This is a genomic window from Rhodococcus sp. PAMC28707 (assembly GCF_004795915.1).
Classification (GTDB): Bacteria; Actinomycetota; Actinomycetes; order Mycobacteriales; family Mycobacteriaceae; genus Rhodococcoides.
This window is the reverse complement of the sequence record NZ_CP039253.1, coordinates 4,475,587-4,590,929: the sequence shown is the minus strand read 5'-3', so window position 1 is coordinate 4,590,929 and position 115,343 is coordinate 4,475,587. Positions and strand designations below refer to the sequence as shown.

Annotated in this window: 110 protein-coding genes, 1 tRNA gene, 3 rRNA genes, 3 pseudogenes and 1 riboswitch (2 of these 118 only partly in view); of the genes and pseudogenes, 42 read left to right on the top strand and 75 right to left on the bottom strand. The window is 61.0% G+C overall.

Annotated elements, in window-relative coordinates; translation table 11 throughout:
* Nucleotides 1-2,264 carry the 5' portion of a non-ribosomal peptide synthetase gene (locus tag E5720_RS20960; protein WP_136172225.1) on the bottom strand. Its footprint begins 2,137 nt before the window's first position, so 2,264 of the gene's 4,401 nt are visible here — the first part of the coding sequence; it begins with the start codon at nucleotides 2,262-2,264; its stop codon lies beyond the left edge, outside the window.
* 213 nt (nucleotides 2,265-2,477) lie between these two features.
* Here E5720_RS20960 and E5720_RS20955 point away from each other — a divergent pair, with 213 nt between their 5' ends.
* The 3 genes from E5720_RS20955 to E5720_RS20945 are packed head-to-tail and all read left to right on the top strand — an operon-like array spanning nucleotide 2,478 to nucleotide 5,036.
* Nucleotides 2,478-3,419, top strand: coding sequence for an ABC transporter ATP-binding protein (locus E5720_RS20955; protein ID WP_136172224.1), 942 nt, complete (start codon nucleotides 2,478-2,480; stop codon nucleotides 3,417-3,419).
* The gene (locus E5720_RS20950) at nucleotides 3,409-4,185 is read left to right on the top strand and encodes an ABC transporter permease subunit (RefSeq protein WP_168708396.1); all 777 of its coding nucleotides are present in this window, start codon (nucleotides 3,409-3,411) and stop codon (nucleotides 4,183-4,185) included. The genes E5720_RS20955 and E5720_RS20950 overlap by 11 nt, the downstream gene beginning before the upstream one ends.
* 5 nt (nucleotides 4,186-4,190) lie before the next feature.
* Nucleotides 4,191-5,036, top strand: a complete 846-nt coding sequence (locus E5720_RS20945) for an ABC transporter permease subunit (protein ID WP_168708395.1) — start codon at nucleotides 4,191-4,193, stop codon at nucleotides 5,034-5,036.
* A gap of 20 nt (nucleotides 5,037-5,056) precedes the next feature.
* On the opposite strand, the gene E5720_RS20940 is transcribed toward E5720_RS20945, so the two are convergent.
* Nucleotides 5,057-5,371, bottom strand: coding sequence for a hypothetical protein (locus tag E5720_RS20940; protein ID WP_210729918.1), 315 nt, complete (start codon nucleotides 5,369-5,371; stop codon nucleotides 5,057-5,059).
* A gap of 131 nt (nucleotides 5,372-5,502) precedes the next feature.
* On the opposite strand from E5720_RS20940, the gene E5720_RS20935 reads away from it, so the two are divergent.
* Complete coding sequence (locus tag E5720_RS20935; RefSeq protein ID WP_136172221.1) at nucleotides 5,503-7,098, top strand: serine/threonine-protein kinase; 1,596 nt, start codon at nucleotides 5,503-5,505, stop codon at nucleotides 7,096-7,098.
* Nucleotides 7,099-7,123: 25 nt separating this feature from the next.
* Here the strand turns inward: E5720_RS20935 and E5720_RS20930 are convergent, their stop codons facing one another.
* Nucleotides 7,124-7,441, bottom strand: coding sequence for a helix-turn-helix domain-containing protein (locus E5720_RS20930; RefSeq protein ID WP_136172220.1), 318 nt, complete (start codon nucleotides 7,439-7,441; stop codon nucleotides 7,124-7,126).
* A gap of 151 nt (nucleotides 7,442-7,592) precedes the next feature.
* Here E5720_RS20930 and E5720_RS20925 point away from each other — a divergent pair, with 151 nt between their 5' ends.
* The 4 genes from E5720_RS20925 (at nucleotide 7,593) to E5720_RS20910 (ending at nucleotide 13,394) form a co-directional block, all read left to right on the top strand.
* The gene (locus tag E5720_RS20925; RefSeq protein WP_136172219.1) at nucleotides 7,593-9,194 is read left to right on the top strand and encodes a proton-conducting transporter membrane subunit; all 1,602 of its coding nucleotides are present in this window, start codon (nucleotides 7,593-7,595) and stop codon (nucleotides 9,192-9,194) included.
* Nucleotides 9,191-11,776, top strand: coding sequence for a DUF2309 domain-containing protein (locus E5720_RS20920; protein WP_136172218.1), 2,586 nt, complete (start codon nucleotides 9,191-9,193; stop codon nucleotides 11,774-11,776). Before E5720_RS20925 ends, E5720_RS20920 begins: the two co-directional genes overlap by 4 nt.
* On the top strand, nucleotides 11,773-12,096 hold the full coding sequence (locus tag E5720_RS20915) for a transcriptional regulator (protein ID WP_136172217.1): 324 nt from the start codon (nucleotides 11,773-11,775) through the stop codon (nucleotides 12,094-12,096). Before E5720_RS20920 ends, E5720_RS20915 begins: the two co-directional genes overlap by 4 nt.
* A 338-nt stretch (nucleotides 12,097-12,434) precedes the next feature.
* On the top strand, nucleotides 12,435-13,394 hold the full coding sequence (locus E5720_RS20910) for an alpha/beta hydrolase (RefSeq protein WP_136172216.1): 960 nt from the start codon (nucleotides 12,435-12,437) through the stop codon (nucleotides 13,392-13,394).
* Here E5720_RS20910 and E5720_RS20905 read toward each other — a convergent pair whose 3' ends face one another.
* Nucleotides 13,395-13,982 (bottom strand): TetR/AcrR family transcriptional regulator, encoded by a 588-nt coding sequence (locus tag E5720_RS20905; protein ID WP_136172215.1) that lies wholly within the window; start codon nucleotides 13,980-13,982, stop codon nucleotides 13,395-13,397.
* A gap of 91 nt (nucleotides 13,983-14,073) precedes the next feature.
* Between E5720_RS20905 and E5720_RS20900 the strand changes: the two genes are divergently transcribed.
* Nucleotides 14,074-14,901, top strand: a complete 828-nt coding sequence (locus tag E5720_RS20900; protein ID WP_136172214.1) for a CoA transferase — start codon at nucleotides 14,074-14,076, stop codon at nucleotides 14,899-14,901.
* A 2-nt stretch (nucleotides 14,902-14,903) separates the two neighbouring features.
* Nucleotides 14,904-16,067 carry an acyl-CoA dehydrogenase family protein gene (locus E5720_RS20895; protein ID WP_136172213.1) on the top strand — a complete coding sequence of 388 codons (1,164 nt, stop codon included), beginning with the start codon at nucleotides 14,904-14,906 and terminating at the stop codon, nucleotides 16,065-16,067.
* 379 nt (nucleotides 16,068-16,446) lie between these two features.
* Here the strand turns inward: E5720_RS20895 and E5720_RS20890 are convergent, their stop codons facing one another.
* The 4 genes from E5720_RS20890 to E5720_RS20875 form a co-directional block, all read right to left on the bottom strand.
* Nucleotides 16,447-16,989 carry a universal stress protein gene (locus E5720_RS20890; RefSeq protein ID WP_136172212.1) on the bottom strand — a complete coding sequence of 181 codons (543 nt, stop codon included), beginning with the start codon at nucleotides 16,987-16,989 and terminating at the stop codon, nucleotides 16,447-16,449.
* Nucleotides 16,990-17,017: 28 nt separating this feature from the next.
* Nucleotides 17,018-17,386 (bottom strand): fluoride efflux transporter CrcB, encoded by a 369-nt coding sequence (gene crcB / locus E5720_RS20885; RefSeq protein WP_136172211.1) that lies wholly within the window; start codon nucleotides 17,384-17,386, stop codon nucleotides 17,018-17,020.
* Complete coding sequence (locus E5720_RS20880; RefSeq protein WP_136172210.1) at nucleotides 17,383-17,892, bottom strand: CrcB family protein; 510 nt, start codon at nucleotides 17,890-17,892, stop codon at nucleotides 17,383-17,385. Before E5720_RS20880 ends, crcB begins: the two co-directional genes overlap by 4 nt.
* 116 nt (nucleotides 17,893-18,008) lie before the next feature.
* A riboswitch (Fluoride riboswitch) is annotated at nucleotides 18,009-18,086 on the bottom strand.
* Between the two features lie 191 nt (nucleotides 18,087-18,277).
* The gene (locus tag E5720_RS20875) at nucleotides 18,278-18,889 is read right to left on the bottom strand and encodes a PaaI family thioesterase (RefSeq protein ID WP_136172209.1); all 612 of its coding nucleotides are present in this window, start codon (nucleotides 18,887-18,889) and stop codon (nucleotides 18,278-18,280) included.
* A gap of 369 nt (nucleotides 18,890-19,258) precedes the next feature.
* On the opposite strand from E5720_RS20875, the gene E5720_RS20870 reads away from it, so the two are divergent.
* Both E5720_RS20870 and E5720_RS20865 read left to right on the top strand, forming a co-directional pair.
* On the top strand, nucleotides 19,259-19,954 hold the full coding sequence (locus E5720_RS20870) for a potassium channel family protein (RefSeq protein WP_348769839.1): 696 nt from the start codon (nucleotides 19,259-19,261) through the stop codon (nucleotides 19,952-19,954).
* 360 nt (nucleotides 19,955-20,314) lie between these two features.
* Complete coding sequence (locus E5720_RS20865; RefSeq protein ID WP_136172207.1) at nucleotides 20,315-21,877, top strand: long-chain-fatty-acid--CoA ligase; 1,563 nt, start codon at nucleotides 20,315-20,317, stop codon at nucleotides 21,875-21,877.
* Between the two features lie 22 nt (nucleotides 21,878-21,899).
* Here E5720_RS20865 and E5720_RS20860 read toward each other — a convergent pair whose 3' ends face one another.
* The 8 genes from E5720_RS20860 to E5720_RS20825 form a co-directional block, all read right to left on the bottom strand.
* Nucleotides 21,900-22,631: an SIMPL domain-containing protein gene (locus E5720_RS20860; RefSeq protein ID WP_136172206.1), complete on the bottom strand. Its 732-nt coding sequence runs from the start codon at nucleotides 22,629-22,631 to the stop codon at nucleotides 21,900-21,902.
* A 131-nt stretch (nucleotides 22,632-22,762) separates the two neighbouring features.
* Complete coding sequence (locus E5720_RS20855) at nucleotides 22,763-23,335, bottom strand: YceI family protein (RefSeq protein WP_136172205.1); 573 nt, start codon at nucleotides 23,333-23,335, stop codon at nucleotides 22,763-22,765.
* Nucleotides 23,336-23,381: 46 nt separating this feature from the next.
* On the bottom strand, nucleotides 23,382-24,356 hold the full coding sequence (locus E5720_RS20850) for an oxygenase MpaB family protein (RefSeq protein ID WP_168708394.1): 975 nt from the start codon (nucleotides 24,354-24,356) through the stop codon (nucleotides 23,382-23,384).
* A 44-nt stretch (nucleotides 24,357-24,400) separates the two neighbouring features.
* Entirely contained in the window at nucleotides 24,401-25,045 is a 645-nt protein-coding gene (locus E5720_RS20845; RefSeq protein WP_136172203.1) for a TetR/AcrR family transcriptional regulator, read from the bottom strand.
* Nucleotides 25,046-25,220: 175 nt separating this feature from the next.
* Nucleotides 25,221-25,982: an Ltp family lipoprotein gene (locus tag E5720_RS20840; protein ID WP_136172202.1), complete on the bottom strand. Its 762-nt coding sequence runs from the start codon at nucleotides 25,980-25,982 to the stop codon at nucleotides 25,221-25,223.
* Nucleotides 25,983-26,293: 311 nt separating this feature from the next.
* Complete coding sequence (locus tag E5720_RS20835) at nucleotides 26,294-26,716, bottom strand: hypothetical protein (protein WP_247596074.1); 423 nt, start codon at nucleotides 26,714-26,716, stop codon at nucleotides 26,294-26,296.
* 291 nt (nucleotides 26,717-27,007) lie between these two features.
* Nucleotides 27,008-27,442, bottom strand: a complete 435-nt coding sequence (locus E5720_RS20830) for an SRPBCC family protein (RefSeq protein WP_136172201.1) — start codon at nucleotides 27,440-27,442, stop codon at nucleotides 27,008-27,010.
* Between the two features lie 33 nt (nucleotides 27,443-27,475).
* Nucleotides 27,476-28,090 (bottom strand): TetR family transcriptional regulator, encoded by a 615-nt coding sequence (locus tag E5720_RS20825; RefSeq protein WP_168708393.1) that lies wholly within the window; start codon nucleotides 28,088-28,090, stop codon nucleotides 27,476-27,478.
* 110 nt (nucleotides 28,091-28,200) lie between these two features.
* On the opposite strand from E5720_RS20825, the gene E5720_RS20820 reads away from it, so the two are divergent.
* Nucleotides 28,201-29,046, top strand: coding sequence for an SDR family oxidoreductase (locus tag E5720_RS20820; protein ID WP_136172199.1), 846 nt, complete (start codon nucleotides 28,201-28,203; stop codon nucleotides 29,044-29,046).
* Here E5720_RS20820 and E5720_RS20815 read toward each other — a convergent pair.
* Entirely contained in the window at nucleotides 29,004-30,236 is a 1,233-nt protein-coding gene (locus E5720_RS20815) for an IS110 family transposase (protein ID WP_210729917.1), read from the bottom strand. The genes E5720_RS20820 and E5720_RS20815 overlap by 43 nt on opposite strands.
* 312 nt (nucleotides 30,237-30,548) lie before the next feature.
* On the opposite strand from E5720_RS20815, the gene E5720_RS22235 reads away from it, so the two are divergent.
* A complete protein-coding gene (locus tag E5720_RS22235; RefSeq protein WP_247596073.1) occupies nucleotides 30,549-30,842 on the top strand; it encodes a transposase in 294 nt (97 codons plus the stop codon).
* The gene (locus E5720_RS20810) at nucleotides 30,734-31,618 is read left to right on the top strand and encodes an IS3 family transposase (protein WP_247596367.1); all 885 of its coding nucleotides are present in this window, start codon (nucleotides 30,734-30,736) and stop codon (nucleotides 31,616-31,618) included. The genes E5720_RS22235 and E5720_RS20810 overlap by 109 nt, the downstream gene beginning before the upstream one ends.
* A gap of 19 nt (nucleotides 31,619-31,637) precedes the next feature.
* On the opposite strand, the gene E5720_RS20805 is transcribed toward E5720_RS20810, so the two are convergent.
* Nucleotides 31,638-32,504 carry an IS3 family transposase gene (locus tag E5720_RS20805; RefSeq protein ID WP_136172198.1) on the bottom strand — a complete coding sequence of 289 codons (867 nt, stop codon included), beginning with the start codon at nucleotides 32,502-32,504 and terminating at the stop codon, nucleotides 31,638-31,640.
* A gap of 230 nt (nucleotides 32,505-32,734) precedes the next feature.
* Between E5720_RS20805 and E5720_RS20800 the strand changes: the two genes are divergently transcribed.
* Complete coding sequence (locus E5720_RS20800) at nucleotides 32,735-33,796, top strand: IS110 family transposase (protein ID WP_247596072.1); 1,062 nt, start codon at nucleotides 32,735-32,737, stop codon at nucleotides 33,794-33,796.
* A gap of 16 nt (nucleotides 33,797-33,812) precedes the next feature.
* On the opposite strand, the pseudogene E5720_RS22230 reads toward E5720_RS20800, so the two are convergent.
* Nucleotides 33,813-34,082 (bottom strand): annotated as a pseudogene (locus tag E5720_RS22230) (transposase); the annotation flags it as partial.
* 72 nt (nucleotides 34,083-34,154) lie between these two features.
* Here E5720_RS22230 and E5720_RS22225 point away from each other — a divergent pair.
* Nucleotides 34,155-34,286, top strand: a pseudogene (locus tag E5720_RS22225) (IS3 family transposase); the annotation flags it as partial.
* 128 nt (nucleotides 34,287-34,414) lie between these two features.
* On the opposite strand, the gene E5720_RS20790 reads toward E5720_RS22225, so the two are convergent.
* From E5720_RS20790 to E5720_RS20760, 7 genes are all read right to left on the bottom strand, one after another.
* Nucleotides 34,415-34,894: a GNAT family N-acetyltransferase gene (locus E5720_RS20790; RefSeq protein ID WP_136172197.1), complete on the bottom strand. Its 480-nt coding sequence runs from the start codon at nucleotides 34,892-34,894 to the stop codon at nucleotides 34,415-34,417.
* Nucleotides 34,895-34,978: 84 nt separating this feature from the next.
* Nucleotides 34,979-36,268: an APC family permease gene (locus tag E5720_RS20785; protein ID WP_136172196.1), complete on the bottom strand. Its 1,290-nt coding sequence runs from the start codon at nucleotides 36,266-36,268 to the stop codon at nucleotides 34,979-34,981.
* 54 nt (nucleotides 36,269-36,322) lie between these two features.
* The gene (locus E5720_RS20780; RefSeq protein WP_136172195.1) at nucleotides 36,323-36,889 is read right to left on the bottom strand and encodes a hypothetical protein; all 567 of its coding nucleotides are present in this window, start codon (nucleotides 36,887-36,889) and stop codon (nucleotides 36,323-36,325) included.
* A 191-nt stretch (nucleotides 36,890-37,080) separates the two neighbouring features.
* Nucleotides 37,081-38,298 carry a DUF4041 domain-containing protein gene (locus E5720_RS20775; protein WP_136172194.1) on the bottom strand — a complete coding sequence of 406 codons (1,218 nt, stop codon included), beginning with the start codon at nucleotides 38,296-38,298 and terminating at the stop codon, nucleotides 37,081-37,083.
* Between the two features lie 42 nt (nucleotides 38,299-38,340).
* Complete coding sequence (locus E5720_RS22220; RefSeq protein ID WP_247596071.1) at nucleotides 38,341-39,609, bottom strand: hypothetical protein; 1,269 nt, start codon at nucleotides 39,607-39,609, stop codon at nucleotides 38,341-38,343.
* 231 nt (nucleotides 39,610-39,840) lie between these two features.
* The gene (locus E5720_RS20765; RefSeq protein ID WP_136172193.1) at nucleotides 39,841-40,368 is read right to left on the bottom strand and encodes a hypothetical protein; all 528 of its coding nucleotides are present in this window, start codon (nucleotides 40,366-40,368) and stop codon (nucleotides 39,841-39,843) included.
* 257 nt (nucleotides 40,369-40,625) lie between these two features.
* The gene (locus E5720_RS20760) at nucleotides 40,626-41,075 is read right to left on the bottom strand and encodes a hypothetical protein (protein WP_136172192.1); all 450 of its coding nucleotides are present in this window, start codon (nucleotides 41,073-41,075) and stop codon (nucleotides 40,626-40,628) included.
* A gap of 178 nt (nucleotides 41,076-41,253) precedes the next feature.
* Between E5720_RS20760 and E5720_RS20755 the strand changes: the two genes are divergently transcribed.
* The 3 genes from E5720_RS20755 to E5720_RS20745 all read left to right on the top strand — a co-directional run bounded on the left by E5720_RS20755 (nucleotide 41,254) and on the right by E5720_RS20745 (nucleotide 43,555).
* Nucleotides 41,254-41,910: a hypothetical protein gene (locus E5720_RS20755; RefSeq protein WP_136172191.1), complete on the top strand. Its 657-nt coding sequence runs from the start codon at nucleotides 41,254-41,256 to the stop codon at nucleotides 41,908-41,910.
* 253 nt (nucleotides 41,911-42,163) lie between these two features.
* On the top strand, nucleotides 42,164-42,793 hold the full coding sequence (locus E5720_RS20750; RefSeq protein WP_136172190.1) for a hypothetical protein: 630 nt from the start codon (nucleotides 42,164-42,166) through the stop codon (nucleotides 42,791-42,793).
* Nucleotides 42,794-43,051: 258 nt separating this feature from the next.
* Complete coding sequence (locus E5720_RS20745; protein WP_136172189.1) at nucleotides 43,052-43,555, top strand: nucleoside deaminase; 504 nt, start codon at nucleotides 43,052-43,054, stop codon at nucleotides 43,553-43,555.
* Here the strand turns inward: E5720_RS20745 and E5720_RS20740 are convergent.
* Entirely contained in the window at nucleotides 43,541-43,792 is a 252-nt protein-coding gene (locus E5720_RS20740) for a hypothetical protein (RefSeq protein ID WP_136172188.1), read from the bottom strand. The two genes, E5720_RS20745 and E5720_RS20740, sit on opposite strands and share 15 nt — an antisense overlap.
* 130 nt (nucleotides 43,793-43,922) lie before the next feature.
* On the opposite strand from E5720_RS20740, the gene E5720_RS20735 reads away from it, so the two are divergent.
* The 3 genes from E5720_RS20735 to E5720_RS20725 all read left to right on the top strand — a co-directional run bounded on the left by E5720_RS20735 (nucleotide 43,923) and on the right by E5720_RS20725 (nucleotide 47,362).
* The gene (locus E5720_RS20735; RefSeq protein ID WP_247596070.1) at nucleotides 43,923-45,263 is read left to right on the top strand and encodes a serine hydrolase domain-containing protein; all 1,341 of its coding nucleotides are present in this window, start codon (nucleotides 43,923-43,925) and stop codon (nucleotides 45,261-45,263) included.
* 55 nt (nucleotides 45,264-45,318) lie between these two features.
* A complete protein-coding gene (locus E5720_RS20730; protein ID WP_136172187.1) occupies nucleotides 45,319-45,978 on the top strand; it encodes a PadR family transcriptional regulator in 660 nt (219 codons plus the stop codon).
* Between the two features lie 160 nt (nucleotides 45,979-46,138).
* Complete coding sequence (locus E5720_RS20725; protein ID WP_136172859.1) at nucleotides 46,139-47,362, top strand: lipase family protein; 1,224 nt, start codon at nucleotides 46,139-46,141, stop codon at nucleotides 47,360-47,362.
* Nucleotides 47,363-47,397: 35 nt separating this feature from the next.
* Here E5720_RS20725 and E5720_RS20720 read toward each other — a convergent pair whose 3' ends face one another.
* Complete coding sequence (locus tag E5720_RS20720) at nucleotides 47,398-48,996, bottom strand: amidohydrolase (RefSeq protein WP_136172186.1); 1,599 nt, start codon at nucleotides 48,994-48,996, stop codon at nucleotides 47,398-47,400.
* Complete coding sequence (locus E5720_RS20715; protein ID WP_136172185.1) at nucleotides 48,993-49,961, bottom strand: DMT family transporter; 969 nt, start codon at nucleotides 49,959-49,961, stop codon at nucleotides 48,993-48,995. The genes E5720_RS20720 and E5720_RS20715 overlap by 4 nt, the downstream gene beginning before the upstream one ends.
* A gap of 54 nt (nucleotides 49,962-50,015) precedes the next feature.
* Between E5720_RS20715 and E5720_RS20710 the strand changes: the two genes are divergently transcribed.
* The 8 genes from E5720_RS20710 (at nucleotide 50,016) to E5720_RS20685 (ending at nucleotide 54,729) form a co-directional block, all read left to right on the top strand.
* Nucleotides 50,016-50,630, top strand: a complete 615-nt coding sequence (locus tag E5720_RS20710) for a TetR-like C-terminal domain-containing protein (protein WP_136172184.1) — start codon at nucleotides 50,016-50,018, stop codon at nucleotides 50,628-50,630.
* 326 nt (nucleotides 50,631-50,956) lie between these two features.
* Nucleotides 50,957-51,118 (top strand): hypothetical protein, encoded by a 162-nt coding sequence (locus E5720_RS21785; RefSeq protein WP_168708391.1) that lies wholly within the window; start codon nucleotides 50,957-50,959, stop codon nucleotides 51,116-51,118.
* A 768-nt stretch (nucleotides 51,119-51,886) separates the two neighbouring features.
* Complete coding sequence (locus E5720_RS20705; protein ID WP_136172183.1) at nucleotides 51,887-52,180, top strand: hypothetical protein; 294 nt, start codon at nucleotides 51,887-51,889, stop codon at nucleotides 52,178-52,180.
* Nucleotides 52,181-52,197: 17 nt separating this feature from the next.
* Nucleotides 52,198-52,656, top strand: a complete 459-nt coding sequence (locus E5720_RS20700) for a DUF2871 domain-containing protein (protein ID WP_136172182.1) — start codon at nucleotides 52,198-52,200, stop codon at nucleotides 52,654-52,656.
* Nucleotides 52,653-52,814, top strand: a complete 162-nt coding sequence (locus E5720_RS21780) for a hypothetical protein (RefSeq protein ID WP_168708390.1) — start codon at nucleotides 52,653-52,655, stop codon at nucleotides 52,812-52,814. The genes E5720_RS20700 and E5720_RS21780 overlap by 4 nt, the downstream gene beginning before the upstream one ends.
* A complete protein-coding gene (locus E5720_RS20695) occupies nucleotides 52,811-53,563 on the top strand; it encodes a hypothetical protein (protein WP_210729916.1) in 753 nt (250 codons plus the stop codon). Before E5720_RS21780 ends, E5720_RS20695 begins: the two co-directional genes overlap by 4 nt.
* 223 nt (nucleotides 53,564-53,786) lie before the next feature.
* Complete coding sequence (locus tag E5720_RS20690; RefSeq protein ID WP_136172181.1) at nucleotides 53,787-54,089, top strand: hypothetical protein; 303 nt, start codon at nucleotides 53,787-53,789, stop codon at nucleotides 54,087-54,089.
* A 208-nt stretch (nucleotides 54,090-54,297) separates the two neighbouring features.
* Nucleotides 54,298-54,729 (top strand): glyoxalase, encoded by a 432-nt coding sequence (locus tag E5720_RS20685; RefSeq protein ID WP_136172180.1) that lies wholly within the window; start codon nucleotides 54,298-54,300, stop codon nucleotides 54,727-54,729.
* A gap of 29 nt (nucleotides 54,730-54,758) precedes the next feature.
* On the opposite strand, the gene E5720_RS21870 is transcribed toward E5720_RS20685, so the two are convergent.
* Nucleotides 54,759-55,916 (bottom strand): hypothetical protein, encoded by a 1,158-nt coding sequence (locus E5720_RS21870; protein ID WP_210729915.1) that lies wholly within the window; start codon nucleotides 55,914-55,916, stop codon nucleotides 54,759-54,761.
* Between the two features lie 119 nt (nucleotides 55,917-56,035).
* Here E5720_RS21870 and E5720_RS20675 point away from each other — a divergent pair, with 119 nt between their 5' ends.
* Nucleotides 56,036-56,692 (top strand): class I SAM-dependent methyltransferase, encoded by a 657-nt coding sequence (locus E5720_RS20675; protein ID WP_136172179.1) that lies wholly within the window; start codon nucleotides 56,036-56,038, stop codon nucleotides 56,690-56,692.
* 34 nt (nucleotides 56,693-56,726) lie between these two features.
* Nucleotides 56,727-57,182, top strand: a complete 456-nt coding sequence (locus E5720_RS20670) for a hypothetical protein (RefSeq protein ID WP_136172178.1) — start codon at nucleotides 56,727-56,729, stop codon at nucleotides 57,180-57,182.
* A gap of 623 nt (nucleotides 57,183-57,805) precedes the next feature.
* Here the strand turns inward: E5720_RS20670 and E5720_RS20665 are convergent.
* From E5720_RS20665 to E5720_RS20645, 5 genes are read right to left on the bottom strand one after another with little or no spacing between them, the layout of a single operon-like run.
* Nucleotides 57,806-58,621: a cytochrome c biogenesis CcdA family protein gene (locus tag E5720_RS20665; protein WP_136172177.1), complete on the bottom strand. Its 816-nt coding sequence runs from the start codon at nucleotides 58,619-58,621 to the stop codon at nucleotides 57,806-57,808.
* A complete protein-coding gene (locus E5720_RS20660) occupies nucleotides 58,618-59,250 on the bottom strand; it encodes a TlpA disulfide reductase family protein (protein WP_136172176.1) in 633 nt (210 codons plus the stop codon). The genes E5720_RS20665 and E5720_RS20660 overlap by 4 nt, the downstream gene beginning before the upstream one ends.
* Entirely contained in the window at nucleotides 59,247-59,561 is a 315-nt protein-coding gene (locus tag E5720_RS20655) for a hypothetical protein (RefSeq protein ID WP_136172175.1), read from the bottom strand. The genes E5720_RS20660 and E5720_RS20655 overlap by 4 nt, the downstream gene beginning before the upstream one ends.
* 58 nt (nucleotides 59,562-59,619) lie before the next feature.
* Nucleotides 59,620-60,255, bottom strand: a complete 636-nt coding sequence (locus tag E5720_RS20650) for a vitamin K epoxide reductase family protein (protein WP_136172174.1) — start codon at nucleotides 60,253-60,255, stop codon at nucleotides 59,620-59,622.
* The gene (locus tag E5720_RS20645) at nucleotides 60,230-60,889 is read right to left on the bottom strand and encodes a thioredoxin domain-containing protein (RefSeq protein WP_136172173.1); all 660 of its coding nucleotides are present in this window, start codon (nucleotides 60,887-60,889) and stop codon (nucleotides 60,230-60,232) included. Before E5720_RS20645 ends, E5720_RS20650 begins: the two co-directional genes overlap by 26 nt.
* A gap of 135 nt (nucleotides 60,890-61,024) precedes the next feature.
* On the opposite strand from E5720_RS20645, the gene E5720_RS20640 reads away from it, so the two are divergent.
* Nucleotides 61,025-61,420, top strand: coding sequence for a metalloregulator ArsR/SmtB family transcription factor (locus tag E5720_RS20640; protein ID WP_136172172.1), 396 nt, complete (start codon nucleotides 61,025-61,027; stop codon nucleotides 61,418-61,420).
* Nucleotides 61,413-63,641 (top strand): cation-translocating P-type ATPase, encoded by a 2,229-nt coding sequence (locus E5720_RS20635; protein ID WP_136172171.1) that lies wholly within the window; start codon nucleotides 61,413-61,415, stop codon nucleotides 63,639-63,641. Before E5720_RS20640 ends, E5720_RS20635 begins: the two co-directional genes overlap by 8 nt.
* A gap of 737 nt (nucleotides 63,642-64,378) precedes the next feature.
* Here the strand turns inward: E5720_RS20635 and E5720_RS20630 are convergent.
* Nucleotides 64,379-65,079, bottom strand: a pseudogene (locus E5720_RS20630) (IS6 family transposase).
* Between the two features lie 176 nt (nucleotides 65,080-65,255).
* Here E5720_RS20630 and E5720_RS20625 point away from each other — a divergent pair.
* Nucleotides 65,256-65,780 (top strand): restriction endonuclease, encoded by a 525-nt coding sequence (locus E5720_RS20625; RefSeq protein ID WP_136172170.1) that lies wholly within the window; start codon nucleotides 65,256-65,258, stop codon nucleotides 65,778-65,780.
* On the opposite strand, the gene E5720_RS20620 is transcribed toward E5720_RS20625, so the two are convergent.
* A protein-coding gene (locus E5720_RS20620; protein WP_247596069.1) for an IS3 family transposase occupies nucleotides 65,741-66,996 on the bottom strand; the annotation gives its coding sequence in 2 pieces (ribosomal slippage) (nucleotides 65,741-66,723 and nucleotides 66,723-66,996; 1,257 coding nt in all). The two genes, E5720_RS20625 and E5720_RS20620, sit on opposite strands and share 40 nt — an antisense overlap.
* Before the next feature lie 252 nt (nucleotides 66,997-67,248).
* Entirely contained in the window at nucleotides 67,249-67,563 is a 315-nt protein-coding gene (locus E5720_RS20615) for a hypothetical protein (RefSeq protein ID WP_136172169.1), read from the bottom strand.
* A gap of 495 nt (nucleotides 67,564-68,058) precedes the next feature.
* Here E5720_RS20615 and E5720_RS20610 point away from each other — a divergent pair, with 495 nt between their 5' ends.
* Both E5720_RS20610 and E5720_RS20605 read left to right on the top strand, forming a co-directional pair.
* The gene (locus E5720_RS20610; RefSeq protein WP_168708389.1) at nucleotides 68,059-68,709 is read left to right on the top strand and encodes a DUF2510 domain-containing protein; all 651 of its coding nucleotides are present in this window, start codon (nucleotides 68,059-68,061) and stop codon (nucleotides 68,707-68,709) included.
* 302 nt (nucleotides 68,710-69,011) lie between these two features.
* On the top strand, nucleotides 69,012-69,548 hold the full coding sequence (locus E5720_RS20605) for a hypothetical protein (protein ID WP_136172167.1): 537 nt from the start codon (nucleotides 69,012-69,014) through the stop codon (nucleotides 69,546-69,548).
* 297 nt (nucleotides 69,549-69,845) lie between these two features.
* On the opposite strand, the gene E5720_RS20600 is transcribed toward E5720_RS20605, so the two are convergent.
* A protein-coding gene (locus E5720_RS20600; RefSeq protein WP_136172166.1) for an IS3 family transposase occupies nucleotides 69,846-71,101 on the bottom strand; the annotation gives its coding sequence in 2 pieces (ribosomal slippage) (nucleotides 69,846-70,828 and nucleotides 70,828-71,101; 1,257 coding nt in all).
* A gap of 302 nt (nucleotides 71,102-71,403) precedes the next feature.
* Between E5720_RS20600 and E5720_RS22370 the strand changes: the two genes are divergently transcribed.
* Nucleotides 71,404-71,523, top strand: a complete 120-nt coding sequence (locus tag E5720_RS22370; RefSeq protein WP_348769860.1) for a hypothetical protein — start codon at nucleotides 71,404-71,406, stop codon at nucleotides 71,521-71,523.
* Between the two features lie 379 nt (nucleotides 71,524-71,902).
* Here the strand turns inward: E5720_RS22370 and E5720_RS20595 are convergent.
* The 23 genes from E5720_RS20595 to E5720_RS20485 all read right to left on the bottom strand — a co-directional run bounded on the left by E5720_RS20595 (nucleotide 71,903) and on the right by E5720_RS20485 (nucleotide 97,614).
* Nucleotides 71,903-71,976 (bottom strand) — tRNA-Pro (locus tag E5720_RS20595).
* Between the two features lie 85 nt (nucleotides 71,977-72,061).
* Complete coding sequence (gene der / locus E5720_RS20590; RefSeq protein ID WP_136172165.1) at nucleotides 72,062-73,504, bottom strand: ribosome biogenesis GTPase Der; 1,443 nt, start codon at nucleotides 73,502-73,504, stop codon at nucleotides 72,062-72,064.
* Complete coding sequence (gene cmk, locus E5720_RS20585) at nucleotides 73,501-74,184, bottom strand: (d)CMP kinase (RefSeq protein WP_136172858.1); 684 nt, start codon at nucleotides 74,182-74,184, stop codon at nucleotides 73,501-73,503. The genes der and cmk overlap by 4 nt, the downstream gene beginning before the upstream one ends.
* Complete coding sequence (locus tag E5720_RS20580) at nucleotides 74,184-75,446, bottom strand: pseudouridine synthase (protein WP_136172164.1); 1,263 nt, start codon at nucleotides 75,444-75,446, stop codon at nucleotides 74,184-74,186. The genes cmk and E5720_RS20580 overlap by 1 nt, the downstream gene beginning before the upstream one ends.
* 13 nt (nucleotides 75,447-75,459) lie before the next feature.
* A complete protein-coding gene (gene scpB, locus E5720_RS20575; RefSeq protein ID WP_136172163.1) occupies nucleotides 75,460-76,152 on the bottom strand; it encodes an SMC-Scp complex subunit ScpB in 693 nt (230 codons plus the stop codon).
* A complete protein-coding gene (locus E5720_RS20570; protein WP_247596366.1) occupies nucleotides 76,145-76,954 on the bottom strand; it encodes a segregation/condensation protein A in 810 nt (269 codons plus the stop codon). Before E5720_RS20570 ends, scpB begins: the two co-directional genes overlap by 8 nt.
* Nucleotides 76,955-76,986: 32 nt before the next feature.
* Entirely contained in the window at nucleotides 76,987-78,075 is a 1,089-nt protein-coding gene (locus E5720_RS20565) for a ParA family protein (protein ID WP_247596068.1), read from the bottom strand.
* A gap of 100 nt (nucleotides 78,076-78,175) precedes the next feature.
* Nucleotides 78,176-79,090: a site-specific tyrosine recombinase XerD gene (gene xerD, locus E5720_RS20560; RefSeq protein WP_136172162.1), complete on the bottom strand. Its 915-nt coding sequence runs from the start codon at nucleotides 79,088-79,090 to the stop codon at nucleotides 78,176-78,178.
* 5 nt (nucleotides 79,091-79,095) lie between these two features.
* Nucleotides 79,096-79,734, bottom strand: coding sequence for an NUDIX hydrolase (locus E5720_RS20555; protein ID WP_136172161.1), 639 nt, complete (start codon nucleotides 79,732-79,734; stop codon nucleotides 79,096-79,098).
* Nucleotides 79,731-81,470: a CTP synthase gene (locus E5720_RS20550; protein ID WP_136172160.1), complete on the bottom strand. Its 1,740-nt coding sequence runs from the start codon at nucleotides 81,468-81,470 to the stop codon at nucleotides 79,731-79,733. Before E5720_RS20550 ends, E5720_RS20555 begins: the two co-directional genes overlap by 4 nt.
* A gap of 155 nt (nucleotides 81,471-81,625) precedes the next feature.
* Complete coding sequence (locus tag E5720_RS20545) at nucleotides 81,626-82,573, bottom strand: copper transporter (RefSeq protein ID WP_136172159.1); 948 nt, start codon at nucleotides 82,571-82,573, stop codon at nucleotides 81,626-81,628.
* The gene (gene steA / locus E5720_RS20540; protein ID WP_136172158.1) at nucleotides 82,570-83,754 is read right to left on the bottom strand and encodes a putative cytokinetic ring protein SteA; all 1,185 of its coding nucleotides are present in this window, start codon (nucleotides 83,752-83,754) and stop codon (nucleotides 82,570-82,572) included. Before steA ends, E5720_RS20545 begins: the two co-directional genes overlap by 4 nt.
* Before the next feature lie 208 nt (nucleotides 83,755-83,962).
* Nucleotides 83,963-85,729 (bottom strand): DNA repair protein RecN, encoded by a 1,767-nt coding sequence (gene recN / locus E5720_RS20535; RefSeq protein ID WP_136172157.1) that lies wholly within the window; start codon nucleotides 85,727-85,729, stop codon nucleotides 83,963-83,965.
* 3 nt (nucleotides 85,730-85,732) lie between these two features.
* Nucleotides 85,733-86,677, bottom strand: coding sequence for an NAD kinase (locus E5720_RS20530; protein ID WP_136172855.1), 945 nt, complete (start codon nucleotides 86,675-86,677; stop codon nucleotides 85,733-85,735).
* Between the two features lie 79 nt (nucleotides 86,678-86,756).
* Nucleotides 86,757-87,587 carry a TlyA family RNA methyltransferase gene (locus tag E5720_RS20525; RefSeq protein WP_136172156.1) on the bottom strand — a complete coding sequence of 277 codons (831 nt, stop codon included), beginning with the start codon at nucleotides 87,585-87,587 and terminating at the stop codon, nucleotides 86,757-86,759.
* 1 nt (nucleotide 87,588) lies between these two features.
* A complete protein-coding gene (locus tag E5720_RS20520) occupies nucleotides 87,589-87,810 on the bottom strand; it encodes a hypothetical protein (RefSeq protein WP_136172155.1) in 222 nt (73 codons plus the stop codon).
* A 66-nt stretch (nucleotides 87,811-87,876) separates the two neighbouring features.
* On the bottom strand, nucleotides 87,877-88,881 hold the full coding sequence (locus E5720_RS20515) for an HAD-IIA family hydrolase (RefSeq protein WP_136172154.1): 1,005 nt from the start codon (nucleotides 88,879-88,881) through the stop codon (nucleotides 87,877-87,879).
* Nucleotides 88,878-89,765 carry a hypothetical protein gene (locus E5720_RS20510; RefSeq protein WP_136172153.1) on the bottom strand — a complete coding sequence of 296 codons (888 nt, stop codon included), beginning with the start codon at nucleotides 89,763-89,765 and terminating at the stop codon, nucleotides 88,878-88,880. The genes E5720_RS20515 and E5720_RS20510 overlap by 4 nt, the downstream gene beginning before the upstream one ends.
* Nucleotides 89,766-89,869: 104 nt before the next feature.
* Nucleotides 89,870-89,986 (bottom strand): 5S ribosomal RNA (gene rrf / locus E5720_RS20505).
* 131 nt (nucleotides 89,987-90,117) lie between these two features.
* Nucleotides 90,118-93,276: ribosomal RNA gene (locus tag E5720_RS20500) — 23S ribosomal RNA — on the bottom strand.
* 341 nt (nucleotides 93,277-93,617) lie between these two features.
* A 16S ribosomal RNA gene (locus tag E5720_RS20495) occupies nucleotides 93,618-95,135 on the bottom strand.
* The 16S, 23S and 5S rRNA genes sit together here, the layout of an rRNA operon.
* A gap of 569 nt (nucleotides 95,136-95,704) precedes the next feature.
* A complete protein-coding gene (gene tyrS / locus E5720_RS20490) occupies nucleotides 95,705-96,985 on the bottom strand; it encodes a tyrosine--tRNA ligase (protein WP_136172152.1) in 1,281 nt (426 codons plus the stop codon).
* 38 nt (nucleotides 96,986-97,023) lie between these two features.
* Nucleotides 97,024-97,614, bottom strand: coding sequence for a DNA-3-methyladenine glycosylase (locus E5720_RS20485; RefSeq protein ID WP_136172854.1), 591 nt, complete (start codon nucleotides 97,612-97,614; stop codon nucleotides 97,024-97,026).
* Nucleotides 97,615-97,752: 138 nt separating this feature from the next.
* On the opposite strand from E5720_RS20485, the gene E5720_RS20480 reads away from it, so the two are divergent.
* The 3 genes from E5720_RS20480 to E5720_RS20470 are packed head-to-tail and all read left to right on the top strand — an operon-like array spanning nucleotide 97,753 to nucleotide 99,862.
* Nucleotides 97,753-98,493, top strand: coding sequence for an ABC transporter ATP-binding protein (locus E5720_RS20480; RefSeq protein WP_136172151.1), 741 nt, complete (start codon nucleotides 97,753-97,755; stop codon nucleotides 98,491-98,493).
* Complete coding sequence (locus E5720_RS20475) at nucleotides 98,490-99,245, top strand: ABC transporter permease (RefSeq protein WP_136172150.1); 756 nt, start codon at nucleotides 98,490-98,492, stop codon at nucleotides 99,243-99,245. Before E5720_RS20480 ends, E5720_RS20475 begins: the two co-directional genes overlap by 4 nt.
* A complete protein-coding gene (locus tag E5720_RS20470; protein WP_136172149.1) occupies nucleotides 99,242-99,862 on the top strand; it encodes a TetR family transcriptional regulator in 621 nt (206 codons plus the stop codon). The genes E5720_RS20475 and E5720_RS20470 overlap by 4 nt, the downstream gene beginning before the upstream one ends.
* Here E5720_RS20470 and E5720_RS20465 read toward each other — a convergent pair.
* The 13 genes from E5720_RS20465 to pheS form a co-directional block, all read right to left on the bottom strand.
* The gene (locus tag E5720_RS20465) at nucleotides 99,859-100,065 is read right to left on the bottom strand and encodes a Trm112 family protein (RefSeq protein ID WP_136172148.1); all 207 of its coding nucleotides are present in this window, start codon (nucleotides 100,063-100,065) and stop codon (nucleotides 99,859-99,861) included. The two genes, E5720_RS20470 and E5720_RS20465, sit on opposite strands and share 4 nt — an antisense overlap.
* 106 nt (nucleotides 100,066-100,171) lie before the next feature.
* The gene (locus E5720_RS20460; RefSeq protein WP_136172147.1) at nucleotides 100,172-103,198 is read right to left on the bottom strand and encodes an AMP-binding protein; all 3,027 of its coding nucleotides are present in this window, start codon (nucleotides 103,196-103,198) and stop codon (nucleotides 100,172-100,174) included.
* A gap of 93 nt (nucleotides 103,199-103,291) precedes the next feature.
* Entirely contained in the window at nucleotides 103,292-104,737 is a 1,446-nt protein-coding gene (gene argH / locus E5720_RS20455) for an argininosuccinate lyase (protein WP_136172146.1), read from the bottom strand.
* Nucleotides 104,734-105,933 carry an argininosuccinate synthase gene (locus E5720_RS20450; RefSeq protein WP_088945530.1) on the bottom strand — a complete coding sequence of 400 codons (1,200 nt, stop codon included), beginning with the start codon at nucleotides 105,931-105,933 and terminating at the stop codon, nucleotides 104,734-104,736. Before E5720_RS20450 ends, argH begins: the two co-directional genes overlap by 4 nt.
* A 58-nt stretch (nucleotides 105,934-105,991) precedes the next feature.
* Nucleotides 105,992-106,480: an arginine repressor gene (locus E5720_RS20445; RefSeq protein ID WP_136172853.1), complete on the bottom strand. Its 489-nt coding sequence runs from the start codon at nucleotides 106,478-106,480 to the stop codon at nucleotides 105,992-105,994.
* Nucleotides 106,481-106,557: 77 nt separating this feature from the next.
* On the bottom strand, nucleotides 106,558-107,493 hold the full coding sequence (gene argF / locus E5720_RS20440) for an ornithine carbamoyltransferase (RefSeq protein ID WP_136172145.1): 936 nt from the start codon (nucleotides 107,491-107,493) through the stop codon (nucleotides 106,558-106,560).
* Between the two features lie 2 nt (nucleotides 107,494-107,495).
* The gene (locus E5720_RS20435; RefSeq protein WP_136172144.1) at nucleotides 107,496-108,695 is read right to left on the bottom strand and encodes an acetylornithine transaminase; all 1,200 of its coding nucleotides are present in this window, start codon (nucleotides 108,693-108,695) and stop codon (nucleotides 107,496-107,498) included.
* The gene (gene argB, locus E5720_RS20430; RefSeq protein ID WP_136172143.1) at nucleotides 108,692-109,600 is read right to left on the bottom strand and encodes an acetylglutamate kinase; all 909 of its coding nucleotides are present in this window, start codon (nucleotides 109,598-109,600) and stop codon (nucleotides 108,692-108,694) included. Before argB ends, E5720_RS20435 begins: the two co-directional genes overlap by 4 nt.
* The gene (argJ, locus tag E5720_RS20425; protein WP_136172142.1) at nucleotides 109,597-110,823 is read right to left on the bottom strand and encodes a bifunctional glutamate N-acetyltransferase/amino-acid acetyltransferase ArgJ; all 1,227 of its coding nucleotides are present in this window, start codon (nucleotides 110,821-110,823) and stop codon (nucleotides 109,597-109,599) included. Before argJ ends, argB begins: the two co-directional genes overlap by 4 nt.
* Nucleotides 110,820-111,890 (bottom strand): N-acetyl-gamma-glutamyl-phosphate reductase, encoded by a 1,071-nt coding sequence (gene argC / locus E5720_RS20420; protein ID WP_136172141.1) that lies wholly within the window; start codon nucleotides 111,888-111,890, stop codon nucleotides 110,820-110,822. The genes argJ and argC overlap by 4 nt, the downstream gene beginning before the upstream one ends.
* Nucleotides 111,891-111,945: 55 nt before the next feature.
* On the bottom strand, nucleotides 111,946-112,479 hold the full coding sequence (locus E5720_RS20415; RefSeq protein ID WP_136172140.1) for a hypothetical protein: 534 nt from the start codon (nucleotides 112,477-112,479) through the stop codon (nucleotides 111,946-111,948).
* A gap of 61 nt (nucleotides 112,480-112,540) precedes the next feature.
* Complete coding sequence (gene pheT / locus E5720_RS20410) at nucleotides 112,541-115,027, bottom strand: phenylalanine--tRNA ligase subunit beta (RefSeq protein WP_136172139.1); 2,487 nt, start codon at nucleotides 115,025-115,027, stop codon at nucleotides 112,541-112,543.
* A gap of 73 nt (nucleotides 115,028-115,100) precedes the next feature.
* Nucleotides 115,101-115,343: the 3' portion of a phenylalanine--tRNA ligase subunit alpha gene (gene pheS, locus E5720_RS20405; RefSeq protein WP_136172138.1), read on the bottom strand. The gene runs 828 nt beyond the window's last position; the window shows 243 of its 1,071 coding nt (coding positions 829-1,071); its start codon lies beyond the right edge, outside the window; it ends in the stop codon at nucleotides 115,101-115,103.

Below are 115,343 nucleotides of genomic sequence, written 5' to 3'. Positions count from 1 at the left end.
GTGCCGATCCCGATCGGCTCATCTGCATGCATCGGGTCGGTCATGGTGACACTGCATGTCGTTTCGGTCGGCCCGTAGGCATTGAGCAAGCGGCGGTTCTGGGACCAGTGATCGACGATGTCTCGCTGGGCAGCCTCACCACCGATGATGATGGTCTCGATGCCGTTCGGCTCTGATGAATCGAGTGTGGCCAGAGCCGAAGGGGTGATCAACAGATGGGTGATCGATTCGCGTGAAAGTAGTTCAGCGAGTTCGAGTCCGCCATACACGCCGGGAGGCGCGATCACGACTGTCGCACCGGAGATCGCGCCCGCCAGCATTTCGACGACTGCAGTGTCGAACCCCGGTGAGGCGAGATGACAGATGTGCGACGAGAAGTCGAGGTGGTAACTGGCTCGAATGTGCTGTGTGAGTGCACCGATCCCGTCGTGAGTGACGATCACACCCTTCGGCTTGCCGGTCGAGCCAGAGGTGTAGATGAGGTATGCCGCGCTATGTGCCCTGTACTCGGCCGATACGACAGCAGCGGCGGAGCGCGGCGGTTCGGCGGGATTGCCGATGTCTATCCATTGCACCTCCCCCAGTTCGGATTCGAGGTGCTCGAATGTGCACAGGCCGACCCTTGCAGAGCAGTCGCGGAGGATGAACTCAGCTCGTTGCCGCGGATAGTTCGGGTCGATGGGGACGTACACTGCGCCCACTCGCGCTACTGCCCAGAACGCCGCGACTTCGGCGATCGATCGAGACGCGCGGACCGCAACCATGTCCTCGGGCCCGACTCCGCGATCGATCAATGCACGGGCGAGACGGTCGACCTGCGTGGACAATTCGGTATACGTGACGACTTCGGTATCGCGGACAGCAATCCGATCGCCGTAGAGACGGACCGCCTCGTCGAACACTTCGATCAGCGAAGTCGAGTTCTCGGCATCTGCGCCGACGGACACGGGCGAGCTTCGCGTTTCTTCGGGAAAGAAGAGCTCGAGATCCGCCACAGCGGTGTCTCCGCAACCAGGTTCGGTGAAGCCATCGAGAAAATGTAAGAAGCGGACGTGATACCGGGATAGATCACCGGTTGTGTATACGGCCGGGTTCGCCTCGAAATCGATACGGGGTTGCGTGGCAGTTCTACTCGGATAGATATTGACCGCAAGATCGGCGACCGGACCCGTCGTCACGATGTGGATCTGACCGTCCAAATCACCGACGGTGATGTTGTTGGCGAACATCATCACGTTGATGGTGGGCCCGAATTGGCCGACGCGAAGCGGAGATCCACTCACCGCTGCAGTGGGTCTGCTGCGCTGGTGCCGCAATACTCCACTCAATGCCACTTCTGTCGATTTGACGACGCTGTCGACCGTGGCCGATCCGACTCCGGACAATCGCAGAGGGACCACATTCGACACCGAGGATCCGGCACGGCGTAGCAATGCCGTGGTCCTCGCCGACACCGGCAACGACAAGTGGACTTCGTCGGAACCTGTCATGCGCGCAAGGAAAGCGGCGAACGCAGCGATCACCACACTCGATGTTGCGCGATCGCCGACCGACCATGAAACGGCCGAAGACGTCCGGTGCGCGTCGGTGTCCGCGCCGATCGTCATGGACAACGGTTCGGGCTGCACCGCCCGGCCCAGAGTAACCGGAATGGATTCTGCTGCATCAGGATTCGTAGTTTTCCAAAACCGTCCATCACGCTCGAATCGCGAGGACGTTCGATATCTTTCGTCCTCGTCGACAAGGGCGGCCGGGGATGAAAGGTGGAGAGGTTCCGGTTCGGTCCCGGCTCGGGAGGCCGAGTAGATCGCGGCGGCCCGCTCGAGCACTTTCATCGATGCAAAGCCGTCGAGCGCGATGTGGTGGGCTCGGGTGTACCAGAGCACATGGTCATCGGCGAGACGAAAGAGCCGCAACCGGACAAGTGGCCCATCCATCGGCAGCGGGGATCGACAGTCGTCGTCTATCCATTGGAGCGCAGAACTCAATGCGCTCGGGTGTGCTCTGAGATCGACAATCTGCGCGACGTCATGGATCTGTGTCGTGAATACCTGAGCGGGCCGTCCCTCGATGTCGACGACGCGCATGCTCGACGAAGAGAATTCGAGGTGTGCCTGCAATCCACTGTCGAGTAAGTCGTCCACATCGACCTCACCTGTGATGTCCACGTAATAGGCGATGGTGAAGGGGATGTCCGGCATGAGCTGTTGGGCATACCAGATGTCAGCTTGAGTCGAACTCAAGGGCAATGCATCTTCAAGCACGATATCCTCCCGCATCAACACCGAACTACTACATGGTGAGTAGTTTCAGGCTACATGCGCCGCGGATCGCGGCAGAAACACCCGCGTCGCGTCGAGCATGAGTGTGATCGGAATCGAAGAAACCGGTACCGGATTCTTCGTACACTGATTATCCGACGGAACGGCCGCAACAACCGATCACCCACCGCTACCGGGAGGGACACGATGCCAAGGATGCCGGAGCAGCCTGCGATCAGAACCGATCGACTTACGAAGCAGTTCGGCGCATTCACTGCGGTGCGCGATCTCGACCTCGAAGTCGAACGCGGTGAGGTATTCGGATTCCTCGGCCCCAACGGTGCAGGCAAGTCGACCACGATCCGGACACTTCTGGACCAGATCCGACCCACCTCGGGACGCGCACACATCCTCGGGATGGACTCGCACCAGGATTCGTTGAAAATCCGGTCCGCGATCGGGTATGTGCCTGGGGACCTGGCCCTGTACCCCAAACTGACCGGAGCGGAAACGCTGCGGTACTTCGCGCGCCTTCGCGGCGGGGTCGACCAGAAGTACGTCGATCAGCTCGCGGAGCGGCTGCAAACAGACCTGTCGAAGAAGGTCGGTGACTACTCCACCGGCAATCGGCAAAAAATCGGGTTGATTCAGGCGTTCATGCACAAACCGGATCTACTGATTCTCGACGAGCCGACCGCAGGACTGGACCCCCTGGTGCAGCGCGAGTTCAACACGATGCTGCACGAGGTACGCGAAGAAGGGCGCACAGTGTTCCTGTCCTCGCACACCCTGTCCGAGGTCGAACGCGTCGCCGGACGTGTCGGCATCATCAGAGAAGGCCGACTTGTAGCAGTAGAGCGCATCGCGGACCTGCAGGCCAAAGCGATCCGGCGACTCGATATCGAGTTCGCAGAGCCGGTGTCACCGGAGCTGTTCGCGCAAGTGGACACCGTCCGTGAAGTCATCGTGGACGGCACCCACGCAACCGTGGCATTCGACGGCCCGATCAACGGCATCTTGGAGGCGGCGATGGCGCACGAACTGGTCGATCTACACACCCGCGATGCCGACCTCGAGGAGATTTTCCTGGCCTACTACCGCGGCAGTTCCGAAGACTCAGAAGACGGTGCAAAGAAGGATCCATCGGATGCCCACTGACATCTTCACTCGCGAACTGACCGACCGCCGGATGGCCGTCGCCGCACTGGGCGTCGTGCTGGCACTGTTCGCATTCTTCGTGACCGGCATCAGCTCCGGGCTCGAGGACGTGATGACCGATCTGACGGACGCGATGCCCGACGCAGTCACTGCGTTCATCCCGGCCGGACCGGGTGGTTATGCGATCGGTGAGCTGTTCAACCTGATCGCGCCGCTGGCCCTGATCGCGTACGCGGTGATCACCTCGGCGGCGGCAACCGCCGGGGAGGAAAGGATCGGGACGATGGCGTTGCTGTCCGCCCAGCCGGTCACCAGACGGTCGATCCTGGCGCAGAAAGCGCTGGGAGTGGGCGCGGCTCTTGCTGCGGTAACGATCGTGTTCGGCGCCGCTACGGTTCTGTCGGCAATGTTGTTCGGTGTCGACGAGCTCACGCCCCGTCACATCGCAGCGGCGTGTCTGCACCTGTATCTGCTCGCATTGCTGTTCGGGGCGATCACGCTGGCCGCGGGCGCAGTAGCAGGCGATCCCGGTATAGCCGCCGGCGTCGGAGGCGGTCTCGCCGTGGCGGCGTGGGTGTCGAACTCGATGCTTCCGATCGCACATCTCGACGACTGGGCGCGAATCAGCCCGTGGTATTACTACGTCTCCAGCGAGCCGCTGAGTCATGGCGTCGATCTACCGCACGTCCTGATCCTCGCCGTACTTACCCTCGCTGCGGCGATGATTGCGGCCGTCGCGTTCGACCGCCGTGACCTGAAGGGATGAGCACGATGACAACGACCTCAGACCACGGTGCCGCGGGCTCGGCACGACCGCGCGGTCGCCGGCAGATCCGAGCGGTGACGGCCCTCGCCCTGCGAGACCGGTTGACACTGGTGGGTGTCGTCGCTGCGGCGATGGTCGCGATGGGTGCCCTGACGGGGGCGCTGTGGCCGCCGTTGCAGGACACATTGGTCGCCCTGCCTGCCAATTTCACGGACTCGATCGGCAAGCTACTCGCTGGTGCGGACATGACCACTCCAGCGGGGTGGTTGAATGCCGAGATGGTCTCGCTGGTCGTGCCCGGAGGATTGATCGCGGTTGCGATTCTCTCCGCATCCAAAGCGATTTGCGGGGAGGAGCAGACAAAGACCGTGGGCGTACTTCTATCGCTTCCATTGAGCCGCAGTGCTTTTCTTACCGCCAAGACCGCCGCCATGATTGTGCACGTCCTGCTTGCGACACTCGGTGTCGCAGCCGGATTGATAGTCGGGGATGTGACCGGCGGCCTCGGTATCGACGCATCCGGTGTGTTCGGCACCTGCGCGCACAGCGCACTGTTGGCGATTGTATTCGGCGCGGTCGCGGTTCTGATCGCTGCGTTTACCGGAGACGGCCGGCTCGCCGCGACCATCCCTGCGGCGCTTGCCGTACTTGCCTTCGCGCTCAACGCTTTCCTCCCGTTGTCGGACTCACTTGCCGGCTTCACCAAGGTCAGCCCCTGGTACTACTTCGCAGGTAGCAACCCCCTCGTCAACGGGGCAAACTACGCTGATCTATCAATTCTTCTTGTCGTCGCGATCATCTTTTGCGCATGCGCGTTCCCCGTCTATCTCCGACGTGACCTGGTCGGCTGAAGGTGGGGTACCGGCTGCAGTCAGCTTGCGAATCGCACCCGATGGCACAGTGCGACAAGCGAAGTGCAAATTCCCTCACGAACCACACCATCGGTGATGAAGCCGTTCTCGTCGATCATTGCCGGAGTCACGGGGAGATGAGCGCATGCCGCGTCGACGATCGCCGCATCGGTGTAGTCGAGCACGAGGCGCAGCGACGCATGGGCGTTGGCCGCGTTCGTCACGTAGGGCACGCCGCGGAAACCGTCAGGAGTCAGGGTGGCGGCAGTGCGGAGCAACGCCGAATTACTCGACTTTGCGCGCAAGCTTCCCGATATCAACAAGATGTCCGACAAGGTGTTCGCTCCTTCGGACCCGCTGGAGTCCGGCACGATCGAGGCAGTACGACGTAACGAATTTACAGTATTCAGCGAAACCTGACTGGATCATCGTTTGTATTCTTCTCGGCACACACGAAGCAGGTTCGATGAATCAGATCACGACAGACTCCCGCGAGGAAAGCCGGTTCGGCCCCTACGAGCTCAGATCTTTGCTCGGTAAGGGCGGCATGGGTGAGGTGTACGAGGCGTATGACACGGTCAAGGACCGCACTGTCGCCCTCAAACTGCTCTCGCCCGACCTTGCGCACGATCCGACTTATCAGGAACGGTTCCGCCGCGAATCGCGAGCGGCAGCGCGTCTTCGAGAACCACACATCATCCCCATTCACGACTGGGGCGAGATCGACGGCGTACTCTTCATCGACATGCGGCTGGTCGCCGGTCACGATCTTCGTACGACGCTCCGGGCGCAGGGTCCGATGTCACCGAGCCGCGCCGTCGCGATCGTCGCACAGGTCGCCTCAGCGTTGGACGCCGCGCACGCCGACAATTTGATTCACCGCGACATCAAGCCGGAAAATATCCTCCTTACTAGAGACGACTTCGCCTATCTGGTGGACTTCGGTATTGCCCGGTCAGGTTCGGACGTACAGCTCACCACCCAGGGCACCGCGATCGGCTCGTACGCCTACATGGCACCCGAAAGATTCGACGCCGATGTGGTCACCGATCGCGCCGATACGTACTCCCTGGCCTGCGTGCTGTACGAATGCCTGACCGCAACAGCGCCCTATCCGGCGACCAGCGTCAGTCAACTGATCAAAGCGCATCTCATGACCGCGCCGCCTCGGGCCAGCCTCACTCGGCCGGGCCTCCCCCGTGCACTCGATGCGGTAGTCGTCCGCGGTCTGGCGAAGGACCCTGATGAACGGTTCGCCAGTACAGGCGACTTCGCGCGCGCCGCGCATCTTGCCCTGACTCCGCCGGACCGCGCCGAGGCCACCGCGATCGTCGGTCGCACGCTCGACGGCACGGCAGTTGGCAGCGTCGGTGAATATCGACAGACCAAAGTTGGCGATGCCGTCCATCCCCGACCGCAGGCCTGGGGCACAGCGGCACCTCCTCCCCCACCTCGACCGAATGCAGCCCCGGACCCGTTCGCCCAACCGGGGCCGCACCGCTCCACGTTTCTTCCAGTTGCGATCACCCTCCTCGTCGTCCTGGTACTTGGACTCGGCGCGGCTGTTGCATGGCTGACACTCGCGCCGGACATCGAATCCAACACGGCTGCAGTACCATCGGCTGCTGCTCCGATTTCCCAGAGCGCACCGAACGTGGAGGCAAAGCCGCCGACAGCGGTCGTCCCGACGGTCGCTCCGGTCGCTCCGGTCGCACCCACCCGCGCTCGGGCGATCCCCGTCTCCGGCGCGGACAGTCAAGGCTTCCTCGGCAATTCCGGCCCGCGATGCAACGCCGACAACCTCGCCGTCGCCATCGGACGCACCACCGATTCCAAAATCGTGGTCTGCGAAACCGGTGTCGGCCGCTACTACTACAAGGGCGTCCGCATCACCGATGCTGCTGGGATCGAACTTGACGACCCGAGGCCCTCTGCCGGCGGATTTGTCGCCACCAACCCCGCCGACGGAACCCAGTATCGACTCGATGGGTCCTCGCTGACCATCGTCTCCGACGGCGAAGTGGTGGCCGCCGAGTCGATGAGGGAGTACTACGCGCGCTGACCTCGCAGTGGCACCCCGCTGCGTGTCATGAAGACGGGGACTCGGCTGTGGCAGGCACATCGGTTCCCGACGGGCTGAGGAGCACGTTCAATATCTCTCCGATGTTGTGTCCGCGTTCGACGGGATGTCGCATCGGCCGATCATCACGGACACGGTAGGAGTTGCGCCTACCGTCCCGGATCCGGTCGAGGTAGCCGGAATCCACCAAGTCACTCACTATGCCCTGGGCTGCTCGCTCGGTGATGCCGACGTTCTGGGCCACATCGCGTACCCGAATGTCCGGGTCGCGAGCGATACAGAACAGCGCGTGGGCGTGGTTGGTAAAAAACGTCCATTCCGCCATATCCGGAGCCTAGCCGGGTCTGCGGCTGACAGGAACTCTGTCACCGGAAACAAACCTCAGCTTCCGTCTCTGAACGCGACTTTCTCCAATCACCCCAACCACATTACAGGTGATTTGACACCTGAATTGCAATGCATGTATCAATTTACATATGAGTACTGAGAATGTGTTTGCAGCTGCGCTCATCGGGGTGTTGGTGTTACCCCTCCTCGCTGCTGCGGCAGCGCTGGGCCTGGATGCTCGTCGACCTCGCGTGGCCCGGCAACTGGGCGGTTGGGTCGCATCCGGGTGTTTCCTCGTCACGGGGGGATTGGGCATTGCCGTTCTTTCGCAGCGCGATGTGTCGATGTCGATCAGAGGTGACGACGGAATCGTCCTCGCCGGGGTGGCGGCGAATCGGCTGGGCGTGCTCTTGATGCTGTTGGTGTTCGGGGTGAGCGCCGTCGCGCAGAGTTTCGCTGTCCGTTATCTGGCGGGCGATTCTCGGGCACGATGGTTCTCGGCATCGGCAGGTCTGCTCACCTCCGCTTCGATCGGTTTGATGATCTCGGTAACTCTGATAGGTCTCGCAGTGTTCTGGACGATGGCGGGGGTGGCCTTATGTCTCCTGCTCGCTACCTACTCCCACCTGAGCGCAGCGCGAGATGGAGTAAGACGAACGACACTTTCCTTTTTGGTCGGGGATATCGCACTCTGGCTGGCTGTCGTGCTGGTGACCGTCCACTCGGGAAACCTCGAACTGGCGACGGCAAACGGGATGGACCTCGGCGACTCGACCCTGAGCGCAGGAGCAATCGCCTGCCTCTTCGCCCTGGCAGCGCTGTCGCGGTCCGCACAGATTCCGTTTCACCGCTGGCTACCCTCCACATTGGCTGCGCCAACACCTGTGTCGGCGTTGCTGCACGCAGGGGTGGTCAATGCCGGCGGCGTACTACTGATCCGATTGGGATCTCTGGTCAACGGCTCGGCTGTGGCGATGGGGCTGGTGGTGTTCGCCGGTGCAGTCACCATGATCTACGGGACGCTATTGATGCTGACCAAACCCGACATCAAAGGTGCCCTTACCCATTCGACCATGGCGCAAATGGGTTTCATGACCTTGACCTGCGGGCTGGGTCTTTATGCTGCTGCGGCATTCCACCTGGTGGCACACGGCCTGTACAAAGCGACTCTGTTCCTCTCTTCCGGGTCGGCTGTCAACCGTCACCGCCGAATTGCCTTCGCACCGCCCGAAATGCGGAACACCCGGACTCGGTACGCGGTAGTTGCTCTCGGTTCGGTTGCAGTACCGGCCCTGACACTGGGTGTCGCAGTGCTGGTGTTCCCTCTCCCTTCAGGCGAACACCAGTCCGGGTACGCGCTGTTGATCTTCGCGTGGGCAACCGCAGCAGCGGCGACCATGGGGTGGCTCGAACGACGATTCGACATCGGCCGTGCTCTGTCAGCAGTGGCGATGCTTGCGGTGGCATCGGCGGGTTATGTGTGGCTCGTCGGTGCCGTCGCCGGATGGATGACCTCGGACTTGCCCGACTACACACCCCCCGCTGCGGCCAGTTGGCTCATCATCGCGGTCGCCGGCGTCCTCGTTGGCGTCACGGTGGTGCGGTACGCGAATGATGCAGGCCCCTGGGGGTTTCTGCATCGAACGCTCTACGTGCGAGCACTCAGTGCCGGGCATGTCAGCATGCCCGAACAGCGGTCGACTCGCGCTGTACCAGCCTCTACTTCACTCATGACAGGAGCACACCGATGACCACAACCGTCGATCACTCGTCGAGCCGAACCCGTCGAGCCAAGTTGCGCGCAGAGGTGGCCTTGGCCGCGCGGGTGCTGCCGACGCACTACCCTGTCGAGACCTTCATCGCGGTCAATCCCTTGGCCGGCCTCGAGAAAATGCCGTTCGAGCAAGCCACTCACCGGGCCGCTGGTCTCTACGGGGCGCAGGCCACGCTGTCCGAGCAGACATTTCGTCTGCTGTATCGGGACGGCCGAATCACCGATGCCGACATCGACAGCGTTTTGCAACGACGCTTTCCCGGTGTGATGAACGGTCCCCGGGTGGAACTCGGCAGTGAGTTCTCGACACCGGGGCAGCTCCTGAGAGGTGACCTTTTGTACGGCACCCCACCCCCTGATTTGCTGCGCAGTAACCGTACTCGTAGTGAGGTGTCCATACCCGTCGTCGCTGACACCGTGGATGCTCAAACAGCCAAATGGTGCTCTGCCTTTCTGGGTTCCACCGCAACCGGTTGGCCGATGCCTGGACGTGAGAATGGATTCTTCTCAGCCTGGCATGGGCTCGCACATCGCGACCACACTCTGCCCCGCCAGGTCAGGGCAGAGTTGCGCAAGCTACCTGTCCGAGCCGACGAAGCTGTGCTGTCGGCACTGGACATGCTTGATATCGATGATGATTCGCGAGCCGCCTACGTGCAAGCACACTTGACTCGTCTGCCTGGATGGGCCGCCCACGTGCGGTGGTGCTCCGAACGAGGAGTTGGAATCGACTTAGTGGACTATTTGGCGATCCGCATGTCGTACGAGGCAATAATGCTTGCCGGTAGCGGACAGGGAGACACACACAACTCGGAAATCACAATGGCATCGGAGGTCCCATCAGCCCGGCAACGGTCGGAAGCTCTCGTGAAGGCTTGGGGTATCGCCAAGGTTACGGAACCTGAGTCAACTGCCGCAGCTCGGGTTCTTGCTGTCCTGCCGGACATCGCGCGCACCGCCATATGGCAGGAAGCCTATGAAGCGCACTACCGCGACGCGCTACTCAGCGACTTGCAGCGCACTCCTCCAACCCTTGCGTCCGAACCAGTCAATGTACAGATGGTGTGCTGCATCGACACCCGATCCGAAGGCCTCCGTCGCCACCTCGAAGCACTCGACGGGTATCGAACTCTCGGATTCGCGGGATTCTTCGCCGCCGCAATCCGATTCACCGATCTCGCTGGTGGCGCCAGCAGCGACCTCTGCCCGGTGCTGATTCCTCCCAACCACGATGTCGGCGAACACCCCGCGACGCACGCGCTACCCGCTGCCGCCCGCCGTATAGCAGGGCTCTCGAGGCTGGCAGCCGCCGACGCGTCCTTCCATAGTGCGAAAGACTCTGCTGTTGCACCGTTCACCCTCGCAGAGGTAGCCGGATGGGTGGCGGGTCCCTGGGCCGCGGCCAAGACGCTGGCACCCGCCGCCAGCGCCGCGGTCAGGCGCCGAGTGCGCCACCTCATTGCACCACCGGCACCCACTGTGATCAGCGTCGACGACACGATCGCACTGGACCAGCAAGTAGGTATCGCGCAAGCAGCGTTGGCCACGATGGGCTTCACCGACGGGTTTGCGCGCTTGGTCGTGATGTGCGCACACGCCAGCCAGACCGAAAACAACCCCTATCAAGCATCGCTCGACTGCGGTGCCTGTGGCGGACAACCCGGCGCCCCGACAGCCCGCACTGCTGCCGCCATACTCAACTCGCAAGCCGTCCGCAGGGAACTTCGCAGCTACGGAATCGACATTGGAGATGGCACTTATTTCATTGCGGCACAACACAACACCACCACCGACCGCGTCGTGCTTCTCGATACCCATGTGGCGCCCAACAGTCACAGGGACGACCTTGCACGGCTGACCGCAGACCTCGACATCGTCAGCAGTGCGCTGGCCGTCGAGCGGTGCACGGTCCTTCCAGGCGCACCGAAGACTCCGTCACCAACCCGAGCGGCCCACCATGTTCGAGCCCGAGCCGCCGACTGGGCACAGGTCTACCCCGAATGGGGTCTCGCATCCAATGCCGCCTTCATCATCGGGCCACGCACGACCACCAGGGGTATCGACCTGAACCGTCGCGCATTCCTCCACTCTTATGAAGCTGCAACCGATCCCGACGGCACCGCCCTCGAGACGATCCTCACCGCTCCTCTGGTGGTAGCGCAGTGGATCAACTGCCAATATTATTTTTCGACTGTCGCACCCCACGCATTCGGAGCCGGTACAAAGACCATCCACAATGTCATTGCCGGTATTGGAGTACTCGCCGGACATGGCGGAGATCTACAACTCGGGCTGCCACAACAATCCGTTACTCACGATGGTCTGCTCGTTCATGAACCCATGCGACTGCTGGCCATAGTCGAGGCACCCCTGGCAAACATCACCACGATCATCGCCCGAAACCCCATGCTCCAGGATCTCGTCGACAACGAGTGGATAGCACTGGCGGCACGCGAACACCCCCAACAACCTTGGCAACGACACACCCGCATGGGGTGGCAGCGCTGGGACGAACATTCGACAACACCTATCCCCCACGAGCAGGAGACAACCCGATGACATACACAGGCCTGACAAAGATGACCAAGATCGAAATCGTCGTCACCGGAGACGACGCACCAGCAGTACGCGAACTCTTTCGCAACGCCGACGCCACCGGCTTCACCAGCGTGTCCGGGGTTTCGGGCCTCGGCCATCATGGCTATCGCCAGGGCCGATTGTTGTTCAATCAGCAAGCAGCACTGGAGTTACTGATCACCGTGGTTCCAGAGACCAAGGTCGAGGTGCTCCTCGCCGGCCTGAGGCCATTTCTCGACGCCTCACCGGGAGTGCTTTTCGTGTCCGAAACCTATGTCAGCCGCGCCGACTACTTCATGTGAACCAGTGCAGTCATTCATTCAACCGGCAACGAGAGCCAGCTTCCAGACCAGCGTCCGAATAGCTCTCCTGTTTCGGTACACAGAAGTGAGTCGGTCGTTCCGGAGGCAACTCGATTCACGCCAGTGATGGCGGAGCGTGAGACAAGGACCGCGAATCCGGTGTCCGACAGGAGATACCGGATTCGTTTACACCCGTCGAGTCAAGTGTGGTTTCTTTTCGCCCTCGATTACCTCGTACGGTTCGCGCTTCGGTAAGCGGCAGGGGTGTGCTCGTAGTCACAACCTTACGAAGGTATGGTCTGCTGGTCAACCGTATAGGAATCAGAGTGGGAGTGCCGATGGACATCGAAGCCGAGTTCAAAGCAGGTGCCGCGGCCAAGGGAGGGCTGCTCAACCCGCGGGCCACTTGGGTCGAAACCACGGTCGTCACTGCCGACGGTGCGAAAATCCACGTGCGGTCATTCGGGCCAGCGGACGCTCAGCCCATCGTATTGATTCACGGGTTTGCCTGCCGGCTCGAATACTGGAATCCACAGATCAATCGATTCCGGGACCAGTACCGCGTCATCGCCTACGACCAGCGAGGGCTCGGCAGAAGTACACTCGGCCGTGCGGGTGTAAACCCCAAGGTGCTCGGCGACGATCTTGCAGCGGTGCTCGAAGCGACGGTCTCACCAAAACAGCCGGCCGTGCTTGTCGGGCACAGCTTCGGCGGCATCACGATCATGGCGTGGGCCGAAGGGCATCCCGAGCAGGTGCGCACTCTTGCGTCTGCGGCGCTGCTCGCGAACACGGTGGCCGCGCGTTTCCGGGCCACTACCGGGGTGATGCCGTTCGCGGGCCGGTACGGCGCGATCCGCGCTCCTCTGCTGAGCCTGGTCATGCGCGCCCGATTGAGTGTGCCAGCGGGCGCACCCATTTCCAGAGCAGTCCGCGCTATCGCAATGTCGCCGCAGGCAACCCTGGCCCAGGCGGACTTCCTGCGGGCGATGGTGACGAGCGTTCCCACCGGAATTCGCAATGAGTGGGGTGAGGGACTCTTCAAGCTCGACGTTCTCGAAGGCTTGGAAAAACTGCACATTCCGTGCACCGTGCTGGTCGGTGCATTGGATCGCTTGACGCCGCCCGAGGCCGGGCGAGTCATCGAAGCCGTCTTGCGGCGACGCGGTGTTCTGCACCGGTATGTCGAGTTGGAGAAAGTGGGACATTGCTCGAATCTTCAGGCTGCCGAGGCATTCGACGACGAAATCGTTCAATTGCTCGAATTGAGTCGACAAGGCTCGAACGCGGAGGACTGATCAGTCCTCGACGCGGATGGTAAGAGTGGGTTTCTTACCGTCCGACGGCTCTGCTGCGCGGTCCCACACTGCGTCCACCAACGGGCTGAGCAGTAGTTCACCCATTTGACGTGCCAACACAGACACGATTTGAGCTGACAGACGTCGCTGTGGTGACGCCACTCCGGTCTTACGCTGGGCGCTGACTTCGCGCCGGGTGAGCTCGACGAGCGCGTCGATCAGGTGGATGGGTTCGCCGGAAGGTTCGAGAAGGGCGCGCCGAACGTAGTTGACAACAGTCGGGTTCTCCTCGAGCATGTGGCGGACTGCTTCGTCGCGTGCCGCCACCGAAGCAGGATGAGTTTCTATCTCGGGGATCTCGCGGAGCGCATTTTCGAAATAATCTACGACCAGCTGATCTACCGCCTCGCGAAGGCCTGCTTTGGTCTTGAAGTGGTGCTGCACCAACCCCAGCGTCACGCCGGCCTCGGCAGCTACTGCACGCAGCGAGACGCGGTCCTCACCGGAGCGGGCATACAGGTCGAGCGCAGCGTTCCGGATACGTGCTTTGGCCGTGAGATCGTCGTTCGCCGTCCGTGGGTTGACCATGTGCCCTCCTTGGTTGCGCTCATCTTACGGCCTCGGGTAACAACCTTTACGATTGACTGCTATCCAATACATACGTATTGTAGTTGTGGATATGGAGGTCGCTACTGTGCAACTACTCGACGATGTACGCGTCGTCTCTTTGGCCATCAATTTGCCCGGGCCGCTAGCAGCCGCCCGGCTTGCCGAATTCGGTGCGTCCGTCACAAAGGTCGAACCGCCTTCGGGCGATCCGTTGGCCGCCGGGGCACCGGACTGGTATCAGCACCTGATACGTCAGCAAAGCGTCATCAACCTTGATATCAAGGCGGAGCGCGCGAAGCTGGACGCACTACTCGCCGACGCCGACCTGCTGATCACCTCGATGCGTCCGTCTGCGCTGAAGCGGCTGGGACTTTCCCGCCCGCAGGAGACGGTTCCGCGGTTGTGCCTGATCGAGATCGTCGGCCACGACGGCAACCGGGCCGACGTGCCCGGCCATGACCTCAACTATCAGGCAGTGCACGGCACGCTATCGCCGCCGGCAATGCCGAAAGTGCCCATTGCCGACATGCTCGGCGCCGAACGCGCTGTCTGCACTGCGTTGGCGGCGTTGCATGCCCGCAATAAGACCGGGGCCGGGGCGTCGTATCGGGTAGTTCTCGAAGAGGCTGCCCAGCGCGCCGGTGACGCCGTTCGTCACGGGATCATGGGCGACGGCGCCATGCTCGGTGGCGCATTCCCCGGTTACGGCATCTACGAATCTGCCGACGGCTATGTCGCCCTCGGAGCAGTCGAACCGCATTTCTTCGCGCGCACCCTGGAGACCTTCGGGGTCGACGGTACCCACGAAGAAATGCAGAAGGCGTTCGCCGAGAAGACGACCGCGGAGCTCGAAGACATTGCCGCACAGGCAGACATCCCCCTGAATGGAGTGAAATAGCCATGTCGAAACTGTTCCCCAATTACCGCGCTTCCTGGGAGACCGACGAGCACCTCGAGCTGCGTAAGCACGCCGCAGCCTTCCTTCAGAAGGAAGCCACTCCCAACCAGGACCGCTGGGCGAAAAACCATCAGGTCGACCGTGAGTTCTGGAACAAGCTCGGCGATGCGGGCCTGCTCGGACTCGACCTGCCCGAGGAATACGGCGGCGCCGGGGGCGATTTCGGGATGTCGGCCATTGTCGCCGAAGAGTTTGCTCTCGCTCACGACACTGCCAGCGGATGGAGCGTGCACTCGCCCATCGTGGCGCACTACATCAACACCTACGGCAACGATGAGCAGAAGAAGCGCTGGATGCCAGGCATCATCAGCGGCGAGTTGGTCCTCGCAATCGCGATGACCGAGCCCGGTACCGGCTCGGATCTGCAGGCCATCAAGACCAACGCGCGCCGCGACGGCGACGACTACGTCATCAACGGCTCGAAGACCTTCATCTCCAACGGCAGTCACTGCGACCTGTTGGTTATCGTCGCCAAGACCGATACTTCCCAAGGCGCGGCGGGGGTTTCGCTGATCGTCGCGGAAACCAATGACAAGCTCGCCGGGTTCGAGCGCGGCCGTGTGCTGGAGAAGGTTGGCCAGCACGGCCAGGATACCCGCGAGCTGTTCTTCTCCGACATGCGCGTGCCTACCGCCAACCTGCTCGGTGAGCAGGAAGGGATCGGCTTCTACCAGCTGATGGAGCAGCTCGCTCGCGAGCGTCTGGCTATCGCCTCGGTGTGCTCCGGTATGGCCGAAGCCGCTGTACTCGAAGCCATCAAATACAGCAAGGAACGCGAAGCCTTCGGTAAGCCGCTGATCAAGTTCCAGCACAACAAGTTTGCGCTTTCAGCACTCAAGGCCGAAGCATTGTCAGTCAAGGCAACCGTCGACTACTGCGTCCAGGAATACATCGACGGCAAGAACGACCCCGCAACTGCCTCGATGGCCAAGCTCATCGCAGCCGACAAGGCCATCGACATCGTGGACCGGTGTGTGCAGTTCTTCGGCGGCTACGGTTACATGATGGAGTACCCGATTGCGCAGATGTACGCCGCAGCTCGCGTCAACAAGATTTATGGCGGCACCAGCGAGATCATGAAGGAAATCATCAGTCGCTCGCTGTAAGCAGTCGGAACCGAAAGGATTTCCCATGACTACCGAAGCTGCAATCTACGAGGCGATTCGTAGACCACGCGGCAAGGGTAAGAGCAGCGTCTCGGGCGGCATGGGCGCCGCGACCATCATCGAAAAGGTCTGACAATTGTGTTGACAGACAACACAATTGCGTGAGACAAGAACGCCGACGGCATTGTCGCGCTCACATTGGATGAGCCCGGTGCCAATGCGAACACCATCACCGCGGGGTTCCGGAGCTCCTTCAACGCCACACTCGCGGTCGAAGGGAGCTGACTACCTCGCCGCGCAATGCGGCAGTCGATTCGAGGTGCCGTCCAGCCTGCGCGGGTGACCGAACCTACTGTGGTCACCTTCGCGAATTCGACCGTCACGTCGACGTGTGCGGGTTCCTGATCGAAGTTCCGGATTGGGGCACAAGGAGCAGGGGGTGCCGGTGTCTACTGATGAGCCGATGCGACACCGACATCCCACCGATGGAGTCGAGGAACGACATGAATCCCCCACGTGGGCTGCCAATGATCACCATCAATGCTTGGTACTCATCAGCAACAGTGTCCAGCAGATCGGCGGGCGAGCCGTGCCAGGCGTGGTAGGTCCAACTCGCGTCGAGACCGTCGAGTAGCTCTCGTGCATGGCGGGCCTGCTCGTCGAGCGTGGCGCGCAATTCGGTCTCGTAGTCCGACGAGTCAGGATCGATGGGGAGGTCGTCGATATCGACGATGTGCACGACGTGGAGATGTGCGGTGATCCGCTCTGCAAGATCGACCGCGTACTCGACGGCAGATGTGCTCGGCGGGCGGCCGTCCCATCCGACGACGAGTTCGGCCGTCGCCGCTGTACGGGCGGGATGGCCGTCGATGCGGTGGCGCCGGTTTCCGGCTGTGGGCTGATTGTCGGTGGAGTCGCTCATAGGTATGCCTCTCATCGTTGGATGAAATTCACAATGCGTAGACGATGGCCAGGCCGGCCGAGCAGGCGGCAATGGAAGCCACCATCGTGGTGAGTGCATTCGTCAGCGCCAACAGTCGGCGTCGTTGCTCCACCAATCGCACGGTCTCGAAACTCGCGGTGCTGAACGTGGTGTAACCACCGCAGAATCCTGTTCCCATAATGGTCTGGAGATCACCAGGGCCGCTGTGGAACAACACGATTCCCGCGACAAGCCCGATCAACAGAGAACCCGAGACGTTGATCGCGAACGTCGCCCATGGAAATGTAGTCTTCCATCGACTCTTGATGATCGAGTCGAGGACGAAACGCACTACGGCACCAGTGGCGCCGGCAACAGCGAGCAGTACGACAGTCATGACTGCCGCTCCGTCCGACGCCACCGATGCAGGTTCGACGCAATCGTGATGCCTGCCCACGCGGCGACCACACCGGCGAGCACGCTGGTAATCGCGTAGATCACACCGATCGCACTGTGTCCGTCGCGACCGAGGGTATCGGCCTCGAGCGCCAGCGTGCTGTAGGTGGTGAACGCACCGCACAGGCCGGTTCCGGCGAGTAACCGCGCTCGTCGACGCCACCCGGTATCGGCGCCCAATCGCGCAAGCCCCTCGAGGACGGACCCGAGAACGAGCGCACCGACCAGGTTGATCGCGAACGTGGCCCACGGCCAGCCTGGACTGGTATGCGGCAGGGTCTCCTCCACGCTGTAGCGCGCAAGCGTCCCCAGCGCTCCACCAACGAACACCAATGCGATCGCCTGCGGTTGGAAATGCAGGGGAAGACTTCGAGGGCCTGCGAGGTCATCGGGGTCGTCGGGTAGCTCCGGGCGTCGATCGCTGACCGCCTTGTCGCGATTGTCCATCAGTGAGCGTCGAGAGCTGCCGCGGCCAATCCATACGGGATGGTGGCGGATGAAATTGCTGTCACGATCAGCTGTTGTGACGCTGGAAAAGCCATGAGGAACCTACCCATCTGTCGATGTCGGCAGGAACTATCAGCCACAGTGGCGGTTCGAGCTTGCGATCAGCTCGGGCGAGATCCATCACCCATATATCTGTTCGTCACAGTATCGGCTTCACGCTCCCTGTGCATCATCAGACCCCACCATCGAAGATCCATGGACCAGCCATCAGGTTCGCCTACTTCTTTGTGCTCGTCGTGCACAACAGCGAAACTCGAGTGGCCACAATCGTCAAGAAGCCTCCACTTGGTAGTGCAACGACGGTCGCTTCGGTCTTATTCAGTTATCAGCTCGTCACAGGGCGGATAAAGATGCCCTCTGCTTCTATCGTGACGCCGTCGGCGTCGGACAGTGTTCCGGTGACAATCACTTTGCGGCCTTCTGTGCGATCTACACGGGCTTCGGCACGCAGCGTGCCCAACGGGGTACCGCGACGATAACGCAGAGTGAGGGTGCCGGTGAAGCTCGGCGCGACGGACTTCGCGGTAGCCCCGAGCACGTGATCGAGGATCAGCGCTCCGATCCCTCCGTGCACCAGGCCGGTCGGACCTTCATAGGCGGCACCGAGAGTGAGCTCGGCCCAGTGCAGCCCATCAGGGGAAGACTCGACCATGATGGGGGGTGCGATCGCATTGCGCAGGCCCACCGCGACGTTGCCCCAAGACACTGAATCGCCAACGGGGGTTTTCCGCAGACCATATGACCCGGCGATCTGCTTTGCACGAAGTTTTGCCGTCGCAGCGGCGATCTCGTCACGTACCTGAGTGATGACGGTATCGTCGACCTCAGTGCGGATGGTTGCGTCGATGAGGTCGCGGACGGCCTCCGTGAGCGGAACGTAGATCGCTCGGCGGCGGGCGAGTTCAGCTGCGTCGATATCTTCGATTACGTACTGCACACCTTAATTGTGCAGTACATCACCGGAGAACAGCTATCCGCACCCACATGGTCGGTTAGCTCCCGTGTCAACCGATCGATTGGCCGATATCGAACCTGCTCCGGGGTTGTCGAGCATCTCGCGTATCGAGCGGGGATACGAGGCCTCGAATCCACCAGTAAGGCAGACGCATCGAGGTCTCGACCCAGGAGACGATCACAGAGCATCGAGCCCGTGCTCTTTGCGATGCGGCTTCGCTTGTTGGACTTCATGAATTGGGAAATGGGAGCGAAGCGCATCGTCGTTAGCCCCAGTCGATCGGTACAGTGCCTCCACATGAATTACGAGCGATGGGAACGGTCAACGGAATGGCCTCTGGCAGGTGCCGCAATGACATTCCTTGCGATTTACGCCTGGACGGTGCTGACCCAGCCGGCTGGTTTCGGCCAACAAGTCGCGGAAAACGCCGTCATGGTGATCTGGGTTTTGTTCGGCGTCGACTATCTCGTACGGCTCACGCTGGCCGATCAGCGAACTCGATGGTTCGGACTGCACCTGCATGAACTAGCAATCGTCGCCCTGCCGGTCCTGCGCCCACTCCGACTGCTTCGCCTGCTCACCTTGGTAAGTTTTCTGCAACGTTCGATCGGCGGTGCGTTGCGAGGACGCGTGGTTGCCTACGCAGTCAGCGGAACGGTCCTGCTCGTCTTCGTGGCATCACTGGCCATGCTCGACGTCGAACGAGCCGCACCGACCGGCAATATAAAAACATTTCCCGACGCACTCTGGTGGTCCATTGCGACTGTGACAACTGTCGGATACGGGGACTACAGCCCCAGCACAGCAACCGGTCGGTGCATCGCAGTCGCGCTCATGATCGCCGGCATTGCCCTGCTGGGAGTTGTAACAGCGACTTTGGCGTCTTGGCTCGTGCAGAAAGTTGCAGAACAAGACGACGTCAACCAAGCTGCAACCCAGAAGCAGATCGCCGAACTCACCATCCAGATCACGGCACTACGTGATGAACTCGCGTCTAACACCTCGGTCGACCGCGAATCGCCGCCCACTCGGTCATCGGCTCGATAGCCACCGAAGATTCCGCCCCATCCGTAGCGTCTCCAACGTGCGAACAGCGCGTCGGTCGGACGGATTCTTCCCTGCGCGTGGGTGTGGCGGCTCGATGAGCAGGGGTGGCGGTGTCTACTGATGAGCCGATGCGACACCTACATGTGGCCGATGGAGTCGATGACCGACATAGCTCCCCGCGCAGAACCTCGGTCCCCTTTGCTGACGGCAGGCATTGCACTCTCGCCGTCGCGAACTCGGTGACTTCGATTTGAACGGAAGTCGTCCGCCGGACCGAGGCCCAAGTTAATATTCGGTTCACGATTGCGAGGCAACCGGACTTGCGTAATCCGCACGTCAATACGATATGAGGATGGTTCGATGTCCGATTCCACCGCAGCAATCATCTCCGATCGCCTCGAGCATTGGGCGACGGTCAAACCGGACGAGCTTGCGATGGCATTTCAAGGGTCGGAATACACGTGGTCACAGTGGTATGACCGCATCCTCCGCGTCGCGGCCGCCCTCGCCGATGCGGGTATCGCAGCCGGTGATACGGTCGCTTTTGTCGACAAAAACCATCTGTCATGTATCGAAGTCACCTATGCTGCTTCACTTCTCGGTGCGGCGAACGTCGTTCCCAACTGGCGGCTTGCAGGTGAAGAACTCGATTACGTGCTCGCCGACTCAGGTGCCCGGATCCTGTTCGTCGGCAGCGAACTCCATCCCCAGATTCTTGCGATCCGCGACCGTCTGACCGCCGTCGAAAGGATCTTCTCGATAGGCGGTGAACACGATGAGTTCGAGCCTTGGATCGACGGAGTCTCGCCTTTACACCCCCGTCCACATGTAAGCCCGGATGCAACTGCACTGATTCTCTACAGCTCAGGGACTACCGGTCGTCCCAAAGGTATTCGGCTGACACATCGAAACCTTTTCGCACACAGCGACAGCATGCTCGAAATCATGCCGGTGGAGGAAGACCACCGATTCTTGATCGCCATGCCTATGTTCCACGTCGGTGGAACCTGCTACGCCATTATGGGAATTCATGCTGGTAAGTACTGCTACTTCACCCGGGAAGCTGACGGCCCGTCTATCTTTGCCGGACTCGCGGCCGGCGCCAACATCGCCTTCCTCGTTCCCCCGGTGATCGCAGGGGTGTTGGCTGCGGGAGAACAAGCAATCAACGCGTTCAAGGCATTCAAACGCATCATCTACGGCGCTGCACCGATGCCGCTGCCACTGCTGCGCGCTGCGCTTGCTGCCTGGCCGGACACCGAGTTCGTACAGGTCTACGGCATGACCGAGTTGGCTGGGGTGGTCACCGCGTTGATGCCCGACGTTCATCGCGATGAGGCCCAGACCGAACGCATGGCCTCGGCTGGGACGCCGATCCCCGGTATGGAAGTCCGGATCGTCGATCCCGTGACACTCGAGGATGCACCAACCGGCATCACTGGTGAACTGTGGTGGCGGTCGGAACAATGCACCCCGGGCTATCTGGGTAAACCCGAGGCTACAGCCGAAACCATCACCGCCGAAGGGTGGTTGCGCAGCGGGGACATGGGAAGAGCCGATGGTGGCGGCTTCATATTCATCGAAGACCGCCTCAAGGACATGATCATTACCGGTGGTGAGAACGTCTACTCACCTGAGATCGAACGGATCCTCGTGGAGCATCCCGCAATCGCCGAGGTCGCGGTCATCGGCGTCCCCGACGACCGTTGGGGTGAAACGATCAAAGCCGTTGTCGTTCTCGTGCCCGACGCGATCGTCGATGAATCCGAATTGATCACCTATACCCGCGGCCGTCTCGCAAAGTTCAAATGCCCCACGAGTATCGACGTCGTCGAAGTCCTCCCCCGCAACCCCACCGGAAAGATCCTCAAACGCGACCTCCGGAAACCGTACTGGGACAACCGAGACAACAAGTTGGTCTAGACACCGAGGAAATTGGTGCGGCTCAGTCCAAGGCCCACTTGACGGCCACGGACACGCTGACAGTCTGCTGCCCGGGTTCGATGGGGACCGATGAGTCGGCCATACTCGCGCCCTCTGGGAATCTCGACAGTTGGTCCTGCCCGGTGATGTTCTCGGTAATGGACAGAACTTGCCCGAGATCGCTACCCGAGAGCGTCGCGTACTGCTCAGCGCGATCGCGGGCGTCGGCGAATGCCCGGGCCCGTGCGTCGGATATCAGTTCCGAATCGTCGTCGATGCGGAATGACACTCCGGAGATCCGGGTTGCGTTGCCACCGGCGGACGTGGCGTCGCCGAGGACCGTCGAAGCCTTCGACAGGTCCCGAACCGTGACTCGCAACGTGTTGGTTGCCTGGTAGCCGGAAATCTCTGAGGTTCCGCCGAGCATCCCACCCGAGTACTGGGGGTTGATGGACACCTGTTGGGTCTGAATGTCTTCGCGATCGACGCCTGCGGCCGATATCGCATCGGTCACTGTGCCGACCGCGGTGTTCGCCTGATCGATGGCGGTGGTGACGTCGCCGGCCATCGTCTCGACACCGATCTGCGCCGTCAGGGTATCGGGTGTGCCTTCGACTTCACCGACGCCGTTGACGTTGACGCCGGGCGGTCCATCGGCGGACGCTGAATTGTTCCCGCACCCCGCGGTCAGACCGATTGCCACGAGTAGTGCTGCTGAACCGATCGCCTTCTGTACCCATCGTTTTCGAGTCATCGACGTAGTGTGCACGGTTTCGGTCGAACTCGAAAGACCGCAAGTGCCAAGTCGTGGTTGTCCACGCAGCGAACGCGAAGTACCCGTCACGCATCACAATAGTTGTCGTCGCACCTGAGATCTTTCGTCGATTACCGACTCGGTGGATTCAGGCACGGCTTCGTGCGCTCGGCCTCGAAGGACACTGTCACCTCGTCGACCACCTTCATAGCACCCAGCATCTGTGAGTACGGCTTGATTTCGTAATCCGACTGGCGCACTGTGCTTTCCGATGCACAGTGCCATTTCATACCATCTTCAACGACGGTTACGTTCACAGTCATGCCCCGGGTGATGCCGTGGATCTCCATCGTACCGCGGAGGCTGAATCCGGTATTTATCGCGGCGATTTCGTCTGAGCGGAAGCGAATCTGGGGGTACCGTTTCGCGTCGAAGGTCTTCAGCGCGTTGAATTTTGCGAGGATCTTTTCCGGCCCGATCAGCGGCGTGACACCACCTTCACCGCCGACCACGTCGAGTGAATCGACTTCGACGGTGAAGGTGACCGAGGTGGGAGTGTTCCCAGACCAGTCGACGGCGGCCGTCCACGACTTCATTGCAATGGTGAGACGGTGGCCCAATTTGGACGCCTTGCCGGTGACGTCCGTCTTGATCGTCAGTTGCCCTCCATCTGATGCATCGAATGTCCAGCTCACAGGAGTCATAACTCGACTGTAATAGTCGATCGACCCCGAAATTCGAGTTCGGTGATCAGAGGGCTGAGTTGACCGAGTCGCCCACGAGGGCCAGGTACTGCTCACGCGGCAAGGGTCTTCCTGCGCGCCGGAAGGCTTCCTGCACCGTAACGGTCTCGGGTGTCGTCGGCGGTATGTCGAGAATTGCGGGTGCGAGCACGGCATAGGCCCGGGGTGAGGCACTTTCGAGCTTCTTGGCCAACCCCTTCGGCTGACGCGCGGCCAGTCGCATTGCCGGGCGCAAGACCGCGGTAACTACTGCGTCGACGATCGGTCCTTGGCGAGACCCGATTGCTGTGCGCATCCAGCGAGGCAGGGTGGCTATTGTGGCTCGGCGTAGCAACCACTGGGCCAGCGGGCTCATGATGCTCAATGGACCGGGGAGCTCGGTGAGCGCAGGATTGGCACCGTCCAAAATGATCTGTGCATGTTCGATTGCAGTCTCGCTGATCAACATTCCGGGACGGACTCGCTGGTAGTAGGCCCGCATCTCGGCACGGCTCCGCGGGACATCAGCGGGGTCGATCGTCTGGAACTGTGCGGCAATCGCGCATTCTTTCCAGTATTGGCGTTCGTCTTCCTCGCTCAAGCGTCCGGGCCCGAATCGCTCGTAAACGTGGAGAACCGACTGCCACTGGGTGAGGTGAATCCACAGCTGACCTACCGGATCGTTGGGGTCGTAAGTCTGCCCGGTTTCCGGATCGAGACCGCTGATCTTCGAATGTATGCGCATCAGAGTGTCCGCGGCCTGTGCGGCCGTGGCACTATCCGCCAGCACCAGTGCGCCCGCGTATTCCAAAGTGCGGTCGTACCGGTCGGCGGCGCGCTGTCTCAGCGAGTCGGTGCCGGCAACCGAAGCCACGACCAGTGGGTCGAACATCTCGGTGAGCGCGGTGCGTGTGAAGCCCACCGTCATCGAGGTCGGATAGCGGTAGACCTTCCAGGTCACCGATTCGGGGCCGAAGATGCCAAAATCAAGCGGTGAATTCATGATGCGTGCCATGCAACACATACTGTCGCATGTGTTGCACACCGTCAAGCGTTTCCGGCCGATCCGAGCAGCAACGGAACCAGAGTTCGTCTCGCATAGCTTCTCGCCCCCGCCTCGGAACGAACATCTATCGAGTACTGCGCGGGGATCAGCACGAACGAGGCGAACAGCCGTGCCATGGTCTCTCCGATCGCATCGGCATCGAGATGAGTCGCCCGGCCGTCCAACTGCAACTTTCGTACACCAGCGGCAGCGAAGGAGCTGCCCAACCGAAGCAACGCGGCTTCGTCGGCCAACCCCGCCGCGATGAGGTCCTGCGGCTCGAACTCGGCGGTGCGTCGGATCACCGGATGCGCTTCGGTGAGGCGCACCGCAGCCGCGAAGCCTTCGACGAGCTGTTCGGCCGGATCCTCGACCCCCTCGAGAGACTTCATGATCCCCTGCGCCATGCGCTCACCCTCGCGCAGAGTCATCGCTTGCAGCACTCCATCGCGGTCACCGAAGCGGCGGTAGATGGTGGTCCTGTTGACGCCGGCGCGACGTGCAACACCGTCGATCGTCAGTGCACCGATGCCGCTAGCGGCACATGCCCCTACCGCTGCATCCAGGATTTTGGTCGCCGTCGGGTCATCCGGCACGTCGCTGGCTTCTCCCGCAAACACCCGTTCGAGTACCACTCCCAGATTCACGGAGTCAGACTATCCGACCGAGTCGCGCGAGCTGCCTGGCTGCAGGTGCTGATACGGGCTGGCCAACTGAGGCCTGGTTGCTCGGCAATCAACCCGGTGAGTGTTGTCGGCGCAGCGCCCGCGGCGGAGTGACCGTTGGATCCCGACATCCTTGGCGCAGGTAGCCTCCGGGAGGCTAGAGCCCTGTCCGATCCACTCCGTACTGAGCCTGTTCAGGGGTGAACCCTTCGTATATCAACTGATCGACGAGGCCTTGACGCGAGAAGGCTGTGTAGTCGAGGTAGTCCTGAGCGGAGAGCGCGGCCTGTTCGTTCCAATCAGCCGCGACATTGTCCACAGCGAAGGTCGCATCCTCGGTCGAGTAGTCCTCGTACGTCAGTTGATCGATCAGACCCTGTCGGGAAAACGACGAATAGTCCAGATAGCTGTTGGCCGCACGCACAGCATTGCGCTGTCCGCCGGTCATCCCCGTCTGCCCGCTGGCCGTCTCGGTCGTCTTCGGTGCGGCAGGAGCGATAGGTGCCGGCGCCTCAGGTTCGGTAGTTTCCACCGGCAGGACTGGTGCCGGGGGCGGGGGCGGGGGCGGGGGCGGGGGGACAGTCGTGGTCGTGGCTTTCGGAATGACCGGAGCCTTTTCGACCGCACTCGATTGTGTCGTTGTGGCCGCCTGCCCGTTCGCTACGTCGTCCGATGACTTGCCCGCTGAATACAGCGCACCGGTAACGACGAGCAGCACCAAGCCGGCGGCCACGACCCATGGCCACTTCCTGCGGTTGGATCCACCGGACGCTGGATCGGCGGGAGCACCTGACAAGTGTTCGGACGCAGTCGGTTTCATCGGATCTGGCTGAAGAGCGGACGTCCACTGTTGGCCGTCCCACCACCGTAGCTGTGCAGAGCCTTCCGGGTCCGCGTGCCATCCAGGAGGTGTCGTCATGGTCGTTCCTTACTCGTCGGGTGGTCGCCCGTTACTGCTTGTCATTCAGATCCGCTGAGTGTGCGTCCGAGCATGTATTCCCCACGGTTGCACTGTCACATCAGAATTCTTCGAGACCATCAGCACAGATATTCTTCTGCTTCGTCCCATTGGGTCGCAGAATGGTTATGTACTTCAAATTGATACCACCTGCTCCAGGCTCCAGCGGAATCTAATACTCGATCGACTGACCATGAACAGCTGAAATGCAGAAGTCGGTTCAAAAATTCAACCGTCCGAATGACCCCACACTGATTCTCGTCCCACGGCTTCTATGGAACAAAAAGGCTTACGAATCCCGGAGTGATCGCCTCAAGGTTGGAGACGATGGTCCCAACAATGCGCCCAGACCCACTCACTAACGTCGCCTCGGACGGAAATCCATATAATCCGTCCCACATTCGCGCGGAGCCAGACGCTCCGGTCGACAGATTCAACCAATGCACGTCGGACGAGAGTAAGCACCCCCACCGGCCTTCCTTGCCACCGGTGATGGTCACCGTGCCGGGCTGTTCGCCGACCACCGCCACACATCGCCCCGCGGGAACGTCGAAGCTGCCGTTCGGATTTCCGAACGGTGCCGGGTCGACTTGAAACGGAACGGTCACAGCTGCGGACGCTGTGCCAACCGTCGCAAGCGTCGAACCGATCACAACGGATGCGCAGACGAGCAGGGTATGAACAACTTTCTTCACTGCAACCTCCGCTACAGATCCGAACAGCCGTTGAGCCCATCCTTCACCCGGGGCTCGATCACGGCAAGACACCACCTCGCCGTCGCCACGTCACGATCGACGTGTTCGACAGAGATGATCAAGAGGTGGTGACAGCTTCACTCGATACCCCGCAAAAATTCGACAGTGCGTGACTCCACCGGCCGTTCCATCGAGGCTTGAAGGTTCAGATGTCGATGGCGAGTCAGCACAGCATTCGTGGACCGGTCATGAGGGCGGATACTCGTCAGCATGCACCCGATCGTCGAACCGCTACGCACCAAAATGTTCTCCAACAGCTTTGAGTCCAGTGCTGTAGACGTTGTCGCCATATGCCTGCTCGATCATGGCAACAGCATCGTCGCCGGATCGATAGGTAGCGCTCCATTGGATTTCTGAGCCCTGATCGTGGGGGACGACCGCGATCGTCGCGATGTAGTCACGGACGGGCAGCATCGGGTCGAGTACTTCGTAACTGTAGCTGCGCCCCTCAGCATCGCGAGCACGTAATTGCTCACGGGCCACTACTCGTCCGTCTACGGAAAAGGTTCGGACAGAACCTATCTCTGTCGGGTCCGCATTGTTTTCCATTTCTACGGGAGGAACACCGGGATGCCACGACGCGAGAGCATCGAAGTCCCCCACGTACTCCCATGCGAGATCCGGTAGCACGGGAACAATTACGTTGCGTGTGATAGATCGAATCATTCTTTTTCCTTATCTTTCGAATCTGGAGTCAGTTCAGTGTTCTTGTTCGACGGTAATGACCCGGAGCACTGACAACGCTGATGCTGCGAGTCGGCCGATCTCGTTGGGATCGCCAGGTTCTTGGGTTGCCCAGTACTCCAAAGTGACTGTGAGCGCGCCGATCAGCGTATGCGACAACATGCGAGCCTCGAGACCATCAGGTTCCAATCCGGCACGCCGGGCAAGGAGCGGTCGCATTTCCTCGGCTAGTCCATGTGCCGCAACCATCCATCGCGCGTGGATGCCGGGCACTGAAGTGAGGATGACGAAAAGTTCACTCGACGAGATACCTTCTGTATTTTTGTAACGTTCGAATACTTGCAGAAATGCTTGCTGTACGGACGCTGACACCAATTCTTGCTCGGGTAAGTTTCGCAGGCATTCTACGAAGTGGCGAATCCCCGAAACGACCACTGGGGTCAAGGTGTCTTCTTTCGCATCACAGTGCCGGTAGAAGGTTCGAACCGACATTCCGGCTCCGCGCGCAATATCCTCCACCGAGGTCGCGTCGAATCCGCGCTCAGCAAAAAGTCGCGCTGCACTTGCAGCGATGTCCATCCGCACTGCCGCCCGCCGACGATCCATCAAAGACTGCTGCGGTTGAGTCACAATTCCTCCTCGAGGCCTTTGACACACATTAGCATGATGGCATAGATTGGCACCTTGTCTCATATGGGCACATTGCGATCACGCTTCCTAGAACCATGACAAGGCGGGACATGACCAGAACGTACTTAGTGACCGGTAGTGCTTCCGGTATCGGTGCTGCCGCTGCCGCGCATCTGCGCAACCAGGGTGCTCACGTCGTCGGCGCAGATCTGCGAGACAGCGATATCACCGTTGACCTCGCGACGGCAGACGGACGACGCGAGCTCGTCGAACAGGCTCACCAGTTGACAGGCGGAAGGTTGGACGGGGTTGTAGCCTGCGCGGGCGTCGCACTGTTCGACCCGATCACCATTGGTGTCAACTACTTCGGTGCTGTGGCTACCCTCGAGGGCTTGCGGCCTCTACTCGTCGAAGGGACCGATCCGAGGGCCGTGGTGATCTCGTCTGTAGCGTCACTACACCCCACTGATTCTTCCATCGTCGAAGCCGCACTTGCCGGCGACGAAGCGGCGGCAACAGCAGCAGCCCGGTCCGCCGTGGAAAGCGGCCACGGTGCACAGATATATTCGTCGTCGAAGGCTGCGATCGCACGCTGGGTGCGTCGCAACGCCGTCACGGCTGAGTGGGCAGGCATGGGCATTCCGCTCAACGCCATCGCCCCCGGCACCATCGTCACACCGATGATCCAGGCCATGCTCGACACCGATGCAGGTCTAAAGGCTATCGATGGCAGCGTGCCGATGCCGTTGAACGGTCATGCCCAGCCACAACAGGTGGCGCAATTGATTTCCTGGCTGGTGTCCAAAGAAAACTCTCATATCACCGGCCAAGTCGTATTCCTGGACGGCGGCGCCGACGCTGTCCTTCGCGGCGACGGTAGGGACTGCCCCAGGTTTGGATGCTCCTATTGGTGTCAAGCGGAATCGGCAAGTTGTCCCGTCAACCATTCGCGGTAGCGAGAGGCGAATTGGTGGTTCGGTTTGATAGCCCGTTCTGTGCGCGAGATCGTCGTGAGGGAGACCGCGAAGTGGTCGGCGCAGGACTGCATCGACAGACCGACTCGGTGGCGTAGTGGCCGAAGGTCATCGGTGCCGGGGACGGACTGCGGGTGGACGAGAAGGGTGTAGACCTCACGGGCGATGTGCCGTTTGAGGCAACGCCTGATTTCCCGCGGCGATTTCCCCTCGGCGGTCCTCCGCGCCACGTAAGTGCGGGTGCGTTCATCGCTGGAGGATCGGATCAGCGCGATACGCCACAGGGCGTTGTTCGCTTGGCGATCTCCGCCGCGATTGAGCCTGTGCCGGGTGTGCTTGCCCGACGACGCTTCGATCGGCGACACGCCGCACAGAGCAGCGAAAGATGCCTCGCTGTGGAGTCGTTCGGGATTATCTCCTGCGGTGACGAGCAGGGTCGAAGCGCTGTCAACCCCAATGCCCGGCGCAGCGAGCAACGAGGGGTTGACTCGGCGCACCAGCTCGGTCAACTCGCTTCGGAGCCGATCCATCTCGTGTTGCTGGAAGAGGATCTGCCGTGAGAGTGAACGAAGCGTCGACCTGACGGCTACCCGAGCGTCGGTAGGCGCGCCGGCCGGGACACGGAAGCTGGAGCAATGATGCAACAAGGTGCCGATGGTCATCGGTTCGAGTTGATCGCGTAATTCCGGTGGAGCACCGACGATGATGTTGCGCAGCGAATTCGTCAGCGCTGTAGAGCATTTGCGCAGACCAGTCAGTGTCACACGGAGAAGTCGGATCGACTCGATAGCTCCGTCGTGCGACTTCGGGACGGCCGCTGCGGCGCCGGCGAGAGCGGCCCGCGCCGCAGCTTCGGCATCGACCGCATCGGTTTTGCCGCGCAGTCTCCGCATCTGCCGGTTTGGCCGGTTCACTTCGACGACCTCGAGTTCTCGGTCGCGAAGCAGTCGGGTGATGGCGACTCCGTAGGAGCCCGTGCCTTCGACTCCGATCCGGTCCACGTCGCCGAATGACGTAATCCACTGCAGCAGAGTTCGATACCCGGCGACCGTCGTCGCGGCTGTGAATGTGTCTAGCAGTCGACCCAGATGGTCGACGACCGCGGCGACGTGAAAATCCTTGTGCGTGTCGATTCCCGCGTAGACCGCGTGGGCGACTGAATTTCCGGACAATTTCTACCCCATCCCGTACTCGGTGGACGACTAGTCGTCCTGTCGTGTCGCCGCCGGGCGCGGTTAGCGGACAAAACACTAACGATGAGGTCAAGGCTCCTATGAGGTCACACAACCGAGACTCGGCGACGCCCCACTTCGGCAGCGGTGTCGAGGCGGGAGCGTCGAGCAACGGCCGCCGACAAATCCAAACGAGGACATGATTCAGTCAGTTGACATTCGAGTCAGACGACGCTGCTCGACGCTTCAACCATTATTAGTGTTGACATCTGATCTGTGAGGATCGCTCCTCACGGTGGAAGGATGTTCCCCATGCCGAAAGCATTTCCCGAGGAGTTTCGCCGCGACGTCATCGCCGTCGCGCGCAAAGGCGAGGCCCCGCTGCGCCAGATCGCGAAGGACTTCGGAGTCTCCGAAGCCTGCCTGCACCGCTGGCTCAAGATCGCCAACCGCAACGACGGCATCGATACCAGCCCCAAAGCGAGCAACTCGGACGAATCCGTCGAACTACGAGAAGCCCGAAAACGCATCAAACTGCTCGAACAAGAAGCCGAGGTCATGCGCCGCGCCGTCGCCTACCTCTCCCGGGACGTCAACCCAAAATGATCTACCCGCTGGTCCTCGACCTCGCTGCCGACGGAGTGCCCGTCACAGTGACCTGCCGGGTTCTCGGATTCTCCACCCAAGCGTTCTACAAATGGAAGAAACAACCAGTCACGCAACGAGATTGGGATGACGCGCACCTGATCAACATCGCCCGCGACATCCACGCCGACGACCCGGCGTTCGGTTACCGCTTCATCGCCGACGAGTTACCGGACCGCGGCATCAAGGCATGCGAGAACAGAGTCGCACGACTGTGCTCCCAGGAACGGCTCTGGTCCGTGTTCTCCAAGAAGCGCGGCCTGAACAGAAAAGCCGGACCGCCTGTCCACGACGACCTCGTCAACCGCCAGTTCACGGCACAGGAACGCAACCAAGTCTGGCTAACCGACATCACCGAACACCGCACCGTAGAGGGCAAGCTCTACCTCTGCGCCATCAAGGATTTGTACTCCAACCGGATTGTCGGCTACTCGATCGATTCCCGCATGAAAGCGTCCCTCGTCGTGGCCGCGCTACGAAACGCAGTCGAACAACGCGACCCGGTGGGGACCATTGTTCACTCGGATCGCGGCAGCCAATTCCGGTCACGCAAGTTCGTACATGCATTGTCCCACAATGGATTACAAGGCTCAATGGGACGGGTCGGGGCGTGCGGAGACAATGCTGCCATGGAGTCGTTCTTCGCCCTACTGCAGAAGAACGTTCTCGACCGTCAGCGTTGGTCCACCCGGGAGCAGTTATGGCAGGTCCCCGATAGTCGGACCACCGTGTTCTAAAGCCACGGTGTGATTGATGTCAGTCGATCTCGCAGCCCACGGGTTGGTGCGTGTGGGTGCATTGGGCAGCATACTCAGCCGGGGTGAGGTAGCCCAGCGCTGAGTGGCGATGTCGATTATTGTGGTCGTCCTTGAAGTCGCCGATCACGACCCTCGCTTCGAGCAGGCTGGTCCAGTGATTGCGGTTGAGGCATTCCTTCCGTAGTCGATTGTTGAAGGATTCGATGTGTCCGTTGTTCCACGGCGTGCCCGGCGGGATGTACGAGATACCGATTCGATTCCGGCAGAACTGTTGCAGCACAGAGGAAATGAACTCCGGCCCGTTGTCCATTCGCAACACTTGAGGCGGCCCTCCCCACAGCGCGAACGCCTTACCCAACTCCTCGGTCAGCCGCTGCGCGGTGATCGAGCGCTCCACGATGTTGAGCACCGACAGTCTGGTGTGTTCGTCGATCATCGACGCAATCTTGATGGCCTTCCCATCGACGGTCGAGTCGAACTGGAAATCCATAGCCCACACCACTTTCGGGGCGTCGGCTTCGATCTGCGGGCACGAACTGATGCCGGCGCGTTTGCGGGGATGGTAGATCCGAACCTGCAGACCCTCTTCCCTCCAGATTCGGTGGACCTTCTTCTTGTTCACCGTCATGCCCTTGTCGTGCCTCAGATGCGCCCAGGCGCGTCGAAACCCGTGCAATGGGTGTGTGCCTGCGTATTTGCGGAGTTCGGCTCTGAGTGCGGCGTCGGGGTCGGCGGGTGTCTGCGCGACCGATGTTCGTGCATAGGTGGAGCGGGCAAGCCCAACTGCTCTGCACGCCAATCGTTTCGACATGTTCATCGTCGAAACGAGCATGTCGACAGCGCGGCGCTTGGCAGCTGGGCTCAAAATTTTCCAGTAATAATATCAACAACCCGATGGCGAGGCGGTCTGACCCTGAATTTTCCTGGCCCACACGGTGCCTTTCGCGGGACCCGTCGACCGCCGCACCACCGGGCCGCACAACACAACAGAGAAGCACGCGATGTCCGTGACCTCATAGGAGCCTGCCGCCCCGATCCGGCCCGTCACTGGCCCGTCCGAACCTCGCGCCACCGCCCCTGAGGAAAGGCCACCACGTGACACGTAAACGACATCCACACCGCATCTACTGTGGGATCGACACCCACGCAGACACCCACCACGCTGCCGTCATCACCGACACCGGAATCCTGCTCGAAAGTCGTCAATTCGATACCACCACAAACGGTTACCAGGAACTCACCGACTGGATCCGACAACACGGCCACCCGATCGCAGTCGGCATCGAAGGCACCTCCTCCTACGGTGCCGGCCTCACCCGGCATCTCCGCTCCCACGACATCGCGGTCGTGGAAGTACCCCGACCGAACCGCAAGCTCCGCCGAAACGTCGGAAAAAGCGACCCCATCGATGCCGAAGCAGCAGCCCGCGCAGTCCTGGCCCGCAACCAACTCTCCGAACCCAAACACGGGGACGGACCCATCGAAGCGATCCGAGCACTGCGCGTCGCTAGATCGAGCGCGGTCAAAGCGGCCACCGCATCAATGAACGCCGTCCGCTCGATGATCGTCACCGCCCCAGAATCGCTGCGCACCCACCTGCGCGGACGCACCACCACGGCACTCCTCGACGCGTGCATCGCCCTCGAACCCGACCTCACCGCACTGGCCGATCCGAACAATGCCACGATGGTCGCACTCCGCTCACTGGCGAAGAGGTGCCGCGAGTTGCGCAGGGAAGCAGATCAACTCAAGAAACACCTGACCGCGTTGGTCGCAGACACAGCACCGCTGACCTCCGGCATCCTCGGCCTCGGACCCGATACGGCCGCCGCACTGCTCATCACAGTCGGCGACAATCCTGACCGGCTACGATCGGAATCCTCGTTCGCCCATCTATGCGGCGTAGCCCCGATTCCCGCATCGTCAGGCAACACACATCGTCACCGACTTCATCGAGGCGGCGACCGGCGAGCCAACCAGGCCCTGCACACCGCAGTCGTCGTCCGCCTCAAATACAGTGACGTAGCCCGCGCCTACGCCAAACGCCGCACAGCAGAGGGGAAGTCGATGCCCGAGATCCTCCGATGCCAAAAACGCTACCTGGCGCGAGAAGTGTTCAGCGCACTACGAGAGGACTATCGCGCATTGACCACTTGACATCTATAGGAGCGTCCCGCGCCACCTCCCGAAGAGCGTCCTTCTCCAGCTCAGCGTCGGCAAGCAGTCGCTTGAGCTTGCCGTTCTGCTCCCGCAGCTCCTTGAGCTCTTTCGCGGCGTCGGTGTCCATGCCGCCGTACTGGCGACGCCAGTTGTACAAGGTCGCCGCCGACACCTCAAGCTCCGCCGCGATCTCCTCCTGCGTCTTCCCTGCAGCGGTGAGCTCATCTGCTCGTCGCAGCTTGCGCACGATGTCTTCCGCGGAGTTCCGCTTCCGTCCAGCCATGTTCTCCATAGTCCTATCCGCCCAGCTCATGGGCAACAAGACTCTAAAACATGATGGCCCCGTTCGCCGGGGACACGCCAGTTACGTCTGGCGATCGTGACCTGGATCGACCGGACCTACCACCGCAAGCGTCGCCAACGACGCCTCGGCAAACTCACGCCAGTCGAGTTTGAGACAATCAATCAGACCGCACACGCGGCCTGAATCACTCAACCCCACGAGTCAACTGAACTCGGGGCAGTCCCAACCGTGCGACAGTAAATAGAGCACACGACAGTTCTTGGCGGTGAAGATGCCGAGCCGGAAACGTACCGACCATATGAGGACAATTTCTATCGCAGTCGCTTGTTCAGATAGACAAGTGCATAGCCGCTCGAAGTCGGTACACGGTGCGTTTCCTGGTACCCGAATCTGGAGTAGAGCCGCAGGTTACCGACACTGCGTTCGCCAGTGAACAGCTTCAGCTCGGTGATGTCATCAGAAACTCGCTCCTCCACGAGTTCGAGCAACCGACTTCCCAATCCACGACCCTGCACATCAGGGGCTACAACCAGCCTTCCCACCTCGGCACACCGCGCATTTGCAGGAAGGACACGCACACGTACCGCTCCGACGAGGCGTTGTGCGCCATCGCGCAACCCGAACGAATCCACTTCAGGCTTGTCGAGTTCATTCGTCACCTCGGTCAGTGATTCGACCAACGGAGGAAGATTCAGATCCTCGTGGGCCTGGGCCTCGGTCACGTAAGCGGCACGCTGGAGCGTGAACAGCTCACCCGCGTCCTTCGGCGACAAGGTCACAACAGATTCCATACGTAAAACTATTCCAGAAGAGCTCGGCCCAACCCGCGTCCGAGAGCTATCTGGCGGGGACTTGGCCTGATCGGCCAGTAGTTCCTACAGCTGGGGGACCGGGCCACGAAAGTGCCGAAAGGCTGCTTCGATACCGAAGGACAGCGCCACCATGACCGCCAGGACGGTAGCGGGGCCGACGGTGCTCTCGGCGAGTAGAGCTGCAAGCGCGCCGGCACATGCCGTAGCTGCCAGGATGGAGATCCACGGCGTCGATCCACGCTGGCGCGCGGTGCGAGCTTCAGCGGCGTTCACTACGGCAAAGATGATGAGAAAGCCTGCGCTACCCATGGTGGAGATGCTGTTCAGGTCCAGTGCATTCGCCAGCACGATGGTCGATCCGGAGGTGATCAGCAGCCCTTCGATCGGGTGGTTCCAGATGGGCCGTTGGAGCTGGGCAGGTAGTTCTCTCGACTTCGCGATGACGTAGATCATCCGAGTCGATCCATACAGAGTGGCGTTGATCGCTGAAGCGGTCGACAGCATCGCCGCGATGCCGATCATCGTGAACCCGACTGCTCCGAGGGCGGGGCGGGCGGCCTCGGCCAGCGCATAGTCACGCGCGTCGATCAGGCTTGCCAACGGCACGGCTCCCACAGAGACAACAGCGACGAGCACGTACAACACGATCACGAAGAGCACCGAAATGTAGTAGGCCCTCTTGAGGGTGCGCCCGGGATCGTCGACATCCTCGGCGGTGTTGGCGATGAGTTCGAATCCTTCGTAGGCCAAGAAAATGATCATGCCGCCTGCGACGATGGAGATGGGGGAGCTCCATTGTGACGGTTCGAGCCGTTCTGCGGACACCCCCGCCAGCCCGACCACCACGAACAACACCAAGATCGCGATCTTGATCGCCACGACATAGCGCTCGGTGCGAGCGATCGTAGATGCACCGGCGATGTTGAGAACGGTGATGACGACGATCGCCGCTGTGAGAAGGAGATGCTTGCCAAGGCTGCGAAACTCCGGTGGTAGGAAACTGGACGCGTAACTCCCGAACGCCTGCGAATACAGCGCCAACATGACGATGTAGCTCATCCACAGCAGGACATTGATTCCACCGGAGAACAATCCCGTGCCGAACGCACGATTGACGAACGTCACCGTGCCGCCGCGGCTCGGATACGACTTCGAGAGCAGCGCATACGATCTCGCGGTCAACAACGCCACCAGTCCTGCCAGGAGAAACGCGACCGGGGCGGCGCCCTTGGTGATTTGCACCGATAGTCCGAGGACGGCGAAGATCCCGCCACCGACCATGCCTCCGACGCCGATGGCCACAACGCCCCACAATCCGATCGGATGTGAGACCGCATCAGCGGAGTGGGGCATCACCGAAGTCTATTCGTCGCAGTGCACACAAGGAGCGCGAAGAATCGCAGCAGATCAGGAAATGCTGATCGAACCGGTCGTTCCCGTGACCGTCCAGTGTCCGTCGACATTGTCGAGGACATAGGTGAGTCCGATTCCGCAGTCAATGCCGCACCAGAGGTACGCACCGACGTGAGCCGTCCCATTCTCTTGTCGCTGGGTGGGGACGAAGCTGATGATCACGCCGTCGTTTTCGACTCCGGTGAGACCGCTTCGTTCCGGGTCGGCTCGCTGGTCCGGGCTCGCAATGAACTCGATGGGAGGGAGATCGCCGGACTGGGCTGTGATCTCGTTCTTCAGTTCGGATTCGATCTGCATTCCTTCGGTGCCGAAGGACGGCACCGGGCTAGGCGGTTTACTGCCGTCGACAATGTAGACGTACCGGACTGGCGACGGTGCCCGCGCAAAAGGATTGTCGACGAGTACGAGCTGGTGCAGTGCCGCTACGTAAAGCTCTGATTGTTCGCTCGGCGGCTGCGGTCGCGCAATCGTCGGGTTGAGCTGATCTGCAGCGATGTCTGTGTTGGCACACCCAACCAGCGCGGCAGCAAGGACAACAACCGTCGTCGCCTGGAGCCTCATACTTCGGACAATACCGGTCGCTCACTATCAGGCATGCTCGCGCAGTCGGCCCGATGTCGCTGACAGCGATGCGATGGCCGCAGGCAGTCCTCGCACGCGAGGCCTAAGCACACTCAAGAGCCGACGCAACGCCCAACACACCAGCCACACGGCTCCTTCGCATCGCCGAAGTTCGTTCTCTCGTTGCTTCGCTAGGAAGGGAGCGAGATTTCCTCGGCAGCAGGCCAACTCCCCCGACTCTGGAAATACTGCGTAGCTTCCGGTTCCTCGTTGTACTCCATAAGGTTCCCAACCTGCTGTGCAAGCACAATTCGTACTTGCGACGGCTTTGCGAAGAAGAACTCTCGTCGCAAGTTGGCATGATTCAACCGGCGAGTAGTGAACGCGGTGTGGAGCGCCGCTTCGAGTGTGACCGCATCGTCGGAGAAGTACAGTGCATGAACATCGAACGGAAATGGCACAGACGCACTTCCGAGTTCCTTGACTCGATCCATCGGATCGAGTCGCCGCGTCATACCAATCTTGACTACATTCGGTCCGAAAGCACCCTGGTTGCTAATCACGTAGACGTAGCCAGCACGAATGTTCGCGCGCCGATAGTCATTCTGCTCGATCGCCGATTCCAACTCGATCAGTTTTGCACGAATTTCTCTGGCCTCGAGGTCATCACGGTCACCGAGCGAGTCATAGACGTTCCGATAATGTGAGCGTTCCTTCTCGAGCTTTTCCCGTTCTCGAGCGAGTTCCTGTTCGACTTTGCGCTGTTCGCGTAGCTGTTCACGTTCTTCACGTTGAGCGAGCTTTTCTTCCTGCACCTTCATCAGATAATCTGCGGTCAGCTCGAGTTCACTGACGCGCAGGCGGTGATAGTCCTCGGCCACCTTCATTTCCATGATCGTGCCAAGTTTTGCGATAGATAAGGCCGCCTTTTCCAGCCGATTGATCGCCGTAACAAGGTTGCCTGCCTTCAGTGTTCGGACGCAATTCTCGGCTTCCGCGTTGTAGGCCCGCAACATCAGCTTCGAAAGATCTCCGGTCATTTTCCGGCCCCTTGCCAGAGAGTTGTTGAAACTGAATAAGTCCGATGCCTCAATGGCCGACCCTGAAGTCACCGATTTCTTGATTCGATCGCGGACATCTGCAAGTCGTTCCCGATACTGTTCGGCGTTCTGCAACGGATGCTGGTAGGTGTAGATACCAACTTCTTGCAGTACGAGCCGGTCATCAGTTTCGACGACACCAGATAGCGGCTGTGCAGCAGGCGCGTTCTGTCCCGCTGCAGCGGACTTCATCGCAATATCGCGTTCCTTGGTTACCCGGGCAAGCTGATCGTAGAGGCCGTTCAGCTCGCGTTCCTTCGCAACGAGAGTGGTACGGAGCGCACGGATCGCGTCATTCGGTTCACTCATCGATTGCCTCTGACGTCGCGGTTGCAGTCCACCTTCACTCCATCAGCCTCTCACCCCACGTGCGTTTGAAAGCGGTACGAGGTCGTATGGATTTTTCGATATGCCCGCACGCAAATGACTCAGAGTCGCCCCAACCTCGATTCTGGTCAGATCCAGCGCCTCGAAGCTTGCCCTGTCCGTGGCCAGCTGCAACAACGGGACGAACGTGTCCTGCCCGGTGGCGGGGTCGACAGTACTCACCCCAACAGTCATAGACAGTGTCGTCACCACACCGTCACGGTCGGCTTCGAATATTTCGTGCGCTGTACGAATCGCAACCTGTGACACCGCAGCCGTATATCGGTCCTTGCGTGCTTTCAAGGGCGACGGCGTACTCGAAATCGAGTCCGAGGATTTCGTGTATTTGAACATCTTCGCGACAGGCATAGCCTCCGGATTGGGGACGTGCACGGTCAGAGTCAGCTCACGCTCCGCACCGTCGAATTCGAAGTCGTACTCAACCTCGAAACACTCCGGATACACCGAATTGCCCAGAACGATCGACACGTACTCTTCCAACGCTGCAGGTTCGCGATTCTGCAGACCCATCATCAGCTTCTCCAAACGCACGTTTGCACCGAGAACATCAGTGCGACGCTGCATGCATTCAGACTCGTATGCCGCCTGTGCAGCAGCGAGATTCTGTACCCGCCGTGCTTCCGTCTCCCTGTACGTGTGATCGTTTCGCTGCTGAGCCGTATGGTACTCGGCAACTAGGCCGTCCCAGAGATGTCGTTTTCTCCAAAACTCAGCTTGTGCATCGGCTATCGCGGCCGCATGCTTCTTTTTCCCGCCCAATCGCGCACCGATCCCCTCGGCTGCGGCGGGCTCGAAATACATTGGCTCGGGCGGAAACGGCAGCGGGCTGGGAGGGGGTGTAACCCGCGTCAGATCAGGCCGATCGAAAGCCGGGTGATTCATCGTCTGACGCAACGCCGCGAGATCCACATAGTCATCGATCTCGAGCGTCGCAGCCAAGATCCCGTCGATCGCATCGAGCTTGGCTGCCAACTCCGCATTCAGCAACTCGACCTCAGCAATGCGCGACTCTGTATGCAAGCGCGCTTGTTCTTTGGCTTCGTAAGCAGATACTGCAGCGGCGTGCCGAGTATCAGCCGCCCTCGCGCGTTCGAACTCGCGGCGAGACCGCTCCGCCTCGCGAACGGCACGGGTATGAGCCTGGACTGAAGCGCGCTGCTGCTGCCGCTGACGTTGTTCCTGTATTCGAGCTTGATGCTGCATCTCTGCGAAGAACCCTCGCCGCTTAGCCATTGGCTACTCCCCTGGATTGCTAATTCTCATCTAGTCCACGCACAGTAACCCGGACCTCCGACTAAACAGACCGCTTCGTCTGTTCGAAGGCTCTAGGACGCGGTGCTCAATTCTTTGGATATCGCTACTGGGCTACGGACTGCCGATGTCGTCGACCAATTCGACAGACCCTGCAACGAGTACCGGCTGGCCCTACGCGACTGAACTGCTCTCTCAAAGCTTGTCCAAATTTCAATGCCATCGGTGCCTCAGCGCCATGCCCCGGATCAGCATCAGCACGTTCAGGCTCAATCCCCAGCCGATCATGCACAACAGCACGCCCACGCCGGACTGACCGGTGATGTCCGTACTCGCCTCGACGCAGAACGCCGTCGAGAACCCGGCCGTAGTACCCAGAGCTGCGACGTACCCTCCGGTCACTTTCCAGCGCGACAAATGTGCGGCGAGGAAGCACAACAGCACTACCGTCGCACCACAGGCGACGACTTGCCACGTCGGGAACTGATTCGGCGCGGGAAGTCCGGGCCCTCGGAACTCACCTCTCTGCTCGGCAGACCAGCTCAGCCAACCTGCGCACGAGGCGAATCCGAAGACGAACGCGAGGAGTCCGGTGGCCCACAACCCCAGACGGCCGTTGCCCATAATTTCGTTCCGCTTCGAGGACTTACTCCATAGGAGAAGTGCACTGAACATCGAAGGCACGCCAACGAAGATGAAGGTGATCCATAGAAACTGGGACCACGAAAAATCGTTTGTCATGTTCGTTCCCAACCCTCGTCAGTGTGACGCCACAGCGTCGGTTCGTCATCGATCTCGATGACATTGGGATCCAACCAGAAGGTGGCGTCAGGATCCCACCCCACCGAGCAACGTCGATCGTTTGTTGTCGGACAACGAGATTGCGATACCGGGTGTAGTCGAACAAGCAGGATTAGCCATCAGCAAGGGCGTCGACTGAGCCGTCTACTCAGGCTGTGGAGTGTAGGACATCGGAATCCTCTGCAGTGCTGGACAAACTACCCATGCCAGGCACTGCCGCCGACATTCTCAATAGTCCGTTGCAGCACTTCGATGGTTGTTACGAAGTCTGCTTCGCTGATGCCCTGCATCCGTTCTTCTTGGAGCCTGCGCTGGATATCCGATCCAACCCGAAACTGTTCGGCACCGTGCTCGGTCTGCTCGATAACCGAACCAGCCAGATGAACGAAGCCTTTCGCGACCGACGATTCGATCGCCTCGATGATGGCTTCCGGTGTGTCGTTGTGGCCGAGCTTCTCGATCGTCTCTTCCCGGTCGACACCGTCGGGAGACAACGAAAGCTGGTGAAGAAGCCACCATTCGGACTGCGAGAGCCCTACCTCATGTAGTGCGCTGCGGGTACGAGCGCGAATTGCCTCGCCAGCTCGCACGGTCCAGAATCCGAGGGGCTGGCGGTTCGGTGGTTGCATGGCTATCGGTGGTGTCATGAATCCGACGATAGAACCCAACCCACGGTTGGGGTCAACTCGGCACGATAACTCGTACCGGGCGCGAAATCACCCAAGGGCGCATTATCCTTTACAGAAACCGAGACGAATTATTCCCATTCCGCATGAGACATCTCGGGAACGGCCGTGGCAGCCGAGCGGCCTCTAGAGTCGTGAGATGACTACATCGCCGGGATCTGTGACCGCAGACGACGTGCTCGAAACAGCCACGGCCGCTGCCTCAGCACTGCGCAGTGCCGCTCCGTACGACTGGTCTGTCGCCGCAGGCGACCTGACGTGGACCTGCTGGGAGACGGTCGAACACACTGCAGACGACTTGTTTTTCTACGCAGCACAACTCGGTGCGGGCGGTACACCCGGCAACCTGCCGATCGACGCGCGTTCCAGACGGCCGAGCGGTCCAGAGAACTCGATCAGTGTCGATCCGGACAACGGTGTCGAAGGGCTGCTCGACGTGTTCACCGCCATGGCGGCCCTACTCGCAGCGATAGTACGAGTCTCACCGCGGACAGCCCGAGCACATCATGTGTACGGCCTCGCGGATCCTGAAGCGTCAGCCGCTATGGGTGTACTCGAGACGGTCGTCCATACCTTCGACGTAGCGGCTGGTCTCGGCGTTCGGTGGCGAGCAGACGACGCGGTGTGTACCCGGGTCATCGCCCGACTTCTACCCGAAATCGAGCCGACCGACGACGGTTGGTCCACCCTGCTCTGGTCCTGTGGGCGTATCGACCTACCCGGGCGGCCTCGCCGTGAAAAGTGGACTTGGGACAACACCATTCGCGTTCCGAGCCACGCCGCTAGTTCACGGTAACCCTTGCAATCCTCACCAAAGCCCCCCGCAAGCAGTGAGACCTGCTCGGGCACCATCGATCCCGCGACCTGAGTAGGGCAATCCAATGTGCCTACTCACGGCCCTTTTCACCGACGATGGTCAGGCCCCGCTTTTTCGACGCGTCGATCCTTACCGCTCTTAGCTGCCCAGATCCCGCTCGATAACCACTTGGCACCACCACAGGCGTCGGAACTCCAGACTCGTATCAGTAGAGGTATGCAAGAGTGTTCACGTGATCGAACCGCAGCCCGCCGACGTCATCGCTGCGGTGATGGCACTGACCCCGCTGAGCGCCGTCTCCGACACAGATCAACGCTGGCAAAAGGTTGCTGCGCCTACCGACTGGACAGCCGCGCATACAGTCGCTCATATCTCCGACGCACTGGTCTTCTACTGCGGGCAGGTCGCGCGGCGCGCGTGCCACGCATTACCCGTGGTCCGCAATGGGCGGGTTGGACATCCGTCAGAGCAGTTGGACAACGCCGTGACGAGCGCTCACATGCTTGCAGGGCTCCTCAGAGATCTCGGCTCCGAACGCGCGTGGCATCCCAGCGGGAACGCAGATCGAGCAGGGTGGGTTGCCATGGCGGTCACCGAGATTCTCGTGCACGGATACGACGCTGCGCAGGCACTCGAAATCGACCTCCAATTGCCCGATGCGATTTGCGACCGGACCGTATCGCGGGCATTCCCTTGGGTTGGCCCCGACTACGCGTCCTCGGACAGACTGCTACTCGCGGTGACCGGCAGGATCGAGATCCAAGGCGTGAAGCAAGATCCGCAGTGGTGGTGGCAATCAGCACCGCTCCAGGAGTGGGACGGAAAACCGAGGCAACGAACCATCCAACCCAGATGGTCGTAAGCTCGGGCAACGGCCTCACGCTGGTCGCTCTGGCGTTTGTCGGCCTTGTGATCCACCGAATCGATAACGGCAAACGAATCGATAACGAACAGTCCGATGGTGGCGTCGAACCAGCAGTCGTTCACCCGGTAGAATGGCTCTATCGCTCGCCCGTCCGCGTCGACGAGCACGACCACAAAACAAAAACAACCCGGTACGTCGTCAAGCTGGGACGCTCTCGCTGCTGATCCTCGGATCCTGACAGGGCACACTCGGGATATGACGTTTCCTGATTCCGGCGATTTGGCCCATATCCATCGATGCGTCGAGCTCGCTCGCGAGGCGCTGGACGCAGGTGATAAACCGTTCGGCTCCGTGCTCGTCGACGCCGAGGGCCGCGTGCTGTTCGAGGATCGCAATCGTGTGAGCGGCGGTGACTCCACTCGCCATCCCGAATTCACCATCGTGGAATGGGCCGTAAAGAACTTGAGTAGTGAAGATCGTGCACGGACAACGGTCTACACATCGGGCGAACACTGCCCGATGTGCTCTGCCGCTCACGCCTGGGTAGGTCTCGGCGACATCGTCATTGCGGTGACGAGTGCCCAACTCGCTGCATGGCAGCAGGAGTGGAACGTCGATCCTGGACCGGTTACACCGTTGCCCATCAGCCAAGTGGCACCATCGGTCACGGTCCGAGGACCCGTCGAGGACGTCCGCGACGAGATGCGGTCACTTCATCGTCGCAATGTAGGCCTGTCGGACGAATCAGTTTCCAGCTGAACGGGCCAGGACCAACCTCCCGCTCACCGGTTCGACGTCCGCCGATGTGCCGGTCTTTCCGACCACCGCACCCTTCGCGGCACCGTCGACACCCACACCCACCAGCGAGCCGCACTCGCCGAGTATCGGTTGGCCGGCCCAGAAGGTGTCCGCCCACGACTGATCGCTGACCAATTTCAACCAGGTGACGATCGCCTGCGGAGTCGCGGTAACCGCGAGGAGCTGTCCGGCAGTCATCGTGCACCTGGCTTTCGCTCGAACTCTTGGTTTCAAAACGTAGCCTGATAATGCTGCAATGTGCATCATGCAAGTTGCATAATCGAGGGAGGAACCATTATCACCCCCTTCGCCCACCCAGGAGCTCACGATGCCTCCACTGACGACCCGCTCTCCCAGACGTCGGCAAGCTGCAGTTGCCGCGATGCTCACGGTGATCACATTCACCGCCTCGTGCTCGTCGGACACGAGCCCTCCGACTTCCGACTCGACAGCTACCGCGTCGTCGGCTACGAGCACGCAGTCCGGTGATAGCGCGTTGGTGCCGTTCGACACCGCCGCGATGGATGCAGTCGTCGACGAAACTGCACAGGAATTACGCGAAATCGGTATGGTCGTCCTCATCGAGACCCCCGATGGAAAGTATACAAATAGCTGGGGTGCAACAGAACTGGGCGGAACCGAGACACCGACGCTCGATACGAGCATCCGTATCGGATCCAACACGAAGACGTGGACGGGTACCGCCATTCTGCAGATGGTCCAAGAAGGAAAGCTGTCGGTCGACGACCCGGTGAGCAAGTACCGACCCGACGTGCCGAATGGCGAAAACATCACCATCGGACAAATGCTCGATATGCGTAGCGGACTCTACAACTACACCGAAACCGTGGAGCTCAATCAGGCCTTGGACGACAATCCCGCACGGGTATGGACACCGGAAGAACTTGTTGCACTAGGACTTTCCAATCCGGCCTACTTTCCTCCTGGTGAGGGGTGGCACTACTCCAACACCAACACGGTGCTCCTAGGCTTGATCGCCGAAAAACTCGACGGAAAGCCGATCGATCAGATTTTCCAGGATCGGTTCTTTTCGAAACTGAACATGAACGGGACCTCGTTTCCCGCGAACACCGATACCGCAATCCCCGTTCCGTTCGCGCGGGGATACTCCTACAACGGCAACATCGAGACTCTCGGTGAGGGTAAGGATTCGCTGTCGCCGGAGAGACTGGCCGAGATCGAGTCCGGGTCCGTATCACCGCGCGATACGACTGGCGACAATCCTTCATGGACTTGGTCTGCGGGACAGGGGATCTCGACGGTCAACGATCTCGCGACGTGGGTACAGGCGATGGTGAAGGGTGATCTTCTCGACGAAAAGACACAGAAGCTGCGGATGGACAGCGTCGCTTCCACAGACCCTGAATCACCTAAGGCCGCCAACTACGGGTACGGCATCGCACAGATGGGCCCTCTCTTCGGCCACACAGGTGAGCTGCCAGGCTACAACTCGTTCATGGGGTACGACCCCGTCAACGACGTGACGATGGTCATTTGGGGGAATCTTGCTCCGACAGCAGAAGGCAAAGCCCCTGCCGCACGGCTAGCGGAGAAACTGATCGGCTATGTCTACGCGACGACCGGTGGGAACGACAACGAAAATACCGCCGACGACATCGGCGAGGTAGGTGAGACGGAAGGCAACTGAGTCATTCATTAGGCTCGGTGCTTTGCATCGGTAAGGACCCGGAGGGAATATCAGAGTGGCTCGTGAGGATTTGAATACGACGTCGTATGTGATCCTCGGATTGCTGGTGTCGCGAGATTGGTCGGCTTATGAGATCGCAGAACACTTCGGCAAGGGCATCGGCGAACTGTGGCCACGCGCGGACAGGCAGCGCTACAACGCCCCCAAGAAGTTGCTGAACCTCGGACTGGTTACTGCTACGAACCAGGCGGTCGGTGCTCGAAACAGGACTGTCTACTCGATTACAACGGCAGGACGCGATGCATTGGCGTCGTGGCTTCCGACAGAATCGCGTCCTTCCGCTTTCGAGTTCGAGGGCATGATCCGCGTGCTGGTGGCGGAACAAGGAAACATCGACGATCTGAGGAACAACCTCGTGACCATGCGCGATCAAGCGGCCCAAAGCCGCAGCCTGTTCGGAATGAACGCCGTCCTGATCAGAGAGACAGACGGTGGATCCTTCCCGGAGCGCGAACACCTCATGGCGCTGGCCAACAACTTCATGATGGGGCACTTCAGCCACATCGTCGAATGGGCCGAGTGGGCCCTCGGTGAAATCGCGGACTGGCCCGACACCATCTCCCCCGCTACCAGCCACCATCAGCGCAGCCGCGCAATTCTCGCGGAGTCGGCCGTTTTCGCTCCCACCACCGGTAAATTTCCTACTCCGAAGTAATGAGCGTTCGCATCCGAAAGGAGGGCCTGCGGAAGAACCGACGAGCCGGCACCGTCGGGAGGCAGATCCGACCTACAGAGGGGTAACAATTCCCATGATTCGCCGCAGAATCGAAGCGACCAGCCGTCTTGCCGTCCTGACAACCGTGGCGCTCGCGGTGATGAGTTCTGCGACCGGATTGGCTGCCGCCGAACCGGCTTCACCGGCAGCGGTTCAGCCATTGCCCTCGGCCGATCCGTTCTACGACTGGACCGACTCCCTCGACACTTCGGCACCTGGTGCTGTCCTACGGACTCGGCCCGCGGCGTTCGGCGCGCCTGGAATTCCTACACCGATCACGTCCACGCAGGTGCTCTACCGGACGACCGATCAACAGGGCAGACCAGTGACGACAGTCGCGACGGTTCTGCGACCACTCGCCCCAGGACCGACCAAACTGATCTCGTTCCATACCGCTTACGACGGACTCGGCACCGAATGCGACCCGTCGTACACCCTGAGCGGACACGGCGACAACCGTACCGCGACGATCGAGCAGACCGTCATCGCCGGGTACATGGCCGCCGGGTACACCGTCGTCGTCCCTGACTACGAGGGCGAGGATCTCGAGTGGACCATCGGACGCCAGTCGGGCTATGCGGCACTCGACGGGATCCGCGCCACGGAATCGGTTCTCGCACTGCCTGCGTCGACGCCGGTCGGGCTCATCGGTTACTCGGGTGGATCGGTGCCCACGCAGTGGGGCGCCGAAGTTGCCCCACAATACTCACCCGAGCTGAACATCGTCGGTGCCGCAGCAGGCGGCCCGCCGGTCGATTTCGCCCGAAACCTGCCCTACGTCAGTGGGTCCAAGGATTGGGCCGGTGTGATCCCCGCCCTGATCGTCGCCTACCAACGGGCCTACGGCATCGACACCGACGCATTTCTCTCGGACAAGGGCAAGAACATCGTCGACGCCGTGCAATCGAACTGCATCGGCGGTTTCGCCTCCAGCTACCCCGGGCTGACCGACGCCGAAATGCTCGCCGCGCCGTACACGTCCCTACTTCAGGTGCCCGCGGCAGTCGAGGTCGTCAACGACAACATCATGGGAAGCACTGGAACACCAACCGTCCCAATCTTTCTCGGGGTCGGTAATTCCGACGGTATCGGCGATACGGTAATGGTCACCGGCGATGTGGAAGGGCTCGCGCACGAGTACTGCAACCGTGGCGTCGCAGTCACCTACGCCCAGTACACCGGCCTGGACCACACCGAAGCGTTCGCACCGTTCCAGGCCCAAGCAGCCCAGTTTCTCACTGAACGTTTCGCCGGCGCCGCACCGACGAAAAATTGCGCAGTGATCGGACCAGGAAACGATCTGACTCCAACACCCATCCCCTGAGTATTCGATCGACACAGGATCACTGTGCAATGGGCCTACGCATCCTCGAAGACCGTCTCACCGCCGACAACGGTGCGAAGAACCTTCAGTGCCGACAGATCGACCGGGCCTTGCTCAAGTGGATCGCCGTCGAGCACCACAAAATCTGCCAACAGACCAACGGCTATCCGACCCTTGTCAGCGGCTTCTCCGGTAATTTGCGCAGCAGCACTTGTGTAGCCGGACAACGCAACGTCGGCGCTCACCCGTTGCTCGGCGCCCAGTACGTGACCCTCACGGGTCACACGATGCACGGCGGTATTCATGGTGAAGAGCGGATCGACAGGGGTCACCGGACAATCACAATGCAAAGCGAAAGGAAGGCCGGCCGCCACTACCGACGCAACCGGGCTGATCCGCTCACCGCGCCGCTGTCCCAGGAACCGATCGCGGTGTCGATCACCCCAGTAGTAAACGTGATTGACGAAAATAGAAGCCACAACGCCTATCTCGACCATTCGTTCGATCTGATCGTCGCGCAAAGTCTGCACGTGTTCGAGGCGATGCCTGATATCGGTTTCAGGGTGCTCAGCCTGAGCCGCCGCAATAGCGTCGAGCGCAAAATCGATGGCCTGATCGCCGTTGGTGTGAATTGCAAGCTGACGCCCTGCGGCATGATGTTCGTTCACCAGTGCGCCTAGCGAGCCGGCCGGTATTGCCATTCCGCCGCAATGGCATCCACCCAAATCGTGGTAGGGCTCGGTCAATGCTGCGGTATGCAGCTGGATCGAACCATCCGAAATCAGCTTGACCCCTCCCACATTCACCAAGTCGGTCGGTTCGGGAATTTCGCCCAGCTGATCGTGGACGCCGTGCCCGAGGTACAGACGCGCTCGCAGTTGCAGTTCGCCGGTCTCTTCGAGTTCACGGTAAGTGCTGTACATGTCTTTCGTCACGAACATGTCATGGAAGCTAGTAATACCCACCGAGGCCATCACTTCCTGAGCGCGCAAGAGAGCGAGACTCGAGGCTTTGGGGTCGACGGCCGGGGTCAATTTGTACACCAGGGACATTGCCGGCACTTCACACAGTTCGCCGGTCGGAACACCGTCAGCCCCACGAACGATGACTCCGCCCTCCGGATCGACCGCCGTAGCGTCGATACCGCACATCTCCAGGGCCACAGAGTTGACGTAGACGCCGTGGCCAGACAAGTGACGCACCATGATCGGATGCTGTACCGATGCCCGATCGAGATCAGCCGTCGTCAATCCCCGATCTTCGGCCACCAGGCTGTCGTCGAATCCCCACGCCTGGACAAGCTCACCGGCCGGTGTCGTCGCCGCACGCTCACCCAGCGCAGCGATGACCTCCTCGATCGTGGGGCATGCACCGGTCGTCGCATTGACGTTACTGAGCCACATCCCCCACATCATCGGGTGCAGATGCGTCTCGATGAATCCCGGAACGACCACTGCCCCAGCCAAATCCACCACCGGGATGTCGGGACCGGCCAACGCGGTGATCTCGGCGTCGGATCCGATCGCGACAAACCTGCCGCCCTTCGTGAACAATGCCGTCGGCGCGGCGACAGAAGCATCGTCCATTGTCTTGATGTCACCATTGATGTAGATACGGTCGGCCCCGACGGTCATGCTTCGATCTCCATTCGTCTGCCGACAACACGCGTCGGTATTTTCACTACAGGCTGGCGCGTCGCGACAACCACTCCGGCAAGAATCAGCACCGCGCCCACAATCTGTACGATGCTGGGGATTTGAGAAAGCAGGACAGCACCGAACAGCAGCGCCGACGCTGATTGCAGCACCAGGCTGGCTGCGATATTTCCCGCCGGCAACCGTTGGCTGGCACTCGCTACCAAAAGCCAGCCCACTACCTGAGATACCAAGGCCAACAAAATGAGCCAACCTTGCGCCGCCAAAGGTGGTGCAAGATCAAGAGTTCCGGTGACCACGCCGAACAATCCGGCCGTCACACCGGTGGCCGCAGTGGAGACCAGCATCGGCAGGCCAGTCCTACCGGCAGCACGCGTCGCCAAGCCCATCATGAAGATGTACACGGCATAGGCTACTGCTGCAATGATCGCGAAGGAAGCACCTACCGTCGGATTGGCTCCAGTCAGCGAGGTACTCATTCCCGCAACAAGCGCGACGCCGACAAAGAGCAGCGGCATACTCGTCAGTAGTGCCCGAGTGATGCGCTGACGCATGACCACGTACCCGAGGATAGCCACGAACACGACCTGCAGGTTCAGTAGAACCGTCGACAGCCCAGCGCCGATCGAGTGGATCGCCTCGTGCCAGAGCACCAGGTCGATACCCAGGAACACTCCAGCGACGACGGCTTTGGTCACCCACCGACCGGGAGTCGGGTGTGCTTGCGGGCGCCGTCGTTGCACGAGGACAACGATCACGAGTGGGATCAAAGCGTAGAGACACCGAAAGAATGCGCCGGTCGCGGGCGAGACACCGGACAGGTCGTACAAGATCGAGGTCATTCCCAGGATGCAGGCGCCCGTGACAACTACCTGCAGATCTCGACGACGTCGAACATCGCGAGTTGCATCGGCAATAACACCTGGAGATGCCTCATCACTCATGGTGATAAGTTATCACTTTCTTATCGCCGCGTCTCCACAAGGGAAGATGTTCACATGAGAATCCCGGTCACCCGCGAACGCATCATCACCGCCGCCGCCGAACTCGTGGACAGTCACGGGCCCGACGCCCTGGTCCTCAGTCGACTCGCCGACACCCTCGACGTCCGACAGTCAGCTCTGTACAAGCATGTGACCGGTGTCGACGACGTCCAGCATCAACTCAGCCTGCTCGCGCGACAGTTACTGGCAGAGGACCTCCGCGCAGCTGCAGTCGGGCTCGCCAAGGACGATGCAGTCATCGCGCTCGCCGACGCGTGGCGTAATTTCGTTCGCTCGCACCCGGGGCTGTACGCCATTACCGACCGCTACCCCACCGCCCCGCACGCCGACCTCGTGGCCGCCGTCGGTGAGGTTGTCGACGTCATCAATCGCGTCATTGCCGGCTATGGATTGAGCGCGGATGATTCCGAACAGGCAGCATGGTCCCTGCGCAGCGCTCTGCACGGGTTCTGTGTCCTCGAAGCGCAGGAAGGCTATCCGGCCGGTGCAGACCCCGACCGCGTGTACCGACGCCTGGTAGAACTGTTGTGCGCTGGCGTCATCGGCGTACTTACCGCACCTGCCACCGGTGAAGATAACGGTCCGGTCGACGAACACAGTTTTTCCTGAAAGCACCTGCCAACGAACGCATTCAGCACGCGGGGACGACCGGCCGTGCCGCATACAACTAAGCACAGAACGATAGTCCTGTCGGACCCATCTCGGCGATCGACATCAGTTCGTCGGAGTTCGCACCGTCTCGCGCATGGGACGACATTCCACTGTGGACAGCCATTACAAAGCTCGCGAGCTGTTCCCGGTCGGAGATGAGTGCACATCGCTCTCTGCGATGCCGCGGGTAGCACGATCCACGAGGCGCTGACGTAGGATTTCACGCCGGCCGGCCAGTCGCGGCTCCGTCGCTATGAAGCAGCCGGGGGCGTTCCCTCGTCCGTATGAGCAAAGGCGCTCAGGTGGAGAATTTCGGCCTGTCGAAAGCCGCTGCTCGGAGCTCGACCGACGCAACTCGGATCGAACCAGCAGCCCAAGGAACACAGGTCAAAGCAGGCCTGCACCTCGATCCGACCGAACGCTACGGGACCATGGTCCGCGCGTAACCGAACGAGAGGGCAACGCCCGCTTCCATGTGAGCTTGGTAGCGCGGGTCTTTCTCGAGGCGTTGGTCATTGGGCAGACACCAAGAGCGTCGGCGGAGTCCCGAACTCGACAAACGAGCCACACAGGTGAACCTTTAGGAATCGTTTCCAGGCTCCGAGCCTGAGGAGATTCGGTACGGACCTTCACACTCAGTCATGGCAGTCGATTTTCCAAGTAATGAGCGGGTTACGGGGTTCGGCAAATTCGCCGTTGAGGTACCGGCGGAAGATCCGGAACGGCCTTTCCCCGGCGCTGGCATCCGACTGCTCCTTTTGGGGCCACTGTGCACGGAGCACAAACATCGACGGCGATGACAGCGCTATCGGATATTCTGAACGATCGTAGAAGGATCGGGCGAAGTCGAACAATCCATAAAGTCTTCGGGCCGGAGCGCCTCGTCGCTGCGGCGGAAGAAAGTCGATGGGAAGGCCCATACAGTCGCTGCAATGGTTGCCGTCCACAAGGCGCTGCGGCGCAGGGAGATTTTCGTTGTCGGCGACGCCCGCAGCAGCGGTCCCACCGCCGTTCCGACGGCCGCGACTCATCCTTTCGATTGACCCGAACATCAACCTTACGCACGACGACCTACGCCGATCACCCTGGTGGACTATGAATTATGGCTGTCCTTCCGATTCACGCACGGTTCCAAACAGATTCACCCACTCTTCCGACGCACTGGCGTCGCGTCGCGGGCACGGGTCTCACTCGGTGAGACATCAACGATTCTGTTGAAGGTAAGGGCCTTCGGCGAGCCTGTACTGGCACCGGGCCTGGCCCGCGCGCGATCCCTAGCATCGTATTCCGCTGCCGCAGAAGACGATCCGGAGATCAAGGTTCTCTGGCAAGTGTCCGTCGGATTCACCGACAAGGAGATCGCGAGCACGCCTGCGTCACCGAGGCGACCGTGGAGTCATCTCGTGCACATCTTCATCAAGCTCGACGTCGACAGCCATTCTCTGGCCGTGCACCTGGTACTGGAGACACGCATCCGCTGGCACCGCATCATCTGGAACAACCCTTGAAAACGAAAGGCCCCACTGTGAGGAAGCTCTACTACGCGTCCTTCGCCTACATGGTCGTCGGCGTCCTCGCCGGACTGTTCTACCGGGAGTTCACGAAGGCCGAAGATTTTCCTGAAGGCGAGTTCACCCAGCTGGGCGTCACCCACACCCATCTGCTGACCCTTGGCTTCATCGTCCTGCTCATCGTGCTCGCTCTGGAGAAGCTGTTCACCATCTCGCGCAACAAGCGTCTGTTCGGCTGGTTCTTCTGGCTGTATAACGCTGGGGTCGTGCTCACCACCGCGATGATGGTCTGGCACGGAAGCCTAACTGTCCTCGGCGAGGAATCGACCAGCATGATCTCCGGTATCGCAGGGCTGGGCCACATCCTTATCACCGCCGGAATGATCGTCTTTTTCATCGCTCTCGGACGGGCAATTACCCAGGACGGCCCGGCTGAGAGGCCCGTTCACGAACCCGAAGGTGCCCGCGCATGACACCAACCATGCTCGCCTCCGCCCAGCACATGGGCATCGTGTCCGCGGTGTTCCTCATCTGGGGCTTCGTCGGGACGGGTAATCTGCGCCGCGCTGCATGCGCCGCCGATACCCCACAACCGCGTAGTGACGCCAATTTCGTCGGAAAGGACGCATGATGCGTGCAATATTCGAGTCCATTTTCGACATCGGCTACCTAGTCACAATCTTCACCCTCGGAATACTGATCTTGCGCAGCGCTCCCGCGGTCCGCGGAAACACCACCGCCCAGATGGCGGGGTGGATCGCAATCACCCTCGGCTTCGGAGACTCGTTCCATCTCGTTGCGCGGATGTGGGCGCTGAACACCACCGGCATCGACGAACATTTTGTGTCGCTCGGCTACGGCAAACTGGTCACGGCTCTGACGATGACCGGTTTTTACGTGCTCGTCTACCTTCTCATCCTTCGGCGCTGGCCGAGTAACCACGAGGTTCGGACACGACCCACCCATCAACCGATCGGGCCAAACCCCGCACTCAGCGCGATCGTCTACGTCGCGGCGATCGTGCACATCTTGCTGGTACTGCTGCCGCAGAACGAGACCTTCACCCCTGATCCCCCGGTGATGTGGGGAATAATCCGCAACATCCCGTTTCTCGTCCTCGGCATCGTCATCATCGCGATGTTATGGAGCCGTGCACGACGCGACCCGTACTACCGGTTTGCGTGGCTGGCCGTCGCGCTCTCGTACGGCTTCTACATTCCAGTGGTGCTGTGGGCGCAGGCCAACGAGGCGGTAGGCCTGCTGATGATCCCCAAGACGCTCGCCTACGTCTGGCTCGTCGTCATGGGGTACCGGGCGTTCGCCAGGCAGCACACGGCGGTGTCCGGGAACGAAAAGGATGACCTGTCACGAATTTCATGACGTGACGGGGTCGTCACGTCATCGCGGTCCGGCCGTCGCGTCAGACCGAAATGCCGACCGCACATACGATAAGATCCCGCGTTTCAAGTCATCGAAACGGCAGACCACACGTGCATCGGGTCCGTAGTTGGAGAAACTTTTATGCCATTCGGTCATCGAGGGGCTCAGCGAGACCCTGGTACTTACGTTTGCGGAACGTCGGCACGTCTAAACGCTGGCAGGTGTGGCGTGGCGATTCGACGGTGCTGAACTTCGCCGGGAGATCGATCCCGCGTTACGGCGTTCGATGGAGTCGTGGGACCGCTCAGTCGCGTTCGTTCTCGCTCCGGTTCTGGATATCTCGGCGATGTACTCCCCGGGCGGTGGCATTGTTCGAACGTTCTCCGACACGAGAAATCTCGTCGAGACAGTCTTCTGTGATCCCCCTGCTCGTACCATTTTCGCCGACTGGGGGGTCGTCTACTTCCCCAGTCGACACGCAAACCGAACCGAAATCACCATTCTCCCTACCGCCCAAGCCATCTGACCCACAACACCACCGTTCCCGCCTTGGCACTTCGAGAACGGGAACTCCCGACCAATCACAGTGGGAGGAACACAACGTGGGTCTGCCCCATCGCGCAATCTCATTTCCGAGTGGCATTCCTTATGGCCGATGAGTTTCGATTCGACCACTCGTCTACACGCTGTACTGCCGATGAACCGGATGCCGCAACCAAGGAAGTGTGACCGTTATGCCCGCAAAGATCTCCGTGAGTTTCCCGACTGCAGACCTCGAACGAAGCAAGACTTTCTACACCGCTATCGGCGCGACCATCGATCCGCTCCTCACCGACAGTAGAGTCGCCTGCCTGGTCTGGGACCACGATCTACAGTTCATGCTCCTGACCCGTGAGTTTTTCGCCGAGTTCACCGACAAGCCTGTCGCCGACCCAGCCAAAAGCGCGCAGGTCCAGATTGCGCTGGCCCTCGACTCGAGGGGCGCCGTTGACACTGTCGTCCAGGCGGGTCTGCGCGCCGGGGGTTCCGAACCTCGGCCTGCCCAGGATCACGGTTTCATGTACGACCGCGACCTGGAAGATCCCGACGGCAACAACCTGGCCTTCGTGTGCGTGGCACCAGCGGCGGTCGAGCAGGACCTGAGCGAGACAGTCACCGCAACATAGCCGGTATCCCGACGCGAACCGGGACCGACTTATCCCACCAGTTCAGGGAATGCCTCGCGGAGTGCCGCGTAGAGAGCCGGGGTCCGTAAACCGTACGCATGCGAAGCGTGGACAATTGTCTCGATCGCAGCCCTGTGCGGATCCGGGTCCTGCGCGCTGAACAAGGTAGGAATGGTCATGAACCGGGGTTCGCCTCTACCGTCGAACGGAGTCCTCGGTCGATCACTGACGACTGTCGCGCTCGAAGACGTCGTGGCACCTCCACCCGCGAGATCCGCGAAAAGCGGCGCAAACGCATCGTTGATCTGCGCGATGTCTGCGAATGGTGCCGGAGGAGTTCGGTTCTCGGCCAGTGCATCGAGCGCCGGCCGCACCCACGGCAGGTCTGCTAGTCCAGCGTGGACGCATGCCGCTTTCGCGCAGTACACCGCGATGCGGCGCGCGGTCGCGGCGTCGGTAGCGAGGAGTCCGACTACGAGGTCGCGGTCGAACTCGGCGAGCGTCTGGCCGCCGTTGAAACCCGCGACCTGCTCGATCGGCTCCGGCCGAGCCAGACGTCGCTGTTCGAGGTCCACTCGCTCCACCATCTCCGTGCTCCCGTCCTCATGAAAGACGGTGATCCAACTCGGCTCCTCAATGCCGTACGGAACGGGCTCGGACATCAGCTCGGCATTCTCCGGCACGCCGTACCCGGGCATGTTCCACTGGATCGCTGGTCGCGTAGCCGTGCCGTCGTCAGGCCAGAGCCGAATTCGCCAAGTATCGCCCGGCGTGGTCTCACCTGGCCATCCGTAATTGACGAATCCGCGGCCCACCACCTGCACCAGGTACTTACCAGGCGGCACCGCGCAATCGACCGGACTCATGGTGGTCGAGTCGATCTGCACCACACCCTCGGGTCCCACCTCGAGGCGATCCTCACATATCTGCTGCCACTCATCGTCGTCACTGGGAGGACGTGCATCGAACAATTCGACAGCAATAGGCATTTCGAAGTTGTTCTGATGCGGGTTCAGCACCACCATCGTGAGGCCGTCACCCGAGTTCGGTTGCGCTGCAAGAGCGTATTCGAGAAGCGGGAACTCGTTCTCCTCGTCGCCCAAGCCTCCACGCAGGTAGAACTGGCCGTGGTCCATCATCAACGTCACATGCTGCGATGTCATCGGCTGCGAAAGTGGTTCGGTCATGACTGCACAGTGCCACGGCGTGGCACGCCCCCGCATCCTGAAAGCCGGGCGCACCTGAGGTGGGACTCATTCCCGGCATAATGATCGAACGCGTCCCGACGAGAGGTGCCAGACCCTTCATGAACAATGCAGACGACCAGCGACTTGCCACAGAGTCGATCGAACAAGGAGACCCGACAGGCTGGTTCGACAAGCTCTACCGCGAAGCGGCCGACGGTAACGCCGTCGTTCCATGGCATCGCGAGGAACCCAATCCGCTGATCGTGCAATGGGCACAGAGCCGTGTCGGAGGCGGAGGCACTGCCCTCGTGGTCGGATGTGGGTACGGGACGGATGCCGAATTCATCGCGTCCCTCGGTTACGAGACAACAGCATTCGATGTTTCCCCCACCGCCATCGACGCTGCGCGAACGCGTTTCCCCCAGTCGGCGGTGAACTACGAGGTTGCCGATGTTCTTGCGATGCCGACGCAGTGGCGGGGCGCATTCGACGTGGTGATCGAATCGATCACGGTTCAGTCGATGCCGCTGTGGGTGCGGTCCGACGCCATCACCGCGATTGCCTCGACCGTGTCGGCCGGCGGGACATTGCTGGTCGTGTCCGGAATCCGCGAGGAAGGCGTCGATGTCGACGGACCTCCATGGCCGTTGACCAGGACCGAGATCGAATCCTTCTCCTCACACGGTCTGACCACTTCCGAGATCGAACAGGTGACAGCCGAGAACCGTTGGCGAGCAACCTTCGTCAACAATCAGGGCGATACGACGGGCAACTAAGTCATGCGCTCACCGATGATTATCGGAACCCTCGTTGTGGCAGCATCGGCGAGCGGAATGCGGCAACGCCATAGACACGGACATCGTCGGTAGGACCGCACTGGCACGCGACGCCGACGGCTCCGTGCTGGTTCTGGTCGACGCATGCCGCGGCAGTGTCGATTCAGTCGGAATCTACGCCGGCCGCGACGGACTGGCCGATAGCGAGGTGAATCCGACCCTCGGCGAACTTCGAGCATCAAGCCCCCAATCGGGGCGAATCGAAGTGCCACTGACTGCACCCGCCGACCCGTGGGCTGCGGATAGTGCAGTCCAACTGTCGGAAGATCCCGATTCACTGTTCATCGTTATCGCATCTCTGCAAGACGAGAACGCCCAAGCGGCCCAGGTCTCGGCAACACAGAGCGAGGTGGACTCTCTGCCGCCAGGGCATGTCCTCACCGCGTCGTCACAGGTGGTCTCCGAAGCCGAATTTCACGACGCGTGCTGAACCAAGTCAGTGATCTATAACCTGTGTGAATCACCCAGTCATGTCCGGAGGTTTCGTTCTTTGGAGAAGGACGGAGCCATGTCCCCAGGCTCGCAGAGGTGGTGCCCACCTTAGTTGCGTGAATGTGCGGTGCGGATAGTCGCGCAAGTCCAGCTCGGACACGCCTCGGAACGGGCGGCGATCGAGTCGGTCGCAGGAAACCGACGCCTAATCTATGCAACGGCACCAAATTTGTGTCCATTGCGGGGCTGCCGCTGTCCTTTGCCGGTGTGGCCGACGAGAACCGAACACGGTTCGGGCAGTAAGAACAGTACTTACTCTGGTCACCAAACATCGCACTCCAGCTCTACGCACGCCCTCGCCGGATCGCGCTGAAGCACATATTCGGCGCCGAGATTTCTTGCCCGCAGCCCTGGTTCACTATGCGCGGGGCCGCGGAGCGCCGCAACAACGGCAGGAAGGCGCCGGTACCCGCCGCCGCAAACGGAAGCGGCAGATGATGGGAACCGGGTGACTCCCGCTCGGTATGCACGCTACGCAGCCTACGTCCGGCCTTGATCATGAAAAATGGTTCGGAGGGCCGAACTCTACAACGCAGGGTACGGATCCGCGCAGCGCTCGCCTCAGATTGGCAACACGACTGCACTGACGAATTCATTGCGTATCCAGGCGATGAACAGCCCCCACGCTCCTGTCAGCAACGCGACTCCGACGGCGATCATGATGATGCCGCCCGCTACCTTCAGCTTCTGCGAATTCCTTCGTAGCCAGCCGACGCCGCGCATCGCCGAACTCGAGCCGAACGCCAGGACCACGAACGGTAGACCAAGCCCAAGGCAGTAGGCGATGATGAGAGTGACGCCGCGCGCTGCCGTCGCGCCTTCGGTGCCGGCAGCAACGGACAGCACTCCGGCGAGGGTGGGGCCGAGGCACGGCGTCCATCCGAGCGCGAACACGCCACCGAGCAGCGGCGCTCCAGCAATAGACGAGATGTGTTGCGGCGCGAATCGAGTGTCGCGTTGGAATGCGGGAATGAACCCGATGAACGTCAAGCCCATGATGATCGTAATGACACCGCCGACGCGTTGAAGCACCTGTTCGTTGATGCGCAGGGTGCCGATGACCCCGAAGATCGAGGCGGTGGCGAGGACGAAAACGACTGTGAAGCCAGCTACGAACAATGACGCGGCGCCGGCCACACGCCAGCGGCTTGCCAGCTTCGGGGGCGCTCCACTGGTCGAGGCGCCGAGCGGCTGAGCGTCGGCGCCGACGATGCCCGCCAGGTACGACAGGTAACCCGGAACCAGGGGCACCACGCACGGTGATGCGAACGAGACCAAACCTGCGAGCATGCAGGCGGCGATCGCTAGAAACAGCGGTCCGCTCGATGCCGCATTCTGGAACGTCGAGCCGACGCCTTGGGCAAGAAGACTAGTCATTCGGCTGCTATCCGTTCGACGACAGGGAGTAGATCCTCGGTGAGAAGGGCACGCATGAAGACCGCCGCTACCCGGTGCTCTCGATCGAGTACCAGCGTCGAGGGAATCACGCTGGTCGGGTAGTTCCCACCGAGGGCGATCAGCGTCCGCATCGAGGGGTCATAGATCGAGGGGTAGGAGACGTTGTTGTCGACAACGAAGTCTTGGGCTTTGTCTTTCTGTGGATCTCGAACGTTGATGCCGAGGAACTGCACTCCGCTGTCTTTGGTGCTTTCGAAGACTTCTTCGAGATCGTCGGCTTCGCCGCGGCAGGGGCCGCACCATTGGCCCCAGAGATTGATCACGACGACGTCACCGCCGTAATCCGAAAGAGCGGTGTTCTTGCCTTCCTCCATCAGGTCAGGTCCCGCGAGTTCGCCTATGATTCCGCGTGTTTCGGGGGGATCATAGAAGATGTCGGTTCGACCGCCGGGTGCTACGAAGTCGAAGCTACCTCCAGATGACGTGGCGTCTGCGCCGGCGGAGCATCCGGAGACCAGAAGGACAACAGCAAGGACCGATGCCGCTACCGCGGCAGGCCGCCTGCCCTGTTCCGCTGTACGTGCCCACACAGGGCGGCAAACTCTCATGAGGTGAAATCCTTTACTGCAGTGCAGATCTGCTTTGTCGGATCGAAAACCGCAGCGTCGGTGACACGTGCGATGCCCCCGTCTTGGTTGAGGATGAAGCTCAAGGGCAGGACCGACGGAGCCGAGAGAGTGTCCTGGACGGCGCCGTCGTCGATGTAGTTCGGGTACCGAATGCCCAGTTGAGTCAGCAGCGCGGCCTCGTCGTCGGGTCGCGCCTCGACGGCGATTCCGATGCCCCGGATCGCCTCGGGTTCTTCAGCGATCGATAAAGCCACAAGCGCGAGCATCAGGATCGGCCAGCCGCGCCTCACGATCGAGACCTTATGTACCGAGAGTGCCGCGGCCGAGGTGCAAGCGTCCACGTTCGACTCATAGCAGCGTGGACCAGTAAGGCCAAAAGCGCTGCGCGATCAAGGCGATCACTGCGAGAAACCACACGGTCAGCGGAACGGAGTGATTACGTATCGACAACTCGATCCATCGCCGGAGAACGGGTTTCGACCTGACACAGTCGAGATTTCGCAAGGTGACGTACCAAAAGATCGGTACAGTGACCGCCCACACAGCCATGCAGTACAGACACAATGCACCGATCTCGTACAGCGACTGCACGATGAGCCAGTGCACGAATACCACGGCAACGGTGACGCCGACTTGCGTTGCAACCCAGAACCATCGATCGAACGCCGCACCAGCGAGAAGCGCAGCACCGACTGCGGCTACGACGGCGAAGCCCCCGATTCCGAGGAGAGAATTAGGAAATCCGAACGTTGACGCCTGCGGGGTGGCCATCACCGATCCGCAGTTGAGTACCGGGTTCATGCTGCAGGTCGGGGCATAGTCGGGGTCGAGCGCGAGAGCGAACTTCTCCACCGTGAGCACGACCGCTGTAATCAGTCCGGTCAGGCCGCCCGCCAGTAGTAGCCAGGGCAGGCTCCGGTCGAACGGTCTGCCCTTTGAATGCCTGGTGGCCGCGAGGTCAGCCAAGCGCAACGTCGAGGGCATCAGCGAGGTCTCCGTACGTGGTCGGTTCGATCTTGGTGCCATTGAGAAAGAACGTCGGTGTGCCCTGCACGCCGAGCGCCATCCCGTCCGCGACGTCGGTCTGAATGCGCTCGAGCGTCGCCGGATCGGTGTAGGCGGCGTCGAACGCGCTCATGTCGAGTCCCTGGTCGACTGCGAAACTTCGGAACAGATCGTCCTGCGGAGTCTGCTGTTCTCCCCACTGCGCCTGCGTCTCGTACATGCGCTGATACATCGCCTCGAACCGGCCCTGCTGGGCTGCAGCTTCGACAGCTCGTGCGGCACGTTCGGCATTGAAGTGGGAGGCGATAGGAAAGTAGCGGACCACGAACGTCACCCGGTCGCCATAGTCTTCACGCAATTGTTCGATCGCCGGGTAAACCGACCTGCAGGCCTCGCACTCGAAGTCGAGGAACTCCACGAACGTGACCCGGCCGTCGGGTACAGAGTTCAACCGGTGACTGTTCTCGCGCACCGCAATCGAGGCAGGGTCGGCCGTGGCCTGCTCAGTGGCCACCTCATCCGGGGACCGTGGCCTGTCCAGCACCAGCAGAAAAGTCAACGCGGCGGCGAACACGACCACCAGCGACAACGAAATCTTCAACGTTCGGCTCATTCAAATACCTTCTCGATTCGTTCCGACTGACTGGTGGACTCGATGTTGGCCGATTCAAACCAGCAACACACTAACAATCGTACGAATGTTAGCTGACGTCTTCCGCATCGATCGTATAGTTGTTAGATTGAGTCCATGTCCTTGGAACCTCTCGATTCGTGCGATCTGCTCTGCATGGACCTCCCCCACGCCGAAAGCGTCCGCGCCTTGCTTCCAGGTATAGGCGACGTCGAACGACTCGCCGACGCTGCGCGCGCGCTCGGCGACCCCACACGATTGACCATCGCGCTCGCGCTCAGCAGCGGCGGCCAAATGTGCGGATGCGACATCGCCTGGATCGTCGGAAAGAGCCAGAAACTCGTCTCGCACCATCTTCGGAAGCTCAAAGCTGCCGACACCGTGGAATCGACCCGAGCCGGGAAGTTGGTCATGTACTCGCTCACCGATCGCGGCTCGCGACTGCTCTCGGCCCTGACCGAACCACTGTCCCTCGCCTACTCCATCGAGCCGAACGGGGTCGAGCATGGCTGATGCATGCTGCGGACCCACCTCCACACCACCGTCCGCAAACGCCGTCGACCACGGCCGTGCCGTCAACGACACGGCCCCGAGGTTGTGGCAAGTCCGCGAATTGCAACTCGCCGCTGCGGCCGCGATCATCCTCGCCGTGTCGTGGTCGATCGGCCGAACGAGCGACGAGACAGTTGCCACCGTCGGCGGACTAATCGCCGCCGCCATCGCCGCTGCGACCTTCGCCCCCTCGGCGCTGAAGAACCTTCGACACGGCCGCATCGGCGTCGGAACGCTGATGACGATCGCGCTTGTCGGAGCCATCGCCTTGGGACAGATCCCGGAAGCTGCGATGCTCGGTATCCTCTTCTCCATCGCCGAAGGACTCGAGGAATACGCGGTAAACAAGACACGCCGCGGACTACGTGCCCTGCTGTCCTTGGTACCGCCGACAGCGTCGGTCATCCGAGGCGGTACCGAATCGGCCATCTCCCCCGACGACATCGCTATCGGGGACACCATGGTGCTGCGGCCCGGTGAACGCGCAGCGACCGATGGAACCATTTCCCTCGGGTCGACGAACCTGGACCTGTCCGCGATCACCGGCGAATCAGTCCCCATCGAAGCCGGTATCGGTGACGAGGTGCATGCCGGTGCCATCAACGGTGGCGGCGCCATCGAGATGATCGTCACCGCGCTCGCGTCGGACAGCTCCCTGGCCCGAGTCGTCCACATCGTCGAGCAAGCTCAGGACCGCAAAGGATCCCGGCAGCGGCTCGCGGACCGCATCGCCCGTCCACTCGTACCGTCGATCATGATTCTCGCTGCTCTCGTCGCCGGCGTGGGCGCGATGTTCGGTGACCCCATGCTGTGGCTCGAACGAGCACTGGTGGTGCTGGTCGCGGCATCACCGTGCGCGCTGGCCATCTCCGTACCGTTGTCGGTCGTCGCCGCCATCGGCGCAGCCAGCCGCAACGGGGCGTTGGTCAAAGGCGGTGCCGCAGTGGAAGAACTGGGCCGCATCCGCGTCGTCGCGTTGGACAAGACCGGCACCCTCACCGCAGGCACACCCGAGGTCGTCGACGTCGTCACCGCCGCGGGCATCAGCCGAGCAGACGCGCTAGCCGCCGCCGCTGCTCTCGAAGCGCGCAGTGAGCATCCACTCGCCCGCGCCATCCTCGCCTCCGTATCGACCGTCACGGCAGCCGACGATGTCACCGCAATCCCCGGATATGGCCTGACCGGCACCCTCGACAGTGCCAAGATCAGGCTCGGAAAACCGAGCTGGTTCGACACCGACATATTCAGCGCAGATATCGCCCGCCTGCAGAGCGCCGGTGCCACAGTCGTACTCGTCGAACGCGCAGGAGTTCTGATCGCCGCGATCGCTGTCCGCGACGAACTCCGGCCCGAGGCAGCGGACGCCATCCGCCAACTCACCGCCCTCGGGATCGACACCGCAATGCTCACCGGCGACAACGCCCTCACCGCGCGGGCTCTGGCCGCGCAAGCTGGCATCAACACCGTCCACGCGGACCTGTTGCCCGAGGAAAAGGCTGCGCTGCTGACCGACATCGCAGCCGGACGCAAAATTGCCATGGTCGGTGACGGGGTCAACGACGCTCCCGCCTTGGCGACCGCCGATATCGGCATCGCTATGGGCGCGATGGGAACCGATGTCGCCATCGAGACCGCCGACGTCGCCCTCATGGGTGAGGACTTACGGCACCTTCCCCAGGTACTGGCCCACGCTCGGCGTGCACGGCGCATCATGGTTCAGAACATCGCCCTGTCGATCGCAATCATCGGGATACTCGTCCCACTGGCCGCTACAGGTGTCCTCGGCTTGGCCACCGTGGTCCTCGTCCACGAGCTTGCCGAAGTTCTTGTGATCGCCAATGCAATTCGCGCCGCCCGCACCACGCCGTTGCACGGGTTCATCCCGCCGCCCGCCGGGTCGGGCACCCTCAACATCACTGTCGCACCTGCACCGGAGTTCGAGGATGCCTGCTGCGCCCCGTCGCCGAAGCCTGGGCGCGTCGCAGCAGGCACGCCGGGAAATCTTCCGGTCCCCGGCGTGCCTGCAATGGCGTCGGCAGTCGGACCCGACGGCGGTGGGTCAGGGCGCCCGCATGGATGTACCTGCGCACCTCCGAGCCCGCATGTAGCGATCGCGGGCATGGAAGAAGGTAGTGCTGTGGGTGGTAACCGGACTGCCAGCAAGCGGCCACAGCCGTCCTGAAACTTCAATGTCACCCTCCGTAAACCCGCGAATACCAGGAAACGAGGGCGGCTGACACTCGAGTCCATATGGATTCAAAGCAGAGGTTTCGATCGAGTTGTGAACCCAGTCACCTATTCGACCACAACGGCGGCCCCGGATTTCTCCGGAACCGCCGTCGTGGTCGATATGCTGTCGGGCTGACAGGAATTGAACCTGCGACCCCTTGACCCCCCAGCTAGATGCGACGGCTTTTGGTGGGTCCACCTGAGACCACTACCGCAGCCCCACCAGTACGAACGGTGTGCGGGCACAGGGCAGGCTGATCATGTGAAACGCTCATCCACCGCCGTCCCCACGCATACACAATCAGCACCCAACCGTCCTAGACAGCCTTTAGCGCCGTCGAACGTGACCGGACGGCCGCAAGGTGTGACAACGTCGCGACACCGATGACAAGGTTGAGAAAGCGATCGTCTGGAACTAACGCGTTGCGCCAAGGCACCAACCGTTGGATGCTGGATAGTTCCTGCCCTGGGCAGCCACCGAGACCGCCGCAGGATCGGCCGACATGACATCGTCGACTACGAAGAGAAAGACGAGGACAACCCGCAATCCCGAACACGGACACCATCATGGGCCCCATCCACCCGGGGCGAAATCCTCCTCGAGGAGGCACTGTCACGTTAATTGAAACCTAGCAGCGAAGCCTGTTTGGGACAGGCAGCTACGGGGCTACGCCGGGTCGCCGTTCACTTTCAGACGACGGCGTCGGTCGCGGTGATCTCCTGCCAGACCGTGAAACGATCGGCCATCTCAGCACGCCATTCGGGCGCCGTCAGTCGGTGGCGGCAGGGCCGGAAATGCGGTGAGATACCAGAGAACGCGGACAGAGGAATCGTTGCGCGTGCCCGACCGAGGTGAACCGTTTCATCGCATGTTCTCGCTGCCTGGTGGGTTGATGCGAGTTCTCGGCCCGGTTGTTCAAGTATTTCGATCGGCGATGCTCGACCGAGGCCAGCAGTTCGCGGTGCGCGACCTGGTAGCTGCCGAGCTTGTCGGTGACGATCACCCGCGGCACATACCGTAAGCCCTTGAGCAGCTTACGGAAGAATCGCTTGGCGGCGTTGCCATTTCGTCGGGACTGGACCAGCACATCGAGCACGTTGCCGTCCTGGTCGACTGCGCGCCACAGATAATATTGGCGGCCATTGATTCGGATGTACACGTCGTCGAGGTGCCACTTGTCGCCGGGCCGGGACCGCCGTCGACGCAACTGGTTGGCGTAGGCCTGCCCGAACTTGGCGCACCACCGCCGGATCGTCTCGTAACTGACCACGACACCGCGTTACAGCATCATCTCCTCGACTTCGCGGAAGCTGAGCGGGAACCGGAAGTACAACCACACACAGTGGCTGGTGATCTCGACCGGGTAGCGGTGGCCCTTGCACGACAGCATCGAGGTGCTCACCTCGCCGATTCTCCCAGATTGCCGCGTTCAACAACGTGACAGTGCCTGACTGGCCGAATCTGCCAGAGACCCTACTAGCCTGAAACGAGCAATCCCAACAACCAGCCACACGCTGACGGTCGGCGCCGTTTGGGCCGTCTACCGATTACGAAGGAGAAACGTCGGTGCCGTTCATCACAACGCCTCGTGAAGCCGAAATCAACGCTGCACTTCACATGCAAAGACTCGGTTTTGCCGATGCGTACGTTACATCGATCGGACCCGATGGTGGGGTCGACGTGCGATCCATCAGCGCGATCGCGCAGGTCAAGTGGCAAGGTTCTCAGGTTGGACGGCCAGCCCTCCAGCGGTTGATCGGTGCCCGGGGGCACCAGGTAGATCTGATTGCGATCTTTTACACCGGTTCATCGTATTCCAGGCACGCGTTGGAGTACGCAGATCTGATGGGGATGGCCGTGTTCACCTACCAACAAGATGGGTCTGTCTACCCATCGAACGGCGCTGCTGGCTATCTGGCGTCGACATCTGTAGAACGTCAGACTGACATTGAAAAGGATCAAAGTGCATCTGCGGCCGCAAGAAATCAAGAGCGCGCGATGCAGGAAGATCAACAGCGGCTTCGTGAACCGTCCCGGGTTTCTTGCCGCTCCTACGCTTGCAACATCTCCGGGCGGAGTGCCGATTCTTGACTGTAGTAGACCTCCTCGAACTCTTCTGGTGTGAGGTAGTCGAGGGTGCTGTGGAGTCGGCGTTGGTTGAACCAGTCGACCCACCCCATCGTGGCAAACTCGACATCGTCGATGGTCTTCATCGGCCCGTTCAGGAACGGGCTCCGCTTCGATACCGCCTCCGTCTTGAATAGCCCAATTGTGCTCTCCGCCAACGCATTATCGTAAGCATCCCCGACACTTCCGATCGACGCTGCAATACCCTCGAGCACAAGCGTTTCCGCGAACGCGATCGAGGTGTATTGGCTGCCGGCGTCGCTGTGATGAATGAGGCCGGGTCCGACGCGGTGTCCACCGTGATCTCGTCGCCACAGTGCCATCTTCAACGCAGTGGTGACCATAGTGGTGTCTTTGACCGTCGAGGCGTGCCAACCGACGATAGCTCGGGAGAAGCAGTCGATGACGAACGCGACGTAGACGAACCCCGCCCACGTTCTGGTGTACGTGAAGTCGGTGACCCACTTCCGATTCGGGGCCTCGGATGTGAAATCACGGTCGAGCAGGTCCGGGGCCCGTGTGGAGTTCTTACCGCCCTGAATCGTGGTGCGGTGCCGCCTGCCTCGGACAACGCCGGACATACACTCGTCGCCCATCAGTCGGTCGACTGTGCAGGCAGCCGCGCTATGGCCCTTCCTGCGCAGGTGGCGATACATCTTGCGGCGGCCGTAGAGCTCTTCAGGTTCGCCGACCGTGTCGCGGAGCGCGGCGGTGAGGTACGCGTCGGAGATCGCGCGGGCGGACGGTGGTGCGCTCTTCCAGTTGCGGTACGTGCGTGGGGCGACCTGCACGCCGTGCTCGGTGAGCACGCGGCAGATCGACTCGACCCGGTAGTTCTGTGCACGCATCTGATCGATGAACTGGACTATCTGCGGCGGCGAGGGTCGAGCTCCCTCGCGAAGAAAATCGATGCCGACTTCAGAATTTCGTTGGCTTCCTTCAGATCTCGGTTCTCACGCTCGAGTTCCTTGATGCGCTGTTGCTCCTCGGTCGTTGCACCGGGAGCTTGGTTGGCATCGATCTGAGCTTGGCGTGTCCAGAGCCGGAGTGACTCCGCGCCGACACCCAATTTCGGTCCGATCGCCTTGCACGCGCCGTACACGGAGTTGTACTCGTGGAGATGGTCGAGGACCATCCTCACCGCACGCTCACGTTGCTCGGCCGGGTAACGCTTCGACATGTGCTTCATCCTTCACAAAGAACGAAGCGGCATCAAACCCGGGACGGTTCATCGGAGGCGTGGGGTTTTTGTGGTGAATCCGGGAGCCAAGATGAGGCCTGATGCTACTTTCACATTTGCGGCCGATGATGCAAGCTTCACACAGAAGAAGAAGCACCAATTCGTGAACTGGCTGAGGAAGACCGGGGCGATCTAGTTACCCGCTTTTGCCGGCGGCGCTCAAAACAATCCGCGAGTGCGGACCTCACGCACCTATTCCTTGCATTTTCGTGGAACCGACTGGGCACCTGCACTTTCGAGAATCTCGATTCGGCTATTGAGCCGTTCGATCCTCATGCGCACGCACCAGATGAGTTCGACGAGGCTTTCCTGCATGACCGGGATATCCATGATGTCGGACAAGTCCCGCCATAATTCCATAGTCGATTCGCGATAAGAATCGTAGTTGGCTTGTAATGCCACTAGCTGCACCTCTGCCGGTACCCGATCCTTCACGCCCGGTCCGTACGGCGGTGACTCCTGGCCGCGCCACGGAGACCACCGCGATTGGACCTCGGCCTCAGTCATCGCGGACAGTCTGTTTAGCAACTCACCACATGCGTCGGGTGATGCGAAGACCGTTTCAAGACATCGGTGATAGTCCGGTGGCTGCATCTGCTTTTGTTCCGGCATGGCCATCGCTCCCGCGTACTCCGTCCGAGGACGAAGATTTCGAGTTTACTCCCGGCGGCTCGTTGCGGCGAGGGGAGGGTTGTCCGGCTGAGTCTGATGGGTCTAGATTTTCGGCGAGAGCGAGTGTGGGCGTGCTGTCAGTTCGCGGGCAACGGTACCCAAGCCCGTATTCGATGAGTTCGCCTCCGATACCGCCTAGTGAGGAATTTCATCCGTTTTGTCGATGGTCAAAACGCACACCCAAACCCGCAGGAAGCCGCTGAGGCAGGATGCCGCACGGAAGGGAAGGAGCGGTTGCCACAGTCGGGTCCATCAACCTGAGTAACGTATTTATCTAGCTTGAGCGACTAAGGGTTGACAAAGCAGAACAGCAACTTCGATGGGAACTCGTTGAACGACTCAGATAGCAGCGACTCGACCGCTGACGCTGGCGTACCAGAAGGCTGGCACGCAGACCCCTCCGACAGCAGTATCGAACGCTGGTGGGACGGTAAGGGTTGGACCGGTGCCACCCGACCAGCGCCCGTGCAGCAGTCGCCGTCCACCTATGCGCACAAGACAGCAAGAACGCGAATCGCTGTAGCCGTCGGGATTGCGATCGTCGCCACCATTGCCGGTCTCGTCGTATGGACGGTCACCGGCAACGACGAACAAGAGGGCTCAACGGCTGCGGACGCCTCGACGAGCGCGCCCGCCGTCCAATCGTCGAGCGATGACTGGTTTGCTGCCATCTGCGCTCCCGGCACTTTCGACGATGGCGGTGCCTACCAGAGCCTTCCGAACTCAGCGGACGGAACGGCTCAGTGCCGATCGAAGGTCATTGCAATCGCCGGCCGAGCGAGTGGTCCGATGGTGTACATCGGCTCGTACGACTCTCAATTCAAGCTCGAACAAGATTTGCTCCGGAAGGGAAGCTACGCAACGTTGACGACGTCGGATGGCAACACAGTGCTGTTCGCTCTGCCCCGGGAAATCCCCGGGAGCAGGTCCGTTCTTTACCCTTTGGAAAAGTTTGGTTTCGAGATACAGGTCCGCGACTAGCGCGCGCAACCACGCCACCACGCCCACCACGAAGCTGCGTCTCGGCGCAACTCGGGCAAACCCTTCGCAGCTCGCCGCGCTGGCCAACGACGCCCATGGCCGCGGACCACTGTTCGGGATCCGAGGAACCGCGAATACCAAAAGGACGTGTGGAATGCGCGAACACTCGGCGTCGTCGTTCGCGCAGAGTCGAACAACGTCCTCGCGCCGCCCCACCACCTCGTTGAAGGTGTAACGCTTGTCGTACATGCTCGATGAGTGAGGTAGTCGTCGGGGATCGACACAAACGAACGGGCATACCCATGTACAAGTTTCTGACCATCGCAGCAGCGGCCGTACTGTCTTTCGGCCTTGTATCTTGCGCCCAGAATGATGGTAAGCCTACGTCGGATCCGGGCACAGGGGTGAACGCTCCAAGTCAAGACGGTACCTCCGCGCCGGCAACAACAGCAGAATCAACAAACTCCGTTTTTGGGCAAGCGTTCACGTTCAAGAACGGTCTGTCGGTCGGAGTCAGCGGGCCACAACCGTTTTCGCCAAGTGCTTCGGCATCGACCAGAAATGCGCAAGGAGAATTCGTATCGTTCGATGTGACGATCGTCAACGGCTCTGCGGACAACTACGAGCCGGCGATGTTCTCTACTTCACTGCAGAGCGGCAATACCGAGGCCGATCAGGTATTCGACACAGCAAGCGGGATTGGCGGTGCGCCGTCAACAGTTCTACTTCCATCCCGCGAAAGCCAGTTCACCATTGCCTTTGAGGTCTCCGATCCAGCTGACCTTGTTCTTCAAGTCAGCCCTGGTTTCGAGTACCGGAAGGCGATCTTCACCAACTGATCGACCGATGAGGCAATGCCTTTCTTGAGACCAGCACTCTCCGCAAAAACCTCGGTGATCGGCATGTGTGGGCGACCGCTCCAAAGTGGACGGTGGGCGCGTACTGATCAAGGTCGCGTTTGGAGCCGACTGCGTAGCGCGGTGGGGGTAAGGGCTTTAATTGTGTTCACGGTGCCGTATATAGTCCGGCCGGATACCAGTTGGCCCGACAAGTTTCGACGCTTCTCCCTGCGGGGTGCGCGCGACCGTACTGCGAGAGAAGTGTCAGTGTGAACCGTCCCGGGTTTCTTGCCGCTCCTACGCTTGCAACATCTCCGGGCGGAGTGCCGATTCTTGACTGTAGTAGACCTCCTCGAACTCTTCTGGTGTGAGGTAGTCGAGGGTGCTGTGGAGTCGGCGTTGGTTGAACCAGTCGACCCACCCCATCGTGGCAAACTCGACATCGTCGATGGTCTTCATCGGCGCGTTCAGGAACGGGCTCCGCTTCGATACCGCCTCCGTCTTGAATAGCCCAATTGTGCTCTCCGCCAACGCATTATCGTAAGCATCCCCGACACTTCCGATCGACGCTGCAATACCCTCGAGCACAAGCGTTTCCGCGAACGCGATCGAGGTGTATTGGCTGCCGGCGTCGCTGTGATGAATGAGGCCGGGTCCGACGCGGTGTCCACCGTGATCTCGTCGCCACAGTGCCATCTTCAACGCAGTGGTGACCATAGTGGTGTCTTTGACCGTCGAGGCGTGCCAACCGACGATAGCTCGGGAGAAGCAGTCGATGACGAACGCGACGTAGACGAACCCCGCCCACGTTCTGGTGTACGTGAAGTCGGTGACCCACTTCCGATTCGGGGCCTCGGATGTGAAATCACGGTCGAGCAGGTCCGGGGCCCGTGTGGAGTTCTTACCGCCCTGAATCGTGGTGCGGTGCCGCCTGCCTCGGACAACGCCGGACATACACTCGTCGCCCATCAGTCGGTCGACTGTGCAGGCAGCCGCGCTATGGCCCTTCCTGCGCAGGTGGCGATACATCTTGCGGCGGCCGTAGAGCTCTTCAGGTTCGCCGACCGTGTCGCGGAGCGCGGCGGTGAGGTACGCGTCGGAGATCGCGCGGGCGGACGGTGGTGCGCTCTTCCAGTTGCGGTACGTGCGTGGGGCGACCTGCACGCCGTGCTCGGTGAGCACGCGGCAGATCGACTCGACCCGGTAGTTCTGTGCACGCATCTGATCGATGAACTGGACTATCTGCGGCGGCGAGGGTCGAGCTCCCTCGCGAAGAAAATCGATGCCGACTTCAGAATTTCGTTGGCTTCCTTCAGATCTCGGTTCTCACGCTCGAGTTCCTTGATGCGCTGTTGCTCCTCGGTCGTTGCACCGGGAGCTTGGTTGGCATCGATCTGAGCTTGGCGTGTCCAGAGCCGGAGTGACTCCGCGCCGACACCCAATTTCGGTCCGATCGCCTTGCACGCGCCGTACACGGAGTTGTACTCGTGGAGATGGTCGAGGACCATCCTCACCGCACGCTCACGTTGCTCGGCCGGGTAACGCTTCGACATGTGCTTCATCCTTCACAAAGAACGAAGCGGCATCAAACCCGGGACGGTTCAGTGCGCGCGGCCATTCCGACGGACTCAAGTGCCGGGCGCGGCAAGTTGAGCACGATCTAGGCCAAAGACGCGCATGAAGGGGACATGGTGGCGCACGCACCTCAGGACGCTCGACAAGAAACCGGGCAGAACCAGGATGCTGACTCAACTGACTCGGCCTCGGGCGTCGGCGTGCAGCCTGCGAAGAAGTCTTCTGAAAGGCCGCTGCAGTCGCTGACCCCTAGTACGAAGAAAAGCACCACGGCACCTATCTGAATCGCCTAGAACAGGCGGTAAAGGACCCGAACAACCTGAACATTGCGCTGACGGGCCACTACGGCGCGGGTAAGTCGAGCGTGCTCAACGAGTTTGAGGCAACCCAGACGTCCTAGACTCCGACAATCCTTGACCCCAAAGGCGGACGGGCTGAGATCCACTGCTGACAGGTGGAATGCGAGGTCTGTCAAGCCCCACGACCGAATGATGAAACTCGGTCTAGCTCGTCTGGGCAGTTAATTTCCAGCAAATCGCCACTCTCTTGAAATCTGCGCACGTACTAGGCGGTACATCCACGTCCAATACAAGCGCATCGGCCGCGAAAACATCACCAGAGAGGTGGTCTCGGAGCTCGAAGTGACCGGATGACCACATGGATCCAGGAACGTAGTTACGAAGGAGTTGTGACAACTCGTGACACCGAGCCCATTTTCGGCCAAAAAAAGGCGGCTTCGGATTTCTCCGAAACCGCCTCTGACCTGTACCTCATCACTGTCGGGCTGACAGGAATTGAACCTGCGACCCCTTGACCCCCAGTCAAGTGCGCTACCAAGCTGCGCCACAGCCCGCCGCGCCCCGTAAGGCGCTTGATGAGAGTACCTCAGCCCCGCCTCTGAGCGGAAATCGCCTGCTCAGGGGAGGGGCTGAGTGGGATCAGCGCTTGTGACCCTTGCCTGGCCGTTCGCGCTTTTCGCGGATGCGGACCGAGACGCGGACTGGGCTGCCGTCGAAGTTGAACTCTTCACGGAGGCGACGTTCGATGAAGCGTCGGTATCCGGCCTCGAGGAAGCCGGTGGTGAAGAGCACGAACGTCGGTGGACGCGTCGTCGCCTGGGTTGCGAACATGATGCGCGGCATACGGCCCCCACGCATCGGCGGCGGGGTGGCCGCCACAACTTCCTTGAGCCAGTTGTTGAGTCGTCCGGTCGGCACGCGCTTGTCCCAGGACTCCAGGGCAGTCTCGAGCGCCGGAACGAGCTTCTGGACTGCGCGGCCCGTCTGAGCCGAGATGTTGACGCGCTGCGCCCAAGGCACGCGAGCAAGATCGCGATCGATCTCCTTCTCGAGCATCTGGCGACGGTCGTCGTCGACGAGGTCCCACTTGTTGAACGCCAACACGAGCGCTCGACCAGCGTCGGCGACCATGCTGAGCACTCGGAGGTCTTGCTCGGAGATCACTTCGGAGGCGTCGATGAGCAAAATTGCGACCTCGGCGGCCTCGATGGCCGACTTGGTACGCAGCGATGCGTAGAACTCGGCACCACTGGCGTGACTGACGCGCTTACGCAGACCTGCAGTGTCGACGAATCGCCAAGTCTTGCCACCCAACTCGACCAACGAGTCGACCGGGTCGACGGTAGTCCCAGCCACCTCGTGGACTACGGAACGCTCGTCACCGGACAGCTTGTTGATGAGTGAGGACTTGCCTACGTTCGGCTTACCGACGAGCGCGACGCGACGCGGTCCCCCACCGGGGATTCCCTCGCGGGGCGTCTCAGGCAACGCGTCGAGAACACGATCGAGGAGATCGCCGGTACCGCGGCCGTGAGTAGCCGAAACCGCCAGCGGCTCACCGAGGCCCAGTGACCACAGGGCGGCAACTTCGGACTCGGTGCGACCATCGTCGACCTTGTTGGCTACCAACAGAACCGGCGTCTTCGAGCGTCGAAGCACCCGGGCGACAGCCTCGTCGGTGGTGGTGGATCCGACACGCGCATCGACGACCAGGAGGATCGCGTCAGCGGTCTTCATCGCCAGTTCTGCTTGGCGGGCAACGGATTGCTGCAGGCCCTTGGCGTCGGGTTCCCAACCGCCGGTGTCCTGCACCAGGAAACGCCGTCCAGCCCAGTTCGCCTCGTAGGAGACGCGGTCCCGCGTCACCCCTGGCACGTCCTCGACCACTGCTTCACGACGGCCGATGATGCGGTTGACGAGAGTGGACTTGCCCACGTTGGGACGTCCGACCACCGCGAGGGTAGGAACGGCGACTTGTACTTCGCCGTCCTCGCCTTCGCTGAGGTCGACCATTTCCCATTCGCCCTCGTCGCTCCAGACGCCGTCGCCGGCTGTTTCGGAGCCGTAGAATTCTTCGGTCACTGCATTGCTCCAGTTCTCTCGCTGACGACCTGGAGCAATGCGGCGACAACGCCGTCCATGTCCAGTTCGCTCGTATCCACGATCACGGAGTCTTCGGCGGGCCGCAAAGGAGATACGGCGCGGGTGGAATCAGCATGATCACGGCGTTGGACGTCGGCGAGGACTGCTTGATAGTCGTCGCCCCGTCCTTCGGTGGTGTTCTGTTTGTTTCGACGATCGGCGCGAGCCTCGGGAGAGGCTGTCAGAAAAACCTTGACGTGCGCGTCGGTCAGCACGACTGTCCCGATGTCCCTGCCCTCCACGACGATTCGCGGTTGGGCCGAAGAGATTTCACGTTGCATACGTACGAGAATCTCCCGTACACGTGGAACTGCGGACACAGCCGAGACCGCTTGGGTCACAGCAGCTCCGCGAATCTCGGAGGTGACATCTTCGCCGGCCAACGTCACTGCTTCGACGGCCGGATCGGTTCCGATGTCCAACGGCAGGGTCTCGACGACGTCGGCGACCTTGTCTGCATCGGACGGATCGATGCCAGCGCGCAACACCCACACCGTCGCCACGCGGTACATCGCACCGGTGTCGAGGTAGCGAGCGTCGAGCGCAGTCGCCAACCGTCGTGAGACCGTCGACTTCCCGGTTCCCGACGGCCCGTCCATCGCAATGACGAGACTGTCCATCACAGCCCGACCGACTCGTAGAGCTTGCCGATCTCTCCACGACCGAGGACCCGCAGCGTTCCCGGTCGCTGGTCACCGAGGGAGATGTTGCCGACGTCGGTGCGTACAAGACGTCCCACGGGGTAGCCGACCTTCTCGAACATGCGCCGCACGATGTGCTTGCGGCCCTCGTGCAAGGTGACACGTACGAGCGACTTGCCTTCGTTGACGTCGAGAAGCGAGTAGCCGTCGACCTTGACAGGGCCGTCGTCGAGAACGACACCCGAACGCAACTGCTTGCCGACGTCGCGCGGGATAGTTCCATACAGCGTGGCGAGGTAAGTCTTCGACACCTCGTACGACGGGTGCATCAGGCGGTGAGCAAGATCACCGTCGTTGGTGAAGAGAAGAAGGCCCTCGGTGTCGGCGTCGAGGCGTCCTACATGGAAAAGTCGCTGTCCCGCCTGAACACGTTCGGAAACGATATCGCCGACGCACGGACGTCCCAGATCGTCGGACATCGTGCACTGCCATCCACGCGGCTTGTTCATCGCGAGGTGGACGAGCTCCTCCTTGACGACGACTCGAGTGCCGTCGACGCGGACGACAGCGACATCTGGATCGATACGGATTCCTTGCTCGGTGACGATGCGTCCGTCGACCTCGACACGGCCGTCGGCGATCAGTTCTTCGGCAGCGCGGCGCGAAGCAACCCCGGCCTGAGCCAGAACCTTCTGCAGACGCACGCCTTCACCGCGGGGCACGTGGCGCCGCTTGGTGTCGGGTTCGATGTACTGATGCTTCGCGGGCTTCGCGTTGCTGATCGTCGTCGTCGGAGTCTGCTTCTTCTGCGGCTTCGGCGGCTTGGGGCGCGAAGGCTTCTTACGTGGAACCGCATCGTTACTGCGATCGTTGATGCCCGTATCGACAGGCTGGTCCTCGAACGCGGGATCCACGAAAGGCTTGTTCACATACGGTTTGCGCTGCTCAGCAGGCTTACGTGGCCCGGTGGGTCGCCCTGAACCGCGAGGAGAATCCTCTCGACGCCCACTCGAGGCACCGCGTGGACCATCGTCACGACGTCCTGAAGCCCCGCGTGGAGCTTCGTCCCGACGTCCTGAAGCCCCGCGTGGAGCTTCGTCCCGACGTCCTGAGCCGCGGGGCGCATCGCCGGTGCGACGACCATCCCGAGGGCTTTCCGACCTACCTGCGGCCGGCTTCCGACGGGGATCTTGTCTTTTACTTCTGTCCGGTGTGCCATCACGGCGAGCGGGCTTGTTCACTTCTTGTTACCTATCAGTCGTCCGAGTCGAGCTCGGATACCGGATCGGGTTTCGATCCGCGGTTCTTGGTGGAGCGTAAAACTCTCGGTTCGGTGTCCATGCTGTCGCTGATCTCGTCGATCAGATCCACACCTGGCAGCAACGGTGCCAGCGGCGGGAGGTCCGTCAGCGACGCCAACCCAAGCCGTTCGAGGAACAACTCGGTTGTCGAATACATGGTGCCGTTCGTTTCCGGATCCACTCCAGCTTCCGAAATCAAACCGCGAGCGAGCAACGTGCGCATCACTCCGTCTACGTTGACTCCTCGCACGGCACTAACTCGCGAGCGCGTCAACGGTTGACGATATGCGATAACGGCCAGAGTCTCCAATGCCGCGCGTGTGAGTTTCGACCGAGCGCCGTCGAGGAGTAGCCGTTCGACGTACGGCGCGTAGGCCGTGCGGGTGTAGAAACGCCATCCGTCGCCCGCATATCGGAGATCGATTCCACTGCCTCGTTCGGTCAGTTTCTCGGCCATCCGCTTCACCGTCCGCTTCACCCGACGTGCGTCGCATCCGACCGCCGACGCCAACTGCTCGTTCGAGGCGGGCGAGTCGACTACCAACAGGACGGCTTCGAGCGCAGCCTCGAGCGTCGCGTCGTCCAGCTCTTCGCCGGACTCGAGGCCGGTCGACTCTTCACTCTCCGAAAGCTCTTTCTCATCCATAGTCCACCGCTGACACCAGCACTCCGTCCACCTTCTCCGTACCGGTCCAGCTCACCGACAACTCCCCCAACGGCTCGGGCTGCTCGAACACGATGACCTGCTCACGGAACAACTCGAGCAACGCAAGGAAACGCGCAATGATCTCGACAGGGTATTCGCAGCCCTCGATGATCTCACTGAAAGTCGCCCACTGCCCCGAGCCCTTCCCCTGAAGCAGATTCATCACCCACGCGGCCTGCTCGGGCACCGACACCGCGTGCTGATGAATGTGATCGAGACCTACCTGCGGAATCGGCTTCGGCCGGAACGCGGTCGCCGCGATATCGGCGAAACGAGCCGGGTCGACGCCGAGTAGTACTTCCGGAATCAGGTCCGCGAAACGGTCCTCGACGGACACCGACCGTGGATATCGACGCAGTGCGGCGGCTTCGAGCTCACCGAACAGCATCGCCACCTGCTTGTACGCGCGATATTGCAGCAGCCGGGCGAACAGCAGATCACGTACTTCGAGCAAAGCGAGGTCCTCGGCATCCTCGACATCACCGGATGGCAGCAGCCGTGCCGCCTTGAGATCGAGCAATGTGGCTGCGACGACGAGAAATTCCGTCGTCTGATCAAGGTCCATAGCTTTGCCGAGCGACTTGGTGAACGCGATGAAATCGTCTGTGACGGTGTGTAACGCGACTTCGGTGACATCGAGGCGATGCTGACTGATCAGCGTCAACAACAGATCGAACGGTCCTTCGAAGTTGAGCAACCGAACACGAAATCGTGACGGATCCTCCCCACCTGGAACCTCGATTCGAGCGTCGTCGGGGGTGGCGGCAGACACGATCAGGGACCGGACCGGTATATCACCTCTCGGGCCAGAGCCCGATAGGCTTGGGCCCCTGCCGATTTCGGTGCCCACGTGGTGATCGGCTCGCCTGCGACGGACGTCTCGGGGAAACGCACGGTCCTGGTGATCACTGTGTCGTACACGACGTCGCCGAACACCTCGACCACCCGCGTCATCACCTCACGCGAGTGCAGTGTGCGGGCGTCGAACATGGTGACCACAATGCCGGCAAGCTTGAGCCGTGGATTGAGCCGATCACGAACCTTTTCGACGGTGTCGTTGAGCAGCGCCAATCCGCGCAGGCTGAAGTACTCGCATTCCATCGGAATCAGAACTTCGTCGGCACACGTCAGTGCGTTGACGGTGAGCAATCCGAGGGAGGGCTGGCAGTCGATCAACACGTAGTCGTATCGATCGAGAATCGGGTGGAGCACCCGACCGAGAGTCTGTTCGCGACCGACCTCGGTGACCAACTGAATCTCGGCCGCCGACAGATCGATGTTGCTCGGCAGCAAATCGAGATTCTCGACGCGCGTCCGCATCAGGACGTCGTCGGCGGACACTTTCGGTTCGACGAGGAGGTTGTAGACCGTGAGGTCGAGCTCGTGGTGTGCGACACCCAACCCTGCAGACAGCGCACCCTGCGGATCCAGATCGACCAGAAGCACTCGACGACCGTAAGCAGCCAGCGAGGCACCCAGATTGATGGTCGACGTCGTTTTTCCGACGCCACCCTTCTGGTTGCACATCGCGATGATCTTCGCCGGTCCGTGACTGCTCAGTGGCTGCGGTTCGGGAACCGGTCTGGTCTTGCGACCGGTCGGGCCGAGAGTGTCGACAGGAGGGATGACGTCCTTACTCTCACGAGCGGACTCGGGCTGCCGGGTATGAAAGAGAGCTCCTTCGCTTGATGAATGGAGCGGGGTGAGCCCGTCGGGCGTTGCCTCGTAGGACTTGTTCGAAGAAGCTGTCGACGGCGAAGCGACCGGAGCCTGCTCGCCCCAGGTCCGTCCAAAACCTGACTCCGCCGCTGGCGGCTGCGGTGTCGACACGTTCCAGCGCTCCCCTGTCCGTTCGTTGATCATGCATTCGCCTCGTGCCTGCGGGCACAAAAGATGAAATACGCTCCCAAGAACGTACCGCGTGACACTGCGGCAGTATCGCCGGACACGCACAAACGTGTCCTCACCTCGCACGAGGATGAGCTCCCGCCCATACCTCCCGCAGCGTATTCACCGTCACGAGCGTGTAGATCTGGGTTGTGGTGACCGAGGCATGCCCGAGAAGCTCCTGCACCACACGGACATCTGCCCCGCCGTCGAGTAGATGCGTCGCAAACGAGTGTCTCAGGGTGTGAGGGGAGACCGGCGTGGTGATGCCTGCACGCTCGGCTGCCGTATGCAGTACCTGCCAGGCACTCTGCCGCGACAACCGACCACCGCGAGCATTGAGGAACAACGCGGGAGTCGACTTCGTCGCCAGAGCGGGCCGCCCTCGAACAAGATACGCGTCCACAGCCTCGATAGCGGGTCGGCCTACCGGTACCAGACGCTGCTTGTCACCTTTGCCGTGAAGCAGCACTGATCGCGTGTCGGTGTCCACATCGTCGACGTCGAGACCCACGGCTTCGGAAATGCGGGCACCGGTCGAATACAACAATTCGAGGATCGCCTTGTCACGCAAACCACGAGGGGCATCCGCACCCTCGGCGATGGCCGATTCGAGAATCGCGATCACCTGGTCGAGTGGAAGCGACTTCGGCAGCCGACGACTCGGGGTCGGCGGCTTGACGGCACTGGCCACGTCCGAAATGGTGAATCCCTCCGCGGCCGCGAATTTGTGAAACCCACGAACCGCAATGAGAGTCCGTGCTGCGGAACTTGCAGCCAAAGGTAGGAACTCGTCACCACCTCGCCGCAGATACAAGACGAATTCGGTCACATCCGATTCGGATACCTTGGCCAAATCGTCGATGCCGTGGGCAGTGAGAAACACCTCGTATCGCCGAAGGTCTCGGCGATACGAGGACAGAGTGTTCTTCGCCGACCCACGCTCGACCTCGAGGTGATCGAGATAGGTCGAAATCTGTTCACTCAGCACGGCGACTACTCGTGCGAATTCTTCCGACGCTCGAAAGTAGTCGGCAGATCCGGCCACGGAGCATCGGCGGGGCGCAGGCTTGTCGACGCTACCCTCGAGGCGGCCAGCGCCAGAATGCCCGCCACCGCACTTGCATTCACGAACTCACCGGACAGAGCCCGGCGAACCGCGTCGTCGACCGGCACGTAGGACAACACGATGTCGGCCTCTTCGTCGTGTGCATCGGGCCGCTCGACTTCGGTCAGATCCTCGGCCAGAAACACTCGAACGCACTCATCGGTGAAGCCCGGTGACGCCAAAACATCGACGAGTACCGACCAGCGGGCAGCGGAAAGTCCTGTCTCCTCGGCGAGTTCGCGCTTCGCCGCATCGACGGGCGGCTCATCGGTCTCGTCGAGAAGACCGGCAGGCAACTCCCACAGACGTCGCCCGATCGGATGTCGGTACTGCTCGATCATCGCGATCCGACCCTGGTCGTCGACCGCCACGACGGCTACTGCGCCGTGGTGCTCGACTACTTCACGCTCGGCCTCTCGGCCGTCCGGCATCGTGACCTGATCCAATCGCAAAGCGAGAATCGCGCCCTCGTAGACGGTTGTCGAACCGAGAGTCCGAAACTCGAACCGGCTGTCCTGCTCGCTCATCCGTTGCTTTCAGCGGTCACTTCCGGCACCGACACCTCGAACTCGGCGTCATCACCGTGAATATCGACCGGAAGCCGCTCGGCTGCCTTGTACTTCAACGCCGCGTTGACCAGTGCTGCAAAAAGTGGGTGCGGCCGCGTCGGCCGGCTCTTGTATTCCGGGTGAGCCTGCGTGCCGACGAAGAACGGATGCATCGACGTCGGAAGTTCCACGAACTCGACGAGGTGCCCGTCAGGGGAAGTTCCGCTGAACACCAGACCACTCTTCGAAATTCGGTCACGGTAGGTGTTGTTGACCTCGTAGCGGTGACGGTGACGCTCGGAAACTTCGGTCGACCCGTAGGCGCCTGCCACGACCGAACCCTTCAACAAGGTCGCCGGGTACGCGCCCAGTCGCATAGTTCCACCGAGGTCTGCCTCGCCTGCGACAGCATCTTCTTGATCGGCCATCGTCGAGATGACAGGGAACTCGATGTCCGGCTCGAACTCCGCCGAGTTGGCGTCGGTCAGTCCGACCGAGCGTGCTGCTTCGATGACCATGCACTGCAAACCGAGGCACAGTCCGAGCAGAGGCACCTTGCGGGTACGGGCAAAGCGGACAGCGCCCAGTTTGCCTTCGATGCCCCGAATACCGAATCCACCCGGAATCAGCACTGCGTCGACATCACCGAGCGCAGCTTGCGCGCCTGCGGGGCTCTCGCACTCGTCGGACGGAACCCACTTGATCTCGACCTTCGCACGATGTGCGAAACCGCCCGCACGCAACGCCTCGGTGACCGAGAGGTACGCGTCGGGGAGATCCACGTACTTGCCGACAAGGGCAACACGCACGGTCTCGCGTGGCTCGTGGACACGTTCGAGAAGTCCGCCCCACACCGTCCAGTCGACGTCGCGGAACGGCAACCCGAGCTTGCGCACGACATACGCGTCCAGGCCCTCCTTGTGCAGAACCTTTGGTATGTCGTAGATCGACGGTGCGTCGGGAGTGGAAATACAGGCTTCGACATCTACGTCACACATCAGTGCGATCTTGTTCTTCAGGCCAGGCGGAACGTCGCGATCGCACCGCAGAATGAGTGCATCGGGTTGGATTCCGATGCTCCGCAGGGCTGCGACCGAATGCTGAGTCGGCTTGGTCTTGAGCTCACCTGAAGGCGCGAGGAACGGCACCAGGGAGACATGCAAGAAGAAGACGTTCTCACGACCGACGTCATGACGGACCTGACGTGCCGCTTCGAGGAACGGCTGCGACTCGATATCGCCGACGGTGCCGCCGATCTCGGTGATCACCACGTCCGGTTGATGGCCCTGGAGATCTGGACCGTTCATGGCAAGGATTCGACGCTTGATTTCGTCGGTGATATGCGGAATGACCTGGACGGTGTCGCCCAAGTATTCGCCGCGACGCTCCTTGGCGATAACCGTCGAGTAGACCTGACCGGTCGTGACGTTTGCGAACCCGGACAGGTCGCGGTCGAGGAACCGCTCGTAGTGTCCGACATCCAGATCAGTTTCGGAGCCGTCCTCGGTGACGAAGACCTCGCCGTGCTGGAACGGATTCATGGTGCCCGGATCCACGTTCAGATAAGGATCGAGCTTCTGCATCGTGACGCGGAGGCCACGAGCTGTCAGTAGCTGGCCCAGGCTCGAAGCCGTGAGGCCCTTGCCAAGAGACGATGCGACGCCTCCGCTGACGAAGATGTGCTTGGTGTCAGAACGCGACTGAAGGCGTGACAATGATGCTCCCGTGACGTATCTGCAGGGCGTGCTCCCACCAGTGAGCTGGCAAGAGAGGTAGTGCGTAGAACATGGGCCTGCTACCCACGGGACTTCACGGTAACACCAATGCTGCCCAGAGAGCGAACGACGCGCATATTCTCAGTACCTAAATTTCATCGAGCCGGTGCACCGACGGTGACGGCTGTCGAGTTCGGGCCGGTCCCGTATCGGCCCGCGGCTCCATCCAACTGTTCCTGCAATGCCAGCGCCGTGGTGATTCGGCCGGCTTCCCTGTCCACGTTGTCCACCGTGCTCACAGCTGCGGACAACGCCGAATCCGCGCGCACCACAGCAACCGGCCCATTGCCCTCTGCTGCTCCGGAACGGCCGGCCAGTACTACACCTGCGCCCCTGGCGTCGAGGCCGCCGGTAAAGCGCGCGACGATCGCACCACGGTTCCCGTCCTCGGCACCCACATCGCCTGCTCCGGTCACGACGACCGCCAGCTGGGCGGGAGCCACTGCACCGTTGTCGTACGCAATGAAACCTCCACTGCGCAGCGTTTCGAGTGCGAGTGCGAGTTCCTCCGGGGTGGACTGAGGCGCGGCCGTCTTCGCATCGAGCAACAGAACCGAGCCCATCAGGTCGCCCGCCATACTCCCCTGGTCGACAGATCCGGTGCGCAATTGAGTACCGGCAGGCACGACATTGGTCAGTCGAGTACGAAGATCGTCACCGCTCGCCGCGGTGACGAACGAATCCGTCAACGACACCCGGCCCGTCACAGCCGCGCCCGACGCCTCTATCGAACGAGTAACACCGTCGACGTCGCCCGGATTCGCGTCCGGCGTGGTAATCACCACCACGCTGCGACTCGCCAACGCGTCGCGTACGACTCGGCCCGACACCGCCGCATCGAATCCATCAGCCGAATTGAGCTGCTCGCCGAGCTGATTGTTCGTACTTTGAAGCGAATTCACCTCGGTCTCGAGGTCGGACTTGTCGTCACGGAGTCCCGACACTAGACCACTGGACAACAAACCTGACCCGAGCACCACTCCGATAGCCAACGCGATGAAAATCGCTGCGATCGAAATGGCATGTTGGCGCATAGAAATCACGCCAGCAACCCCTGAACCCACGTTGCGAAGCGGTTCCACACGTCGATAGTCCAGTCCAGGACTTCACTGCCCATATTCGATACGACCAAAGCAACGATGACAGCAACCAGTGCGGCAAGAATCAGTAACGCAACAGCCCCGCCTGATACGCGACTGCGGTACAGCGTCGCAACAGCCTTCGAGTCGACCAGTTTGGCACCGACCTTCAACCGCGTCATGAACGCCGCCGGGTTGGTGTTTCGCCGGCCACGATCGAAGAATTCGTCGAGGCTGGCAGGGCTTCCGACGGTCACGATCAGCGACGCGCCGTGATGGTCGGCCAGCAACAACGCCAAGTCGGCAGGCGCGCCAGTGGCCGGGAACGTCATAGCTCCGATGCCGAGATCCTGAATGCGTTCGAGTCCGTTCGCATGCCCGTCCGAGTCAGCCGGAAGCACCACTTCTGCACCGCATTTGAGCGTCTGCGCACTGATGTCATCAGGGTCGCCGACGATGAGGTCCGGCTTGTGCCCAGCCTTCATCGCCGTGTCGGCGCCCGCGCCGACACCGATGATGATCGGCGAATACTCTTTGATGAACGGCTTGAGCGCCTTGAGGTCTTCGGCATGGCCGGGTCCGTCGACTACCACCACGACGTGCCGGTCCTGCAAGTCGAGCTCGATGTCCGGGACACCGACGCCGTCGATGAGCAACGGGCTTTCGGTTCGGATGAACTCGATGGTGTTGCCAGAGAACGCTTCGAGATGGTCGACCAAGCCGGTCTTTGCCTCGATCATCCGATCGGAGATCTCTGCTTCACTCTGCTCGTCGCCTTTGGCGAGACGACGATCACCGGTGTACACGCCGCCCTCGTTCAGGCGAATCTTGCTGCCGTCCTTGATCTTTTTGAACACCTCGGTGCCGGTGGAGTCGATCAACGTAATTCCGTTGGCGACGATCACCTCCGGGCCCAGGTTCGGATAGCGACCCGAAATGGACGGCGACGCGTTGACTACCGCCAAGACGCCCGCAGCAACCAAGGCATCAGCAGTAAGTCGATCCAGGTCGAGTTCGTCGAGGACGACGATGTCCCCTGGTCCCACTCGCTTGAGCAATTTCGACGTGTTGCGATCGACCCGGGCGATACCACTTATTCCGGGCAGCGAGTCCTGAGTTCGTGATAACAGAGCCGGCATCTTCATGAGTCCCATGATGGGTGCTTCGATGGGCCCCATGAAGGAGGCGCGCCGAAACAGCTACCACACCGTCCACACGATTCACACACGCACCAGCCGATCTTACGTCCAGAAACTGCGATCAGGTCGGTTTTGAGCCGGTATTTCACCCCTGCGCCCTAAAAAGCACATTGAATCGGGCAAGCTGAGACCACATCGATCTCGTTGCATCCGGCTAGTCAGCACGCTCGGCGCGGGCAGTTGCCAACAATTCCTCGGCATGAGCTCGACCGGTCTCGGTGTCGTCCAACCCAGCCAGCATTCGGGCTAGTTCGACAACGCGCTCCGAAGCGGACAGTGATTTGACTCCACTGTTGGCCGCGCCTTTACGCGAGTCGGCCTTGTCCACCACAAGATGAGTGTCGGCGAAAGCTGCAACCTGCGGCAAGTGCGTCACCACGATCACCTGGTGTGTGCGAGCCAACCTGGCGAGCCGTCGGCCTACCTCGACGGCTGCGCGCCCACCGACTCCTGCGTCGACCTCGTCGAAGACCATCGTTGCGCCCTTGTCCGATCCTGCGAGGACGACTTCCAACGCCAGCATGACGCGCGAAAGCTCACCTCCCGATGCGCTCTTGCTGATGGGTAGAGCTTGCGCGCCGTCGTGTGCGGACAATTTGAACTCGACTTCGTCCACACCATTCTGACCGGCGTGCAGCTCCGCACCTGCGATGTTCAGCGGCGCATTGTCTTGCGGCCCTGCGACTGCAACGCGCAGATCGAGTTGCAGCTTCGCCTTACCCATCGCCAGACCTGCAAGCTCGACGCTGACTGCCTTGGCAAGTTTTGCGGCGGCCTTGCTCCGTGCCGAGGTGAGTTTGGTTGCGGCTGTGGCCACCTCGGCAGCTGTCTCGTCCACTCGTCCGGACAGATCTGCCAACGTAGTGGCAGAGACGTCGATGTGCAGCAATCGCTCACGAGCGTCATTGGCCCATGCGATGACGCCATCGACGTCGGCAGCGTACTTCCGCGTCAACCCTTTGAGCTCGGATTGGCGATTGAGCAACGTTTCCAGGGCACTCGGATCGGACGGCAAGTCCGACAGATATGCAGTGAGATCCGCACCGATGTCGGTTACTACAGCCATGGCCTCGTTCAACCGGGGAAGCAGATCGGTCAACGCAGCGTCGTCGGAACCCTCGAGCTGCGTGCGTGCCTCACCGAGTAGATGGAGAGCCGACATCGCCCCGCCCGTTTCCTCGACAGCACCGACCAGTGCAACACCTGCGCCTTCGGCAGATTCGCGCAGCGAGTCCAGATCGCCGAGTCGGCGGACATCGGCAGCGATGGTCGAATCTTCCTGTGGCTGCGGCGCCACGCCGTCGATCTCCTGGATGCCGAACTGCAATCGATCCGCCTCCTGAGCGAGCTCTCGGCTCCGCTCGGTCCGGTCGATCAATTCGGTCCGTGCTGCCAACCATGCGGTGCGGGCAGACCGGTACTTCTCGAGCAGACCGGAGACGGACTCGCCCGCAAAACGATCGAGAGCCTCGAGTTGGCGATCGGCACGCAACAGCCGTAGCTGATCATTCTGGCCGTGCACGGTCAGCAACGGATCGGTGAAACCGGACAACACTGCGGCGGGAACGCTCCGTCCGCCCAGGTGCGCACGCGATCTGCCGTCTGCGTTCACAGTGCGCAACGCGATGATCGATTGGTCCTCGTCGCGCTGAGCACCAGCCGACTCGAGTACTTTTTCGACCTCGTCGACAACCTGCGCCGAGGCGGTTTCAGTACTGAAGCGACCTTCTACGACGGCCCGATCGGCGCCGACCCGCACCCGCCCGGCGTCAGCACGCGCTCCGGACAACAGATGCAAACTGGTGACAACCATCGTCTTACCGGCACCCGTTTCGCCGGTGAGCACGGTCAGTCCTTCATGGAATTGTGCACTTGCGGCTGCAATGACACCGAGGCTGTCGATTCGAATTTCTTCGAGCATTCTCTACCTCGCCCTCCCCCGCCATCCCTTGATGGGCAATGCAAACTTGGTCACCATTCGATCGGCGAAAGGCGCCGAATCCAGTCGGACCCATTTGATCGGCTCGGCGCCCCGGATCACCTCTACGCGTCCGCCCGCCGGCAGCGTCAGAGTTCTCCTGCCGTCACAGAACACCAGAGCCTCATGACCGCCGGCATCGGTCTCGACGGCAATGAAAGAATTGGGACTGGTCACCAACGGCCGCGCAAACAACGCATGTGCATTGCTGGGAACCACAAGAATCGCTTCCAGTTCCGGCCACACAACTGGCCCGCCCGCCGAGAATGCGTACGCAGTGGAACCTGTCGGAGTGGCGATGAGTACGCCGTCACAGCCGAATGCCGACACCGGACGGTCGTCGACCTCGAGTACCACCTCGAGGACACCGAGCCGAGAACCGTTCTCGATGCTCGCTTCGTTCAAGGCCCATCCTCGTCCGACGACCTGATCGCCGACGCGAATGTTGATATCGAGAGTCATCCGATTCTCGATTCGATAGTCACCGCTCACGACGCGAGCCAACGCGTCCTCGAGATGGTCCGCCTCGGCCTCGGCGAGAAATCCGATACGCCCGAGGTTGATCCCAAGAACGGCGATGGACGCCGCACGAGCGAGCTCGGCTGCACGGAGAAACGTCCCGTCGCCTCCGAGCACCAGCACCAATTCACAACCCAATGCGGCATCGGGGCCGAATTCGACTACCTTGAGCTCGAGCTCCTCCACCAGTGCAACCTCGGCTTCACGTACCCCGGAAGCCTCGATGCGGCTCGAATGCACCTCATCGACGAGTACCCGCAATCTGATACCAGCTTCGCCGAACACCTTTGCGACTCGAAGCGCCGTCTCGGCGATATCGGGCCTGCCCGGGTGGGCAACCAGCAATACCTCGCGAACCGGCACAGGCTGCACTGTCGGATCTGGCGTCGTCACCGTGGTCCCTCTGTTGTCGTGGGCCCGTGCCAGTGTCCCCTGGCGGCGCTACGCACTGTCACTGTGGCCCTTCTTCTACCGCGCGCTGCACCAGCGCTGCAGTGTCGTCGCGCACAGACTCGCTCGGGTGCACGACAGACTGCGATCGTAACCACAAAAAATACTCGACGTTGCCCGACGGCCCCGGGAGCGGACTTGCCGTCACTCCTTTGAGGCGGAGACCCAGCGCAGCCGCCGCTTCCGCGACATCGACGACAGTCTCGGCTCGCAGAGCAGGATCGCGGACGACCCCTCCCGATCCAACACGGTCCTTGCCGACTTCGAACTGAGGCTTCACCATCAACGCGAGGTCGGTTTCCGGGCCTGTGCAGGCTACGAATGCCGGTAGAACCAGCTTGAGCGAAATGAACGACAGGTCGGCCACGATGACCTCCACCGCACCACCGATCGCCTCTGCGTCGATGGAACGTACGTTGGTTCGATCGACTACATGCACACGTTCGTCGGACTGCAACCGCCACACGAGCTGGCCGTATCCGACGTCCACCGCGACGACCTCACGTGCGCCCCGACTCAACAGGACATCGGTGAACCCACCCGTCGATGCGCCGGCGTCGAGACAGCGTTTTCCTGCTACCGAGAATCCTGACTGTTCGAACACATCGAGCGCACCCAACAACTTGTGGGCACCACGCGAGGCCCAATTCGTTTCATTGTCCTCGACGGTGACGAGCAATGGCGTGCCCGGCTCGATTGCCGTTGCCGGTTTGGTGGCTACGGTGCCGGCGATCTTGACCCGGCCGGCCTCGATGAGGTCGACTGCATGTTCACGTGAGCGAGCCAACCCTCGACGTACGAGTTCGGCGTCGACGCGTGCGCGCCGCGCCACGTCAGCTCTTGTCCACTGCAGACAATGCCTGAACCAGAACTTCGTGTGCGTGGTCCAGAATCTGCGCATGCGTATTCAAGTCGCCGAATGACGCGTCCGCCGAAGGAAGTCGAGCCAACAACTCGTCGACCTCCGCTTCGACGACGCTCGGATCGACTGCGGGCATATCGGCTCGACCGTCGTGCTGACGGTGTTGCCCTGGGAGTGGAATCGACGCGCTCATCGTCGTCAACGCTATCGGATCGCCCCGACACCCGCCCGTCCGCCTGCACGCATCGAGAACGAAGGATCAGGCAGCCAGTCGCTCTCGAAGGCTGTCCACCCCGTCACCGACGATCGAGATCGTGTCCCAGTTCGTCGTTGCCTCACTCGGCGATCCCCACACAGCATGCGCAGCCGCCAGAAGACCGTTCAGCGCATCCGCTTCGGAAGTCCCGTCGTGGGTCACCATCAAAACCCCATGTTCGACGTGTACAGACCAGCCTGGCTTGGGGCCGACCGCGGATTCGACCGGTGGCCGGTTGAGAACTTCCAGGTCGAATCCGATGTGTGTCGGACGCTCCCACGGGACCGCACGAATAGCGTCCAGGGCAGTGCTGACCCCGGTCAGGACGAGCAACGACGGTATATCCGCCGCAATGGCACCGGCTATATCGGTATCGAGACGATCCCCCACCACCAGAGGACGTTGCGCAGAGCTCAAGCGAATCGCATCGTGCATTATCGGGGCAGCAGGTTTGCCTGCGACCAGAGGCTCGACACCTGTCGCCCATCGAACTGCGGCAACCATCGATCCGTTCCCCGGCGCCAAGCCCCGCTCGGTAGGAAGAGTGGCATCTACGTTGGTCGCCACCCACAGTGCGCCCGCGCGTATAGCGAAGGTCGCTTCGGCCAGTCTGGACCAATCGGTTGCCACGCTGTGCCCTTGGACTACAGCACGTACCGAAGCATCAGCATTTCGGACAGGTACCAGACCGACCTGTGTGATCTCTGCTTCCAGGGCGGCCGTTCCGACGACGACGACCGAGGAACCGGACTCGACTCGGTCGGCCAACATTCTGGCCGCCACCTGCGCACTGGTCACCACGAAGTCCTCAGAGGTCTCGAAGCCCAATTCACGAAGATGAACAGCGACGTCGGACGGTGAACGGCTCGCATTGTTGGTGACGAAGAACTGCTTCTCCGTCCCTCTACCGAGGGCCTCGACGGCTCCCACGATGGGATGCTTACCTTGGTAAACGGTGCCATCGAGATCGAGCAGAAGAACGTCGTGATTTTGCCGAAGCGTCGTCACTGCCCATCGCCGGACAACTCGGCCACCCGCTCTTCTGCATCGGTATCGCCCTCTACGTCGGCGGCCGCCGAGTTCAGGAACCAGGTGACACCTTCGGCGACACGACCTGCAGCGACAAGCGCGTCGGCGTAGACGTAGAACAGGCGAGCTGCTGCAGTTCCCGACCGTGAAGCATCGAGGTCCGGAGTCTGCAGCGTAACGACAGCCTGGTCGAACTGACTCAAATCCATCCGCGCGCCAGCCACGACGATCCGCAGCTCGGAGGCTTCGTCACCCGTCAACTGACGTGCCTCATCACTGCGGCCGAGTTCGATAGCGCGTTCGGGCCTTCCAAGCCCGCGTTCACAATCTGCCATGACAGCCACATGACCTGGTCCGCCAGCCATCCTTCTAGCAGCGCGCAGCTCCGAAAGGGCCTCGGCCCATTCACCGGCGTGATATGCGGTCAGACCTGCTGTTTCGCGCACCACTGCTACACGGCCGGCACGCTGTCGAGCCGCGCGAGCATGTAAAAGCGCAAGTTGAGGATCGTCGTCTACGAGGCGACTCGCCATCACGAGGTGCCGAGCGACAGCGGTTGCGTTGCTCTTGTCCAAGCTGAGGAGATCTCGACGAACTGTCGGCTCCAGCTGTCCGGCCTCAACCTCGTCAGGTAGGTCCGGCTCTTCGGGTCGAGGCGGACGACGGTCGGTGGAGCCGCCACCGGAACGGCGATCAGAAGTGAATCCGCCCTCGCCTCCCCGACGACGTGGGGGGCCGTCATTACGACGATTATCGCTGCGGCCGCTCGCCGGCCGTCCGCTGTTATCGGATCGTCCGGCGCCTTGGGATCCGCCATTGCGGGGCTGTCCTTGCGAGCGGCGGTCGTTGCTGTCTTCCGGCACAGCGGCTCCTCTCGGTCGTACGCGTTGCATCATGAAATCAGATGTAGTTGTGAAAACAGAAAAAGGGGACCCACCGTGGGTGGGTCCCCTTGATCATAAACTGTGTTCGGCGGTGACCTACTCTCCCACACCCTGTCGAGTGCAGTACCATCGGCGCTGGAGGGCTTAGCTTCCGGGTTCGGAATGGGACCGGGCGTTTCCCCTCCGCTATGGCCGCCGTAACTCTATGAAACAGTTACACACGGAACACAACGGGCTATTCACACAGTGGTGGATAGTGTTGGTTCATTCAATTTTGTAACACTGAAACGTGTGCTGTTTCAGATATTGCACAGTGGACGCGTAGCTTCTTTGTGGTAAGTCCTCGGCCTATTAGTACCAGTCACCTACATCGGTTACCCGACTTCCAGTTCTGGCCTATCAACCCGGTGGTCTGCCGGGGGCCTTACCCCCTCGAGGGGGTGAGAAACCTCATCTTGGAACAGGCTTCCCGCTTAGATGCTTTCAGCGGTTATCCCTTCCGAACGTAGCTAACCAGCGGTGCTCCTGGTGGAACAACTGGCACACCAGAGGTTCGTCCGTCCCGGTCCTCTCGTACTAGGGACAGCCTTCCTCAAGTTTCTTACGCGCGCGGCGGATAGAGACCGAACTGTCTCACGACGTTCTAAACCCAGCTCGCGTGCCGCTTTAATGGGCGAACAGCCCAACCCTTGGGACCTACTCCAGCCCCAGGATGCGACGAGCCGACATCGAGGTGCCAAACCATCCCGTCGATATGGACTCTTGGGGAAGATCAGCCTGTTATCCCCGGGGTACCTTTTATCCGTTGAGCGACACCGCTTCCACATGCCGGTGCCGGATCACTAGTCCCGACTTTCGTCCCTGCTCGACGTGTCAGTCTCACAGTCAAGCTCCCTTGTGCACTTGCACTCGACACCTGATTGCCAACCAGGCTGAGGGAACCTTTGGGCGCCTCCGTTACATTTTAGGAGGCAACCGCCCCAGTTAAACTACCCACCAGGCACTGTCCCTGAACCAGATCATGGTCCGAGGTTAAGGTATCCAATACGATCAGAGTGGTATTTCAACAACGACTCCACAGTAACTGGCGTCACCGCTTCACAGTCTCCCACCTATCCTACACAAACCGAACCGAACACCAATACCAAGCTATAGTGAAGGTCCCGGGGTCTTTTCGTCCTGCCGCGCGTAACGAGCATCTTTACTCGTAATGCAATTTCGCCGAGTCTATGGTTGAGACAGCTGAGAAGTCGTTACGCCATTCGTGCAGGTCGGAACTTACCCGACAAGGAATTTCGCTACCTTAGGATGGTTATAGTTACCACCGCCGTTTACTGGGGCTTAAATTCTCAGCTTCGCCACCGAAGTGACTAACCGGTCCTCTTAACCTTCCAGCACCGGGCAGGCGTCAGTCCGTATACATCGTCTTACGACTTCGCACGGACCTGTGTTTTTAGTAAACAGTCGCTTCTCACTGGTCTCTGCGACCCCACCCAGCTCAGAACGAAAAGTTCATCACCAGACAGGGTCCCCCTTCTCCCGAAGTTACGGGGGCATTTTGCCGAGTTCCTTAACCATAGTTATCTCGATCGCCTTAGTATTCTCTACCTGACCACCTGTGTCGGTTTGGGGTACGGGCCGTGTGAAAGCTCGCTAGAGGCTTTTCTCGGCAGCATAGGATCACTGAATTCGCCTCAATCGGCTACGCATCACCTCTCAGGCATCATGAACGGCGGATTTGCCTACCGTTCGCCCTACAGGCTTACACCAGTATTACCACTGACTGGCCCAGCTACCTTCCTGCGTCACCCCATCGCTTGGCTACTACCAGATCAGGTCCTGCGCATCCACCACACCCCTCACTCTCGAAAGAGATCAGTAACGTGGATTCAGGGCAGTTAGTATCACTGATTCACCATGGGCGCGTTCACACGGGTACGGGAATATCAACCCGTTGTCCATCGGCTACGCCTGTCGGCCTCGTCTTAGGTCCCGACTCACCCTGGGCGGATTAACCTGGCCCAGGAACCCTTGGTCATTCGGCGGACGAGTTTCTCACTCGTCTTTCGCTACTCATGCCTGCATTCTCACTCGCACAGCCTCCACACCTGGATCACTCCGATGCTTCCATGGCTGCACGACGCTCCCCTACCCACCCACACACCTGGCACACTCCTCGTAAGGAACATGCGGGCTATTGTATGAGTGCCGCAGCTTCGGTGGTGTACTTGAGCCCCGCTACATTGTCGGCGCAGGATCACTTGACCAGTGAGCTATTACGCACTCTTTCAAGGGTGGCTGCTTCTAAGCCAACCTCCTGGTTGTCTTCGCGACCCCACATCCTTTTCCACTTAGTACACGCTTAGGGACCTTAGCTGGCGATCTGGGCTGTTTCCCTCTCGACTACGAACCTTATCGCCCGCAGTCTCACTGCCACGCTCTCACTCATCGGCATTCGGAGTTTGGCTGATTTCGGTAAGCCGGTAAGCCCCCTAGACCATCCAGTAGCTCTACCTCCGATGAGAAACACGTGACGCTGCACCTAAATGCATTTCGGGGAGAACCAGCTATCACGGAGTTTGATTGGCCTTTCACCCCTACCCACAACTCATCCCCTCAGTTTTCAACCTAAGTGGGTTCGGTCCTCCACGACGTCTTACCGTCGCTTCAACCTGGCCATGGGTAGATCACTCCGCTTCGGGTCTAGAGCATGCCACTACACACCACGAAGGTGATACGCCCTATTCGGACTCGCTTTCGCTACGGCTACCCCACACGGGTTAACCTCGCGACATGCCACTAACTCGCAGGCTCATTCTTCAAAAGGCACGCCATCACCAGCAACAGAACAAACTGTTCACCAGCTCTGACGGATTGTAAGCGCACGGTTTCAGGTACTATTTCACTCCCCTCCCGGGGTACTTTTCACCTTTCCCTCACGGTACTAGTCCGCTATCGGTCACCAGGGAGTATTCAGGCTTATCGGGTGGTCCCGACAGATTCACAGCAGATTTCACGGGCCCGCTGCTACTTGGGTATTCACTACGACAGTCACAGTATTTTCGTCTACGGGATTCTCACCCTCTACGACAGGCCGTTCCAGACCACTTCGACTAACACCATGATTTCTTACTGTCGGCCGATCCGGCAGAATCGACAAAGTAAACCCCACAACCCTCCATACGCAACCCCTGCCGGGTATCACACGCACAAAGTTTGGCCTCATCCGCTTTCGCTCGCCACTACTCACGGAATCACAATTGTTTTCTCTTCCTGTGGGTACTGAGATGTTTCACTTCCCCACGTTCCCTCCACACACCCTATATATTCAGGTGCAGGTAACACGACATCACTCGTGCTGGGTTTCCCCATTCGGACACCCTCGGATCACAGCTCGGTTGACAGCTCCCCGAGGCTTATCGCAGCCTCCTACGTCCTTCATCGGCTCCTGGTGCCAAGGCATCCACCGTACGCTCTTCATTACTTACAACAAAGATGCTCGCGTCCACTGTGCAATTCTCAAACAACACACACAACCTGAACTCACTGCAGCACCAGCCACCCCCGAAGAGGCACGGTATGACCACAATCCAGATCCTGTATCCGTCTTGCCTAGAAAGAAACACACTCACGCGTGTTCTCTCAGGACCCAACAGTATGCCGATATAGACCGTGCCGGCCGACCACCAAGGATCAACCGATACGCACGATCTCATTGTCAGTGTTCCACCCGTGAGCTCCCGCAGATTCACATATGGAACCTAAACGGGCTCTGCCAGACCATCATCTACTGACTGTTCAGCAGTACATGTCCTGGAGAATGCTCCTTAGAAAGGAGGTGATCCAGCCGCACCTTCCGGTACGGCTACCTTGTTACGACTTCGTCCCAATCGCCGATCCCACCTTCGACGGCTCCCTCCCACAAGGGGTTAGGCCACCGGCTTCGGGTGTTACCGACTTTCATGACGTGACGGGCGGTGTGTACAAGGCCCGGGAACGTATTCACCGCAGCGTTGCTGATCTGCGATTACTAGCGACTCCGACTTCACGGGGTCGAGTTGCAGACCCCGATCCGAACTGAGACCAGCTTTAAGGGATTCGCTCCACCTCACGGTCTCGCAGCCCTCTGTACTGGCCATTGTAGCATGTGTGAAGCCCTGGACATAAGGGGCATGATGACTTGACGTCGTCCCCACCTTCCTCCGAGTTGACCCCGGCAGTCTCTTACGAGTCCCCGCCATAACGCGCTGGCAACATAAGATAGGGGTTGCGCTCGTTGCGGGACTTAACCCAACATCTCACGACACGAGCTGACGACAGCCATGCACCACCTGTACACCGACCACAAGGGGGGCCGTATCTCTACGGCTTTCCGGTGTATGTCAAACCCAGGTAAGGTTCTTCGCGTTGCATCGAATTAATCCACATGCTCCGCCGCTTGTGCGGGCCCCCGTCAATTCCTTTGAGTTTTAGCCTTGCGGCCGTACTCCCCAGGCGGGGCGCTTAATGCGTTAGCTACGGCACAGATTCCGTGGAAGGAACCCACACCTAGCGCCCACCGTTTACGGCGTGGACTACCAGGGTATCTAATCCTGTTTGCTACCCACGCTTTCGTTCCTCAGCGTCAGTTGTTTCCCAGAGACCCGCCTTCGCCACCGGTGTTCCTCCTGATATCTGCGCATTTCACCGCTACACCAGGAATTCCAGTCTCCCCTGAAACACTCAAGTCTGCCCGTATCGCCTGCAAGCCCGAAGTTGAGCCCCGGGTTTTCACAAACGACGCGACAAACCGCCTACGAACTCTTTACGCCCAGTAATTCCGGACAACGCTCGCACCCTACGTATTACCGCGGCTGCTGGCACGTAGTTAGCCGGTGCTTCTTCTGCAGGTACCGTCACTTGCGCTTCGTCCCTGCTGAAAGAGGTTTACAACCCGAAGGCCTTCATCCCTCACGCGGCGTCGCTGCATCAGGCTTTCGCCCATTGTGCAATATTCCCCACTGCTGCCTCCCGTAGGAGTCTGGGCCGTGTCTCAGTCCCAGTGTGGCCGGTCACCCTCTCAGGTCGGCTACCCGTCGTCGCCTTGGTAGGCCATTACCCCACCAACAAGCTGATAGGCCGCGGGCCCATCCTGCACCGATAAATCTTTCCACCCACCCCCATGCGAGAGCAGGTCATATCCGGTATTAGACCCAGTTTCCCAGGCTTATCCCAGAGTGCAGGGCAGATCACCCACGTGTTACTCACCCGTTCGCCGCTCGTGTACCCCGAAGGGCCTTACCGCTCGACTTGCATGTGTTAAGCACGCCGCCAGCGTTCGTCCTGAGCCAGGATCAAACTCTCCGTAAAAGACTCTAGATATCACAGCCGAAGCTGCTAATCAGTCAAAGACATAAGAGCCAAATCACTAGCAAAAAAACTCAACTAGCTATAAAACAACACCCAACCATAACCACCACAAGCGGATGATCATCGACATCGGATGCTTTCACCAAATATAAAATTCGGCACTGACATTCATCGACACACTGTTGAGTTCTCAAAGAACACGCACACACCACACACCCACGAATACAATGTCCTCGCAGCGCCTGGGGCAACCGTTCCAGCCTAGCTAATCCAAGCGACTGAGTCAATAACTCCGCCACATCGGATCACCCGGACACAACAACACCATCTTGCCGAACCAGGATTTTCAATGCTACCCCGTACAACCTCGTGTCCCTGTCCGTGAAGACCAGGTCGGTGTCCGGCTCGCTCTGACTTGGATAAAGTTACGCCCAGGAGAACAACGCGTCAAATCCCCAGGTCACTGCAAGTCTGCCGGCCAAACTCCGTGGTGGCGGGAGGTCCGGGCTCCAATTACCAGCTCTTCCACCCGAATCACACGCATGTGACTCCGGCCACCACTGGGCCGATTACAAAGTTCCGGAGATCTGCACCCCGGCAAAGTTCCGCTTTCCACGGCGAACCACCAGCCACTGCCCATGAAGAAGGTCGCTGCCACTCGGTGTCCAGTCCTCGTTGGCGATCTTCTGATTGTTCACCGAAGCGCCACCTTCCTTTATGGCCCGTCGCGCCGCGCCCTTACTGTCCGACAGCCCAGTGGCTACGAGGAGATCGACAATCGTCTTGGGATCGCCCCCGTGCACCTGTGCAATCGACGCCTCGCGCAGTGCCGCGGCAAGAGTTGTCTCGTCGAGCTCTTCCAGTTCCGCGCGGCCGAACAACGCCTGGCTGGCAAGCTCCACCGCACGGGTGTTCGCTTCACCGTGAACCAGCGTCGTCATCTCGGCTGCGAGGCGACGCTGCGCCTCGCGGGCATGAGGTCGCTCTTTGGTTGCGAGGTCCAGCTCATCCAGCTCAGCTCGGTCCAGGAAGGTGAACCAGCGGAGGTACTTCACCACGTCGGCGTCGCCGGTGTTCACGAAGTACTGGTACCAGGCATACGGGCTGGTCATCTCGGGGTCGAGCCACAAGCTGCCCCCGCCGGTTGACTTGCCGAATTTTTTTCCATCCGCAGACGTGACCAACGGGACCGTCATCCCATGCACGGACTCGGTGTCCTGGCGCCTGTTCAGTTCCACTCCTGCAACGATGTTCCCCCACTGATCGGACCCACCGATCTGGAGCGAGCACCCGTAAGTGCGCCTCAACTGCACGTAGTCGTTCGCTTGCAGAAGCATGTAACTGAACTCGGTGTACGACATACCGTCGCCGTCGAGCCGCTTCTTCACCGTGTCCCGTGCCAGCATCACGTTGACGGAGAAATGCTTGCCGATGTCCCGCAAGAAATCGATCGCCGACAGCTCGCCGGTCCAGTTAAGGTTGTTCTCCACAATTGCGCCGGTCGCGGTTTCGTCGAATTCGACGAAACGCTCGAGCTGACCACGGATGCGGTCGGACCAGTCGCGGACGGTATCGGAGGAGTTCATGGTCCGCTCCCCGACATCCCTGGGGTCGCCGATGAGGCCGGTCGCGCCGCCCGCCATGACGATGGGGCGGTGGCCGGCTCGCTGAAACCGTTTCAGCGCGAGCAACGGGACCAGGTGACCCGCATGCAGGCTGGGACCGGTCGGATCGAAGCCCGCATACAGTGTGATCGGACCCGCCTCGGTCGCCTTCTTCAGCTCGTCCACATCGGTGGACTGCGCGATGAGCCCTCGCCAGGTCAATTCGTCGATTATGTTCTCACTCACGGGTTCGATTCTCCCGCATGTGTGTTACGACGCCGTCGTCAGGCCTCCGGCTTACCCACGAGTCGAGCCTTCGGACTGCGCCGGTAGCTCGATACCGCTGAAGACCCTCGAATCCAGAATCGCCATTCTCTTTCTGCCGCAACACTGACTCCTACGCGCGGGCCCGATGCGATCTCAACGGGGCTCGCAGCAACCAAGGGCATTGCCAGAGTTATCTGCGAATCTGCGTCGAACAGCGCTGTTCCGTTGTCCTCGAGACCGATTCCGAGCGCGCTGCCGAGATTTCCCGGCCCTCTCGCCAAGGCGGCAGCCGATCGCGCCGCTGGGCGACGCGCAGCCACGATGTCGTGGCCGGCAACAACCTCACCTGCCCGAAGAAGCACGGCGGCGGGCGTCCCGTCGGGACCACAGCTGACGTTCATGCAGAGGTGCATTCCGTAGCTGAGGTAGACGTACAGGCGACCCGCGGATCCGAACATCACCGCGTTGCGGTTCGTCTGCCCGCGATACGAGTGCGCGGCCGGGTCCGGCCACGGACCGTCGATCGGTCCGCCGTAGGCCTCTACTTCGACGATTCGAACCACGACGCCGCCAGCGGTCAAAGTGCCACCGAGTATCCGTCGTGCCATCTCCGGGGGATTACCGCATTCGAGTTCTGCCAGGTCCACGCGTCCTATGATGCCGCCTCTTGACCGCTGACCATCGCCGGGGTTATAAATTCATCATGCGATGAAATCATCAAATGATGAGATCCAGGAGGCGCTGCTATGTCTGTCGATTCGGTGAATGCCGTCGAGATAACGAACCTCACCGTTCGACGCCGAAAAAGAGTGGCTCTCGATGATGTGAACTTATCCATCCCACGCGGCACCATCACGGGGCTTCTCGGACCCTCCGGATGCGGAAAGTCAACGTTGATGCGGGCCATCGTCGGTACTCAAATAGTCCAGAGCGGAACGGTCACCGTGCTCGGCTTCCCTGCCGGGTCCAAACGCCTACGCGCCACAGTCGGCTACGTAGCGCAGGCCCCCAGCGTCTATGGGGATCTGACTGTCCGCGAGAACGTCGCATACTTTGCCGCGCTGTTCGGGCGCACCGCCGCTACTGCGGACTCCGCCATCGAGTCCGTCGGGCTGACCGACCACGCATCATCGCCGGCGGGTGAATTGTCCGGAGGTCAACTGGGTCGGGTATCGCTGGCAAGTGCACTGGTCGCCGAACCCGAATTCATCGTCCTCGACGAACCGACCGTCGGACTGGATCCCGTACTCCGCGCCGAGTTGTGGAAACGATTTGCCGACCTCGCCGCATCCGGCACCACGATTCTGGTATCCAGTCACGCCATGGAAGAAGCCGATCACTGCAGTCGACTGATCTTGATGCGCGAAGGCAAAATTCTGGCTGAGCTCAGTCCAGCCGAACTCCGCTCCCGGACGGGGGAAACCAGCCTCGAACAAGCATTCCTCTCGTTGATCCTTTCCACCGCACCGATCGAGGCGGCGTCGTGAGCGCGCGCATCTACGCCGCAGGTACCGGGCGGATCCTGCGGCAACTGCGGGCCGATCGTCGAACCGTCGCAATGATCCTGCTGGTCCCGTCCCTACTGATGGTGCTGCTCTACTTCCTGTACGCCAACGTCCCGACACCGGCCGGCCAGCAGTCGTTGTTCGACCGCATCGCAATAACTATGCTCGGCGTCCTCCCCTTCGTGGTGATGTTCCTGATCACCTCCATCGCGATGCAACGCGAACGAACTTCGGGAACGCTCGAACGACTACTGACGACTCCTATGTCGAAGTTGGAGTTGCTGGGGAGTTACGGCTCGGCATTCTCCGTAGCTGCACTCGGTCAGGCCCTGCTCGCCTGCGCGGTAACTTTCGGGGCACTCGGATTGACGACGGCCGGACCAGCGGTGTGGGTTGTCGTCATTTCTGTACTCGTCGCGATGTTGGGAGTGTCGATCGGCCTACTGTGCAGCGCCTTCGCGAAAACCGAGTTCCAGGCAGTTCAGTTCATGCCCTTGGTAGTGCTTCCGCAGTTCTTCCTATGTGGCTTGCTCGTTCCGCGGGATCAGATGCCGGACTGGCTGCACATCATCAGTAACTTTCTGCCACTCACCTACGCCGTCGATGCACTGCAGGAAGTCTCGCTGCACACCGGCGTCACTGGGCGAATGGGGGCCGACATCGCGGTAGTCGCCGGCTTCACCGTGCTCGCCCTTTGTGCTGGAGCGGCAACGCTGCGACGGAGAACCCCGTGACCGAATCGAGCGGTGCCGGAAGCAAATCAGGGCGAAGACCCGGGCAATCGAAAACCAGGGAGGCGATCCTTGCGTCTGCTCGCACCCGCTTCGCGCGGTCCGGTTTCGATACGACCTCCATCCGCAGCGTCGCTACCGATGCAGGTGTCGACTCTGCACTCGTCCACCACTACTTCGGCACCAAACGAGGCCTGTTCGTTGCAGCCATCGCACTCCCCGCAGACCCAGCTGAAGTTCTGGAACCTGTCGCAACTGCCGATAACGACAACCTTGGTCGCGCCCTGGCAACGGCGATTCTGAGGGTGTGGGACTCAGAAGATGGTGAAGCCGCCATCGCAGCGTTCCGATCCATGATCGCATCCGGGGACACAACCTTGATCAGTACATTTCTATTGCAGGTCGCACTCCGTGACGTCGCGAAAAGAGTCGACAGCCCAATCGGCTCGGCGCTCGAACGCGTGAACCTCGTTGCGTCACAGATGGCTGGACTGCTGCTCACCCGGCACATACTCGCGCTCGAACCACTGGCGTCGATGCCCATCGCTCGGGTTGTCGACTGGGTAGCCCCAATCCTGCAGCGGTACCTCACCGGGCCGATGCCCGAGGGTAGCGACTAGGACTGTGCCCGCGCCACAATCGTCTCGTGCTCGGCCTGTTCCACGTCGCGCGCCTCATCAACCAACAACACTGGAATCCCATTCTCGATCGGATAAGCGCGCTGCAGCCGGGGGTTGTACAACAGTTCGCCCTCTACGAGTAACAATGGCCCCTTGTCTACGGGGCAAGCAAGAATGCTGAGGAGCGTCTGATCGATAGCCACTGAAGTCCTTCTCTCGATGTTGTCCTACCTGGCCGGAGCGAAGTCCGTGCGATCAACTTATCCGATGACCGATCCATCGCACCCTCGACTACCTGCAGGGGGTCTATCAGCTCTTCGTGAACTGTTCGGCTACAACCGCTTTGGTCAACCGTCGGTAAGACCCCGAGTCGGTGTCGTAGTACCAGGACCTGACACCCGGAGCCGGAACCCCAGCCTTCTGCAGTTCGGTCATCTTTGGCCGGAACGCACGAGAAAGCGAAATCTCGTCGACGATGTGGACGATGTCAGGGCGCTGAGCCGGCAGTAACACTGCCAGCACATCGCCTACAGTTTTGACCGGAAGCGAGTTGTCCCCCCGCACCGACACCCCGCAGACTGCAATCTCGTCGATGCGTCGATCCGAACGATGAAGTTCGCTGCTCGAACCGATCGGATCGACGCCGTACACGACAACCGACACGACATCCTCGACGTCACCGAACGCGTCGATGATCGGCTGAGTGAAGACCGCTCCGCGTCGAGTCTTCACGACGGTGTCCTTGCGATCGACGAGCCAGAAGTCCCCGTCGGAGTCGCGTCGGAATAGATTCTCGGTCGGAATCCACGAGTCTCCCGGCTGGAAGACATCGCGCATCAGCGGACTGGTGACCTCGCCGTCGCTCCCCGGACGTCCCAGTAGAAGTCCGACCTCATCGTCTCGGCACATGCGAACGAAACCGTCCTCGTCCTCCTCGAGCCGGCCGTTGATCGGATCGTAGGCGGCAAGTGCCACCCTGGCGCTCCCCGGAAGCGGTCGTCCCTTGGAGCCGATCTTCGAACCGCCGACGTTGGCGAGGATGACGTCGTTCTCGGTGGAGGCATAGAACTCGAGTACGCGTGCAGGCGCGAATCGCTCCAGCGTCCGCTTCCAGAGACCGACGGGCATTCCGGACCCGATGAACAGCCGAACTGGGTGACTGAGGTCCAGAGCCGACAACTCGTCGTCGAGGATTTCCTGCATCATCGCCCAGGTGTAACTGATGACAGTGACGCCGTACCGAGATACTTCCTCGGCAAATCTGGTCGGCTCGAGACCCCGCGAGAGCGCTATGCGCGAACCGCCCGCAAGTGCGCCGCCCACGCTGACCAGCAGTCCGGCAGAATGATGAAGTGGGGCAAGGCAATACACCGTGTCGCCAGTACCCAAAGCCGCTGCTGTTGCAGTGCCGAACGCGGACAGGGCCCAACGATGGTTGGTAATGAAGCGCGGTTCCAACCCACGCTCGGTCGGGGTGAACAGCACCACTGCGAGTTCCCGGGCACGGCCAGGATCCGGCGAGTACCACGCGGGCAATCGCACCGAGTCCGGATCGATCAATTCGAGATCGACGACATCGGAACCCGAGTGCATATCGAGAGTTCGAGCGTCGCCGCCACCCAGAACGAGCACGTTGGCGGCCACCGAAGTCGCTGCTTTCATGTTCTCGGGATCGGCGATGACGGTGTCGACGTCGATCGCCCGCAGCGCGCTCTCGAGATCTCCACCCGGTGGGAAAAGTACTGCGACAGCGCCGATACGTGACAAAGCTGCGATGGCCGCCAGCGCGCTGGGGCGAGTGTCCATCAGTACGCCGATGCGAGCGGACGGCCTTACACCCGACGCGAGCAGACCTCTGACCACGTTGTCGATACGAGCATTGACGGCCCGGTAGGTGTGGACACGGTCGTCGAACAGGAAACACTCGCCGTTGGGCGACTTTCGTCCCTGTTCCGCGATGAGTCGCCCCAAAGACACGAGAGTGTGTGGTTGCATCTGACCGAGTCGCGCCAGCCTCGGCAGAGTTCGGACAGCCTCGGTGGAGATCTCGCGAGTGCCACGCACCGCGCCGGCGGCAGCCGAAGCAAGTCCACGGCCGACCCCTACTCCAACCTCGGCAATCGAGGCTGCAGTGTGGATTATCCGGTTGCTCACCGATACACCACTCTCGGTGTCCTGGTGCTCGTCGTACATCATCTCGTGCGCCGCTTCGGGCTTGTCTCCAAGACCTTCACGCCAACGAACCCACTCCCCCGTTGTCGGCCACGTCTGCGATGCGGCCAAACTCCCGACTACGAGCCCGAAATGCCCTGCGCGAAGCGTACTTTCGTACACTTCTGCGCGCGGCGCCGCCCGCCTGATGCCGCGCACGGCCAGTGGCTGCCCGATGTCGTCGACCTCGCCGATGAACGCGAGAACCGGAACCGTCAAATTCGACAACGTGAGCAGGCGATCCTTGATGACGAACCCGCCGGTCATCATTCTGTTGTGCACCACGAATTGCTTCAAAAGCTCCGCAACAGCGGGACCCGACCACGCGACCCAGCCGTCGAGAGCAAGGAAGCGACGCTGTGGTTCGCGCGGGAGCAACGCCTCGCGATCGTGGAGTTGTCGTAGAAAATCGAGCCGAGATCGCACGGTCTTGGCTGGATCGAGAAGTTGAAATCCAGTACGGGCCATCCACCCGGACACTGCCAGCCGCGTGAATACGTGGTCGGCAAGGAACTCGGCGCCGCGCGTCGCCACACCGGCTGGAATACCGAGCGGCAGCGCTGCCAGCGTGTCGACCGGAGCACCGAACGTGATGAGGCTGGCCAGGTTTCGTCCACCGCGATATGCAGCCGCTTGGTAACAGAACATCCCACCCTGAGAATAGCCAGCAAGGTGGACGTCACGTCCGGTGTGCTCGTGAACCTTGTCGATGACCTCGCTGATGGCTACGACATGATCGGCGAGGGTACGACTCCAACCGCCCTCCTCGGTGTCGGGCGAACCGAAATCGACGACCCACGGGTCGAGGCCCATCCTGTGCAGAATCCCGGCGGCGCCATTGTCGGTGGTCACGTCGTATACGTCCGCCGACACCATCATCGGCGGAACGAGAACGACCGGAGGCCTGGAATCGGTACCCAAGGCGTCGGGAAAATAACGACGCAACTTGTACATCGGTTCTCGATCGACGATCTTGAAGGGAGATGAATCGACCTCGGTTTCGAGCCCGCCCAAACGGATGACTTCCAGTCCGTTTTGTGCAGTTGCGATCGCACGTCGCAACGGTCCGCGGACCGCGTCTGCATTCAGTCCCACAACTACAACTCCCGGTTCGATCCCCTGCATTTCGGGATATGGACTCCGACCGCCCACTTGCCACGCTTCCGCAAGCTTGCCATACGCCCGTCCGAAATCAGGCGAACATGACTGTTTTGCGTCTCAGTGCGTTCGGATGCCCGAATCGACCCAATTCCGAAGACGCTCCGCCGTCGAACGAACTCCGCCCAACTGCTTCGCGACCTGAACCGCAGCAGTACCACCACGTGAATCACGAGAAGAGATGGATCCCTCGACGGTCAGAACGGTGCGCACCCCCGGCGTCAGAGCCGGGTCGATAGCGGACAACTCCTCGTCGGTGAGTTCGGCCAAGCCCACACCGCGTGCCTCGGCTGACTTGACACAAGCACCTGCAGCCTCATGCGCCACCCGGAACGGAATGCCCTGACGAACCAGCCACTCGGCGATATCGGTGGCCAACGTGAAGCCTGCCGGCGCCAATTCTGCCAGGCGATCGACATGAAACTCGAGGGTCTGCACCAAACCGGCGAGAGCTGGAAGCAACAGTTCCAACTGTGCGACGGAGTCGAAGACCGGCTCCTTGTCCTCTTGCAAGTCCCTGTTGTACGCCAGTGGCTGAGCCTTCAGCGTTGCCAACAATCCCGTGAGATTTCCGATCAGCCGACCGGATTTGCCACGCGTCAGCTCCGCGACGTCGGGATTCTTCTTCTGCGGCATGATCGAACTTCCGGTGGACCACGCATCGGCCAGCGTCACGTAGCCGTACTCCGGCGTGCTCCAGGAAATGATCTCCTCCGCCAGACGCGAGAGGTCGACGGCCGTCATCGCCAGGACGAAAGCCGCCTCAGCGGCGAAATCACGTGAGGAAGTTGCATCGATCGAATTCTCCGCCGAGGAGTCGAACCCCAACTCCGCGGCAATCTTCTCCGGGCTCAACCCGAGCGAGGAGCCAGCCAACGCCCCCGAACCGTACGGCGACACAGCGGCCCTGACGTCGAAGTCCACGAATCGCTGAACATCTCGCAACAATGGATGAGTGTGAGCGAGGAGATGATGTGCCAGAAGAACCGGCTGCGCCGCCTGCGAATGCGTCTTCCCTGGCATGACCGCGCTCGAATGCGACGCAGCCTGCGTTGCAAGGGAATCCACTACATCGAGTACACCCGTCGATACCCGACGAACAGCGTCACGTAGCCACATACGGAACAGTGTCGCGACTTGGTCGTTGCGTGAGCGGCCTGCCCGAAGACGTCCGCCCACCTCGGCTCCCACCCGGTCGATCAGACCCCGTTCCAGTGCACCGTGGACGTCCTCGTCGGACTCCGCTGCCACGAACGCGCCCGAGGCGACGTCGTCGGCCAACCCCTGCAAACCGGCGAGCATCGTCTCGAGATCCTGAGCTGTCAGCAAACCTGCGCCGTTGAGGACGCGGGCATGTGCCATCGAGGCCCGAATGTCGTAGGGCGCGAGCACCCAATCGAAATGGGTTGATTTACTCAGTGCGGCCATGGCCGCTGCGGGGCCGGACGCAAAGCGTCCGCCCCACAGCGACCCCTCGTTGGTGCCGTGAGCGCCGGCCGAACTCACAATCCCAGATCCCGCTTGTGGGCGATCTTCGACGACAACCCATGAAGCTGGACGAAGCCCTTGGCGGAAGACTGATCGAAAGTGTCGCCCTCGTCGTACGTCGCGAGGTTGAAGTCGTACAGCGACTTGTCGCTACGGCGTCCGTTGACGCTGATGGAACCCGCATGCAGCGCAAGGCGGATCTCGCCGGACACGTGCTCTTGGGTGTGCTCGTTGAACGTATCGAGCGCACCCTTGAGCGGGGAATACCACAGACCGTCGTACACCAACTCGGCCCACTTCTGATCGGTATGCCGCTTGTAGCGTCCGAGCTCACGCTCGAGGGTGACGTGCTCGAGTTCCTCGTGCGCGCGGATCAGGACCATCGCGCCGGGGGCCTCGTAGATCTCGCGACTCTTGATGCCCACGAGACGGTCCTCGACAACATCGAGACGGCCGACACCCTGAGCGCCCGCCCGCGTGTTCAGTTCCTGGATCGCTTCGAGAACCGACACCGGACGGCCGTCGATGCTGACCGGGCGACCCTTGTCGAAGCCGATGATGAGCTCGTCCGGGGCGGTCCAGTTGGCCGATGGATCTTGGGTGTAGTCGTAGACGTCCTTCGTCGGGGCGTTCCACAGATCTTCGAGGAAGCCGGTCTCGACTGCACGGCCCCACACGTTCTGATCGATCGAGAAAGGCGACTTCTTGCTGACGTTGATCGGAATCTTGTTCTCTTCGGCGAACGCAATCGCCTTCTCCCTCGTCCAGGCGTAATCGCGAACGGGAGCGAGGACGTCGAGCTCGGGTGCGAGTGTGTTGAACCCGACCTCGAAGCGGACCTGGTCGTTGCCCTTACCTGTGCAACCGTGTGCAACGACTGTGCCACCGTGCGAACGAGCAGCCTCGACTAGATGCTTGACGATCAGCGGACGGCTGATAGCAGACACCAGCGGGTAGCGATCCATGTACAGCGCATTGTTCTGAATCGTCGGCAAGCAGTACTCGTCGGCGAACTCGTCCCGAGCGTCGACGACGACGGCCTCGACAGCACCACAATCGAGGGCGCGCTGGCGCACGACCTCCATGTCCTCACCGCCCTGACCCAGATCGATGGCGACGGCGACGACCTCTTTACCGGTCTCCTTGCCGATCCAGCTGATGGCGACGGAGGTGTCCAATCCGCCCGAGTAGGCGAGAATGACGCGTTCGGCCATGATGTATGCGCTCCTTTGTAGCTGTGGATAATTCTCGGTTTTGCCGTCGGCGGGACTGCTAATCCGCGCGTCTGGCCAATCTTTCCAGCTTGTCCGCGAGCTCTTTTCCGGTGAGTGGTTCGCGGGCGATCACCAAAATGGTGTCATCCCCGGCAATCGTTCCCACAATCTCCCTCAACGATGCCCGGTCGAGCGCGCTGGCGAGGTAGTGCGCAGCGCCCGGCGGAGTTCGGAGAACAGCTTGATTCCCGCTCCAGTCCGTCGATACGAGCAGCTCGCCGAGCATGCGAGTGAGTCGGTCCGTACCGCCCGATACTCCCCGAACAGGGCTGCCGTCCTCGGGTACCACGTAGACCCCGGCACCTCCGTCGGCCGCACGAAGTTTGACGGCTCCGAGCTCGTCTAGATCGCGCGAGAGGGTCGCCTGGGTCACATCGATACCTTCGGCGACCAGTAACGATGCAAGCTCAGGCTGACTGCGCACCTGGTGTGTCGACAGCAGGGACACGATGCGCGCCTGCCTGCCCGCCCGCGTGGACGCCGTCAACGGCATCGACTGCGTCGGTGGCATCGACTGCGTCGGTGGCATCGACTGCGTCGGTGGCATCGACGACACCTGCTCGCTCACGGCCGTCGCGCCTGCTCTAGCAGCCAGACCAGCAATGCCTTCTGTGCGTGCAACCGGTTTTCGGCCTCGTCCCATACGACACTGCGAGGCCCGTCGAGAACTTCGTCGGTGATCTCCTCCCCGCGATGAGCGGGCAAGCAATGCAGCACGACGGCGTCGGGTTCGGCGAGCGCCAACAGCTCGGCATCGATCCGGTACGGCCGAAACGGTGCGACGCGATCGAGACCGTCGTTCTCCTGGCCCATCGAAGTCCACGTATCGGTAACCAGCGCGTCTGCACCCGTGGCTGCGGCCTGGGGGTCGTCGGTGATCGTGATCGTGGCCCCCGTCTGCGCAGCGCGCGCCCTAGCGGCCTCGAGCACGTAGTCCCGCGGTGCGAACTCCTTCGGCGCGGCAATCGTCACATTGATTCCCGCGGTGACGCCGCCGAGGAGAAGCGAATGCGCCATGTTGTTCGCGCCGTCACCGAAGTACGCGAGTTCCAGGCCCGTCAACGAGCCCTTCTGCTCGGCGAGAGTCTGCAGATCGGCGAGTACCTGGCACGGATGGAACTCGTCGGAAAGCGCATTGACGATCGGGACGGTGGCACCAGAGGCCATCTGTTCGAGTCGCTTCTGCCCGAACGTGCGCCACACGACCGCTTCGACGTATCGCGAGAGCACCCTGCCGGTGTCCTGCAGAGTTTCTTCACGCCCCAGCTGAGTGTCGCGGCCATCGACGACGACAGCATGACCGCCGAGCTGTGCAATCCCGAGCTCGAAGGAAAACCGAGTCCGGGTGGAATTCTTCTCGAAGATGACTCCGATGCCCTGGGGTCCCTCGAGTGGTCGTTTCGAGAACGGAGCGCGCTTGAGTTCGGCGGCGATGGCGAGAACCTCGCCCTGCTGCTGCGGAGTCAGGTCGTCGTCCCGCAGGAAGTTGATCATTGCCATAGCTATTCCGTTTCCTGTGCCGAATCGAGAAGTGCGGGAAGCGCTGCGACGAACGATGCAGCTTGGTCCTCGGTCAGTACGAGTGGTGGAGCGAGACGCAACACATCGGGCTGCGCCGCGTTGATCAGGAATCCGGCTTCACGTGCGGCCGACTCGACGGCAGGTGCGACGGGTTGGGTCAGCACCACACCGAGCAGCAGGCCTGCACCGCGGACTCGGTCGACGAGAGGGTGATTCAATTCCTCGATCGAATGAATGAGCAGCTTCCCCATCCGATCTGCATGCGAGATCAGATCGTCCTGTGCGATCGTGCGCAGGACAGCGAGGGCAGCGGCCGCACACACGGGATTGCCGCCGAACGTCGTGCCGTGCTTTCCCGGGTGCAGCAAGGTGGCTGCCTCGCCGATCCCGATGCATGCACCGATCGGCATGCCGCCACCCAGGCCTTTGGCTAGCGTGATGACGTCAGGAACAATTCCCACGGCTTGGTGCGCATAGAACCACCCGGTGCGGCCGATGCCGGTCTGGACCTCGTCCAGAACCAACAGTGCGCCGTGACGGGCCGTGATCTCGCGAGCTGCGACGAGATACCCCTCGGGGGGAACGACGACGCCGCTCTCACCCATGATGGGTTCGAGGAACACCGCTGCAGTATCGGAATCGACGGCGGCCTCGAGCGCTGCGACATCGCCGTACGGCACATGCTGAACGCCTGCAGGCATCGGTTCGAACGGTGCACGCTTGTCCGGCTGGCCTGTCAGCGCCAAGGCGCCCATCGTGCGCCCATGGAATGACTTCTCTGCCGCGACGATGTTCGGACGACCGGTCAACCTCGCGATCTTGAAGGCAGCCTCGTTGGCCTCCGTGCCCGAGTTGCACAGGAACACTCGACCCGACGTTTCCGCGCCGAGATTGGCGAGCAGCTGTTCGGCCAGGGCGATTCCCGGTTCACTCGCATACAGATTCGACGTGTGACCCAGGGTCGACAACTGCGTCGTCACGGCTTCGATGACGGCGGGATGCGCGTGACCGAGGATGTTGACAGCTATCCCAGCGAGCAGGTCGAGGTATTCCTTGCCATCGGCGTCGGTGACGACAGCGCCCTGACCGCGGACCAGAGCGACACGCGGCACGCCGTAATTGTTCATCAGCGAGTTCGACCACCGTGCCTGGAGATCGACGGTTGCGACATGGTCGGTCATAGCTGGTTTACCTTTTCTGCTTGTTGGGCGGGATGGACCATCGTGCCGATTCCTTCGCCCGTGAAGAGTTCGACGAGAACCGAGTGCGGCACTCGGCCGTCGATGACGTGTGCCGACGGAACACCACCCAGAACTGCGCGTAGGCAGGCTTCCATCTTGGGCACCATGCCCGCGTCGAGGGACGGCAGAAGCGCCGACAATGCGTCGACATCGATCTTCGAAGTCAAGGACGAACGATCCGGCCAATCGGTGTACAGCCCTTCGACATCGGTGAGGACGACCAATTTCTCGGCCCCGATTGCTTCCGCAAGCGCCGCCGCAGCAGTGTCGGCATTGATGTTGTGCACGACGCCGTCGGCATCGGGTGCGATGGTGGAGACCACCGGAATCCGACCCGCGGCGATGAGATCGAGCACCGCATCCGGGTTGACCGAGGTGACGTCACCGACGAGGCCGATGTCGGTCTCGACGCCGTCGACCATGACCGAGCGCTTCGACGCGGTGAAAAGATGCGCATCCTCCCCGGAGATTCCCACGGCGTAGGGGCCGTGACTGTTGATCAGACCGACGAGCTCACGACCTACCTGGCCGAACAGCACCATCCGCACGACATCCATGACCTCCGGGGTGGTGACGCGGAATCCTCCACGGAATTCGCCGGTCATGCCCAAGCGCGACAGCATCGCAGTTATCTGTGGTCCGCCGCCGTGCACGACGACAGGATGGATGCCGATGGTCCGCAGAAAAACCATGTCCGCGGCGAACGCACGCTTGAGATCGTCGTCGATCATGGCATTGCCGCCGTACTTGACCACGATGATCTTGTCGTGAAACTTCTGCAGCCACGGCAGCGCACCCGCAAGCGTGTGCGCTTTCTGCGTAGCCGACAAACCCGACGCGGTCACGAGGAGTACGCCGAGTTCTCTTCGACGTAGGCGTGGGAGAGATCGGTCGTGCGGATGACCACCGACTTCTCGCCGACACCGAGATCGATGGTCAACTCGATGTCTTCTCCCGACAGATCCACCTCGCGTGCGTCGGGAGCTCCGACACCATCGATGCACACCGGATGTCCGTTGAACGAGACGCAGAGTCGGTCGGGATCGAGCTCGATCGGCGCAATACCGATTGCGGCCAGCACCCGGCCCCAGTTCGGGTCCGAACCGAACAGCGCTGTCTTCACGAGGCTGTCACGCGCGACGGTTCGGGCACCGATCAGTGCGTCGTCCTCCGACACCGCACCGGACACCTTCACGAGAATCCGCTTGGTGACGCCTTCTGCGTCGGCCATCAGCTGATCTGCCAGATCATCACAAACAGCAAGTACTGCGGCGTCGAGATCTTCCTGGGACGGTGCGACCCCGCTCGCGCCCGAGGACAGAAGCAACACGGTGTCGTTCGTGGAGGTCGCGCCGTCGACATCGAGCCGGTCGAAGGACAACCGGGTGGCGTTGCGCAGCGCGGTGTCGAGCTGGTCTGCGGTGGCAACGGCATCGGTCGTGACGACGCACAGCATCGTCGCAAGCGAGGGCGCGAGCATCCCTGCGCCCTTTGCCATTCCACCGACATTCCACTTGTCGACATGGTGAATCGCAGCTTGCTTGGGCACGGTGTCCGTCGTCATGATGGCATGTGCAGCGTCGGTACCGCCGGAAATACCACCGGCGAGCTCATGGACCACCTCGGTGACACCGGGTATCAGCTTGTCCATCGGCAACCTGTCACCGATCAACCCGGTCGAACAGACTGCGACCTCGACAGCCCCAGTCTCTGTCCCCCAATTGCTCAGCGCATCGGCAACTTCCTCCGCGGTGCGATGCGCATCCTGAAATCCGGGTGCACCCGTGCAGGCGTTGGCACCACCCGAGTTCAGAATGACCGCACGGAGCTTTCCGGTACTCAGCACCTGTTGCGACCACAGCACAGGTGCAGCTTTGACCTTGTTGCGGGTGAAGACGCCTGCCGCGGTCAGATCCGGACCCTCGTTGAAAACCAATGCAAGGTCGGTCCTACCACTGACCTTGATGCCTGCAGCGATTCCAGCGCCGCGAAAACCGGCCGAAGCCGTCACTCCCTGTGTCCGAACGAGCTTGCCCGGCAAGGCATGTGCATCAGCAAGACTGGTCACGGTGCAACTCCCACTGTCGAGAGACCGTCGGTCTCAGGTATTCCAAGGGCAAGATTCATCGATTGCACTGCGCCGCCTGCGGTGCCTTTGGCGAGGTTGTCGATCACACCGATGACGACGAGCAAACCGGCATCGACATCGACAGACACACTGAGCTGCACTGCATTGGACCCGATCACAGCACCTGTCTGCGGCAACCTGCCACCACCGAGTACGTGGACGAACGGCTCAGCTGCATAAGCCTTTTCGTACACCTCGATCGCCTGGTCCTGCGTCGCCGTCGTGACGGCTGTGCAGGTGGCGAGAATTCCGCGGGGCATGGGAGCGAGGATGGGAGTGAACGACACCGAAACCGGGACCGGGGACAACGCAGAGAGGTTTTGAATAATCTCCGGAGTGTGCCGATGGGCACCGGCGACTGCGTAAGCCCGTACAGAGCCCATGACTTCGGACCCGAGCAGGTCCGCCTTCGGAGCGCGTCCGGCCCCCGAAGTTCCGGTCACGGCAACAACATTGACGCGCGGTTCGATAATGCCGGCAGCGACGGCCGGAGCGAGCGCAAGACTCGACACCGTCGGGTAGCACCCCGGCACAGCGATGCGCGTGGCACCGATGAGCTTCTCCCGTGCGCCGGGCAATTCGGGCAAACCGTAAGGCCACGTTCCCGCGTGCGGAGTCTTGTAGTACTTCTCCCATGCGGATGGGTCGGTGAGACGAAAGTCGGCACCGCAATCGATGATGACTACGGTGTCGGGGAGCTGATTGGCGATTTCTGCGGACTTGCCGTGCGGAAGTCCCAGAAATACGACGTCATGTCCGGCAAGTTCGTCGATGGTCGTTTCCGACAGCACGCGATCCGCCAGTGGCAGTAGATGGGGATGGAAGTCACCCAGTGCCGCGCCCGCGTTACCTCCGGCGGTCAACGATCCGATGACGAGCGCTCCTGATCGCACGCCCGGGTGGCCGAGCAACAATCGCAGTATCTCGCCACCTGCGTATCCGCTTGCTCCCGCGACTGCGATTTTCAGCGGAGCCGACCGCTCACCGTCTTTCGTAGCATCAACCATACGATTGATTATGCACCATCATGCAAGCTCATTCATAGTTGGGGCGACTATCGGCTCAACTGTCTTTCATCGACCGTCGGATCTCTTCGAGCTTCTTTCGCCCCGAGGCCTGGCGTTCGTTCCACTGCTCATCCAGCGTACGACCAGCCGGGCTGAGGTGATCGAGTTCCTCGGCGCCCAGCGCCGTACCCGTCCGAAGCTCGACCTTGTCCCGAACACTGTCCCATGTGGGAACACCCCCTTCGCTGTATTCAGTCGGCGACTCATGGGCCGAATAACCGGTGTTCACGCCTCCGATCGACTGAGCGACGCCGCTGTCACCGACAACTTCTGCATCCAGAATGCCCAACGGAGGGTCACCGAGCGGCTGGTCGATTCGGGGCCGCGTAAACCCCGGAACATCGCCAGACGGAACATCGCCAGGCAGAACTCTGCCAGGCTCCACTCCACTACCGGCCGTATCTATTTCCGCCAGCAACGCCGATGCAGCGGCATGGACCGGCGCGAGAGCCGGACGGCCGCCAACCGAAGCGAGCACCTCCAGCAACACCTCAACATCGGATCGATCTTCTGCGCTACCAGTGCCCATGATTCCTCCTCTGCCCCTCGAGTCCGTGCCCCCACGCTACGGAAGAACGACAACGGATGTATCAGCTCCGCCAGCGCGCTCCTACTGCTTCTCCCGCTGCAGCTACTGCCGCATCGCGAGCCGCCGATGCCTGCGCCTCGGTCAACGTTCCGTTCGCACCACGGAAGACGAGCGCAAAAGCCAGAGACTTCAGCCCCTCGCCTACCTGCTCGCCTTCGTAGACGTCGAAAAGCCGAATGCTCTCGAGTAATTCACCCGCGCCGGACTTCAACGCCGACTCCACCTCGGAAGCTGGAACCGTGTCGGCGACAACTACGGCGACATCCTGCATCACGGCCGGGTACGGAGAGACGACCGGCGCCGGGAAAGACTCGACGATCGGGAGTGCATCCAGATTCAACTCGACAGCACACGTACGCGCCGGCAATTGAGCCTGCTCGAGCACCGCCGGGTGCAACTCCCCCGCATAACCCACCACGACGCCCTCGACAACCAACTCCGCGCACCGCCCCGGATGCCACGGCAACTTCTGCGCCGCCCTCAGCTCGATCTCGACACCCGCCGCAGTCGCTACGGTTCTCGCCGCGGCGAAAGCATCCGACGCCTCCACCGGTCGGCCCGGCCCCCAAGGTCCAGCCGGCACACTGTGGCCGGTGAGGACCGCACCCACATGAACGGGCTGATCCGGCAGCGACCCACGAAGGTGAGCGATCTCCGAGTCCGAGGGACGAGTATCGACGGCAATGGGCTCCACCGTGACGGTGTCGTCACCGGGCAGGACGACCTGCGCTATTCCGAACAGCAACACATCACGCTGACCACGAGCGACGTTGCGCGCGAGAATCTCGAGCAAGCCGGGAAGAATGGTCGACGCCAGCTCCGGCCGATCGGCTTCCAACGGGTTGAGCACCGTCGTCGTTCGTCGACGTGCATCATCCGCTGGAAGGCCCCACGTATCGAAGACCCCGGTCGGAAGGAACACTGTCGGCAATACCTCGATGTAACCGGCGAAGGCAAGCGACTTGCCGACTGCGCGCTTCCGCTTCTGTTTGGGGGTCAGTCCTCGGCCCGCGGGTGCTGAGGGCAGTACGGAGGGAATCTTCTCCAGACCCTCCAGTCGCAGAACTTCCTCGACGAGGTCTGCGGGTTGCTGCAGATCCGGTCGCCAGGTCGGCGGCGTCACGACGAGTTCACCGTGACCCGACTCGCTGACACCGACCTCGACCTCACACCCGACCTGGGTGAGTCTCCGCGCTGCGACGCCGTTCGGATACGCCACCCCGGCGATGCGGTCGGGTAGGTCGATATCCATCCGAACGGCGGGGAATACCACTGCCGATCCGACATCGGTCAGCAGTGGTTCGATTCGGCCACCGGCGATGTCCACGAGCAGCTGAGCGGCACGATCGAGCGCCGCGACGGGCAGCGCGGAGTCCACCGTGCGCTCGAAACGCTTACTGGCCTCGCTCACCAATTTGTGACGTCTACCGGTCCGAAAGACCGCCAAGGGATCGAACGAGGCAGCTTCGAGAATCACATCTACGGTGTCGGCCCCGACCTCGGTCGATGCCCCACCCATGACGCCGGCCAGCGAAATCGCGCCGGAATCGTCTGCGATGACGACATCCTCTGCGTCCAGAGTCCGCTCGACGTCGTCGAGCGTAGTGAGCTTCTCCCCGGCCGTTGCACGACGGACGACGATGTCACCCGACAACTTTGCAGCGTCGAATGCGTGCAGAGGCTGCCCCAGCTCGTGCAGAACGTAATTCGTCACATCGACCGCCGCCGAAATCGGTCGGACGCCCGCGAGAAGCAGACGACGCTGTATCCACCACGGTGTGACCGCAGCCGGATCGATTCCACTGACCTTCCGCAACGCGAACCGGGCGACGTTCGACTCGTTCTCGACCGTCGCAGGCCACGCTTCGCCTTCGTTGTTCTGCACCGGGCCACTGGCCGGATCGGCGAATTCGAGATCGAAGCTACTCGCAAGCTCGCGCGCGAGACCACGCACCGAGAACGCGTATCCGCGGTCCGGCGTCACGTTGAGCTCGATGACCGAATCATCCAGACCGAGAACCACTTTGGCATCGTCGCCGGGCGTCGCAGTCCCATCGGGCAGGACCAGAATGCCAGCATGATCGCGGCCGAGACCGAGCTCCAGCGTCGAGCAGATCATGCCGTTCGACGTCTTGCCGTACGTCTCACGAGCAGCAATGGCGAATCCACCCGGAAGCACACTGCCGGGCAGCGCGGCGACAATCAGATCACCCTCGGCGAAGTTACGAGCCCCGCACACGATCTCCTGCGGTTCGTCTGCGCCGACGTCCACCGAACAGAACCGAATCGGCTTCTTGAACTCCGTCAACTCGGTGATCGACGTGATACTACCGACGACCAGGGGCCCGGTGACCTTATCGAGCGAATCGAGCTCCTCGACCTCGAAGCCGACCCGAACGAATCCCTCGTCGAGTTCTTCCGGCGTCACTTTCCACTCCGGCGCCGTGCGCTGTAGAACCTCGGTCAACCAGGATTGTGGAACTCGCACGTCTGCTCAGCTCTTTCTGCGTGTCGAAAACGGTGGTGCCTCGCGGGCAGTCGGTAAAGAAACGTTGCGTCCGTCAGGCCTCGACGCCGAAGGGCAACGTGAAACGAATATCGCCCTCGACGATGTCGCGCATGTCGGGAATGTCGTTGCGGAACTGCAAAGTTCGCTCCAAGCCCATGCCGAACGCAAATCCCGAGTACACCTCCGGATCGATTCCGCTGGCACGGAGAACTTTGGGATTGACCATTCCGCAGCCGCCCCATTCCACCCAGCCGGCTCCACCCTTCTTCTTCGGGAACCACACATCTACCTCAGC

Bases quoted from the DNA above. Each gene is read 5' to 3' on its own strand.
- E5720_RS20955 (WP_136172224.1), top strand. From the start codon at position 2,478: ATGCCGGAGCAGCCTGCGATCAGAACCGATCGACTTACGAAGCAGTTC.
- E5720_RS20950 (WP_168708396.1), top strand. From the start codon at position 3,409: ATGCCCACTGACATCTTCACTCGCGAACTGACCGACCGCCGGATGGCC.
- E5720_RS20945 (WP_168708395.1), top strand. From the start codon at position 4,191: ATGACAACGACCTCAGACCACGGTGCCGCGGGCTCGGCACGACCGCGC.
- E5720_RS20935 (WP_136172221.1), top strand. From the start codon at position 5,503: ATGAATCAGATCACGACAGACTCCCGCGAGGAAAGCCGGTTCGGCCCC.
- E5720_RS20930 (WP_136172220.1), bottom strand. From the start codon at position 7,441: ATGGCGGAATGGACGTTTTTTACCAACCACGCCCACGCGCTGTTCTGT.
- E5720_RS20925 (WP_136172219.1), top strand. From the start codon at position 7,593: ATGAGTACTGAGAATGTGTTTGCAGCTGCGCTCATCGGGGTGTTGGTG.
- E5720_RS20920 (WP_136172218.1), top strand. From the start codon at position 9,191: ATGACCACAACCGTCGATCACTCGTCGAGCCGAACCCGTCGAGCCAAG.
- E5720_RS20915 (WP_136172217.1), top strand. From the start codon at position 11,773: ATGACATACACAGGCCTGACAAAGATGACCAAGATCGAAATCGTCGTC.
- E5720_RS20910 (WP_136172216.1), top strand. From the start codon at position 12,435: ATGGACATCGAAGCCGAGTTCAAAGCAGGTGCCGCGGCCAAGGGAGGG.
- E5720_RS20905 (WP_136172215.1), bottom strand. From the start codon at position 13,982: ATGGTCAACCCACGGACGGCGAACGACGATCTCACGGCCAAAGCACGT.
- E5720_RS20900 (WP_136172214.1), top strand. From the start codon at position 14,074: ATGGAGGTCGCTACTGTGCAACTACTCGACGATGTACGCGTCGTCTCT.
- E5720_RS20895 (WP_136172213.1), top strand. From the start codon at position 14,904: ATGTCGAAACTGTTCCCCAATTACCGCGCTTCCTGGGAGACCGACGAG.
- E5720_RS20890 (WP_136172212.1), bottom strand. From the start codon at position 16,989: ATGAGCGACTCCACCGACAATCAGCCCACAGCCGGAAACCGGCGCCAC.
- crcB (WP_136172211.1), bottom strand. From the start codon at position 17,386: ATGACTGTCGTACTGCTCGCTGTTGCCGGCGCCACTGGTGCCGTAGTG.
- E5720_RS20880 (WP_136172210.1), bottom strand. From the start codon at position 17,892: ATGGACAATCGCGACAAGGCGGTCAGCGATCGACGCCCGGAGCTACCC.
- E5720_RS20870 (WP_348769839.1), top strand. From the start codon at position 19,259: ATGACATTCCTTGCGATTTACGCCTGGACGGTGCTGACCCAGCCGGCT.
- E5720_RS20865 (WP_136172207.1), top strand. From the start codon at position 20,315: ATGTCCGATTCCACCGCAGCAATCATCTCCGATCGCCTCGAGCATTGG.
- E5720_RS20860 (WP_136172206.1), bottom strand. From the start codon at position 22,631: ATGACTCGAAAACGATGGGTACAGAAGGCGATCGGTTCAGCAGCACTA.
- E5720_RS20855 (WP_136172205.1), bottom strand. From the start codon at position 23,335: ATGACTCCTGTGAGCTGGACATTCGATGCATCAGATGGAGGGCAACTG.
- E5720_RS20850 (WP_168708394.1), bottom strand. From the start codon at position 24,356: ATGAATTCACCGCTTGATTTTGGCATCTTCGGCCCCGAATCGGTGACC.
- E5720_RS20840 (WP_136172202.1), bottom strand. From the start codon at position 25,982: ATGACGACACCTCCTGGATGGCACGCGGACCCGGAAGGCTCTGCACAG.
- E5720_RS20830 (WP_136172201.1), bottom strand. From the start codon at position 27,442: ATGATTCGATCTATCACACGCAACGTAATTGTTCCCGTGCTACCGGAT.
- E5720_RS20820 (WP_136172199.1), top strand. From the start codon at position 28,201: ATGACCAGAACGTACTTAGTGACCGGTAGTGCTTCCGGTATCGGTGCT.
- E5720_RS22235 (WP_247596073.1), top strand. From the start codon at position 30,549: ATGCCGAAAGCATTTCCCGAGGAGTTTCGCCGCGACGTCATCGCCGTC.
- E5720_RS20790 (WP_136172197.1), bottom strand. From the start codon at position 34,894: ATGGAATCTGTTGTGACCTTGTCGCCGAAGGACGCGGGTGAGCTGTTC.
- E5720_RS20785 (WP_136172196.1), bottom strand. From the start codon at position 36,268: ATGCCCCACTCCGCTGATGCGGTCTCACATCCGATCGGATTGTGGGGC.
- E5720_RS20780 (WP_136172195.1), bottom strand. From the start codon at position 36,889: ATGAGGCTCCAGGCGACGACGGTTGTTGTCCTTGCTGCCGCGCTGGTT.
- E5720_RS20775 (WP_136172194.1), bottom strand. From the start codon at position 38,298: ATGAGTGAACCGAATGACGCGATCCGTGCGCTCCGTACCACTCTCGTT.
- E5720_RS22220 (WP_247596071.1), bottom strand. From the start codon at position 39,609: ATGGCTAAGCGGCGAGGGTTCTTCGCAGAGATGCAGCATCAAGCTCGA.
- E5720_RS20765 (WP_136172193.1), bottom strand. From the start codon at position 40,368: ATGACAAACGATTTTTCGTGGTCCCAGTTTCTATGGATCACCTTCATC.
- E5720_RS20760 (WP_136172192.1), bottom strand. From the start codon at position 41,075: ATGACACCACCGATAGCCATGCAACCACCGAACCGCCAGCCCCTCGGA.
- E5720_RS20755 (WP_136172191.1), top strand. From the start codon at position 41,254: ATGACTACATCGCCGGGATCTGTGACCGCAGACGACGTGCTCGAAACA.
- E5720_RS20745 (WP_136172189.1), top strand. From the start codon at position 43,052: ATGACGTTTCCTGATTCCGGCGATTTGGCCCATATCCATCGATGCGTC.
- E5720_RS20740 (WP_136172188.1), bottom strand. From the start codon at position 43,792: ATGACTGCCGGACAGCTCCTCGCGGTTACCGCGACTCCGCAGGCGATC.
- E5720_RS20735 (WP_247596070.1), top strand. From the start codon at position 43,923: ATGCCTCCACTGACGACCCGCTCTCCCAGACGTCGGCAAGCTGCAGTT.
- E5720_RS20725 (WP_136172859.1), top strand. From the start codon at position 46,139: ATGAGTTCTGCGACCGGATTGGCTGCCGCCGAACCGGCTTCACCGGCA.
- E5720_RS20720 (WP_136172186.1), bottom strand. From the start codon at position 48,996: ATGACCGTCGGGGCCGACCGTATCTACATCAATGGTGACATCAAGACA.
- E5720_RS20715 (WP_136172185.1), bottom strand. From the start codon at position 49,961: ATGAGTGATGAGGCATCTCCAGGTGTTATTGCCGATGCAACTCGCGAT.
- E5720_RS20710 (WP_136172184.1), top strand. From the start codon at position 50,016: ATGAGAATCCCGGTCACCCGCGAACGCATCATCACCGCCGCCGCCGAA.
- E5720_RS21785 (WP_168708391.1), top strand. From the start codon at position 50,957: ATGAGCAAAGGCGCTCAGGTGGAGAATTTCGGCCTGTCGAAAGCCGCT.
- E5720_RS21780 (WP_168708390.1), top strand. From the start codon at position 52,653: ATGACACCAACCATGCTCGCCTCCGCCCAGCACATGGGCATCGTGTCC.
- E5720_RS20695 (WP_210729916.1), top strand. From the start codon at position 52,811: ATGATGCGTGCAATATTCGAGTCCATTTTCGACATCGGCTACCTAGTC.
- E5720_RS20685 (WP_136172180.1), top strand. From the start codon at position 54,298: ATGCCCGCAAAGATCTCCGTGAGTTTCCCGACTGCAGACCTCGAACGA.
- E5720_RS21870 (WP_210729915.1), bottom strand. From the start codon at position 55,916: ATGACCGAACCACTTTCGCAGCCGATGACATCGCAGCATGTGACGTTG.
- E5720_RS20675 (WP_136172179.1), top strand. From the start codon at position 56,036: ATGAACAATGCAGACGACCAGCGACTTGCCACAGAGTCGATCGAACAA.
- E5720_RS20665 (WP_136172177.1), bottom strand. From the start codon at position 58,621: ATGACTAGTCTTCTTGCCCAAGGCGTCGGCTCGACGTTCCAGAATGCG.
- E5720_RS20660 (WP_136172176.1), bottom strand. From the start codon at position 59,250: ATGAGAGTTTGCCGCCCTGTGTGGGCACGTACAGCGGAACAGGGCAGG.
- E5720_RS20650 (WP_136172174.1), bottom strand. From the start codon at position 60,255: ATGCCCTCGACGTTGCGCTTGGCTGACCTCGCGGCCACCAGGCATTCA.
- E5720_RS20645 (WP_136172173.1), bottom strand. From the start codon at position 60,889: ATGAGCCGAACGTTGAAGATTTCGTTGTCGCTGGTGGTCGTGTTCGCC.
- E5720_RS20640 (WP_136172172.1), top strand. From the start codon at position 61,025: ATGTCCTTGGAACCTCTCGATTCGTGCGATCTGCTCTGCATGGACCTC.
- E5720_RS20635 (WP_136172171.1), top strand. From the start codon at position 61,413: ATGGCTGATGCATGCTGCGGACCCACCTCCACACCACCGTCCGCAAAC.
- E5720_RS20615 (WP_136172169.1), bottom strand. From the start codon at position 67,563: ATGACTGAGGCCGAGGTCCAATCGCGGTGGTCTCCGTGGCGCGGCCAG.
- E5720_RS20605 (WP_136172167.1), top strand. From the start codon at position 69,012: ATGTACAAGTTTCTGACCATCGCAGCAGCGGCCGTACTGTCTTTCGGC.
- cmk (WP_136172858.1), bottom strand. From the start codon at position 74,184: ATGGACAGTCTCGTCATTGCGATGGACGGGCCGTCGGGAACCGGGAAG.
- scpB (WP_136172163.1), bottom strand. From the start codon at position 76,152: ATGGATGAGAAAGAGCTTTCGGAGAGTGAAGAGTCGACCGGCCTCGAG.
- E5720_RS20565 (WP_247596068.1), bottom strand. From the start codon at position 78,075: ATGATCAACGAACGGACAGGGGAGCGCTGGAACGTGTCGACACCGCAG.
- E5720_RS20555 (WP_136172161.1), bottom strand. From the start codon at position 79,734: ATGAGCGAGCAGGACAGCCGGTTCGAGTTTCGGACTCTCGGTTCGACA.
- steA (WP_136172158.1), bottom strand. From the start codon at position 83,754: ATGAAGATGCCGGCTCTGTTATCACGAACTCAGGACTCGCTGCCCGGA.
- recN (WP_136172157.1), bottom strand. From the start codon at position 85,729: ATGCTCGAAGAAATTCGAATCGACAGCCTCGGTGTCATTGCAGCCGCA.
- E5720_RS20520 (WP_136172155.1), bottom strand. From the start codon at position 87,810: ATGAGCGCGTCGATTCCACTCCCAGGGCAACACCGTCAGCACGACGGT.
- E5720_RS20485 (WP_136172854.1), bottom strand. From the start codon at position 97,614: ATGGCACGACGGATACTCGGTGGCACTTTGACCGCTGGCGGCGTCGTG.
- E5720_RS20480 (WP_136172151.1), top strand. From the start codon at position 97,753: ATGTCTGTCGATTCGGTGAATGCCGTCGAGATAACGAACCTCACCGTT.
- E5720_RS20460 (WP_136172147.1), bottom strand. From the start codon at position 103,198: ATGCAGGGGATCGAACCGGGAGTTGTAGTTGTGGGACTGAATGCAGAC.
- E5720_RS20450 (WP_088945530.1), bottom strand. From the start codon at position 105,933: ATGGCCGAACGCGTCATTCTCGCCTACTCGGGCGGATTGGACACCTCC.
- argF (WP_136172145.1), bottom strand. From the start codon at position 107,493: ATGGCAATGATCAACTTCCTGCGGGACGACGACCTGACTCCGCAGCAG.
- E5720_RS20435 (WP_136172144.1), bottom strand. From the start codon at position 108,695: ATGACCGACCATGTCGCAACCGTCGATCTCCAGGCACGGTGGTCGAAC.
- argC (WP_136172141.1), bottom strand. From the start codon at position 111,890: ATGGTTGATGCTACGAAAGACGGTGAGCGGTCGGCTCCGCTGAAAATC.
- E5720_RS20415 (WP_136172140.1), bottom strand. From the start codon at position 112,479: ATGGGCACTGGTAGCGCAGAAGATCGATCCGATGTTGAGGTGTTGCTG.